At 73.4% G+C, this 113,512-nt stretch carries 108 protein-coding genes and 1 pseudogene (2 of these 109 cut by a window edge); 54 read left to right on the forward strand and 55 right to left on the reverse strand.

The window, feature by feature from the left end:
• Window positions 1–57: the 3' end of a TerD family protein gene (locus CP973_RS27735; protein ID WP_150246652.1), read on the forward strand. It extends 522 nt beyond the left edge of the window; the window shows 57 of its 579 coding nt (coding positions 523–579); its start codon lies off the left edge, out of view; the stop codon is at window positions 55–57.
• 61 nt (window positions 58–118) lie between these two features.
• Here the strand turns inward: CP973_RS27735 and CP973_RS27740 are convergent, their stop codons facing one another.
• Both CP973_RS27740 and CP973_RS27745 read right to left on the reverse strand, forming a co-directional pair.
• Window positions 119–700, reverse strand: coding sequence for a TerD family protein (locus tag CP973_RS27740; protein WP_150246653.1), 582 nt, complete (start codon window positions 698–700; stop codon window positions 119–121).
• Between the two features lie 244 nt (window positions 701–944).
• A complete protein-coding gene (locus CP973_RS27745) occupies window positions 945–1,820 on the reverse strand; it encodes a helix-turn-helix domain-containing protein (RefSeq protein WP_150246654.1) in 876 nt (291 codons plus the stop codon).
• Between the two features lie 146 nt (window positions 1,821–1,966).
• On the opposite strand from CP973_RS27745, the gene CP973_RS27750 reads away from it, so the two are divergent.
• Both CP973_RS27750 and CP973_RS27755 read left to right on the forward strand, forming a co-directional pair.
• Window positions 1,967–3,022, forward strand: coding sequence for an NAD(P)-dependent alcohol dehydrogenase (locus tag CP973_RS27750; RefSeq protein ID WP_150246655.1), 1,056 nt, complete (start codon window positions 1,967–1,969; stop codon window positions 3,020–3,022).
• Between the two features lie 263 nt (window positions 3,023–3,285).
• Window positions 3,286–3,489, forward strand: coding sequence for a cold-shock protein (locus CP973_RS27755; RefSeq protein WP_150246656.1), 204 nt, complete (start codon window positions 3,286–3,288; stop codon window positions 3,487–3,489).
• A 121-nt stretch (window positions 3,490–3,610) separates the two neighbouring features.
• Here the strand turns inward: CP973_RS27755 and CP973_RS27760 are convergent, their stop codons facing one another.
• The 3 genes from CP973_RS27760 to CP973_RS27770 form a co-directional block, all read right to left on the reverse strand.
• Window positions 3,611–4,960, reverse strand: a complete 1,350-nt coding sequence (locus tag CP973_RS27760; RefSeq protein ID WP_150246657.1) for an aspartate aminotransferase family protein — start codon at window positions 4,958–4,960, stop codon at window positions 3,611–3,613.
• Entirely contained in the window at window positions 4,957–5,811 is an 855-nt protein-coding gene (locus CP973_RS27765) for a nitrilase-related carbon-nitrogen hydrolase (RefSeq protein ID WP_125044185.1), read from the reverse strand. The genes CP973_RS27760 and CP973_RS27765 overlap by 4 nt, the downstream gene beginning before the upstream one ends.
• 155 nt (window positions 5,812–5,966) lie before the next feature.
• The gene (locus tag CP973_RS27770; RefSeq protein WP_208853314.1) at window positions 5,967–7,064 is read right to left on the reverse strand and encodes a hypothetical protein; all 1,098 of its coding nucleotides are present in this window, start codon (window positions 7,062–7,064) and stop codon (window positions 5,967–5,969) included.
• 309 nt (window positions 7,065–7,373) lie between these two features.
• Here CP973_RS27770 and CP973_RS27775 point away from each other — a divergent pair, with 309 nt between their 5' ends.
• Together CP973_RS27775 and CP973_RS27780 are read left to right on the forward strand one after the other, a co-directional pair.
• Window positions 7,374–8,918 (forward strand): FAD-dependent oxidoreductase, encoded by a 1,545-nt coding sequence (locus tag CP973_RS27775; RefSeq protein ID WP_150246658.1) that lies wholly within the window; start codon window positions 7,374–7,376, stop codon window positions 8,916–8,918.
• Between the two features lie 255 nt (window positions 8,919–9,173).
• Window positions 9,174–10,109 (forward strand): MBL fold metallo-hydrolase, encoded by a 936-nt coding sequence (locus tag CP973_RS27780; protein WP_167538525.1) that lies wholly within the window; start codon window positions 9,174–9,176, stop codon window positions 10,107–10,109.
• Here CP973_RS27780 and CP973_RS27785 read toward each other — a convergent pair.
• Window positions 10,025–10,921, reverse strand: coding sequence for an MmyB family transcriptional regulator (locus CP973_RS27785; protein ID WP_150246660.1), 897 nt, complete (start codon window positions 10,919–10,921; stop codon window positions 10,025–10,027). The two genes, CP973_RS27780 and CP973_RS27785, sit on opposite strands and share 85 nt — an antisense overlap.
• Window positions 10,922–11,266: 345 nt before the next feature.
• On the opposite strand from CP973_RS27785, the gene fabG reads away from it, so the two are divergent.
• From fabG to CP973_RS27805, 4 genes are all read left to right on the forward strand, one after another.
• Window positions 11,267–11,971 (forward strand): 3-oxoacyl-ACP reductase FabG, encoded by a 705-nt coding sequence (fabG, locus tag CP973_RS27790; protein WP_150246661.1) that lies wholly within the window; start codon window positions 11,267–11,269, stop codon window positions 11,969–11,971.
• Between the two features lie 283 nt (window positions 11,972–12,254).
• A complete protein-coding gene (locus tag CP973_RS27795) occupies window positions 12,255–12,686 on the forward strand; it encodes a MarR family winged helix-turn-helix transcriptional regulator (RefSeq protein WP_150246662.1) in 432 nt (143 codons plus the stop codon).
• An 83-nt stretch (window positions 12,687–12,769) separates the two neighbouring features.
• Window positions 12,770–14,179 (forward strand): MFS transporter, encoded by a 1,410-nt coding sequence (locus CP973_RS27800; protein ID WP_244410268.1) that lies wholly within the window; start codon window positions 12,770–12,772, stop codon window positions 14,177–14,179.
• Between the two features lie 10 nt (window positions 14,180–14,189).
• Complete coding sequence (locus CP973_RS27805) at window positions 14,190–14,741, forward strand: isochorismatase family protein (RefSeq protein ID WP_150246663.1); 552 nt, start codon at window positions 14,190–14,192, stop codon at window positions 14,739–14,741.
• Here CP973_RS27805 and CP973_RS27810 read toward each other — a convergent pair.
• The 4 genes from CP973_RS27810 to ggt all read right to left on the reverse strand — a co-directional run bounded on the left by CP973_RS27810 (window position 14,722) and on the right by ggt (window position 19,414).
• A complete protein-coding gene (locus tag CP973_RS27810; RefSeq protein WP_150246664.1) occupies window positions 14,722–15,372 on the reverse strand; it encodes a TetR/AcrR family transcriptional regulator in 651 nt (216 codons plus the stop codon). The two genes, CP973_RS27805 and CP973_RS27810, sit on opposite strands and share 20 nt — an antisense overlap.
• Window positions 15,369–16,967, reverse strand: a complete 1,599-nt coding sequence (locus tag CP973_RS27815; RefSeq protein WP_150246665.1) for an amidase — start codon at window positions 16,965–16,967, stop codon at window positions 15,369–15,371. Before CP973_RS27815 ends, CP973_RS27810 begins: the two co-directional genes overlap by 4 nt.
• A 67-nt stretch (window positions 16,968–17,034) precedes the next feature.
• The gene (locus CP973_RS27820; RefSeq protein WP_150246666.1) at window positions 17,035–17,496 is read right to left on the reverse strand and encodes a MarR family winged helix-turn-helix transcriptional regulator; all 462 of its coding nucleotides are present in this window, start codon (window positions 17,494–17,496) and stop codon (window positions 17,035–17,037) included.
• A gap of 88 nt (window positions 17,497–17,584) precedes the next feature.
• Window positions 17,585–19,414, reverse strand: a complete 1,830-nt coding sequence (gene ggt, locus CP973_RS27825) for a gamma-glutamyltransferase (RefSeq protein ID WP_150246667.1) — start codon at window positions 19,412–19,414, stop codon at window positions 17,585–17,587.
• A gap of 318 nt (window positions 19,415–19,732) precedes the next feature.
• Here ggt and CP973_RS27830 point away from each other — a divergent pair, with 318 nt between their 5' ends.
• Window positions 19,733–20,476 (forward strand): hypothetical protein, encoded by a 744-nt coding sequence (locus CP973_RS27830; RefSeq protein ID WP_150246668.1) that lies wholly within the window; start codon window positions 19,733–19,735, stop codon window positions 20,474–20,476.
• 33 nt (window positions 20,477–20,509) lie between these two features.
• On the opposite strand, the gene CP973_RS27835 is transcribed toward CP973_RS27830, so the two are convergent.
• Entirely contained in the window at window positions 20,510–22,048 is a 1,539-nt protein-coding gene (locus tag CP973_RS27835) for a carboxylesterase family protein (RefSeq protein WP_150246669.1), read from the reverse strand.
• A 223-nt stretch (window positions 22,049–22,271) separates the two neighbouring features.
• Here CP973_RS27835 and CP973_RS27840 point away from each other — a divergent pair, with 223 nt between their 5' ends.
• Window positions 22,272–22,673: a DnaJ family domain-containing protein gene (locus CP973_RS27840; RefSeq protein ID WP_150246670.1), complete on the forward strand. Its 402-nt coding sequence runs from the start codon at window positions 22,272–22,274 to the stop codon at window positions 22,671–22,673.
• Between the two features lie 59 nt (window positions 22,674–22,732).
• On the opposite strand, the gene CP973_RS27845 is transcribed toward CP973_RS27840, so the two are convergent.
• On the reverse strand, window positions 22,733–24,988 hold the full coding sequence (locus tag CP973_RS27845) for an FG-GAP repeat domain-containing protein (RefSeq protein WP_150246671.1): 2,256 nt from the start codon (window positions 24,986–24,988) through the stop codon (window positions 22,733–22,735).
• A 187-nt stretch (window positions 24,989–25,175) separates the two neighbouring features.
• Entirely contained in the window at window positions 25,176–25,835 is a 660-nt protein-coding gene (locus CP973_RS27850) for a LysE family translocator (RefSeq protein ID WP_150246672.1), read from the reverse strand.
• Window positions 25,836–25,982: 147 nt separating this feature from the next.
• Here CP973_RS27850 and CP973_RS27855 point away from each other — a divergent pair, with 147 nt between their 5' ends.
• From CP973_RS27855 to CP973_RS27865, 3 genes are all read left to right on the forward strand, one after another.
• A complete protein-coding gene (locus CP973_RS27855; RefSeq protein WP_150246673.1) occupies window positions 25,983–26,429 on the forward strand; it encodes an RrF2 family transcriptional regulator in 447 nt (148 codons plus the stop codon).
• 151 nt (window positions 26,430–26,580) lie between these two features.
• On the forward strand, window positions 26,581–27,795 hold the full coding sequence (locus CP973_RS27860; protein ID WP_150250341.1) for a globin domain-containing protein: 1,215 nt from the start codon (window positions 26,581–26,583) through the stop codon (window positions 27,793–27,795).
• Between the two features lie 157 nt (window positions 27,796–27,952).
• Window positions 27,953–29,578, forward strand: a complete 1,626-nt coding sequence (locus tag CP973_RS27865; protein ID WP_150246674.1) for an alpha/beta fold hydrolase — start codon at window positions 27,953–27,955, stop codon at window positions 29,576–29,578.
• 18 nt (window positions 29,579–29,596) lie between these two features.
• Here CP973_RS27865 and CP973_RS27870 read toward each other — a convergent pair whose 3' ends face one another.
• The 4 genes from CP973_RS27870 to CP973_RS27885 are packed head-to-tail and all read right to left on the reverse strand — an operon-like array spanning window position 29,597 to window position 32,787.
• Complete coding sequence (locus CP973_RS27870) at window positions 29,597–30,460, reverse strand: amino acid ABC transporter permease (protein ID WP_150246675.1); 864 nt, start codon at window positions 30,458–30,460, stop codon at window positions 29,597–29,599.
• Window positions 30,457–31,101: an amino acid ABC transporter permease gene (locus CP973_RS27875; RefSeq protein WP_150246676.1), complete on the reverse strand. Its 645-nt coding sequence runs from the start codon at window positions 31,099–31,101 to the stop codon at window positions 30,457–30,459. Before CP973_RS27875 ends, CP973_RS27870 begins: the two co-directional genes overlap by 4 nt.
• A gap of 13 nt (window positions 31,102–31,114) precedes the next feature.
• Entirely contained in the window at window positions 31,115–32,029 is a 915-nt protein-coding gene (locus CP973_RS27880) for a glutamate ABC transporter substrate-binding protein (protein ID WP_150246677.1), read from the reverse strand.
• Between the two features lie 14 nt (window positions 32,030–32,043).
• Window positions 32,044–32,787, reverse strand: a complete 744-nt coding sequence (locus CP973_RS27885) for an amino acid ABC transporter ATP-binding protein (RefSeq protein WP_150250343.1) — start codon at window positions 32,785–32,787, stop codon at window positions 32,044–32,046.
• A 237-nt stretch (window positions 32,788–33,024) separates the two neighbouring features.
• Between CP973_RS27885 and CP973_RS27890 the strand changes: the two genes are divergently transcribed.
• Window positions 33,025–33,780 (forward strand): GntR family transcriptional regulator, encoded by a 756-nt coding sequence (locus tag CP973_RS27890; protein WP_150246678.1) that lies wholly within the window; start codon window positions 33,025–33,027, stop codon window positions 33,778–33,780.
• A gap of 198 nt (window positions 33,781–33,978) precedes the next feature.
• On the opposite strand, the gene CP973_RS27895 is transcribed toward CP973_RS27890, so the two are convergent.
• Complete coding sequence (locus tag CP973_RS27895; RefSeq protein WP_150246679.1) at window positions 33,979–34,401, reverse strand: DUF6278 family protein; 423 nt, start codon at window positions 34,399–34,401, stop codon at window positions 33,979–33,981.
• A 132-nt stretch (window positions 34,402–34,533) separates the two neighbouring features.
• Here CP973_RS27895 and CP973_RS27900 point away from each other — a divergent pair, with 132 nt between their 5' ends.
• The gene (locus CP973_RS27900; protein WP_150246680.1) at window positions 34,534–36,369 is read left to right on the forward strand and encodes an SGNH/GDSL hydrolase family protein; all 1,836 of its coding nucleotides are present in this window, start codon (window positions 34,534–34,536) and stop codon (window positions 36,367–36,369) included.
• A gap of 23 nt (window positions 36,370–36,392) precedes the next feature.
• On the opposite strand, the gene CP973_RS27905 is transcribed toward CP973_RS27900, so the two are convergent.
• The 4 genes from CP973_RS27905 to CP973_RS27920 all read right to left on the reverse strand — a co-directional run bounded on the left by CP973_RS27905 (window position 36,393) and on the right by CP973_RS27920 (window position 40,163).
• Window positions 36,393–37,172: an exodeoxyribonuclease III gene (locus CP973_RS27905; RefSeq protein WP_150246681.1), complete on the reverse strand. Its 780-nt coding sequence runs from the start codon at window positions 37,170–37,172 to the stop codon at window positions 36,393–36,395.
• Window positions 37,173–37,245: 73 nt separating this feature from the next.
• Window positions 37,246–37,899, reverse strand: a complete 654-nt coding sequence (locus CP973_RS27910; protein ID WP_150246682.1) for an MBL fold metallo-hydrolase — start codon at window positions 37,897–37,899, stop codon at window positions 37,246–37,248.
• Window positions 37,900–37,965: 66 nt separating this feature from the next.
• Window positions 37,966–39,261, reverse strand: coding sequence for a bifunctional 3-oxoadipate enol-lactonase/4-carboxymuconolactone decarboxylase PcaDC (gene pcaDC, locus CP973_RS27915; RefSeq protein ID WP_150246683.1), 1,296 nt, complete (start codon window positions 39,259–39,261; stop codon window positions 37,966–37,968).
• Window positions 39,262–39,380: 119 nt separating this feature from the next.
• The gene (locus CP973_RS27920) at window positions 39,381–40,163 is read right to left on the reverse strand and encodes an aminotransferase class IV family protein (RefSeq protein ID WP_167538526.1); all 783 of its coding nucleotides are present in this window, start codon (window positions 40,161–40,163) and stop codon (window positions 39,381–39,383) included.
• 282 nt (window positions 40,164–40,445) lie between these two features.
• Between CP973_RS27920 and CP973_RS27925 the strand changes: the two genes are divergently transcribed.
• The 7 genes from CP973_RS27925 (at window position 40,446) to CP973_RS27955 (ending at window position 48,944) form a co-directional block, all read left to right on the forward strand.
• A complete protein-coding gene (locus CP973_RS27925; RefSeq protein WP_244410269.1) occupies window positions 40,446–42,482 on the forward strand; it encodes a PhoX family protein in 2,037 nt (678 codons plus the stop codon).
• Window positions 42,483–42,892: 410 nt separating this feature from the next.
• Window positions 42,893–43,633 carry a class I SAM-dependent methyltransferase gene (locus CP973_RS27930; protein ID WP_150246685.1) on the forward strand — a complete coding sequence of 247 codons (741 nt, stop codon included), beginning with the start codon at window positions 42,893–42,895 and terminating at the stop codon, window positions 43,631–43,633.
• 2 nt (window positions 43,634–43,635) lie between these two features.
• Complete coding sequence (locus CP973_RS27935; RefSeq protein WP_150246686.1) at window positions 43,636–44,280, forward strand: bifunctional 4-hydroxy-2-oxoglutarate aldolase/2-dehydro-3-deoxy-phosphogluconate aldolase; 645 nt, start codon at window positions 43,636–43,638, stop codon at window positions 44,278–44,280.
• A 104-nt stretch (window positions 44,281–44,384) separates the two neighbouring features.
• On the forward strand, window positions 44,385–45,644 hold the full coding sequence (locus CP973_RS27940; protein ID WP_208853316.1) for an aspartate aminotransferase family protein: 1,260 nt from the start codon (window positions 44,385–44,387) through the stop codon (window positions 45,642–45,644).
• Window positions 45,641–47,023, forward strand: a complete 1,383-nt coding sequence (locus CP973_RS27945; RefSeq protein ID WP_167538527.1) for an aspartate aminotransferase family protein — start codon at window positions 45,641–45,643, stop codon at window positions 47,021–47,023. Before CP973_RS27940 ends, CP973_RS27945 begins: the two co-directional genes overlap by 4 nt.
• A complete protein-coding gene (locus tag CP973_RS27950; RefSeq protein WP_150246688.1) occupies window positions 47,020–47,838 on the forward strand; it encodes an inositol monophosphatase family protein in 819 nt (272 codons plus the stop codon). Before CP973_RS27945 ends, CP973_RS27950 begins: the two co-directional genes overlap by 4 nt.
• Window positions 47,835–48,944 (forward strand): Gfo/Idh/MocA family protein, encoded by a 1,110-nt coding sequence (locus CP973_RS27955; protein ID WP_150246689.1) that lies wholly within the window; start codon window positions 47,835–47,837, stop codon window positions 48,942–48,944. Before CP973_RS27950 ends, CP973_RS27955 begins: the two co-directional genes overlap by 4 nt.
• A 76-nt stretch (window positions 48,945–49,020) precedes the next feature.
• On the opposite strand, the gene CP973_RS40205 is transcribed toward CP973_RS27955, so the two are convergent.
• Window positions 49,021–49,935 carry a hypothetical protein gene (locus CP973_RS40205; RefSeq protein ID WP_167538528.1) on the reverse strand — a complete coding sequence of 305 codons (915 nt, stop codon included), beginning with the start codon at window positions 49,933–49,935 and terminating at the stop codon, window positions 49,021–49,023.
• A gap of 114 nt (window positions 49,936–50,049) precedes the next feature.
• Here CP973_RS40205 and CP973_RS40210 point away from each other — a divergent pair, with 114 nt between their 5' ends.
• From CP973_RS40210 to CP973_RS28040, 17 genes are all read left to right on the forward strand, one after another.
• Window positions 50,050–50,619, forward strand: a complete 570-nt coding sequence (locus CP973_RS40210) for a gluconate 2-dehydrogenase subunit 3 family protein (RefSeq protein ID WP_167538529.1) — start codon at window positions 50,050–50,052, stop codon at window positions 50,617–50,619.
• Window positions 50,612–52,306: a GMC oxidoreductase gene (locus CP973_RS27965; protein ID WP_167538530.1), complete on the forward strand. Its 1,695-nt coding sequence runs from the start codon at window positions 50,612–50,614 to the stop codon at window positions 52,304–52,306. The genes CP973_RS40210 and CP973_RS27965 overlap by 8 nt, the downstream gene beginning before the upstream one ends.
• On the forward strand, window positions 52,303–53,358 hold the full coding sequence (locus tag CP973_RS27970) for a hypothetical protein (RefSeq protein ID WP_150246691.1): 1,056 nt from the start codon (window positions 52,303–52,305) through the stop codon (window positions 53,356–53,358). The genes CP973_RS27965 and CP973_RS27970 overlap by 4 nt, the downstream gene beginning before the upstream one ends.
• A 160-nt stretch (window positions 53,359–53,518) precedes the next feature.
• Window positions 53,519–53,827, forward strand: coding sequence for an acyl carrier protein (locus CP973_RS27975; protein WP_167538531.1), 309 nt, complete (start codon window positions 53,519–53,521; stop codon window positions 53,825–53,827).
• A complete protein-coding gene (locus CP973_RS27980; protein ID WP_150246693.1) occupies window positions 53,824–54,849 on the forward strand; it encodes a methyltransferase in 1,026 nt (341 codons plus the stop codon). Before CP973_RS27975 ends, CP973_RS27980 begins: the two co-directional genes overlap by 4 nt.
• A 57-nt stretch (window positions 54,850–54,906) precedes the next feature.
• A complete protein-coding gene (locus CP973_RS27985) occupies window positions 54,907–55,965 on the forward strand; it encodes a glycosyltransferase family 2 protein (RefSeq protein WP_150246694.1) in 1,059 nt (352 codons plus the stop codon).
• Window positions 55,962–56,519: an AAA family ATPase gene (locus CP973_RS27990; protein ID WP_150246695.1), complete on the forward strand. Its 558-nt coding sequence runs from the start codon at window positions 55,962–55,964 to the stop codon at window positions 56,517–56,519. The genes CP973_RS27985 and CP973_RS27990 overlap by 4 nt, the downstream gene beginning before the upstream one ends.
• Window positions 56,516–57,355 carry a 4'-phosphopantetheinyl transferase family protein gene (locus CP973_RS27995; protein ID WP_150246696.1) on the forward strand — a complete coding sequence of 280 codons (840 nt, stop codon included), beginning with the start codon at window positions 56,516–56,518 and terminating at the stop codon, window positions 57,353–57,355. Before CP973_RS27990 ends, CP973_RS27995 begins: the two co-directional genes overlap by 4 nt.
• A 58-nt stretch (window positions 57,356–57,413) precedes the next feature.
• The gene (locus CP973_RS28000; protein WP_150246697.1) at window positions 57,414–57,740 is read left to right on the forward strand and encodes an acyl carrier protein; all 327 of its coding nucleotides are present in this window, start codon (window positions 57,414–57,416) and stop codon (window positions 57,738–57,740) included.
• On the forward strand, window positions 57,737–58,900 hold the full coding sequence (locus tag CP973_RS28005) for a beta-ketoacyl synthase N-terminal-like domain-containing protein (RefSeq protein WP_150246698.1): 1,164 nt from the start codon (window positions 57,737–57,739) through the stop codon (window positions 58,898–58,900). The genes CP973_RS28000 and CP973_RS28005 overlap by 4 nt, the downstream gene beginning before the upstream one ends.
• A complete protein-coding gene (locus tag CP973_RS28010) occupies window positions 58,890–59,648 on the forward strand; it encodes a hypothetical protein (protein ID WP_150246699.1) in 759 nt (252 codons plus the stop codon). The genes CP973_RS28005 and CP973_RS28010 overlap by 11 nt, the downstream gene beginning before the upstream one ends.
• A complete protein-coding gene (locus CP973_RS28015) occupies window positions 59,645–61,120 on the forward strand; it encodes a class I adenylate-forming enzyme family protein (protein WP_167538532.1) in 1,476 nt (491 codons plus the stop codon). Before CP973_RS28010 ends, CP973_RS28015 begins: the two co-directional genes overlap by 4 nt.
• Complete coding sequence (locus CP973_RS28020; protein WP_150246701.1) at window positions 61,117–62,106, forward strand: ACP S-malonyltransferase; 990 nt, start codon at window positions 61,117–61,119, stop codon at window positions 62,104–62,106. The genes CP973_RS28015 and CP973_RS28020 overlap by 4 nt, the downstream gene beginning before the upstream one ends.
• Window positions 62,103–62,840, forward strand: coding sequence for an SDR family oxidoreductase (locus CP973_RS28025; RefSeq protein WP_150246702.1), 738 nt, complete (start codon window positions 62,103–62,105; stop codon window positions 62,838–62,840). The genes CP973_RS28020 and CP973_RS28025 overlap by 4 nt, the downstream gene beginning before the upstream one ends.
• Before the next feature lie 77 nt (window positions 62,841–62,917).
• A complete protein-coding gene (gene pabB, locus CP973_RS28030; RefSeq protein WP_150246703.1) occupies window positions 62,918–65,095 on the forward strand; it encodes an aminodeoxychorismate synthase component I in 2,178 nt (725 codons plus the stop codon).
• Between the two features lie 76 nt (window positions 65,096–65,171).
• Window positions 65,172–65,372 (forward strand): Trm112 family protein, encoded by a 201-nt coding sequence (locus tag CP973_RS28035; protein WP_150246704.1) that lies wholly within the window; start codon window positions 65,172–65,174, stop codon window positions 65,370–65,372.
• Window positions 65,373–65,402: 30 nt separating this feature from the next.
• Window positions 65,403–66,905: a peptide MFS transporter gene (locus tag CP973_RS28040; protein WP_150246705.1), complete on the forward strand. Its 1,503-nt coding sequence runs from the start codon at window positions 65,403–65,405 to the stop codon at window positions 66,903–66,905.
• Window positions 66,906–66,964: 59 nt separating this feature from the next.
• Here the strand turns inward: CP973_RS28040 and CP973_RS28045 are convergent, their stop codons facing one another.
• The 19 genes and pseudogenes from CP973_RS28045 to CP973_RS28135 all read right to left on the reverse strand — a co-directional run bounded on the left by CP973_RS28045 (window position 66,965) and on the right by CP973_RS28135 (window position 86,761).
• Window positions 66,965–68,755 carry an ABC transporter ATP-binding protein gene (locus CP973_RS28045; protein ID WP_150246706.1) on the reverse strand — a complete coding sequence of 597 codons (1,791 nt, stop codon included), beginning with the start codon at window positions 68,753–68,755 and terminating at the stop codon, window positions 66,965–66,967.
• Entirely contained in the window at window positions 68,752–70,557 is a 1,806-nt protein-coding gene (locus CP973_RS28050) for an ABC transporter ATP-binding protein (RefSeq protein ID WP_208853317.1), read from the reverse strand. The genes CP973_RS28045 and CP973_RS28050 overlap by 4 nt, the downstream gene beginning before the upstream one ends.
• A gap of 108 nt (window positions 70,558–70,665) precedes the next feature.
• Window positions 70,666–71,613 (reverse strand): aldo/keto reductase, encoded by a 948-nt coding sequence (locus CP973_RS28055; protein ID WP_150246707.1) that lies wholly within the window; start codon window positions 71,611–71,613, stop codon window positions 70,666–70,668.
• 93 nt (window positions 71,614–71,706) lie between these two features.
• On the reverse strand, window positions 71,707–72,282 hold the full coding sequence (locus CP973_RS28060) for an AAA family ATPase (protein WP_150246708.1): 576 nt from the start codon (window positions 72,280–72,282) through the stop codon (window positions 71,707–71,709).
• Window positions 72,283–72,354: 72 nt separating this feature from the next.
• Window positions 72,355–73,236, reverse strand: coding sequence for a class I SAM-dependent methyltransferase (locus tag CP973_RS28065; protein WP_150246709.1), 882 nt, complete (start codon window positions 73,234–73,236; stop codon window positions 72,355–72,357).
• 474 nt (window positions 73,237–73,710) lie between these two features.
• Window positions 73,711–73,856: pseudogene (locus tag CP973_RS41140) on the reverse strand (GNAT family N-acetyltransferase); the annotation flags it as partial.
• Window positions 73,857–73,880: 24 nt separating this feature from the next.
• The gene (locus CP973_RS28075) at window positions 73,881–74,645 is read right to left on the reverse strand and encodes an AAA family ATPase (protein ID WP_244410044.1); all 765 of its coding nucleotides are present in this window, start codon (window positions 74,643–74,645) and stop codon (window positions 73,881–73,883) included.
• Window positions 74,646–75,015: 370 nt separating this feature from the next.
• Window positions 75,016–75,636, reverse strand: coding sequence for a hypothetical protein (locus CP973_RS28080; RefSeq protein WP_244410045.1), 621 nt, complete (start codon window positions 75,634–75,636; stop codon window positions 75,016–75,018).
• Between the two features lie 20 nt (window positions 75,637–75,656).
• A complete protein-coding gene (locus CP973_RS28085) occupies window positions 75,657–76,778 on the reverse strand; it encodes an ROK family glucokinase (RefSeq protein ID WP_150246711.1) in 1,122 nt (373 codons plus the stop codon).
• A 269-nt stretch (window positions 76,779–77,047) separates the two neighbouring features.
• A complete protein-coding gene (locus CP973_RS28090; RefSeq protein WP_244410046.1) occupies window positions 77,048–77,977 on the reverse strand; it encodes an ATP-binding cassette domain-containing protein in 930 nt (309 codons plus the stop codon).
• Entirely contained in the window at window positions 77,974–79,041 is a 1,068-nt protein-coding gene (locus tag CP973_RS28095) for an ABC transporter permease (RefSeq protein ID WP_150246712.1), read from the reverse strand. Before CP973_RS28095 ends, CP973_RS28090 begins: the two co-directional genes overlap by 4 nt.
• On the reverse strand, window positions 79,038–80,051 hold the full coding sequence (locus CP973_RS28100) for a sugar ABC transporter substrate-binding protein (protein ID WP_466121429.1): 1,014 nt from the start codon (window positions 80,049–80,051) through the stop codon (window positions 79,038–79,040). The genes CP973_RS28095 and CP973_RS28100 overlap by 4 nt, the downstream gene beginning before the upstream one ends.
• 124 nt (window positions 80,052–80,175) lie before the next feature.
• Window positions 80,176–81,213 carry a sugar ABC transporter substrate-binding protein gene (locus CP973_RS28105; RefSeq protein WP_150250359.1) on the reverse strand — a complete coding sequence of 346 codons (1,038 nt, stop codon included), beginning with the start codon at window positions 81,211–81,213 and terminating at the stop codon, window positions 80,176–80,178.
• 129 nt (window positions 81,214–81,342) lie between these two features.
• Window positions 81,343–82,062 carry a GntR family transcriptional regulator gene (locus CP973_RS28110; protein WP_167538626.1) on the reverse strand — a complete coding sequence of 240 codons (720 nt, stop codon included), beginning with the start codon at window positions 82,060–82,062 and terminating at the stop codon, window positions 81,343–81,345.
• A gap of 193 nt (window positions 82,063–82,255) precedes the next feature.
• Entirely contained in the window at window positions 82,256–82,744 is a 489-nt protein-coding gene (locus CP973_RS28115; protein WP_150246714.1) for a PaaI family thioesterase, read from the reverse strand.
• A gap of 156 nt (window positions 82,745–82,900) precedes the next feature.
• The gene (locus CP973_RS28120) at window positions 82,901–83,746 is read right to left on the reverse strand and encodes a transporter substrate-binding domain-containing protein (RefSeq protein ID WP_150246715.1); all 846 of its coding nucleotides are present in this window, start codon (window positions 83,744–83,746) and stop codon (window positions 82,901–82,903) included.
• A 176-nt stretch (window positions 83,747–83,922) separates the two neighbouring features.
• Window positions 83,923–85,134, reverse strand: coding sequence for a cytochrome P450 family protein (locus tag CP973_RS28125; protein ID WP_150246716.1), 1,212 nt, complete (start codon window positions 85,132–85,134; stop codon window positions 83,923–83,925).
• A gap of 137 nt (window positions 85,135–85,271) precedes the next feature.
• On the reverse strand, window positions 85,272–85,940 hold the full coding sequence (locus CP973_RS28130; protein ID WP_150246717.1) for a bifunctional 4-hydroxy-2-oxoglutarate aldolase/2-dehydro-3-deoxy-phosphogluconate aldolase: 669 nt from the start codon (window positions 85,938–85,940) through the stop codon (window positions 85,272–85,274).
• A 380-nt stretch (window positions 85,941–86,320) separates the two neighbouring features.
• Window positions 86,321–86,761 (reverse strand): guanyl-specific ribonuclease, encoded by a 441-nt coding sequence (locus CP973_RS28135; protein ID WP_150246718.1) that lies wholly within the window; start codon window positions 86,759–86,761, stop codon window positions 86,321–86,323.
• Window positions 86,762–86,931: 170 nt separating this feature from the next.
• Here CP973_RS28135 and CP973_RS28140 point away from each other — a divergent pair, with 170 nt between their 5' ends.
• The 5 genes from CP973_RS28140 (at window position 86,932) to CP973_RS28155 (ending at window position 91,199) form a co-directional block, all read left to right on the forward strand.
• Window positions 86,932–87,561, forward strand: coding sequence for a helix-turn-helix domain-containing protein (locus CP973_RS28140; RefSeq protein WP_150246719.1), 630 nt, complete (start codon window positions 86,932–86,934; stop codon window positions 87,559–87,561).
• Between the two features lie 20 nt (window positions 87,562–87,581).
• Window positions 87,582–87,746: a DUF6126 family protein gene (locus CP973_RS40215; protein WP_167538533.1), complete on the forward strand. Its 165-nt coding sequence runs from the start codon at window positions 87,582–87,584 to the stop codon at window positions 87,744–87,746.
• A gap of 162 nt (window positions 87,747–87,908) precedes the next feature.
• Entirely contained in the window at window positions 87,909–89,828 is a 1,920-nt protein-coding gene (locus tag CP973_RS28145; protein ID WP_150246720.1) for a glycoside hydrolase family 84 protein, read from the forward strand.
• 63 nt (window positions 89,829–89,891) lie between these two features.
• Window positions 89,892–90,587, forward strand: a complete 696-nt coding sequence (locus tag CP973_RS28150) for a transcriptional regulator (RefSeq protein WP_208853318.1) — start codon at window positions 89,892–89,894, stop codon at window positions 90,585–90,587.
• Window positions 90,588–90,734: 147 nt separating this feature from the next.
• Window positions 90,735–91,199: a DUF732 domain-containing protein gene (locus tag CP973_RS28155; RefSeq protein ID WP_244410048.1), complete on the forward strand. Its 465-nt coding sequence runs from the start codon at window positions 90,735–90,737 to the stop codon at window positions 91,197–91,199.
• Window positions 91,200–91,252: 53 nt separating this feature from the next.
• On the opposite strand, the gene CP973_RS28160 is transcribed toward CP973_RS28155, so the two are convergent.
• Window positions 91,253–91,978, reverse strand: a complete 726-nt coding sequence (locus CP973_RS28160) for an RraA family protein (RefSeq protein ID WP_425282028.1) — start codon at window positions 91,976–91,978, stop codon at window positions 91,253–91,255.
• Between the two features lie 107 nt (window positions 91,979–92,085).
• On the opposite strand from CP973_RS28160, the gene CP973_RS41145 reads away from it, so the two are divergent.
• Entirely contained in the window at window positions 92,086–93,486 is a 1,401-nt protein-coding gene (locus CP973_RS41145) for an inositol monophosphatase family protein (protein WP_244410049.1), read from the forward strand.
• Window positions 93,487–93,502: 16 nt separating this feature from the next.
• Here the strand turns inward: CP973_RS41145 and allB are convergent, their stop codons facing one another.
• On the reverse strand, window positions 93,503–94,840 hold the full coding sequence (allB, locus tag CP973_RS28175; protein WP_150246721.1) for an allantoinase AllB: 1,338 nt from the start codon (window positions 94,838–94,840) through the stop codon (window positions 93,503–93,505).
• A 441-nt stretch (window positions 94,841–95,281) separates the two neighbouring features.
• On the opposite strand from allB, the gene CP973_RS28180 reads away from it, so the two are divergent.
• Entirely contained in the window at window positions 95,282–96,085 is an 804-nt protein-coding gene (locus CP973_RS28180; RefSeq protein WP_150246722.1) for an IclR family transcriptional regulator, read from the forward strand.
• A gap of 87 nt (window positions 96,086–96,172) precedes the next feature.
• On the opposite strand, the gene CP973_RS28185 is transcribed toward CP973_RS28180, so the two are convergent.
• On the reverse strand, window positions 96,173–96,490 hold the full coding sequence (locus CP973_RS28185; RefSeq protein ID WP_167538534.1) for a DUF5955 family protein: 318 nt from the start codon (window positions 96,488–96,490) through the stop codon (window positions 96,173–96,175).
• A 225-nt stretch (window positions 96,491–96,715) separates the two neighbouring features.
• On the opposite strand from CP973_RS28185, the gene CP973_RS28190 reads away from it, so the two are divergent.
• The 3 genes from CP973_RS28190 (at window position 96,716) to CP973_RS28200 (ending at window position 100,102) form a co-directional block, all read left to right on the forward strand.
• The gene (locus CP973_RS28190; RefSeq protein ID WP_150246723.1) at window positions 96,716–97,378 is read left to right on the forward strand and encodes a nucleotidyltransferase family protein; all 663 of its coding nucleotides are present in this window, start codon (window positions 96,716–96,718) and stop codon (window positions 97,376–97,378) included.
• 226 nt (window positions 97,379–97,604) lie between these two features.
• Entirely contained in the window at window positions 97,605–99,233 is a 1,629-nt protein-coding gene (gene aceB / locus CP973_RS28195; protein ID WP_150246724.1) for a malate synthase A, read from the forward strand.
• Window positions 99,234–99,325: 92 nt separating this feature from the next.
• Window positions 99,326–100,102 (forward strand): VOC family protein, encoded by a 777-nt coding sequence (locus CP973_RS28200; protein ID WP_150246725.1) that lies wholly within the window; start codon window positions 99,326–99,328, stop codon window positions 100,100–100,102.
• Window positions 100,103–100,121: 19 nt separating this feature from the next.
• Here the strand turns inward: CP973_RS28200 and CP973_RS28205 are convergent, their stop codons facing one another.
• Both CP973_RS28205 and CP973_RS28210 read right to left on the reverse strand, forming a co-directional pair.
• A complete protein-coding gene (locus tag CP973_RS28205) occupies window positions 100,122–101,582 on the reverse strand; it encodes a YfcC family protein (protein ID WP_244410270.1) in 1,461 nt (486 codons plus the stop codon).
• Between the two features lie 312 nt (window positions 101,583–101,894).
• The gene (locus tag CP973_RS28210; protein ID WP_150246727.1) at window positions 101,895–102,968 is read right to left on the reverse strand and encodes an FAD-dependent monooxygenase; all 1,074 of its coding nucleotides are present in this window, start codon (window positions 102,966–102,968) and stop codon (window positions 101,895–101,897) included.
• A gap of 64 nt (window positions 102,969–103,032) precedes the next feature.
• Between CP973_RS28210 and CP973_RS28215 the strand changes: the two genes are divergently transcribed.
• The 3 genes from CP973_RS28215 to CP973_RS28225 all read left to right on the forward strand — a co-directional run bounded on the left by CP973_RS28215 (window position 103,033) and on the right by CP973_RS28225 (window position 105,542).
• The gene (locus CP973_RS28215) at window positions 103,033–103,632 is read left to right on the forward strand and encodes a TetR/AcrR family transcriptional regulator (protein ID WP_150246728.1); all 600 of its coding nucleotides are present in this window, start codon (window positions 103,033–103,035) and stop codon (window positions 103,630–103,632) included.
• 67 nt (window positions 103,633–103,699) lie between these two features.
• Window positions 103,700–104,548: a GNAT family N-acetyltransferase gene (locus CP973_RS28220; RefSeq protein ID WP_150246729.1), complete on the forward strand. Its 849-nt coding sequence runs from the start codon at window positions 103,700–103,702 to the stop codon at window positions 104,546–104,548.
• 127 nt (window positions 104,549–104,675) lie between these two features.
• A complete protein-coding gene (locus tag CP973_RS28225; protein WP_150246730.1) occupies window positions 104,676–105,542 on the forward strand; it encodes a chitosanase in 867 nt (288 codons plus the stop codon).
• Between the two features lie 105 nt (window positions 105,543–105,647).
• Here the strand turns inward: CP973_RS28225 and CP973_RS28230 are convergent, their stop codons facing one another.
• The 8 genes from CP973_RS28230 to CP973_RS28265 all read right to left on the reverse strand — a co-directional run bounded on the left by CP973_RS28230 (window position 105,648) and on the right by CP973_RS28265 (window position 113,089).
• Entirely contained in the window at window positions 105,648–107,063 is a 1,416-nt protein-coding gene (locus tag CP973_RS28230; protein WP_150246731.1) for a nucleobase:cation symporter-2 family protein, read from the reverse strand.
• A 339-nt stretch (window positions 107,064–107,402) separates the two neighbouring features.
• Window positions 107,403–108,806, reverse strand: a complete 1,404-nt coding sequence (locus CP973_RS28235; RefSeq protein WP_150246732.1) for an 8-oxoguanine deaminase — start codon at window positions 108,804–108,806, stop codon at window positions 107,403–107,405.
• Between the two features lie 45 nt (window positions 108,807–108,851).
• Complete coding sequence (locus CP973_RS28240; protein ID WP_208853319.1) at window positions 108,852–110,258, reverse strand: nucleobase:cation symporter-2 family protein; 1,407 nt, start codon at window positions 110,256–110,258, stop codon at window positions 108,852–108,854.
• Window positions 110,259–110,344: 86 nt separating this feature from the next.
• A complete protein-coding gene (gene pucL / locus CP973_RS28245; RefSeq protein WP_150246733.1) occupies window positions 110,345–111,316 on the reverse strand; it encodes a factor-independent urate hydroxylase in 972 nt (323 codons plus the stop codon).
• Window positions 111,317–111,324: 8 nt separating this feature from the next.
• Window positions 111,325–111,741, reverse strand: a complete 417-nt coding sequence (uraH, locus tag CP973_RS28250; protein ID WP_150246734.1) for a hydroxyisourate hydrolase — start codon at window positions 111,739–111,741, stop codon at window positions 111,325–111,327.
• On the reverse strand, window positions 111,738–112,280 hold the full coding sequence (gene uraD, locus CP973_RS28255) for a 2-oxo-4-hydroxy-4-carboxy-5-ureidoimidazoline decarboxylase (protein ID WP_150246735.1): 543 nt from the start codon (window positions 112,278–112,280) through the stop codon (window positions 111,738–111,740). Before uraD ends, uraH begins: the two co-directional genes overlap by 4 nt.
• 171 nt (window positions 112,281–112,451) lie before the next feature.
• Entirely contained in the window at window positions 112,452–112,832 is a 381-nt protein-coding gene (locus CP973_RS28260) for a helix-turn-helix domain-containing protein (RefSeq protein WP_150246736.1), read from the reverse strand.
• On the reverse strand, window positions 112,829–113,089 hold the full coding sequence (locus CP973_RS28265) for a YkoF family thiamine-binding protein (RefSeq protein ID WP_150250373.1): 261 nt from the start codon (window positions 113,087–113,089) through the stop codon (window positions 112,829–112,831). Before CP973_RS28265 ends, CP973_RS28260 begins: the two co-directional genes overlap by 4 nt.
• Before the next feature lie 170 nt (window positions 113,090–113,259).
• Here CP973_RS28265 and CP973_RS28270 point away from each other — a divergent pair, with 170 nt between their 5' ends.
• A protein-coding gene (locus tag CP973_RS28270) for a TIM barrel protein (protein ID WP_150246737.1) crosses the window boundary here: on the forward strand, window positions 113,260–113,512 show its 5' end (the start). Its footprint extends 608 nt past the window's final position; only the first 253 of its 861 coding nucleotides appear in the window; it begins with the start codon at window positions 113,260–113,262; its stop codon lies off the right edge, out of view.

Raw genomic sequence — 113,512 nt, forward strand, 5'->3', positions numbered from 1 at the left:
GGCTACGCGTCCGGGCTGGCCGGCATCGCCTCCGACTACGGCGTCAACGTCGGCTGACCCGGTACGCGAAAGGGCGCGCCCCGACGGGGGCGCGCCCTTGAGGCCCCGCCCGCCCCGCCTACAGGTGCGAGGCGATGGCCGGCATCAGGTCCTGGAAGGTGCGGCCGTTCGCGGGCTCGCCGATGGCGGCCATCTCCCAGCCGCCGCCGGACCGGCGCACCTTCGCCATGATCTGCGCGGTGTACTGGCCGCCGCCGGTGAGGGTGTAGCGGGCCAGCTCCTGGCCGGTGCTCTCGTCGACCAGGCGGCAGAACGCGTTCTGCACCTCGGCGAAGGTCTGTCCGGTGAAGGAGTTCACCGTGAAGACGATCTGGTCGACGCGGGCGGGCACCCGCTGGAGGTCGACGTAGATCACCTCGTCGTCGCCGCCCTGCCCCGCGCCGCCCACCAGGTTGTCCCCGGTGTGCCGTACGGAACCGTCGTCGCTGATCAGGTGCTGGAAGAAGACGACGTCGACGGGCTCCTGGCCGGCGAACAGCACGGCGGAGGCGTCCAGGTCGATCTCGCGGGCCATCAGCTTGGCGAGAAAGCCCTTGCGGGCGGCGGCCTGCCAGCCCAGGCCCATGCGGACCACGCTGAGTTCGCCCCCGCCGGACTTGCTCAGACTGATCTTCTGACCCTTGTCCAGGTTCACGGTCATGTGCTGTCACTCCTGCGTCGGGATGGCATGCCCCGGGCAGGGCGGCGGCCGCCGCCACCGGCCGGGAATCGCAAATCTACAGCACTGTAGAGGTAATGGCGAAGTAAAAGCGCGAGGCCGTGGGGCGGAAACCGGACGGATGCCCGGCCGAATACCTGGCGGGCCCCGCCGGAATGCTCACAGCGGGGCCCACGTCGTACGGTACCCAGCCGGGCGCGCGCACAACAGACCGCGTCGCGGCCTTTCACCGCGCCGCGGCCGCCTGCTCGGCCCGGGGCGCGTCCGGCTCCGCGGACCACCGCGCCAGCCGGCGCAGCGCCCGCGCCGAACCGGTCCCGGGCTCGGCGTGGTAGGTGATCAGCTGCTGGTCCGGATCGGCCGGCAGGCTGAGCGTCTCGTACGCCAGCGAGAGCGTCCCCACCAGCGGGTGCGTCAGCCGCTTGCGGCCGAACCCCTTGTCCTGGACGTCGTGGGCCGCCCAGATCCGCCGGAAGTCCGCGCTTTTCCCGGACAGCTCGCCGACCAGCGCGCGCAGCTTCGGGTCGTCGGGGAAGCGGCCGACGTCGCGCCGCAGCTGGGCCACGACGTGCGCCGCCTTCTCCTCCCAGTCGGCGTAGAGCTCACGCGTCGCCGGGGCGAGGAAGAGCTGCCAGGCCATGTTGCGCTCCTCGGCGGGCATCGCGGCGAAGTCGCCGAGGAGTGCGCAGGCCAGCCGGTTCCAGCCGAGGATGTCCAGCCGCCGGCCGACCACGTACGCGGGGACACCGTCCATCGCGTCGATCAGGTCCTGGAACGCGGGGCGTATCCGCTGCGGCCGGAGCGCGCGGCGGTGCCGCGGGGAGACCGGCCTGGCCAGGTGGTTCAGGTGGGAGCGCTCGGCCCGGGTCAGCCGCAGCACGTCCGAGATCGAGTCCAGCACCGCGGTGGAGACGTTCTGCCCCCGCCCTTGTTCGAGCCGTATGTAATAGGCCACGCTGACCCCTGCCAGCTGCGCCAGTTCCTCCCGCCGCAGGCCGGGCACCCTGCGCCGCCCGCCGTGCGGGGCGAGACCGACGTCCTCGGGCCGGAGCCTGGCGCGACGGGAGCGAAGGAATTCGCTCAGTTCGGTGCGCTGGTCCATCCCTCGATTATGGCGGGCGCCGCCCGGACGGCGGCGCGGAGGGCCGTCAGCGTACGGCCAGGGTGGTTCTCGCAGTGGTAGGAACGCCGAGCATAGGCTCAACAGGGCACTGGTTGCCCCGGGCATGTAAGCCCACCCTGGAGAGCATGAACCGCACCTCTGTACCCGCATACGCGGCACCCGCCCCGAAGGCTCCGCTGGAGCGCACCACCATCGAGCGCCGGGAGCTGGGCGCGCACGACATCCTCATCGACATCAAGTTCGCGGGCATCTGCCACTCCGACATCCACACCGTGCGGGCGGAGTGGGGCGACGGCGGGAACTTCCCCATCGTCCCCGGCCACGAGATCGCGGGCGTGGTCAGCGAGGTCGGCCCCGAGGTGACCCGGTACGCGGTCGGCGACCGGGTCGGCGTCGGCTGCTTCGTCGACTCCTGCCGCGAGTGCGAGAACTGCCGGACCGGCCTCCAGCAGTACTGCACCGGCGAGCTGGGCCAGGTCGGCACGTACAACGCCGTCGGCCGGGACGGCCGGGCCACCCAGGGCGGCTACTCCACCCACCTCGTCATCGACGAGAACTACGCGCTGCGCATCCCGGACAGCCTGCCGCTGGACGCCGCCGCGCCGCTGCTGTGCGCCGGCATCACCCTCTACTCGCCGCTGGCGCACTGGAAGGCCGGCCCCGGCAAGAAGGTCGCCATCGTGGGCCTGGGCGGCCTCGGCCACATGGGCGTCAAGATCGCGCACGCGATGGGCGCGGAGGTCACCGTACTGAGCCAGTCGCTGCGCAAGAAGGACGACGGCCTGCGGCTCGGCGCCGACCACTACCACGCCACGTCCGACCCGGCGACCTTCGAGGAGCTGGCGAGCAGCTTCGACCTGATCGTCAACACCGTCTCCGCGCAGCTCGACCTGAACGCCTACCTGGGCCTGCTGCGCACCGACGGCACCCTCGTCCAGCTCGGCGCGCCGGAGCACCCGCTGCCGGTCGCCCCGTTCGCCCTGATCGGCAACCGCCGCTCGCTGGCCGGTTCGCTGATCGGCGGCCTCCAGGAGACCCAGGAGATGCTGGACTTCTGCGGTACGCACGGGCTGACCTCGGAGATCGAGGTGATCTCCGCCGACCGGATCAACGAGGCGTACGAGCGGGTGCTCGCCAGCGACGTCCGCTACCGCTTCGTGATCGACACCGCGACGATCTGACGGCGCGTCCCGGCCCGGGACCCCGGGTGCCGCCACACGGGCGACACCCGGAGGTCACGGTCGGTACCGGTACGGCGACGGATTGCATGCTACGGTCGCTCCAGTTGCAGTTTTGGTACCCATGAACGTCATGTGCGCCTGACGGGATGTGACCGTCGGGCGCCTTTTGTTTCTGCCGGTCACATCCGGATGGGCTCAATTGCGGCGACCCTGGAGACCGCGCCGTGCGGAATCCTCAACTGCCTCGATCGAAGGATAGAGACATGGCAACCGGCACCGTGAAGTGGTTCAACTCCGAAAAGGGCTTCGGCTTCATCGAGCAGGACGGCGGCGGCGCCGACGTCTTCGCGCACTACTCGAACATCCAGGCCCAGGGCTTCCGTGAGCTGCAGGAAGGCCAGAAGGTCACCTTCGACGTCACGCAGGGCCACAAGGGCCCGCAGGCGGAGAACATCACCCTCGCCTGAACCGGCCGGGCGCCGGACGGCGCGACGGCAGGCGGCACGAGCCGGAACGCCCGATCGGGTGGCGTTCCGGCTCGTGCCGGTCCGGGCCCGTGCGCATGCCGGTCCGGGGCGCGCGCGTGTCCTACGGCGCCGCCCGGCCGGACGCCATGTCCCGCTCCGCCACCCGCAGCGCCTCCGCGAGGATGTCCGCCCCCGTCTCCGCCTCCTCGACCGTCAGCGACAGCGACGGCGCGATGCGCAGGACGGAGCCCGTCAGGCCGCCCTTGCCGATCAGCAGGCCGCGCTCGCGGGCGGCCTCCAGGGCGAGCGTCGCCGCCCGCGGCGACGGCTCGTCGGTGCCGGGGACGGCCAGTTCGACGCCGATCATCAGGCCGCGTCCGCGCACTTCCCGTACGGCCGTGAGCCCCGCGCAGGCCGCCCGCAGCCGCTCGATGAGCAGACCGCCGACGCGCCGGGCGTTCCCCTGGAGGTCGTGCGCCAGCAGGTGGTCGAGGTTGGCCAGGGCCGCCGCCATGGTGACCGGGCTGCCGCCGAACGTGGAGATCGAGTTGGCGCCGAGGCAGTTCATCACCTCGGCGCGGGCGACGACGCCGCCGACGGACATGCCGTTGCCGATCCCCTTGGCGAAGGTCAGCAGGTCCGGCGGGCCGTTCCGGGCGTGCGCCTGCCAGCCCCAGAAGTGGTCGCCGGTCCGGCCCCAGCCGGTCTGCACCTCGTCCGAGATCCACAGGATGCCGTGCCGGTCGAGCACCTCGCGGAAGGCCGCGTACAGCCCGTCGGGCGGCGAGGTGAAGCCGCCGACGCCCTGCACCGGCTCCGCGATCAGCGCCGCGACGCCCGCCGTCTGGCCGATCAGGTCCTCCAGGTCGGCGACGCAGGCGTCGATGTACGCGGCGTCGGACAGCGCCGCGTACGGGCCGCGGGTACGCACGCCCCCGTGGACGTACAGCGTCTGGAGCGGGGACAGGCCGGTCGGTGACCAGCCGGCGTTGCCCGTGACGCCGATGGCCGAGAAGGACCGGCCGTGGTAGCTGTTGCGCATCGCCAGGATCTGGTTGGAGCGCCGGTGGACCGTCGCCAGCAGGAGCGCGGTGTCGTTCGCCTCCGTACCGGACGTGGTGAAGAAGACCCGCGCGTCGGGGATGCCGGAGAGCGCCGCGATCCGCTCCGCCAGATCGACCATGGGCCGGGACAGGTACTGCGTCGAGGTGTGCAGGATGCGGCCGGCCTGCTCGGCGACCGCCTTGGTGACCTCGGGCAGCGCGTGGGCGGTCATGGTGGTGAGGATGCCGCCGAAGAAGTCCAGGTAGCGGTTGCCGTCGGCGTCCCGGACGTGGCGGCCCTCGCCGTGCGTCAGCTCGATGGGCCGCTCGTACAGCGGCGTGAGCCAGTCGGGCAGCACGGCGCGGTGCCGGGCGTGCAGACCGGTGGGGCCCGGTCCGGCGTCCCGTCCGGCGTCCGGGGCCGTCACGGCCGGACCAGCCCCTCGTACGCGTCGGGCCGGCGGTCCCGGTAGAAGGCCCACTGCTGCCGCACCTCGTCGATCAGGCCGAAGTCCAGGTCGCGGACGACCAGCTCCTCCTTGGTGTCGCTGGCGACGTCGCCGACGAACTGTCCGCGCGGGTCGACGAAGTAGCTCGTCCCGTAGAAGTCGTTGTCGCCGTACTCCTCGACGCCGACCCGGTTGATCGCCGCGACGAAGTACTCGTTGGCGACCGCGGCGGCGGGCTGCTCCAGCTGCCACAGGTAGGCGGACAGGCCGCGGGAGGTGGCGGACGGGTTGTAGACGAGCTGGGCGCCGTTCAGGCCCAGCTGGCGCCAGCCCTCGGGGAAGTGCCGGTCGTAGCAGATGTAGACGCCGATCCGGCCGACGGCGGTGTCGAAGACCGGCCAGCCCAGGTTGCCCGGCTTGAAGTAGTACTTCTCCCAGAAGCCCTTGACCTGCGGGATGTGGTGCTTGCGGTAGGTGCCGAGCACGGTGCCGTCGGCGTCGATGACGGCCGCGGTGTTGTAGTAGAAACCGGACTGCTCGACCTCGAAGACCGGCACCACGATCACCATGCCGGTCTCCCGGGCCAGCTCCTGCATCCGGCGCGTGGTGGGACCGTCCGGCACCGGCTCGGCCCAGCGGTAGTGCTCCGGCTCCTGGACCTGGCAGAAGTACGGGGCGTTGAAGACCTCTTGGAAGCCGATCACCTGCGCGCCCTGCGCGGCCGCCGCCCTGGCGTGTTCCTCGTGCTTCGCGATCATCGATTCGGTGTCGCCGGTCCAGGACGCCTGAACCAGTGCGGCGCGTACGACGTTACGGACAACATCGGCCATGAGCTGCTCCTTCGTCGAGCCGTCGGCCAGCGGGCCATGCGGATCTACGCGTGTGGAGCGACCGTAGGCCCCGTGCAGCGGCGAGGCAAGACCGTCTCCCGTACGGCGGCGGGCGGCGCCGGAGGCGGCCGGAGGGGCACGGGCCCGGCGCGCGGTCAGAAGCCCGCGCCGCCGGCCCGCAGGGCGTGGGTGATGTCGCGGTGGCGGTGCGGCGAGACACCGGCGGCGGCGTCCAGGAGCAGCGGGACCAGCTCGCCCGGCGCGCTCGCGGTCGCCGCCACGGCCTCCTCGGGTGTACGGGCCCGGACGAGCGCCGCGAACAGTTCGCGGGCCTCGGCCGGGCGGCCCGCGCCGAGCAGCGCCAGCGCCGTGTGCGCCACTTCCCCGAGGGGCCGGGCGACGCCCTGGCGCAGCAGCCGCACGCTCTCGGCGGTGCGCCCCGCGGCGGTCAGCGCGTCGGCGGCAGCGGCGAGCCGGGCGGGCGGCAGACAGGCCACTTCCCAGAGCAGCGTCGGCACCTCGTCCGCCAGGCCTGCACTCTCCAACTCGCCTATTACCTGTGGCAGTTCAGCAGGATGCGCGTGGGCGGCGGCACACAGCAGGGCGTGCGCCTCGCCGCCCCGCCCGGCGGCCCGGAGCCGGGCCAGGCGGGTGGCGTTGGTGGGCGCGGGGTGCCGGCCGGGGGCGCCGCCGGGTGCCGCCGCGCCGGGAGGGGTGGCACCGTCCGGCGAGCGGCGGTCCACCGCCGCGCTGGCCAGTGCGTCGAGGCGCCCCTGGAGTTCGCGGGCCCGCGCACCGGACCGTACGTGGTCGTCGCGGGCCCAGGCCAGTTCGTCCGCCAGCCGCGCCGCGTCGGGGCCGCCCGCGGCCGCCAGCAGGGCGGCCCGCAACTCCCGTTCGCGCAGCGCCGCGTACTGCCGTTCGCGGAGCATCGTGTCCAGCCGGTCCCCGAGGCGCGCGGGGGCGCCCGGCCGGGCGTCGTACGCCGCGACCGCCGCCGCGTGGAGCCGGCGCGCCCGCGGCCCGGCGGTGCGCACGGCGTGCTCGCCGCGCCGGCCCGCGAGGTCGTGCAGCAGCGACTCCACCACGTCCCAGGGCGGCACGTCCGCACCGTCGAGACAGGCCCGCAGGCCCTCGGGGTCACGGAGGGCGAAAACGGCGTACCACCCGGCCGTCTCGTCGAGCATCCGCGTCAGCCCGCGCAGGAACCGCGCGAACTCCGCCACCGGCGCTTCGCGTTGGTCCGCCGTCACGTTCCCCTCTCCCCTCCCCCGCTCCCCGTCCGTTCCCACCTCACGCCCGACGCGCAGGCGGCACCAGCCGGGTTTCGGCCTCGATTGCACCCGTTCTCCGCGCGGTTCTCCGGGCCTCCCGGGCGGCCGGAGCAGCGGCCACCCGCCGTTGCCGGTGGCGGGCCCCGGGCCGCGGACATGGCCGAGACGCTTCGGTGCGCCGTCACGATCTTCGTGGCGCCCCGCCCCGGCTCCCCGGCCGCAGGCCCGTCCGGGGGAGCCGGGGCGGGGACGGGCTTCGGGACGGCCGTGCGGGGCACCCGGTGTCGCATGACCAACAACGATGGAGCGTCCGGTCCGGACGAGTCGTACGAGTCGTACTGGATCGCGACAACGCCCGGCACGTCCTATCCGCCGCTCACCGAGGACGCCGAGGCCGATGTGACGGTGATCGGCGGCGGGATCGCCGGGCTGAGCACGGCCTGGGAGCTGGCCCGGGCCGGGCGCCGGGTCGTCGTGCTGGAGGCGGACCGGATCGCCGCCGGGGTCACCGGCTGCACGACCGCGAAGCTCTCGTCCCTGCACACCCTGGTCTACGACCGGCTGCGCCGCACCCGTGGCGCCGAGGGGGCCCGCCGGTACGCCGAGTCCCAGCAGGCCGCCGTCGAGCGCGTCGTCGAGATCGCGGACCTGCTGGGCGTCGACTGCGACCTCGAACGCGGCCCGGCGTTCACCTATGTACGGGACCCGGCGAGCGCCGGACAGCTGCGCGCGGAGGCGGAGGCGGCGCGCGAGGCCGGGCTGCCGGCTTCGTTCGTGACCGGGACCGGGCTGCCGTTCCCCGTGGCCGGCGCGGTGCGGGTCGAGGACCAGGCCCAGTTCCACCCGCGCGCGTACCTGCTCGCGCTGGCGGAGGACTTCCGCTCCCGCGGCGGCGTCATCCACGAGCGCACCCGCGCGACCGGCCTGCACGAGGGCTCGCCCTGCCGCGTGACGACCGAGTCGGGCGCCACCGTCACCTCCCGGGACGTGGTGGTCGCCACCCACTACCCGGTCTTCGACCGCGCCCTGCTGTTCACCCGGCTGTCGCCGCGCCGGGAGGTCGTGGTGGCCGCCCCCGTGGACGCCGCCCGCGACCCCGGCGGGATGTTCATCACGGAGGAGGAGGGCAAGCGGTCGGTGCGCACCGCCCCGTACGGCGACGGGCGCCGGCTGCTGATCGTCACGGGCGAGACCTTCAAGCCGGGCACGGCGGACGCCGGCGAGAAGTTCGCGCGGCTGACCGCCTGGATGCACCGGCACTTCCCCGGCACGGAGGTGGCGTACCGCTGGGCGACCCAGGACAACGACGCCACCGACACCGTTCCGCTGATCGGGCCGTTCCACCCGGCCGCCCGCCACACCTATGTCGCCACCGGGTTCGGCGGCTGGGGCCTGAGCGGCGGCGTGGCCGCCGGGCGCCTGCTGACCGGCCTGATCACCGGGGACCCGCCGCCGTGGGCGGGCCTGTACGACCCCCGCCGGCTGTGGAGCGCCGTCCGCGAGGCGCCCGCCTTCCTCAAGCACCAGGCCGAGGTCGGCCGGCACTTCATCGGCGACCGGCTGCGGACGACGCACGCCGACTCGGTGGCGGAGATCGCGCCCGGCTCCGGCGCGATCGTCCGGGTGCGCGGCAGGCGCTGCGCGGTCCACCGGGACGAGGACGGGACCACCCTGGCCGTGTCGGCGCGCTGCACCCACCTGGGCTGTCTGGTCGCGTTCAACGCGACGGAGAAGGCGTGGGAGTGCCCGTGCCACGGCTCCCGCTTCGCGCCGGACGGCTCGGTGCTCCAGGGTCCGGCCACGGAGCCGCTGGAGCGGCGGGAGGTGGAGTAGCGGCTCCGGGCCCGGCCGGGCCGCTCGGCCGGGCGTGGACGGCCCCGGTACGGGCGGCCCGGTGCGGGTGGTCCGGTACGGGTGGTCCGATGTGGGCGGTCCGGTACGGGTGGTCCGGTGTGCGTGGTCCGGACCGTTGGTGAGTACATTGGCCTCTTGCGGAACCGGGCGACCGTTCCCGTGGGGTTCACCGCCGGGTCCGTACGCCGTGCCGTCCGGCGGCAGCGGAGCCGCCCGAGAGAATGGACCTCTTCCTTGACCACGCCCCGCCTCGTCCCGCTCTCCCCGACCACCTGGGCGTGGACGCACGACAGCACCGCCTGGGGTTACAGCAACTGCGGTCTGGTCGCGTCCGACGGCGAAGCGCTCCTGATGGACACCCAGTTCACCTTGGAGGGCACCCGGCAGCTACTGGCCGCGATCGCCGGCGCGGTACCGGACGCGACGATCACCACCGTGGTCAACAGCCACCAGAACGGCGACCACACATGGGGCAACGAGCTGGTCGGGGACGCGGAGATCATCACGTCCGAGGCGTCCGCCGCGCACCGGTGCCAGGAGATGACGCCGGAGGCGCTGTCGGCCCTCAGCCGCGGCGAGCCGGCCACCGCGGTCGCGGCCTACGCCGTCGAGCACTTCGGCGGTTTCGACTTCGGCGGCATCACCCTCACCGGACCGACCCGGACCTTCACCGGCAGCCTGGAGCTGACCGTCGGCCGTACGGCGGTGCGCCTGCTGGACCTCGGCCCCGGGCACAGCGCGGGCGATGTCGCGCTGCACGTGCCCGAGGACGGTGTGGTGTTCACCGGCGACGCCCTGTTCCGCGGCGGCCACATGATCGTCTGGTCGGGCTCGCTCTCCTCGTGCGTCACGGCCTGCGACACCCTGCTGGCCACCGGCGCCACCACCTTCGTACCCGGCCACGGGGGGCTGACGGACCGGGCGGGGCTGACGCGGTTCCGCGACGAGCTGTCCCGGATATTCGAGACGGCCACCGCGCACGCCCGCGAGGGCACGGCGCTGGACGAGGCGGCCCGCCTGGTCAAGGCCGCGCACGCGGGCGACCTGGCGCACCCCGAGCGGCTGTTCACCGCGGTCGCGGCGGCCTACCGGGAGGCGGGCGTGCCGGACGTACCGTCCACCACGTTCGAGCTGGTCGAGGGCATGGCCCGGCTGGCGGCCGCCGGGTAGCCGGACGCGGGGAGGCCCGCCGCCGGGTGGTCCGACGGCACCACCAGCATCAGCCGCTGCGTACGGTCGCTGAGCGGCGCGAAGCAGCGGAAGGTGACCTCGAACTCCTCGTCACCGTGGCCGGGCAGGTACAGCCAGCGCCGGTCGCCGTCCGGGTGGGTGACCGTCGTCAGATCGTCGGTGAGCAGCCGGGCGGCGACCCGGTCGCGCTCCTTGATCTCCGCGACCACCTCCGCCAGCCTGCGGTTCTCCGGCTGCTCGGCGGCGGCCAGGCGCAGCTGGGACGCCATCGGCTTGGCCCAGTCCTCCTCCCAGTTGATCAGCTGGAGGCGGGCCTCCGGGTACGTCAGGGCCCAGATCATGACGTTGATGCCGTGCTTCATCCACGGCCAGTCCTTCTCGCAGGCCGCGTTGTACAGCAGCACGTCCCACGCCGAGTCGGACAGGTACGCGGGCCAGGGCTGCACCTGGATGAGCGCGGACGTCGAGGGGTCCACCGCGCCGGAGGGGCGGTAGAGGGGCGGTGGCACCTGTCCCCGCGCGTACACGAAGAGGGTGTGCCGCTGTGCCTCGTCGAGGTCGAGGATGCGCACGATGCGCTCCAGCCACTCGCTCTTCGGCCGCTCGATCCGGCCGGACTCCAGCCTGCGGTACCAGCCCTCGGTGACGCCGGTGAGCACCGCCATCTCGGCCTGCGTGATACCGAGCCGGTCCCGGTGGCCGAATTTCGCGGTGAAACCCGGTACCTGGTTGGGGTCCCGCGGGCCGCGCCAGTCGCGCAGGAAGTCGCCGAGCCGCTGATTACGGGACATTCGGCACCCAACTCCCTCCGGTTCGGTAAAAGGATCGAAAAGTTACGGCCGACTTTATCGCCACTTCGCTACGCACCGAACGAGCCCTCCGGCCGCCGCCGACCACCGGCCGACCTCGTGAATCACCCCAAAATCCACATCCCCCGCATTTCCCGGGCCGGAGCGGCACCCCGCCTACCGGAACTCCCAGTACCGGTCACCGTGCGTGACCGGCGGCGGACGGGAACACCCGACCGGTCTGTGCCAGAGTGACTGACCGCGGCAGGGCCCGCACGGCACCCGCCGACGCCCCGCCGCCGTGCCACCGGCACAGCCGGGCACACCAGCAGCAACCGAGAGGGACCCATGAGCCGCAGCGTCTTCATCACCGGTGGCAACCGAGGCATCGGGCTGGCGATCGCGCGGGCCATGGCCGCCGACGGCGACAAGGTCGCCGTCACGTACCGCTCGGGCGAGCCGCCCGCCGGCGTCCTGGGCGTCAAGTGCGACATCACCGACCCGGAGCAGGTCGAGGCGGCGTTCCGGCGGATCGAGGAGGCGCACGGCCCGGTCGAGGTGCTGGTGGCCAACGCGGGCATCACCCGCGACGCGCTGCTGATGCGGACGTCCGAGGACGACTTCGGCGACGTGGTGGGCACCAACCTCACCGCCGCCTACCGGGTGGCCAAGCGCGCCGCCCGCGGCATGCTGCGGGCCCGCAAGGGCCGCATGATCTTCATCGGCTCGACCGTCGGCCTGCGCGGCGAGGCGGGCCAGGCGAACTACGCGGCGGCCAAGGCCGGCCTGGTCGGCCTCGCCCGCTCCATCGCCCGCGAACTGGGCTCGCGCGGCATCACCGCCAACGTGGTCGCCCCCGGTCTCACCGAGACCGACATGACCGCGGCGCTCCCGCAGGACCGCCTGGACGCCATGCTGGAGGAGATCCCGCTGCGCAAGGCCGCCCGCCCCGAGGACATCGCCGCCGCGGTGCGCTTCCTCGCCGGCGAGGAAGCGGCGTACATCACCGGCGCCGTCATCCCGGTCGACGGCGGCGCGGGCATGGGCCACTGAGCCCACGCCGCACGGTCCGCACCACTCCCCGCCTCCCACGCCCTCACTCCCGGGGGCGTGGGCGAAGACACCCCACCCCCTCACGGGCGGTCGGGTGAGCGCTTGAACGGGGGTCAGGCGCTCGCCCACCGGGGGAACGGAAGCCTGTGAGGCGCCGAGTCATGGCGCCTCACAGGCTTTGACGTTTTCCGGGGCGGGTCACGCATGAGGGCGCGGCCAGGACCCACCCGGAAATCGACAGGCAAACTTGCAAGTTCACCTGTCGTGATCCTAGGCTGCCGCCATGCCCGAAAAGGATCCGCACCACCTGGCGACCGACCTGGGCGCCACCGTGAGCCTCCTCATGCGCCAGTTGCGCGCCGTCTCGCACGCCGGCGGGCTCACCGCCTCGCAGCGTGCGGCGATCGCCCGTATCGACGCCGGGGGACCCACCACCATCGCGGCGCTGGCCCGCGCGGAACACGTACGGCCGCAGTCGATGCGGATGACCGTCGGCGCCCTGGAGGAACAGGGAATCCTGCGACGGAGCCCGCATCCGACCGACGGCCGGCAGGTCGTCTTCTCCTTCACCGAGGAGGGGCGGCGGGTGCTCGCCGAGACCCGGCAGGCCAAGAACAACTGGCTCGCCGTCGCCATCGCCGAACGCCTCGACCCGGCCGAACAGGACACCCTGGCCGAAGCCACCGCGCTGCTGAAGCGGCTGATACAGGAATGAGGGCCGGGGAAACGGCGGCGGACGGAAGGGACTCCGCCGCACCCGTGCCGGGGAACGGTGAGCGGGGCTTCGGGGCCCGGCTGATGGCGCCGTTGCTGCTCGGCTCGGTGCTCAACCCGGTCAACTCGACGATGATCGCCACCTCGCTGGTGGCCATCGCCCGGGACTTCCACGTCGGCGCCGCCGACACCGCCTGGCTCGTCTCCGCCATGTACCTGGCCAGCGCGGTCGCCCAGCCCTCCATGGGCCGGCTGGCCGACCGGCTCGGTCCGCGCCGGGTCTTCGTCGCGGGGCTGGTGACGGTGCTCGCCGCCGGCCTGACCGGCGCGCTCGCACCCGCCTTCCCCCTGCTGACCGTCTCCCGCGTCGTCCTGGGCATCGGCACCTCGGCGGCGTACCCGGCCGCGATGGCGATCCTGCGCGCCGAGGCGGAACGGGTGGGCCGCGGCACACCGCGCGCCGTACTGGGGCGGCTGTCCCTGGCCGCCCTGGGCAGCGCCGCGGTGGGCCCCGCGCTCGGCGGGCTGCTGGCGGCGACCGCGGGCTGGCGCGCGGTCTTCGCGGTGAACGTCCCCCTCGCCCTCGCCGCCCTCGCCTGCGCCCTGGCCTGGCTGCCCGCGGACGGGCGTGCCGGTTCGGCGCGTACGACGGCCCGTACAGCATCTCCCGCGGGGTCCGTCGATCCGCTGGGCATCGCCCTGTTCGCCGCCACCCTCACCGTCGCGATGTTCTTCCTGCTGGACCTCGCACATCCCCGATGGCTGCTGCTGGCGCCGACCACCGCGCTCACCGCCGTCCTGACGTGGTGGCAGCTGCGCCACCCCGCACCGTTCCTGGACCTGCGGATGCTCGCCCGCAACGGCGCGCTGCTGCGCACCTATCTCCGGCACGGGCTGGCCTACCTCGTCATCTACTGCGTGCTGTACGGATACAGCCAGTGGCTGGAGGAAGGGCACGGCTACAGCGCCTTCCACGCCGGGCTGATCATGCTGCCGATGTCCGGGGCGGCCGCCGTGTGCTCCCTCGCCGGTGCCCGTACGAAGGGCATCCGGGCCCCGCTGATGGCCGCCGCGGTGTGCCTCGCCATCGGCAGCGGCGTCTGCCTGCTGCTGGGCGGTGGCACGCCGCCGGCTCTCCTGCTGCTCGCCGGAGCCCTCTTCGGCATCCCCCAGGGCCTCGCCTCCACGGGCAACCAGGCCGCGGTCTACGCGCAGGCGCCGGCCGACGGCATCGGTGCGGCGGCCGGGTTCCAGCGCACCGCGCAGTACCTCGGCGCGATCGTCGCTTCGAGCCTGATCGGGCTGCTGTACGGGCAGCGGGCCACGGACGCGGGGCTGCACGAGATCGCCGTCGTGGGGCTCGTCCTCGGCGTACTGCTGCTCGTACTGACGGCCGCGGACCGCGCGTTGCGCCCCCGGGCCCCCGCACCCGCGCAGCCTCCGGCGACCGCACGCCCCGCCGGGAACACGTCCCCCACCCGCACCCACCACTAGGAGCAAGCCCATGCCCGTCACCACACTCGACCCCACCACCGCCCTGGTTCTGATCGACCTTCAGAAGGGCATCACCGCACTGCCGACCGTCCACCCCGCCGCTGAGATCGTCGGGCGCTCCGCGCGGCTCGCCGCGGCCTTCCGCGCGCGGGACCTGCCGGTCGTGCTCGTCAACGTCGCGGGCGGCGCCCCGGGCCGTACGGAGGCCGGGCGGCCCGGGGGCACGCCGCCGGCCGACTGGGCGGAGCTGGTGCCGGAACTCGACCGGCAGCCCACGGACATCACCGTCACCAAGCGGACCTGGGGCGCCTTCCACGGCACCGGCCTCGACGCGGAGCTGCGCCGCCGGGGCGTCACGCAGATCGTCCTGGCGGGCATCGCGACGAGCATCGGCGTGGAGTCCACCGCGCGCGCCGCCCACGAGCACGGTTACCACGTCACCGTGGCCACGGACGCGGTGACCGACATGGACGAGGAGGCGCACCGCCGCAGCCTGGAGAAGATCTTCCCCCGGCTGGGCGAGACCGGCCCGGCGGAGACGGTCATCGGCCTGCTGGGCTGACCGGACCGGGAGGCGGGGGCGCGGGCACACCGGGCGGGCCGGCGGCCACCGGGGCCGCGCCCCTGGCCAGGAGCAGCAGCGCGTCGACCAGGTCCGCGGCGGACGCGCCGGTGGCCAGGCGCCGCAGCTGCTGCCCCGTCACCAGGGCGACCACGGTGCCGGCCAGCCGCTCGGCGTCCGCGACGCCCAGCGCCGTCAGGATGCGGGCCGCCAGCCGGTCGTACGCGGCGAAGCACTCGGCCGCCGCGGTCCGCAGCCGCTCGTCGCGCCCGGCCTGGACGTACAGTTCGAACGGCGCGATGTGCTCGCTGTCGAAGTCCGTGCCGCCCGCGACCTGGCCGACGAGCGCCGCGGCCTCGTCCAGGCCGATCCGGTCGAGGCGGCTGTCGTCGGCCAGCGCGGTGAACCGCCGGGTCTCCTCGTCGACGAACCGCAGCAGGCTCTCCCGCAGCAGGTCGTGCTGCGTCGCGAAGTGGTACGTCACCGAACCCAGCGAGACACCGGCCTCCTTCGCGATGCGCCGGTTGGTGACGGCGGCGACACCGTCCCGCCCGATGATGCGCAGCACGGCGCCGATGATGCAGCGCCGGGTGTCGCCGGGCCGGGCGGCCCCGGACTCCGCCGCCGTCACCGTCCCACCGCGTCCGCCGCGCCGCCGAGGTCCTCCGCCGTGGCGGGGCGCGGCTCCCCCCGTCGCGCGCGCACCGGCCATTCCCCGGAACCCGCCGCGCGCTCCCCTGCGCCCGCCGCCTCCGGCCGCCCGGCCACCGGCCCCGGCTCGGGCCACCGCTCGTACCACCGCAGCTCGCCCTCCAACTGCGCCGCCAGCGAGATCAGCAGCGGTTCCGAGTGGGACGGGCCGAGGAGCTGGGCGCCCAAGGGGAGGCCGCCCGCGGTGAATCCGGCGGGCACGCTGATGCCGGGCCAGCCGAGGACGTTCCACGGCCAGGCGTACGGGCACGCTGCGATCATCGCCCGGTCCGTCTGCCAGCCGTTCATCTTCGCGAGCGTGCCGATACGCGGCGGCGGCGCGGCCGTGGTCGGCGTCAGGATCAGGTCGTACGGGCCGAACAGCGCGCCCACCCGCCGGTGCTGGCGCCGCTCGGCCGCCCGCGCCCGGCGCAGCACGGGGCCGCCGAGCAGACGTCCCAGCCGGGCCGCGCCGCGCGTACGGCGGTCCAGCAGCGTGCGGTCGGGTGCCCGCGCCACCCATTCCCGTACGCCCGTCGTCGCCCGTGGCACGAACGCGAGGCCGATCAGCCCGTAGTCCGGTTCGGCCTCCTCGACGTGGTGGCCGAGGCCCGCGAGCGTACGGGCGAGAGCGGTGACGGCGGACCGTACCTCCGGGTGGAGCGGTTTGGGCGTGCCGGTGAAGGCCGGCTTCCACGAGAGGGCGATGCGCAGCCGCCCCGGGTCGCGGTCGGCCGCCGCGCGGGCCGCGACGGGGCGCGGCCGGTGCAGGTCGCCGTCGTGGCTGCCGGCGGCGGCGTCGAGGAGCAGGGCCGCGTCCCGGACCGTACGGGCCAGCGGGCCGAGCACCGTGATGCCCTGGAAGGCCTCCGGGTCGGGCCAGGTGGAGATGCGGCCGCGCTGCGGCTTGATGCCGACGAGGTGGGTCCAGGCGGCGGGGATGCGGACCGAGCCCGCGCCGTCCGTGCCGAGGGCGGCCGGTACGAGTCCGGCGGCGACCGCGGCGGCCGAGCCGCCCGACGAACCGCCCGGTGTGTGGCCCGGATTCCAGGGGTTGCGGGTGTCGCCGAACGCGGGCCCCTCGGTGAACGGCCACTGCCCCAGTTCGCAGGCGTTGGTCTTGCCGACGATGACCGCGCCGGCCGCGCGCAGCCGCCGTACGGCCTCGGAGTCCGCCGCCTTGGGCGGGAACTCGCCCGCGCAGCCGAAGGCGGTGGGCTCGCCCGCCACGTCGGTGTCGTCCTTGACGGCGACCGGCACGCCGAGCAGCGGCAGCCGCTCCCCCGCCGCCAGGCGCCGGTCGGCCGCGGCGGCCTCGGCGAGGGCGGCCCCGGCGCGGACCCGCCGGAAGGCGTTGACCGTGCCCTGGGTGGCGTCGATGCGTGCCAGCGAGCGCCGCACCAGTTCCACCGACGCCACGTGGCCGGCCGCCAGTGCCGCCGCCTGCTCGGCCAGTCCTTCGTACTCCCGGGCGGCGCCGCTCCGGAGGCCGGCGCCGTTGTCGCCGCTCCCGTCGCCGTTGTCCCGCAGGCCCATGAAACCCCCTTGCCGGACTGTTCGTTCGAACGAACGTCTTCGACGGTAACCGGGCCGGGCGGCGGCTTCAACGGTGCCCGCGGCCGAGTTCCGCGAGGCGGGTCAGGGCCGGCAGCGCGTCGGCGAGCGCCCGGCGCTGCTCGCCGGACAGGCGGTCCACCAGGGGCGTCAAGTGGCGGGTGCGGGCCTCGTGGCGGGTGCGGCCGGCGCGCCGGCCGGCCTCGGTGATGCGGACGAGGACGGCCCGCCCGTCACTCGGGTCGGGGCGGCGCTCGACCAGGCCGTCGCGCTCCAGCCGGGTGACGAGCTGGGTGATGCCGGGCTGGCTGACCTGTTCGGACCGGGTCAGGTCGGTCAGCCGCAGCGGGCCGTCGTGGCAGGTGAGGGTGTCGAGCACCGACAGCGCCGTGAACGAGAGCTTCTCCGGGACGGGCAGCCGGGCGTAGAAGCGGTTGAAGGTCTCGATCGCGGTGGCGAAGGCGTCCACGTCCAGGTCGCGGGCCGGGGCGGGGTTCGGTTCGTCGTGCACGACGAAAAACCTATCGAATCTTTAACATAAGTCGCTTATGTTCCGCCCCGGTCCGGCCTGTTCGGCGGGCCGCCGTCCCGCGCCGTGGTCAGCCCTGCGGCCGTACGACCATCGCCGACCCGCCGCCGCGCCGCACCTTCTCGGCCGCCGCCAGCCAGCGCCCGCCGGGCAGCCGCTGGACGCCGGTCGCGGCGCCGATCTCCGGGTTGCGGGTGAACCGGTGGCCGATCGCCTCCAGTTGCGCGCGGACCGGGCTGTCCCACAGGCCGGGTTCCAGCTCGGTGGCGGCCGCGTTGCGCTGGCTGGCGCGGGGCGCCGCGATGGCGTCGACCAGCGGCATCCCGCGGTCCAGGTGGTTCAGCAGGCTCTGCAGCACGGTCGTGATGATCGTCGCGCCGCCGGGCGAGCCCAGCGCCACCACGGGCCGGCCGTCCCGCAGCACGATCGTCGGGGACATCGAGGACCGCGGCCGCTTGCCGGGACCGGGCAGGTTCGGGTCGTGCACGGCCGGGTTCGCCGGGGCGAAGGAGAAGTCCGTCAGCTCGTTGTTGAGCAGGAAGCCGCGGCCCGGTACGACGATGCCGCTGCCGCCGGTCTGCTCGATGGTGAGGGTGTAGGCGACGACGTTGCCCCACTTGTCGGCGACGGTCAGATGGGTGGTGTTCTCGCCCTCGTACGTGGTGGGCGCGGCCCGGCCGCCCGCCGCGCAGGGCTTCGGGTGGCGCGGATCGCCGGGCGCCAGCGGGCTGGTGAGCACCGCGTCGTCCTTGATCAGGCAGGCCCGGGAGTCGGCGAACCGCTGCGAGGTCAGGCCCCGGGTCGGCACGTCCTCGAACTCCGGATCGCCCACCCAGCGCCCCCGGTCGGCGAAGGCGATGCGGCTCGCCTCGATGTAGCGGTGCAGGTAGTCCTTCTCGCTCAGCTGCGACAGGTCGTCGTGCTCCAGGATGTTGAGCGCCTCGGCGATGCTGGTGCCGCCGGACGACGACGGCGCCATGCCGTACACGTCCAGCCCCCGGTACCGGGACCGGGTCGGCGCCTGGCCGCGCACCTCGTACGAGCGCAGGTCGCCGAACGTCAGGTCGCCGGGCCGTACCTGGCGGGCGGCGCCGGGCCGCACCGGTGGCTTCCGCACGGTCCGCACGACGTCCTTGCCGAGCCGCCCGTGGTACATGGCGTCGACGCCCCGGTCGCCCAACTCCTTGTACGTCCGGGCGAGATCGGGGTTCTTCAGGGTCGAGCCGACGGCCGGGAGCTTGCCGCCGGGCAGGAACAGGCGCGCGGTGGCGGGGAAGTCGCGGAAGCGGGCCTCGTTGGCGGCGGTCTGCGCGCGGAAGGTCGCGTCGACCTCGAAGCCGTCGCGGGCCAGCTTCTCCGCGGGCTTCAGGACCTCGCGCAGCGAGCGGGTGCCCCACCGGTCCAGCGCGGTGTCCCAGGTGGCGGGCGTGCCGGGGGTGCCGACGGACAGCCCGCTGGTGACCGCCTCGTCGAACGGGACCGGCTTGCCGCTCTCCAGGAACAGGCCGCTGCCGGCGCTGCGCGGCGCGGTCTCGCGGCCGTCGAGGGTGCGGACGGTGCGGGACTTGGCGTCGTACGAGACGAAGTAGCCGCCGCCCCCGACGCCGGCCGAGTAGGGCTCGGTGACGCCGAGGGCCGCCGCGGTGGCGACGGCCGCGTCCACGGCGTTGCCGCCCTTGCGCAGCACCTCGATGCCGGCGGCCGAGGCGTCGGCGTCCACGCTGGAGACCGCGCCGCCGTAGCCGACCGCGACCGGCGTCTTCGGCGGGGCCTTCGCGGGCGCCCCGGCCGGGGCCGGCGGTGCGGCGGCCGGGGACTGGGCGGCGGCCGGGACGGTGGTCAGCGAACCGGCGAGGGCGGCCACCACCCCCAGTACGGAAAGTCGGCGGACCGGTGTCATACGGCGTTCCCTCCTGGCCTGAGCGGGCGGCAGAGGCCGGAGCCTACCTGCGTGATCACGGGGGCGACAGGGGGCGCGAGGGCGGGGCGCGAAAGGGGCGTGCACGGGGTGTGGCGCGCGGTGCGCAAGGGGCGGACAGGGGGTGTGGCACGCGGTGCTTTCCAGGGGGCATCAAGGTGCGCCTACGCAGGGGTGCAAGGAGGGCACGGCGCCGCATAGCGGGTGCCGCTCCCATGACCGTACGGATGCGGGCAAGGCCGCCCAGCCGCCCGCCCCGCGTTCGAACACACTCCCGGACAGCCGCTACGCTCCCCCGCCATGAACGACTCCCTGCTCCTCCTGATCGTGGCGGTGGCCGCCCTCGTCGTGGGCACGGCGGGCGGCTGGGCCGCGCGGGCCGCCGTGGTACGCCGCGGGCTGACCCGCGAGCAGAGCTTCTTCGGGCTGCCCGACGGGTCGGAATGCGTGCTGGTCACCCACCGGGACAGCACCTCGGCCCACTGGAGCATCCCGCGGCACGACGCGCTGGCGCTGCTCGGCCTGGCCTCGGTGGTGGAGAACTGCGGGGCGCACGCGGAAGTGGCGCCACACGACACCGGGTTGCAGGGCTTCGGCGCCCGTACGGAGTTCTGCGTCGGCGACCCGACCGCGCACCGGCGCCTGGCGGCCCACATGGCGAACCTGCTGCCGGGGGTCGCCGTGCACCCCGGCGACGAACACGGCATCGGGCGCGGGACGTTCGCCGTCGGCGGTTCGACGTACCGGCTGGAGCCCGGCGCGGCGGAGCACGTGCTGCTGGCCCGGCTGACCGCCGTCGAGAGCGGCCGGCCGGTGTTCCTCGCGGCCGGCCAGCGACCGGTCACCCACCGCGCCGCGGTGCGGCACCTGGTGCGCAACCGGACGCGGCTGGCCCGCAAGTACGGCGCCGACGGGCAGTTCTGCCTGCTGCTCAAGGTCGTCAACTCGCAGGCGTACGGGCCCGACGTGGTGGAGCTGGTCGCGGACGTGACCAAGGCCGCGCTGGCGCCGCCGGAGCCGAAGGGGCACCGCGCGGGCGCGTAGCCGCCGCGCGGCGGCCGGGCCGGGCGGCGTGAGTCAGCCGAAGTACATGACCTCGGGCGCCGGGCCGCCGCGGTACGGCCGCCAGTCCGCGAGCCCCGGCCCGGCGGGCGTGCCGGTGGCGGCGAAGGCCGCGAGCGCGCCGCCGAAGGCCCGCGCCAGGCGGCGGGCGTCCGTGCCGGGCCGGCCGAGCATCGGGCTGTCGGGGAAGGCGTCGAACGTCCCGAAGAGGAAGGGCAGTTCCGCGCAGTGGGTGGCGCCCAGTGTGCCGTCGTCGCCGTCCGGACAGCGGTCGAAGCGGTAGACGTACGCGGGGACGCCCTGCGCGGCGCGCTGCTCGGCGATGCGGGTCACACCGTCCCGGAACAGCCAGCCGGTGGCCGCCTCGGTGAGGAGTCCGGCGGGCGAGGCCTCCGGGCACAGGCGCGCCAGGTCGTCGTAGGCGCGGGCCGCCATGGCGGGGTCGCCGCCGCGGAAGGCGTCGGCGTCCTCGCACATGATCCGCAGGACATCGTCCCGGGTGAGCGCGCGGGCCCGCTCGTCGAAGGCGACGAACGCGGTCATCTCGTCCCGTACCGTACCGATCAGCAGCCCGGTGTCGCCCAGGGCGCCCCCGGCCACCGCCTGCCGGGGCGCCGTGGGCAGCAGCGCGCCGCCGAGCACCGGGTACATCGGCGGCGCGACCCGGCCCGGCCGCGCGCGGTCCGCCGACAGGCGGGCGTACGCGGCGAGCAGCCGCTCGGCCGGCAGCGTACGCAACTCCCGCAGCGCTTCCGGTTCCCGGCCGCCGCCCACCGCCTTCCCCGGCAGCCCGAGCAGGTCCAGGAAGGCGGCCGCCGACTCGGCCGCCGCGTCCGGCTCCTGGGGCGGCAGCCCCCAGGGCCCGCTCTGCGCGATGACCCGCCGCACCGGCCCACGGGTCTCCGGCGCGACCGCGAGCGCCAGGGCCGCATACGCGCCCGCCGACTGCCCGCCGACAGTGAGGCGATCAGGATCGCCGCCGAACGCCGCGATGTTGTCGCGCACCCAGCGGAGCACCGCGGCCTGGTCCCGGAGGCCGAGGTTGCCGACACCGGACTCGGGCAGGTACAGGTAACCGAACGGCCCCAGGCGGTAGTTGGCGGTGACCACGACCAGGTCGCCGAGGGCGGCGAGGCGGGCCCCGTCGTACCAGTCCCAGCCGCCGGAGCCACTGGTGAAGCCGCCGCCGTGGAACCACACCAGCACGGGCCGCCCGGCACCGGACGACGCGCCGGCCGGACTCCAGACATTCAGCGTCAGACAGCCGTCCTCGCTCCAGTCGACGGCCCTGCGCCCCATGACCCGCTCCAGACGGGACGGCCCCTGCGGTACGGCGGGCCCCGGGCGCGCCGCGTCGCGGACGCCGGCCCAGCCCTCGTGCGGGCGCGGCGGGGCGAAGCGCAGCGCGCCGACCGGTGAGGCCGCGTACGGGATGCCGCGGAAGGCGGCCACCGGCGGCGCGTCCGTGTCCTCCTCGGCGACCGGCGCGGGTTCGCCGCACACCCGCCCCCGCTCGGTCTCCACGGTCCGCCACCACGCGCGTCCTGCGGCCATCGTCCAGCCCCTTCGTCCGGTTCGGCCCCCGTGCAGCACCCGTTCTACGGGACGGCCCGCCGTCCGCGCACACCTCGCCGCCCCTTGCCGCCGCGCAGCCCCCACCCCGCCCGCTCCGGCGCTCCCGCGCAGGTGTCACCCCGGTGTGGTAGTCCTGTTGTCAACGGCTCCGGCGTGCCGGGGCCCGGGCGACCGGCCGACCCCACGCCCCAGGGAGCACGTGATGACCGAACGCAAGCCCCCCGGTGTCGACTTCGAGACCTGGACCGACCGGCAGATCCGCGAGGCCGCGGAGCGCGGCGACTTCAGCGGCCTGCCCGGCTTCGGCAAGCCCCTGGCCGGCCTCGACAAGCCGTACGACGACCTGTGGTGGGTCAAGGAGAAGATGAGCCGGGAGAACCTGAGCTTCCTCCCACCCACCCTGGCCCTGCGCAAGGAGGCCGAGGACGCCCTGGCCGCCGTGGCACGGGCGCCGTCGGAGCGCGCGGTCCGGCGCATCATCGGCGAGATCAACAAGAAGATCGAGGAAGCGGTCCGGAAGCCGCCGCCGGGGCCGCCGCTGAACATGGAGCCGTTCGATGTGGAGCGTGTGGTGAGCGAGTGGCGGGAGCGGCGGAAGAAGTAGGCCGTCCGGGCCGGGGCCCGGCAAGGCGGGGCCGGTAGGACCCGGCCCCGCCCCGGACTTCAGGACACCGTGTCCCCCGTCCACACCTCGATGCCGGTGGCCTCGCGCGCGGCGAACGGCGCCCGCCAGTCACCGGTGCCGTGGTAGACGTAGGTCGTACGGTCCTCCTTGGTGGTGACGAAGAGGTCGGCCTTGCCGTCGGCGTTCGCGTCGCCGATGCCGACCGTCTGGCGGTAGGCGTCCCATCCCGGGCCGATCTTCACCCGGTCCGCGAAGGTGCCGTTGCCGTACCCGAGGTACAGCCACAGGACACCGTTCGGATCGCGCGCCACCAGGTCGCCGCCGGGGCCGCCGGCCACATCACCGACCGAGGTGATCTCGTTGTACATGGTCCAGCCGGTACCGGCCTTCACCCGCGGCGCGAACGGCGCCCGCCAGTCGCCCGTGCCCTTGTAGAACCAGAGCGCCCCGGCGGAGTCACGGGCCAGCAGGTCGCCGCGGCCGTCGCCGTCGAGGTCCGCGCCGCCCGTGATCCGGTCGTACATGTCCCAGCCCCCGCCGATCTTCACGCGGTCGGTGAAGGTGCCGTCCCCCTTGCCCAGGTACAGCCACAGCACCCCGTCCTTGTCCCGCGCCACCAGGTCGCCGGCCGGCGCGCCGGCCACCTCACCGGCGGCGGTGACCTGGTGGTAGTCGCCCCAGCCGGTGCCGACCTCCTTGCTCCGCATGCCCTTGAGCCTCCCGCCGTCACGGAAGGTGTCCACGATCGACAGCGTGCTCGGTCCGCGGACCAGCAGGTCCGGCGTGCCGTTGTCGGTGTAGTCGTGCGGGGCGGGCTTGCGCGTCACCTCGAACGTGCCGCTCGACTCCAGGACCGGCCCCAGGTTGTTGCGGGGCTTGGCGCTGAACTTCCAGGTGTAGTCGCCGTTGGGGGCGGCCGGCTTGTCCGGCCAGCCGTCGAACACGCCGTCCCAGTCGAAGTCGACCCAGCCGGGTCCGCTGTGGCTCGGGCCCGCGTCGTCGGGGCGCACGGTGAACGCGTGCTCGGCGCCGGACGCCCGGTGCCGCAGGGTGATGGTGACCTCCACGTTGCGGCGCGACAGCTGCCAGCGCGGCTTCCAGTGCCCCTTGGACAGGTCGGCCACCGCCGGCACCTGCGCGTCGGTGAGCGTGACCTTCGTCGGCTCACCGGTGCTCGCCACCAGCTGCGCGACCGGCGCGCCGTCGGCCCCCGCGGAGATCCGGTACAGGCCCTCGCCCTGCTCCACGGTGCCGCCCGTCACCAGCAGGGCGCCGTCCGGCGTGGGCGTGAGGCTGTCGAGATGGTCGAGCACCTTGCGGCCGGTGCCGCCGCCGACCGGCACGGCGCGTACGGAGAGGTCACCGTTGTACCGCCCCTCGGTGGTCTTCTGCTTCTCCCCGTAGACCGCCCAGTCGCCGACCAGCCCGACGTGCGGGGTCACCATCCCCTCAAGTCCGGTGCTCCACCGCCGGCCGTCGCCGTCACCGGCCAGCTCCACCGTCTCCAGTTCGACGCGGGGGTCGGACATGAACACCGAGCCGCTCACCGCGAGGTGCTTGGCGGACACGGCGGCACCGGCGGTGTAACCGCTCGCCAGGCTCCGGCCGGGGACGGCCTTGGCCGAAGCCAGGTCGACCACGACGTAGTCGAAGAACTCTCCGAACTGCCGCCCGCAGCGGACCACGGCCTTGCCGGGGCCTCCCGCTTCCAGGTGGAAGTCGTTCGAGCCTGCGGGCAGGCCGGTGACCACCCGGTCGGTGATCTTCTCGCCGTCGGCGGCCAGGAGGTGCACCTCCTGGTCCTTCTCGTCCTTGCCCACCCTCTTGTACGCGAACACCGAGGAGCCCACGGTGCCCATGTAGTGGTAGCCGTACGTGGCGAGGTCGATGAACGCGGACTTCCCCGTGGCCATGTCGCGCAGGGTGATCTTCTTGGAGGCGCCCATGACCGGGTCGTCGCCGAGCGCGACGGTGTCGGACGCCGTGCCGTGCTCCGTCCCGAACCCGTAATCGGCCTTGTCCCGGGCCAGTTGCGTGGTGCCGCCGTCCGCATAACGCGTCCACACCACCGTGCCCTCCGGGTCCGCGGAGAGGTACCCGGTGGTGCCCGCGCTCACGATCCGGGAGCCCGGGGCGAGCTTGCCCGCCGACGCGGCGGGAGCGGGGGCGGCGAAGGCCGCCGGTGCCGCCGCGAAGGCGGGGACGGTGAGCGGGCCCGCGGTGACCGCCAGGCCGACCGCCACCGCCGTGCTCAGCAGCCGTCCGGACCGTCTCGGTATCGGGGAAAGAGTCATGTGCCCTCCTGGCAACACACCGACCAGCCGGAGAGCGCCCAGGGGCCACTGTTTCCCCCGAACCGACGGAAACCGCGTGCCCCCCGCCGGTGATCGGGCAAACCCTAGCAACGGCGGATTTCACCCGATCACCGCTCCGCCGGTCGCGGCGGAGATCCGGGACAACTTTGGCCAGTGCGGCGCGACTTCACCGCTCCTCCGTGGCCAGCCACCCCGCCAGCCCCAGCATCGCGGCCCCCGTCGCCGCGTCCAGCCGCCGCCGTACCCGGCGGGTGGCGCCCAGGGCTTTCAGCCGTCCGCCCAGCGCCGCGTAACCGCAGGCGCAGCAGAATTCCACGGCGATGTAAGCCGCTCCCAGGGCGCACAGCGGGAGGACGACGTGTGCGGCGTCGCGGGAGAGGAACTGCGGCAGGAAGACGGTGAAGAGGATCAGGGCCTTGGGGTTGGCCGCGGCCACGACGAACTCCTGCCGGGCCAGGCGGCGCGTCGACAGGGCGGGCCGTCCGTCCGGCGCCGCGCCGCCGGACCGGCTCCGCCGCCCCTTCGCGTCCGCCGGCCCGCCCGCCGTGGCCACCGTCCGCACCCCCAGCCAGGCCAGGTACGCCACGCCGCTCCACTTGACGACGGTGAACGCCGCCTCGGAAGCGGTCAGCAGCGCCCCGAGGCCGGCCGCCACCGCCGCCGCCATCAGCGCGAACGCGCCGAACCGGCCCAGCGAGGCGCCGACGGCCGCGCGCGGGCCGTGCCGCAACCCGTTGCGCAGCGCCAGCAGCTGGTTGGCCCCGGGGGTGGCGGCCAGGAGTACGGCGGCCGGGAAGAACGCGGCCCATTCGACGTCGGTCACCATGGTCCACGCGTACCCCGTGCCGCGCGGAACCGCGCGAGCGGCCTCTTCCGGCCACCCCGCGCGCCCCGTCCGCCTCGTCCGGTACACCCGTTCCCGCCCGTCCCGTCCAAATTGGATTCCCATAATCCAATTCAGTACGGTGGGCCCGTGCGCCTGACGAAGAGCACCGACATCGCGCTCCGCATCGCCATGCGGCTGGCGGTCCTCGGCGACCGGGAGGACGCGCCGACCACCCGGGAGGTGGCCGGCGCGGTCCAGGTGCCGTACACGCACGCCGCCAAGGTGGTGAGCAGACTGCAGCACCTCGGTGTCGTGGAGGCCCGGCGGGGCCGCAACGGCGGACTGTCACTGACCGCCGCGGGCCGCACCGGCTCCCTCGGGCGCCTGGTCCGCGAGCTGGAGGGGGTCGGTGACGTGGTGGGCTGCGAGGACGACCCGCCCTGTCCGCTGCGCGCGGCCTGCCGGCTGCGCGGTGCGCTGCGCGCCGCGCAGGAGGCGTTCTTCGCCGCGCTCGACCCGCTGTCCATCGAGGATCTGGTGGGCACCCCGACCGGCCCGCTGCTGCTGAGCCTGACGCCCCGGCCGGAGGGCTGAACGGCCCTATCACGCCCCCACCCCCGCCCGTACGCTCGCAGTGAAATACGAATCTGAAATGCCAGTTTTCATCGCGGCGTCGCACCGCCCGGCCACCGCGCCGGCACAACTCAAGATCAGCACATCTCAAGAACACGAACCGGAGCATCCGATGCTGTCGACCAAGTCCGCCGAGACCGTACGCGCCACCCTCCCCGCCGTCGGATCGGCCATCGGCGAGATCACCCCGCTCTTCTACGACAAGATGTTCGCCGCCCACCCGGAGCTGCTGCGCGACCTGTTCAACCGCGGCAACCAGGCCAACGGCAGCCAGCGCCAGGCACTGGCCGGTTCCATCGCCACCTTCGCGACGTACCTGGTGGAGCACCCGGACGAGCGCCCCGACGCGATGCTGGAGCGCATCGCGCACAAGCACGCCTCGCTCGGCGTGCGCCCCGACCAGTACCCGATCGTGCGCGAGCACCTGTTCGCGGCCATCGCCGAGGTGCTCGGCGACGCGGTCACCGAAGAGGTGGCGGCGGCCTGGGACGAGGTGTACTGGCTGATGGCGAACGCCCTCATCGCCCTGGAGGAGCGGCTGTACGCGGCGGCGGGCACACCGGGCGGGGACGTGTGGCGCGAGTACCGGGTGACCGGCCGGTTCCAGGAGACCGACGACGTGGCCACCTTCGTCGTACAGCCGGTGGACGGGGGCCCGCTCCCGGCGTCCCGGCCCGGCCAGTACGTCTCCGTGCAGGTCGAGCTGCCCGACGGCGCCCACCAGATCCGGCAGTACAGTCTGTCGGGGCAGCCGGACGGCGCCCTCCAGTTCTCCGTGAAGCGGGTCACCGGCGACGCGGCGGGCTCGCCCGCCGGCGAGGTCTCCAATTACTTGCACGACCACGTGCAGGGCGGCGAAGTCCTGCGCGTGAGCGCGCCGTTCGGCGACGTGGTGCTGGACGAGGGCGACCGCCCGCTGCTGTTCGCCTCGGCGGGCATCGGCTGCACGCCCATGATCGGCATGCTGTCGCGGCTCGCCGCCGACGGCTCCACCCGGCGCGTCGTCTCGGTCCACGCCGACCGCTCCCCGCACACCCACGCCTTCCGCACCGAACTGCGGCAGCTGACCGAGAAGCTGGACCACGCCACGGCGGAAGTCTGGTACGAGCAGCCGGGGACCGACGGGGACGGCGCGGGCGCCGGCGAGGCGATCACCTTCCACGAGGGCCTGACCGACCTGAGCCGGGTGGAGATCCCGGCCGGCACCGTCGCCTACCTCTGCGGCCCGGTGCCGTTCATGAAGGCCGTCCGCGCCCAGCTCCTGGAGGCGGGCGTACCGGCGGCGGACATCCACTACGAGGTGTTCGGGCCGGACCTGGGCCTCTGATCACGGCACGCGCCCGGCCCACCGGCCGGGCGCACCGCCCGCACCCGGACACCCCCGCGTTACCCAGCCGTAACCTACCGACGGGTTACCACCGGTAAGAACGGCACCTTACTCTCCAGTCACTTCAGCCCCCCTCCTGAAGCACCTGGAGCAGTAGATGTCGCCCTCACGCACCACGCTGCGCACCGCCGTCGGTACCGTCTCCGCGGCCGTGCTCGCCACCTCCACCCTCGCGGGCGCCCCGGCCGCGAACGCCGCCGCGCACTCCCCCGCGGCCGGCGCGCGAAGCGGTGCCACGGCACCCCGGGACCTCGCGGCGCGGTTCCCCGACGTGAAGTTCGTCGACATCCAGGGCGACGGCGGCATCACCCTGAAGGCCAACGTCTTCACGCCGGGCGACGCCGCGCCCGGCCGCCGCTACCCGCTGATCGTGCTGCCCACCAGCTGGGGCATGCCGCAGATCGAGTACGTCGTGCAGGCCAAGAAGCTCGCCGACGCCGGGTACGTGGTGGTCGGCTACAACTCCCGCGGCTTCTGGCAGTCCGGCGGGCAGATCGAGACGGCCGGTCCCCCGGACATCGCCGACGCCTCCAAGGTCATCGACTGGGCGCTGGCCCACACCCCGGCCGACCCGGGCGAGGTGGGCATGGGCGGGGTGTCGTACGGTGCCGGGATCAGCCTGCTGACCGCCGCCTTCGACAAGCGGGTCAAGGCGGTCGCGGCGCTCAGCGGCTGGGCCGACCTGATCGACTCGATCTACAGCGGGCGCACCCAGCACGCCCAGGCCGCCGGGCTGCTGGGCGGCCTGGGCGCGCTGACCGGCCGCCCCAGCGCGGAACTCCAGGGCATCCTGAAGGACTTCCTCGGCTCGAACCTGGCCAAGGAGGGCGACATGATCAAGTGGGGCGCCGAGCGCTCCGCGGTCACCTACCTGGACAAGATCAACGCCAATGGCGCGGCCATCATGCTGGGCAACGCCTGGGGCGACTCGCTCTTCCCGCCCAACCAGTACGCCGACTTCTACGAGAAGCTCAAGGGACCCAAGCGGCTGGAGTTCCGGCCCGGTGACCACGCCACCGCCGAGGGCCTGGGCCTGCTCGGGCTGCCGAACGACACCTGGGACCACACCAAGCGCTGGTTCGACCACTACCTGAAGGGCGCGGACAACGGCGTGGACCGGGAGGCGCCCGTACAGCTGAAGTCCCGCTCCACCGGCGCCTACGAGGGCTACAAGAGCTGGAAGGACGTGCCCTCCGGCCACCGCAGGATCGCGCTGGACGGCACGCGGCGGATCGGCACCGACCGGGACTCCGGCGCCAACGGCGGCACCGTCTTCCTGTCCAGCCTCCTGGACCAGTTCCTCAAGCTGCCGCCGATGGCCTCGATCCCGCTGCTGCCGCGCTCGGCCGCGGCCGTGTGGCAGTCCGAGCGCTACGCCTCCGCCCAGCACGTACGCGGTACGGCGAAGCTGCACACCACCGTGACCAGCACCGCCGGGAGCGGCACCGGCATCGCCTACCTGTACGACGTCGGGCCGCTCGGCCTCGGCAAGCTGGTCTCGCACGCGCCGTTCACCTTCCACGGGAAGACCCCGGGCCAGCCGTTCGGCGTGGACCTGGAGCTGTTCTCGACGGCATACGACGTCCCGGCGGGCCACCGGCTGGCGGTGGTCGTGGACGCCGTGGACCCGCTCTACATCGAGCACAACCCGTCCGGCGCGCAGCTCACGTTCTCCTCGCCCGCCGCCGACCCCTCGTGGCTGTCGGTGCCGGTACGCGACTGAGCACCTGGGCCGGGGGCGTCAGTGCTGTTGCCCCGCCCCCGGCAGCAGGGTCCCCGGCTCCGGGGCGTTCACGTCCACCGCCTCCGTCTTCAGGCTCCGACGCTGCCGCTCGGCGACCCGGTACGCACACCAGGACAGCAGCATGCACATGCCGATGTAGATCGGCGAGATGATCAGGACGACCGGGATGAACGGCAGGTCGTAGTCCAGGTTGGAGGCGATCAGCTTGCCGGCGTGCAGGAACTCCTCGTAGGTGATCAGGAAGCCGAGCGAGGTGTCCTTCAGGGCGACCACCAGCTGGCTGATGATCGTGGGCAGCATGGCGCGGACCGCCTGTGGCACCAGGACGTGCGTCATGACCTGCGTCTTGCGCATGCCCAGCGCGTACGCGGCCTCCCGCTGCCCGCGGTCGACCGAGTGCACCCCGGCCCGGAACACCTCGGCCAGCACCGAGCCGTTGTACAGCGTCAGCCCGGCGACGAGCGCGTACAGCGGCTCGGCCTTGAGCGCCACATAGATGAAGAAGATCATGACCAGCACGGGCATCGCGCGGAAGAACTCCACCAGCAGCGTGCTCACCCAGCGGACCGGCGTGTGCTCCGAGAGCCGTCCCGCGGCGAGCACCGCGCCCAGGACGAGGGAGAGCACCGCCGCGATCGCGAACGCCTTGAGCGTGTTGCCCAGACCTTCGAGCAGCAGCTCCTGGATGCCCTGGTACGCGAACGGCGTCCACTTGCGCGCGCTGAACTGGCCGGTGTCGACGAGCAGGTACCCGGCCCAGGCGAGGATGGCGAGGATCACCACGGTCGCCGCCACCCCGTAGAGCCGGTGCCGGCGCCGGGTCTGCGGTCCGGGGACGTCGTAGAGGGCGGTGGTGGTCATCGGGGAACCCCCCAGCGCTTTTCCAGCACGTTGAACAGCGCGCTGATGGTCAGGGTCACGATCAGATAGCCGACGGCGATCCAGACGAAGGTCCAGACGATGTCGTAGCCCAGCTCGTTGAGCGTCTTGTAGGTGCCGAGGAGTTCGACGACGCTGAAGGAGCCGGCGATCGCGGAGTTCTTGGCGAGCGCGATGAGCGTGGAGCCGACGGGCGGGATGACGGTGCGGAACGCCTGCGGCAGCACCACGTCGCCCAGCGTCTGCGAGAAGGTCATGCCCAGGCTGCGGGCCGCCTCGCCCTGCCCCACCGGGACGGTGTTGATGCCGGAGCGCACCGCCTCGCAGATGAAGGCGGAGGTGTAGCAGCCCAGCGCCAGCACGGCGAAGACCTTGAAGGGCAGCACGACGCCGAAGCGCGGTAGGCCGAGCAGCACGGCGAAGAACAGCAGCGTCAACGGGGTGTTGCGCAGCACCATCACCCACACGGTGCCGAACACCCGCAGCGAGCCGACCGGCGCCACCCGGAACGCCGCCATCACCACGCCCACGACGAGGGCGAGCAGCGAGGCGAAGACGGTCAGTTCGACGGTGCCGAGCAGGCCCTCCCCGTAGCGGGAGAAGTTGTCCAGGAGCACGTTCATGGGCGGTCCGTCCTCAGCTCGCCGGGTAGCGGTCGATGGCGGGCGGCTGCGGAGCGGGAACGCCGGACAGGCCCAGCGTCGCGTCGTACGCCTTCTTCCAGTCGCCGTTCTTCTCGTGCGCGGCGAGCGCGTCGTCCAGCGCGAGGCGCAGCGCGGTGTCCCCGCGCGGCACGCCGATGCCGTACGGCTCCCGGGAGAACGGCTTGCCGGCCAGCTTCAGCTCGTCGGGCACCTTGGCGGCGTAGCCCATGAGGATCGCGTCATCGGTCGTGACGGCGTCGACCTGATAGGTGAGCAGGTTGTCGACGCACACCGAGTACGTGTCATAGGCGACCAGATCGGCCTTGGGGTAGTCGGACCGGATGCGCTGGTACGGCGTCGACCCCGCCGCCGAGCACACCTTCCTCCCCGCCAGATCCCGCGGCCCGTCGATGCCCTTCTGGTCCTTGCGCACGAGCAGTCCCTGCCCCGCCAGGTAGTACGGCCCGGCGAAGCCCACCTGCTGCTTGCGCTTGGCGTTGATGGTGTAGGTGCCGACGTAGTAGTCGATCTGGCCGTTCTGCAGGGCGGTCTCGCGGTTGGCGGACGAAATGGTCTTGAACCGGACCGTCTTCGGGTCGAAGCCGAGGGAGGCGGACAGCATCTTGGCGATCTCGATGTCGAAGCCGGTGTACGTGCCGGAGGCCGGATCCCGCTCGCCCATGTACGGCTGGTCCTCCTTCGCGCCGACGACCAGGCGGCCGCGGTCCCTGGCCTTGCGCCAGGTCGCGGAGGCAGGCAGCCGGAACCCCTCGGCGGTCGTGTAGCGGGGCAGCTGACTGCCCTTGGGTCCTTTGACGGGCGGGCTGCCGGACTTGCCGCAGGCGGCGGCCAGCAGGGCGACGGCGGTCAGCGCGAGCGCCGCGAGGGCGGTTCGGGTGTGGTGCATGGCGGCGCCCCCGGTCAGTGCTTGAGGATCTTGGAGAGGAAGTCCTTGGCGCGGTCGCTCTCGGGCGCGGTGAAGAACTCCTCCGGCGTGCGGTCCTCGACGATCCGGCCGTCGGCCATGAAGACGACCCGGTTGGCGGCCGAGCGCGCGAAACCCATCTCATGGGTGACGACGACCATCGTCATGCCCTCCTGCGCGAGCTGCTGCATGACCTCCAGCACCTCGTTGATCATCTCCGGGTCGAGGGCGGAGGTCGGCTCGTCGAAGAGCAGCGCCTGCGGCTCCATGGCGAGCGCGCGGGCGATCGCCACCCGCTGCTGCTGGCCGCCGGAGAGCTGCGCCGGGTACTTGTCGGCGTGCGCCGCCAGGCCCACCCGCTCCAGGAGTTGGCGGGCCCGCTGCTCGGCCTCCTCCTTCTTGCGCTTGCGGACCTTGACCGGTGCGAGCATCACGTTGGCCAGCACGCTTTTGTGCGCGAAGAGGTTGAAGGACTGGAAGACCATGCCGACTTCGGCACGCAGCCTGGCCAGTTCCCGCCCCTCCTCGGGAAGCGGGTGGCCGTCCAGGGTGATGGTGCCGGACTCGATCGGTTCGAGGCGGTTGATGGTGCGGCACAGGGTGGACTTGCCGGAGCCGGAGGGCCCGATGACGACCACCACCTCGCCGCGGCCGACGGTGAGATCGATGTCCTGGAGGACATGCAGTTTCCCGTAGTGCTTGTTGACCCCGCGCAGCTCGATCAGCGCATCACCGGCCATGTGCAGCCCGCTCACTCTCATCCGTCCAGCCAGGACACCGCAACCTACCCGCACAAAACCGGGCCTTCTCCACTGACACGCACAGATGCCATGACAATCCCCGATTACCGGAGAAAATGCCCACGCGTGCCGGGTACGCGACCGCCGGCGGCGCCGGCGCGCGGCGGCCGGGCGGCCGGCTGCCGCACCACGCCTCCCTAGGTACACAGAGCCTGCCTGCGTACCTAGCCTGTGGGCATGGGTGACAACCGGCCTGTCTTCCAGCGCATCGCCGACGACCTGCGCCGCCAGATCGACGAGGGCACGCTCCCCGTCGGCGCGCGCATCCCGTCCCGCTCCGAGCTGAAGCGGGCGTACGAGGCCAGCGACCAGACCGTGGACCGGGCGGTCCGCGTCCTGAAGGCCGCCGGCTACGCGGAAGGCCAGTTCGGGCGCGGGGTCTTCGTGACCGACCGGGCGCCCATAGGCACCCTGCTGCGCTCCACCGGCGCCGTGGACTCCCCGTTCGCCGCCCGGATCGCGCTGGAGGGCTCCCCCGACGGCGCGCCGCTGACCTGGGAGGCGTCCTCGACGACGGCCCCGGCGTCGGACCGGGTGGCGCGGCGGCTGTGCATCGTGCCGGGCACCGGCGTCATCCGGTCGGTGTACGAATACCTCGCCAACCGGCAGCCGGTGCAACTCGCCACGAGCTGGGAGCCGCTCGCCATCACCGAGGGCACGGACGTGGTCTTCCCGGAGTGCGGGCCCTATGCCCGGCGGGGCGTCCGGGGGCGCATGGCGGCCATCGGCATCCGGGTGGTGCGCGCCGAGGAGCGGGTGGGCTCGCGGCCCGCTTCCAGCGCCGAGGCGGAGGCGCTGGGCTGCTCCCCCGGGCAGTGCGTCACGGTCGTGGAGCGCACCCACTTCGACGCGGACGGGCGGGCCGTGGAGACCTCGGACATCGTCGTACGGGCCGACCGGTGGCGGCTCGCGTACGACATCGGGTTCGTGTAGCCGGGCTCGGGGCGGTGGGGTTTCGGGCGGTCTGACGCCGGACGACGGGCTGCGGACGGTCTCGGGCTTCGAGAGGTCCCGGGCTTCGAGCGGCCTCGGGCTTCGAGCGGTCGGGCCAGGGCCGGTGTCCGCGTTCCGGCGGCCGGGCGGGCCCCGGAGCCGGGCTCGCGGCTCTCCGCGGCCTCCGGACCCGGACCCTCAGCTCTCCGCGGCCTCCGCGTAGAGCTGGCAGAGTTCGGGCGCGCCGGTGGCCGCCCAGTCCCGGCCCGCGGTCACCACGTCCACCTCCCGGCCGGACGCCAGCCGGACCACCGGCTCGCCGCCCGGCCACACCTTCCAGCTGGCACCGGGCACCGTCCGCACCAGCACCGTGCCCAGGTAGCAGCCCGCGTCGTTGCCGAGCCAGGCCACCACCTCGGGGTCGTCGCGCCAGGCCGGGCGCAGCTGGTCCAGCGCCTCCAACGAGTGTGCCGAGTCGTCCAGTTCCACGCCTTCGGTCTGGGCCTGGGCACGCAGCAGCTCACACTCCGCCAGGAGCAGGGCCGCGCCTTCGGGGTCGTCTTCGACGGCGGGGCTCGCATCCGGCCGCTTACGCCACTTGTCCAGGAAAGACAGGTTCATGGGCGTAGCGTCCCACCCGGGCGGGGGCGGTGGCCACAGGCGCGCGGCGGCCCGGTGGCCGGATCACCGCGCCCGGCCACCGGTTCCGGCCGGTCCCGTACTCGTTCCCGGCACCCATGGAGGAACGCCCGTATGCGCGTACGACTGTGGGGCGCGGCACTCGGCCCTGCCCTCTCCCTCGCCCTGACCGCCACGGCCGCCCCGGCGACGCCGCCACAACGGGCCGCCGGGCCGGTGCCCTTGGAGCGTCTCTTCGACAACCGGGCCGTCAGCGAGCCGTCCGCCCCGGCGTCGGCGGACTTCGACGGCTCGGGCAACTCGCTGTCCGCGCGGGACCTGGCCGCGGCGGGCTGGACGCCGGGCCGGGCGCTGATGCTCGACGCGGCCCGGCTGCGGTGGCCGCGGGCCGCCACGGGCCGGCCGGACAACGTACGGGCCGACGGCCAGACCGTACGGCTGCGCGGACGCGGGGACGCGGTGTCACTGCTGGTGGCCGCGACGGGCGGCACGGTGACCGGGACCGGCAAGGTCCGCTACCGCGACGGGTCGCGCAGCACGTACCGGCTGACCGCGCCGGACTGGCGCACGGGCCCGATGGGCACCAAGGCGGTGGCGCTGCCGCACATCAACACGCCGGACGGCCAACGGGCGGAGCAGGCGCGGCTGTACGCGGTGAGCGTGCCGGTGGCACGCGGGCGCGAGGTGGCCGCCCTCGTACTGCCCCGGGACCCGGGGCCGGGCGCCGATCTGCACGTGTTCGCGGTGGCGGTGCGCGACAACGGCGCCGGCTGGACGGGCAGTTGGGGAGCGGGCACGGGCGGGTACGCGAAGGCCGGGCCGTGGGGCGGCCGGACGCTGCGGCTGGTCGTGCACAGCGGTGCCGGCGGACCGCGGGTGCGGATCCGGCTGGCGAACACCTTCGCGGCGGCGCCGGTGAGCTTCGGGGCGGCGAGCGTGGCCGTGCAGGCACCGGACGGCGGCGCGGCAGCCGCCCGCACACCCGTACCGCTGACCTTCGGCGGCCGGCGCGGTATACGGGTCCCGGCCGGCGCCGAGGCCTCCGGCGATCCGCTCCGCTTCCCGGTGCCCGCGGGCCGGAACCTGCTGGTCAGCCTGTACCTTCCGGACCCGGTGACGGCGGCGCCGGTGCACGCGGAGTCCCGGCAGGTCTCGTACGTCAGCGCGCCGGGCAGCGGCGACCGTACGGGTGACACCGGCGGCGCGGCGTACCCCGGCACGCTGACCGGCTGGCCGTTCCTGACCGGGGTGGAGGTCGCGGGCGGTCCGGGCACGGTCGTGGCACTCGGCGACTCCATCACCGACGGCCAGGGCTCGACGGCGGGCGCCAACCGGCGCTGGCCGGACGTGCTGGCCCGCCGTTTCCAGGGCCGGCACGGGCTCCCGCGCTACGGCGTGGTCAACAGCGGCATCGCGGGAAACCGGGTCGTCACCGACCGCTATCCGGGTGACGGCGTGAGCGCCGATGTCAGCGGGGTCAGCGCACAGCACCGGCTGGAGCGGGACGTGCTGGCGCGGCCCTCGGCCCGTACGGTCGTGGTTTTCGAGGGCATCAACGACCTGCGGACCGGCACCCCGGCGCGCGAGGTCGTGGCGGGGCTGCGGTCCCTCGCCCGGCGCGCGCACGAGCGCGGGCTGCGGGCGGTGGCCGCGACCATCGCGCCGTGCGGCGGCTTCCCGGACTGCACGGCCGCGGTCGAGGAACGGCGCACCGCCGTGAACGCCGCCCTACGGGCGCGCGGCGCGGACTTCGAGGCCGTACCGGACGCCGAGGCCGTACCGGACTTCGACGCGGTCCTGGACTTCGACGCGGTGCTCCGCGACCCGCGGCGCCCGTGGCGGCTGCTGCCCGCGTACGACAGCGGCGACCACCTGCACCCCGGCGACGCGGGCCTGCGGGCGCTCGGGGAGTCGGTGGATCTGCGGGCTCTGGTGCCGGGCGGGCGTTGACGGGGCCGGGCCCTTGCGCCGGCTCAGACGTCCAGGTCCACCACCACCGGGGCGTGGTCCGAGGCGCCCTTGCCCTTGCGCTCCTCGCGGTCCACATAGGCGTCCGAGACAGCCTTGGCGAACGGCTCGTTCCCGTAGACCAGGTCGATGCGCATGCCCTTGTTCTTCGGGAAGCAGAGCTGGCGGTAGTCCCAGTAGGTGAAGGGCTTGTCGTACTTCAGGGGGCGCGGCACCACGTCCGACAGGCCGGCCTCGCGCAGGTCGGCCAAGGCGGCACGCTCGGCGGGCGTCACATGCGTCATGCCCTCGAAGACGGAGGTGTCCCACACGTCGTCGTCGGTCGGCGCCACATTGAAGTCGCCGAGGATCGCGAAGGGCCGGGGACCCGCCGCGTCCTCGGCGACGGCCGCCTTCAGCGCCTCGAACCACTGGAGCTTGTAGGCGAAGTGGGCGTGATCGATCTCCCGGCCGTTGGGCACGTACACCGACCAGACGCGGACCGGCCCGCAGGTCGCGGAGACGGCGCGGGGCTCCTGCACCCCTTCGTAGTCCGGGCCGCCGGCCAGACCGGGGCTGACGTCCTCCAGGCCCACCTTCGACAGCAGCGCGACGCCGTTCCACCGGCCGGTGGCGTTCACGGCGGCCTCGTAGCCCAGCTCGCGCAGCTGGTCGTAGGGGAACTGCTCGGCCGAGCACTTGGTCTCCTGGACGCACAGCACGTCCGTGCCGGTGTTCTCCAGCCAGGCCAGCAGCCTCGGGAGGCGGGCGGTGATCGAATTGACGTTCCAGGTCGCGATGCGCATGTCCGTAAACCTACAGCGGGGGTGTGACAGTCGGGGTCCGTGTCCGGCCCGGCCGGGGGCCGGACACCGTGGCTCAGTTCAGACCGGTGCGCTCACCGGGTGCGAGGCGGCCGTGCTCGGTGCCGCCCAGCTTGTCGATCATGCCGTCGTAGACCGGGCGCGCGTGGTCCTGGAGCAGGCTGTCGTGCACGTCGATGGCGCGGCGCGGCCGGACCTCGCGGACGTAGTCGATGACCTCGGCGACCTTGTTCCAGGGCGCGTGCACCGGCAGCAGCAGCGTGTCGACCGTACGGCCCTCGGGGACGGTGAGCGCGTCGCCCGGGTGGAAGACGGTGCCGCCGTCGTCCTCCGTGGTGATCAGGTAGCCCACGTTCGTGATGCGCGGGATATCCGGGTGGATGACGGCGTGCAGCTGCCCGTGCACCTCCACGTCGAAACCGGCCGCGGTGAACGTGTCGCCCTCACCGACCGTGTGCACCCGCCCCGGAAAGGCCGCGGAGATCTGTTCCGCGACACTGGCCAGGGTCCAGATCTCGGCGCCGCGGTTGGCCTCCATGCCCGCGCGCAGCCGCTCCTCGTCGAAGTGGTCCGGGTGCTCGTGGGTGATCAGGACGGCGTCGGCGCCGACCGCCGCGTCCCGCTCGCTGAAGCCCCCGGGATCGATGACGAGCACCTGCCCGTCCTTCTCCAGCCGGACGCAGGCGTGGGTCTTCTTCGTGAGTTCCATGCTTCCCATCTTGCCGCGCGAGGCCCTCCGGCGACCGCGGCGGACACCGGGCACCGGCCCCCGCCGTCACCCCTCCGGGGTGGTCTCCTCCCGTATGACGCGCTGCGCCACGGCGAACGCCGCGTTGGCGGCGGGCACACCGCAGTAGACGGCCGTGTGCAGCAGCACTTCCTTGATCTCCGTGGGCGTCAGCCCGTTGCGCAGCGCGGCGCGGGTGTGCGACGCCAGCTCGTCCTGATGGCCGCGGGCGACCAGCGCCGTGAGGGTGACGATGCTGCGCGTACGCCGGTCCAGCCCCGGCCGGGACCACACCTCCCCCCACCCGTAGCGGGTGATGAACTCCTGGAAGTCCCCGGTGAAGTCGTCGGTCGCCTCCTCGACGCGGTCCACGTGCGCGTCACCGAGCACCTCGCGGCGGACCTTGATCCCCCGCTCGTACGCGCCGCCGCGGACCGCCTCCGGCCGGCTCAGGCCGGACTCGATCGCCGCGGGCGCCGCCGGCGGGGGCGGCGGCGCGGCCGTGAGCACCGGCTTGGCCGCGGTCGCGCCGATCGCCGTCTGGCCGGTGGCGCCCGGCTTGTCGTGCCAGGCGGCGGTGAAGTGCCGGATGAGCAGCTCGGTGACGGCGGCGGGCTGCTCGACGGGCGCCAGGTGGGAGGTACCGGGAACCAGCGCCAGACTCGCGTCCGGTACGCCCGCCACCAGGGTGCGGGCGTCGGTGGTCGGGGTGACCTGGTCCTCGGAGCCGACGACGACCAGGGTGGGCACGCCGATCCGCTGGAGCGAGGAGCGGACGTCGAAGGCGGCCATCGCCTCACAGGCGGCGATGTAGCAGCCCGGATCGGTGGTGCGCACCATCTGGACGGCCCACTCCACGATGGCGGGCTGGGCCCCCGCGAAGCCCTGGGTGAACCAGCGCTCGGGCGACGTGCGGGCGATCGGGTCCAGCCCGTTCGTACGGACCACCACCCCCCGCTGCCGCCACGCGTCCGCGGTCCCGTACCGCGGCGAGGACGAGACCAGCGCGAGCGACGTGACGCGCTGCGGCCGGGTCAGCGCAAGCTGCGCACCGATGGCGCCGCCGATGGAACACCCCGCGTACCCGAAGCGCTCCACCCCCAGCAGGTCGAGCGTGGCCACCAGCCGGTCGGCCAGCTCGGCGACGGAGGAGGCCGGATACGCGGGCGACCCGCCGTGCCCCGGCAGATCGAACCGGACGACGCGCCAGTGGCGGGTCAGCTCGGGTATCTGGCGATCCCACATGTGCCAGGTCGTCCCGAGCGCCGCCCCCAAAACCAGACAAGGTGCGTCTTCCGGCCCGTCGGAGCGGTATTGCAGGGTCTTCACCGTCGTCTCACTCACCCGCCTGACCCTCTCATCTGTCGCGGGACGTCACATCGCCAGGGTGAACGTAGCGGGTTCCGGCCGCCTCGGACCGGCGGGGCGGGGCACCGCCGGAGTCCTTGAGCGGTGTTCACGCTCTACAAGCTCTCGCCCGGAATGGACAGGTACGTCTCCTGGAGCCGGCGCAGGACCGGGTGGTCGGCGGCCAGCTCGGTGTCGTCGACGGCCGCCAGGGGCCGGACACCGATCGCCGTGTTCGTGGCGAAGCCGGCCGCCATGCCCTTGGCCTGTTCCAGGGTGAGGGGGGCGACCCGGTGCTCGCAACGCTGCTGGAGCACTGCCATGGTGACGCCGGGCAGGACGGGAGCCTGCGGCCACACGACGGCGCCCTGCCGGTCGATGAACGCCGCGTTCCACGTGGGGCCTTCGGACACGAGCCCGTCCCGGCCGACGAACAGGGCGTCGTCGAAGGCGGCCCGCTGGGCCTTCGCGCGGGCGTGCAGGGCGCCGAAGAGGCCGCAGTGCTTCACCTCGGGCAGGTCACGCTCGAACACCACGCTCTTGGCGCGCAGCGGCGCCGGGGGGAGGGCGCCGGCGCCGCGTACGGACACCAGGATGTGCGGCTCGTCGGCGTCGGCCGGGTGTCCCACCTCCACCTTCGGGTCGTGGACGGTGACGCGGACGACGCAGGGGCGGCTCTGCCCTTCCAGGGCCTGGCGTACGTACTCGCGGACGTGATCGGTGTTCAGGTCCGCGTTCCACACGGTCCCGCAGTCCCGGACGAGGCGTTCCATGTGCAGCGCCAGGCCGCGGACGCTGCCGTCGGTGTCGACGCGCATGGACGTGAAGTGACCGACGTTCGACAGGGCCAGGGGGAGCAGGTCGTCGGCGGACACCGGTTTTCCATCGAGAGTCACCATGCGGCTCAGCATGTCAGGGGCGTCCGCAGGGGCGTCCGCTCCGTCGGCTTCCCGCGCTGCCCCGCAGGCGCGATCCGGAATTCCGGATACCGATTGTCGGTGCCGCCGCGGACATCCGGAACGGATGCTTGCCGCGCCCGCCGCATACGTCATCGGCAAGCAGTTTCCGGCCACCCGCACTTGCCTTTCCGGCACCGGTGAAGACGCATGATTGCCAGCCATCGGCGGCTCATACATACTGCCGTCGATGCGGACGGAAAGACCCAGGAAAGGATCTTGAGCGTGCCATCCCGGCGTCTCCCCCTTTTCGCCACCGGCCACCATTCCCCCCACTCCCCCGATACCTGCAGATTCAAGTGCGGAAACGCTTGCGCCCAGGACGCCCCCAACAGGTCGGGGAATACCTACTTTGGCAAGTTATTACACACGGCCTTTTCTCGCAGGGCCGTGCTGGGCGCCGGCGCCCTCGTGTGGGTGGCGTCGCCCCCGACGCCCGCGGGGGCCGTCGGCCCGGCCGCACGGCGGACGGCGGCGCACGGCTTCGAGCCCGTGCCGCCCGACACCGCGGACCGGGTCACCGTCCCCACGGGCTTCACGCACGAGGTGCTGATCCGCTGGGGGGATCCGGTCCTGCCGGGCGCGCCGCCCTTCGACTTCGATCACCAGACCGAGGCCGCGCAGGCGCGGCAGTTCGGGGTGAACAACGACTACTGCGCCCTCGTCCCCCTGCGCGGCGACGGGCGGTGGCTCATGGTCAGCAACCACGAGTACGCCACCGAGCCGCTGATGTTCCCCGACTGGGACCCCGCCGCCCCCACCGAGGCCCAGGTGCGCACCGCCTGGGCGGCGTACGGGATGTCCGTGGTGCTGGTGGAGCGGTCCCCCGACGACGGGAGACTGCGCGCCCGGGTGGACGGGCGGTGGAACCGGCGCATCACCCTGACCACTCCCTTCGAGGTGCGCGGCCCCGCGGCGGGGGCGCCGCTGCTGCGCACGTCGGGCGACCCCGGCGGTACGCGCGTGCTGGGCACGATGGCCAACTGCTCGGGCGGGACGACGCCCTGGGGCACCGTGCTGTCCGGCGAGGAGAACGTGCACATGCCCTTCGCCCACGCCGACCGGGTGACCGACCCGCTGGTCGCCGAGGGGCTGCGGCGGTACGGGTTCCCGGAAGGGCCGTCGCTGCGCCGCTGGGAGACCTACGATTCCCGGTTCGATCTCGGCCGCGAGCCCCATGAAGCGCACCGCTTCGGCTGGATCGTGGAGATCGACCCCCTGGAGCCGGACTCCGTGCCGGTGAAGCACACCGCGCTGGGCCGCTTCAAGCACGAGGGCGCCAACATCTCGGTCGCACCGGACGGCCGCGTCGTGGCCTACATGGGTGACGACGAACGCTTCGAGTATCTCTACAAGTTCGTTTCCGACGGGCACATACGCGACGGCCACGACGCGGCCGCCCGCGCGCACAACAAGCGGCTGCTGGACTCGGGGACGCTGTATGCCGCCCGGTTCAGCGGTGACAGCCCGCCGGAGGAGATCGACGGGTCGGGGCGGCTGCCCGAGGACGGCGCGTTCGACGGCTCGGGCGAGTGGATACCGCTGGCGCACAACGGCCGCAGCTTCGTGCCCGGGATGAGCGCGGAGGAGGTGTACGTCTTCACCCGGATCGCGGCCGACCGGGCCGGCGCGACCCCGATGGACCGGCCCGAGGACGTGCAGCCGCACCCGGTGACCGGGCGCGTGTACGCCGCCATGACCAACAACGACCACCGGGGACGGAGCGGCCGGCCGGGGCCCGACGAGGCCAATCCGCGCGTCCGGAACCGCGACGGTCACGTCCTGGAGCTGTGCGAACGCGGCGACGACCCGACCGCCGAGCGGTTCGGCTGGCGGCTGCTCCTGGTCTGCGGCGACCCCCGGTCCCCGGGGACGTACTACGGGGGGTTCGACAAGAGCCGGGTGAGCGCGATCTCGTCACCCGACAACCTGGCCTTCGACGCGCACGGCAACCTGTGGATCGCCACCGACTCGGGCGGCCAGGGCGGCCGGAACGACGGCTTGTACATGGTGCCGCTCAGCGGCCCCGAACGCGGCCGGGTCCAGCGGTTCCTCACCGTGCCCACCGGAGCGGAGTGCTGCGGTCCGGTCATCGGGCCGGATTTCGTCCTCGTCTCGGTGCAGCATCCCGGCGAACTGCCCGACGCGAGCCCGCAGCACCCCGCCTCGCACTGGCCGGACGGCGGTGCCGCCCAGCCGCGTGCCGCCGTCGTCGCCGTACGCCGCACGGCGGGCGGGCCGATCCTGGGCACGCCTCGGTAGCAGGTCACGGCGGGCGGAGCACCGACTGTGGCCGCCCCGGCGCACCTCCGGGCGGGGAGCGGGTACCTCCTGCCCGGCCGCACGGCGGCGTACATCACTTTCACGCCAGCATCGAAAAAACGCCGCCAATCGCGATCAGAAGGTTTCCACTTTACGTACTCTTGGGGAAGAATGATCTAGCGCCGATCACTTCACGCCGTGTCCGGCCGCGGACCGGCCAGGTATGCACGCCCGGAACTCACGACTCCATTCCGTCGACGGCACGACGTCCCAGCGTTTCGGAACCACAAAATCACCGGTGTCCCTCGACGGGAATTCTCCCGCGCGAAAGAGTCCCGTTCTTACCGGGCCTTGTTCGGCCTTCTTCACCACGAATGACAAGAATGAGTGGGTAAGCAGTGCAGACGTCTGTGAACTTTTCCCCGGCAGCTGATTTCTACGACAAGACACGTGGCGGCGAGGCACGCGGCCGCAGGATCGCGCCGGCCATCGCCGCACGCATCGCGAAGGACGAGCTGACCCTCGACGCGGGCATGGGCACCGGTGTGGTGGCCCTGGCGCTCACCGAGACGGGGCACTCCGTGGTGGGCATCGACCTGTCGCACTCCATGCTGACGAAGGCGGTGCACCGCGTCGGGAACGTCGCCGCGGCCGCCTCGCTGACCGATCTGCCGTTCCCGGGCGAGACCTTCTCCCAGGTGTACAGCGTCTGGGTCACCCATGTCGTCGGCGACCTGCGCAAGGGCCTGTCCGAAGTGCACCGGGTGCTCAAGCCCGGCGGCCGGTACGTGGTGATCCCGGGCATGATCCTCTTCGACGACCACCCGGTCAGCAGGATCATGGAGGAGATCCAGTCCCGTACGGCCGAAGCCGACGACCGCGCCGAGCGCATCGTGCCGCTGGCCGAGTCGGTGGGCTTCACCACCGTCGAGGCCGGCGAGCTGGAGGCGGCGGTGCACGAGCACAGCCCCGAGCAGATCGCCTCCGGCCTCGAACAGCGCATGCTCTACCACCTGTGGGCCGTGGACGACGCGGTCTTCGACGAGAAAGTGGCGCCTCTCGTACGGGAGTTGCGCGCGCTGCCGGATCCGGACCAGCCGGTCGTACGGCGGACCAGACGACAGATCATCGTCCTTGAGAAACGAGCGTGACCATGGCCGACGAGCACCGTACCCAGCTGACCGCCGAGATCGCGGCCAGCCCGCTGATCGCCATGCTCACCGAGCCCGGCTCACCCGCCGTACCGGCCGTGACCGAAGAACTCGGCAAGGCGGGCATCCGGGCCGTGGAGATCACCCTCACCTCGCCGGACGCGCTCGACGCCGTGCGGCGCAGCGTCGCCACCGGGGCCACCCTGGTGGGTGCCGGGACCGTACGCGACCGGGAGACCGCGCGGCGCGCGGTCGACGCGGGCGCGCACTACCTGCTCACCCCGGGAGTGCTGCCCGAGGTGCTGGACGAGGCCGCGGCGCTGGGCGTCCCCGTGGTGTGCGGCGCGTTCACCACCACCGAGGTGATGGAGGCCTGGCGGCTCGGCGCCGCCCTGGTGAAGCTCTTTCCCGCACGCCTGGGCGGGCCCGCGTACCTGGCCTCGCTCACGATGGCGTTCGCTGACATCCCGATCGTCCCGACCGGCGGCATCACCGCCGACGACCTGGCCGACTACTTCGCGGCGGGCGCCCACGCGGCGGCCCTCGGCCGCCCGCTCGTCGGCGACGCGCTGCACGGCGGAGACCCGGCCGGCGTACGGCACCGGGCCGCCGGCCTCCTGGACCAGGTGCGCGCCGCACGGGCCTGAGCCGCCCCGCCTGTCACGGCCGGCCCGCTCCCGCCCGCCGTGCCCCCTTCCCGGGCTCGCCGGGGCCGTACCCCACCACCGTTGTCTCGACGAAAGGGAGACCCTTGGGCCTGCACCGCTCCTTCGCCCTCGACGGCAAGGCCGAGCGCATCGACGCTCTGGCGGCCAAACGCAAGAACGTGATCGCCTCCGACCAGATGGTCGAGGGCCACTACCCGGTCTTCGCCGACCGGGCCCACGGCGCCCACTTCTGGGACGTGGACGGCAACAAGTACCTCGACTTCTTCCTCTCGTACGGCACGGTCATCCTCGGCCACGCCGATCCGGACGTGGACGAGGCCGTGGTACGCGAGATCCGGCGGGGCTTCGCCACCGGTCTGATGAAGCCCATCCAGACCGAACTCATCGAAGAGCTCCTGGAGATCGTGCCGGGCGCCGAGATGGGCATGCTGCTGAAGACCGGCTCGGACGCGACCGCCGCGGCCGTGCGGCTGTCGCGCGCCTTCACCGGCCGCGACCGGGTGGTGCGCTGGGGCTACAACGGCTGGCACGACTGGTGTGCCCAGTGGGACCACGGCATCCCGGCCGTCAGCCGGGCGCTGGTGGACACCTTCACCTACAACGACCTCGACTCGCTGCGCGCGGTGTTCGAGCGCCACCCCGGGCAGATCGCCTGCCTGGTCATGATGCCGTTCATGGTCGAGCGGCCCGCGCCGGGCTTCCTCGAAGGCGTACGGGAGCTGACCCGCGAACACGGCACGCTGCTGGTGTTCGACGAGATCCGCTCCGGGTTCCGCCTCGCCCTCGGCGGCGCCCAGGAGTACTACGGGGTCACCGCCGACCTGGTGACGCTCAGCAAGGCGTTCGCCAACGGGTATGCGATCTCCGCGCTGACCGGGCGCGCCGATGTGCTGCGCACCCTGGACACGGTGCACATCTCGTCCACGTACTACGCCAACGCCGACGCCATGGCCGCGGCGCTGGCCACGGTCCGCAAGCTGCGGTCGGGCGACCACCTGCGGCGGATCCGGCAGCTGGGCGAGCGCCTCCAGCGCGAACTCGGCGCGCTCGTCGCCGAGTCCGGGGCACCGATCGAGGTGGTGGGGCACCCGCCGATGCCCTTCCTCGACTTCGGCTTCGGCGACGAGGAACGCAACCAGCGGGCCAAACGGAGCTTCTACGCGGCGACGATCGCCGAAGGCGTCTTCCTCCACCCCAACCACCACTGGTTCATCTCGGCGGCCACCACCGACGACGACATCGACACGGCGGTCCGCGCGGTGCGAAGCGGCCTGAAGGCGCTGGCCGCGGACGGATGGCTCGACGAAGGGCCGGCACGGCAGAAGGAGCACGGAGCGTTATGACCGAGACCGACATACGGCTCGCCGGCCCCGCCGACGGCGGCACTCCCGCGGCGGGCCACCACGGCTGGGGGATGCTGCGTCCGCGCACCCGCACAGCGACGCACTGGGCCGAGGAACAAGAGGTCATCGGACCCGGGCTGCAGGCGGTGATGCTGCTGTCGCGGCTGTGCGTGGTGGCGGCGGACGGCGCCGAACTCGTCGACATCGACGGCAACCGCATCATCGACTTCCAGGGAGCGGGCGGCGTCAACTCCATCGGCCACGCGGAGCCGCGCTTCGTGGCGGCCCTCGCCCAGGAGCTGACCCGGGCCACGGCCGGTGCCTTCGCCACGCCCGCCCGGCTCGACATGGTGCGGGTGCTGCGCGACTTCCTCCCGGACGAGCTGGACACCATCCAGCTCTACAGCGGGGGCACGGAGGCGGTGGAGGCGGCGTTGCGGCTGGCCAAGTCGGTCACCGGCAAGCACGAGTTCCTCTCCTTCTGGGGCGGTTTCCACGGCAAGACGATGGGGAGCCTGGCGCTGACCGCCGGCGCCCGCTCGGGCCTGGGACCGCTGCCCCCCGGCTACTTCTCCGCGCCGTACGCCAACTGCTACCACTGCCCCTTCAAGCTCACCGCGCCCGGCTGCGGCTTCGCGTGCGTGGAGCACGCCCGTGACGTGATCAAGGAGAACTCCACCGGGGCGCTCGCCGCGATCGTGGTGGAGCCGGTGCAGGGCAGGTCCGGCAACGTGGTGCCGCCGCCCGGTTACCTGACGGCGCTGGGCGAGGTGGCCCGGGAGTTCGACGCGCTGCTGATCTCCGACGAGATGATGACCGGCTTCGGCCGCACCGGCGCCGCCTTCGCCCACCAGCACGAGGACGTGCGCCCCGATGTGCTGACCGTCGGCAAGGGCATGGGCGGCGGCTATCCGGTCACCGGAGTCGTCGCCGCCGCGGAGACCATGGCCGCGGCCCCCTTCTCCGACCCCAGCGCCAGTTCCTCCAGCTTCGGCGCCTTCCCGATGGCGTGCCGCGCCGTGGCCACCACCACGGGCATCATCGGCGACGACAAGCTCGTCGCGAACGCCGCCGAACGCGGCCGGGAGATGCTCGACCAGCTGAGCGACCTGGTCGAGTCGGCCCCCCTCGTCGGCGACGTGCGCGGCTCGGGGCTCGCGCTCGGCATCGAACTGGTCGTGGACAAGCAGACCCGCGAGCCCGCGCCCAAGAGCGTGGTGCAACGCGTCTACCTCGAACTCATGGAGGCCGGCGTGCTGGTGATGCTCGGCGGCAACACGCTGCGGCTCTACCCGCCGCTGACGATCGGTCGCGACCAGGCGGAGACCGCCGTCGGCATCATCCGAGAGACGCTGCTGCGCACCAGGGGCGAGGAATGACCGCGGTGCTCGACGCCGCCCGCCTCACCGCGACGGCCCTGCGGGCCGCCACGGCCGCCGGGGACGAACTGCTGCGCCGCCGGGACGCTCCGCGCTCGGTGCGCACCAAGGAGGGCGACGCGCCGGTCAGCGACGCCGATCTGGCCGCGGAGCGGGGCGCGCTGGCCGTGCTGCGCTCCGAGACCCCCGACTTCGCGGTCGTGTCGGAGGAGGCCGGCCCGGACGGGGCCGACGACGGGCGGCCGACCTGGATCGTCGACCCCCTCGACGGCACCACCAACTACCTGCGCGGGCTCCCCGACTACGCGGTCGCGCTGGCCCTCGTCGTGGCGGGCCGCGCGGAGCTGTCGCTGATCCTGCTGCCCGAGTACGGCACCGTGTTCCGGGCCGTCGCCGGGGCGGGCGCCTTCCGCACCGAGGTGCCGCTGCGCATCCCGGGCCGCCCGCCCGGCCGCCCGCTCGCGGGCACCGGCTTCGGCACCGAAGGCGTGGTGCGCGAGCGCCAGTGTTCGGTGGCGGACCGGCTGCTGCGCGCGGGCTTCGAGATACGGGAGCCGGGCAGCGCGTCCACGGGGCTGTGCCGGGTCGCGTCGGGCGCGTACGACGGCTATCTGGAGTTCGGCATCGGGGTGTGGGACACCGTGCCCGGTGCGCTGCTGGTCAGTGAGGCGGGCGGGACGGTCACCGGGTGGGGCGGCGGGGCCTTCACGCCCCGGCACGGCCATCTCGTCGCCGCCTCGCCCGCCGTACACGAGCGACTGGTCGAGGCCGGGGGCCCCTGCCCGCCGGCCGCGGAGGGGGGAGGACCCGTATGAGCGAGACACCCGGTTCCCGCGCGCCGATCGGCCGGGAGGCGACGGTCTCCGTGGCCGTCATCGGGTTCGGCACGGCGGGCGGCGGACGGCTGAGCGGTTACGGGGCCGTGCCCGGCGTCGAGGTGACGGCGGTGGTGGACCCGTCACCCGAGCGGCGGGAGCAGGCGGCCCGGCTGCTGCCGCACGGACGGGTCTTCGCCTCGTACGAGGCGCTGGCGGCGAGCGATGCCACCGATGTCGACGTCGTCGACGTCTGCGCGCCGCCGGTCCTGCACGCCCCGCTCACCCGTGCGGCGCTCGCCGCGGGCAAGCACGTCATCTGCGAGAAGCCGGTGGCGGTGCGCGGTGCGGAGGCGCGGGAGCTGAACGCGCTGGCCCGCGACCGGGGGCGGTTGCTGTTCCCGTCGCACAACTACGGGACGTCGCCCCTGATGCGGACGCTCCAGCAGGCGGTGGGCGGCGGATCCGCCGGCCCGGCCACGGCCGGGGACGGCGCGGAAGACGGCGAAGGGGCGGGCGGCGTCGGACGGCTGGAGTCGGCGACCTTCCGCATCCTGCGCGACCGGCACGCGCGCGGGGTGCCGGGCTTCGCCCCCGACTGGCGACGCTCCGCCGAGCTGGCGGGCGGCGGCATCCTGCTGGATCACGGCACGCACTGCGTCTACATGGCGCTGCGGCTCTTCGGCCGGGCGCCCGGGAAGCTGTCCTGCACCGTGGAGCGGCCCGGCGGGGATCCGGCGGCGGTGGACGAAGCGGCCCGGCTGCGGCTGGACTTCGGCGACGGGCAGTGCGACATCGAGCTGAGCTGGACGAGCGGCGAACGCTCCAACCACTACTCCGTCTCCGGCTCCGCCGGTGTGCTCAGCATCGACGACGGAGAGGTCACCGGCCGCACCCGGGCGGGCGAGTGGCGGCGCTCCCTGGTCTCGCCGAGCAAGGACCAGACGCACCTGGAGTGGTTCGCGCCGATGTACGAGGACTTCCGCCGGGTCCTGGCCGCGCCCGGGCTCTGGGACCGCTGCGCCCGGGAGATCGAGGACACCGCACGGATCGTCGAGGCGGCCTACGCGTCGGCGGCGGCGGGCGGCCGCACCGTGCCGATCTGATCCGCCGGGCGGACCCCGGGGCCGCCGCGGGGCACCGGCCGGTACGCCGGCCGGGCCCCGCGCCCGGGACACCGGGTCAGGCCGCCGGGGTCCCGCCGATCGCCCGGGCGAGCAGCGGGCCCTCCTCCGTCAGGTTGTCGAAGGTGGTGGAACGTTCATGGGAGGCGAAGTAGTGGCAGATCACCCGGTCGTCGATGACGGGCAGCCACTCCAGGCGGCCGGACCGGTAGGGCTCGCCCAGGTCACGCACGCGGCCGTCGCCCAGCCGCCCGCCGAGCAGCGAGTACGACATCTGCGTCACATAGCGCGGGGCGAAGCTGATCTCCCGGGGCAGCGCCTTGAGGGTGCGCTCCAGGAAGTCCGCGTCGAAGAAGGCGGCGGTGTCGGCAGCGGCGAACCCGCAGCACATGTACGGCACGTACGGGGTGCCGGGCAGGTGGTCCGCTATCCAGTGCACGCCCTGGGGCTCCCAGCCGAACTCGGGCGAGTACAGGAAGGCGGGGCGCTCGTCCGGTTCGGCGGCCGCCCACTCGACGAGCGCCTGCGGACGCGAGAGGAAGACCACGTCGCTGTCCATGCTGACCACCAGCGGGGCCTCGCTCAGCAGGAAGTAGTCCACGAGTTGGAGGATGCGGACGTTGTTGCGGCGGACGGCGGCGAGCGTGGGGTGGTCCGCGAGCCGCTCGGCCACGCGCCGGTCCGCCTCGGCGCGGCCGATGACCCGGGCCCCGGGCACCTGGCGGCGCAGCCTGCGGATGTCGCGCGCGGTGAGCGTGCCGTCGTCGTGCACGACCGGCGTCACCTCGGGCCAGTGGCGGGCCAGCGACTTGGCGGCGAAGAGGTAGAGGGGCACGTGGTCGGAGGAGACCAGGCTGTGCACCTCCACTCCGTGCTCCGCGGTGAAGCGGGGGGCCTTCGTGGCGAGCAGCCGGCGGGTGAGGGCGAACGCGTCCTGAGTGCTTCCTGCGGTGACGGTTCCGGACTGGCTCATGCGGGTCTCCTTGACCGAAGGACAAACATGAACGAACACCCCAATTATGATCAAATCCCAGCCCCAGCAATAGAGTTGGGGCTGCTCTTCCTGACTTCGCACGAGGCTGACGTGGTGCGTGAGGCGACCGCGATGCTCATTCCCGGCCCCGCCGACGCCCCGGGCGAGACCGCCCCGGGAGCCCGGGAGGCGGATGTCGTGCGGTACGTCGACCGCCTGCTCGGCGCGTTCGAGGCCGACCCGCCGCTGGTCTACGCGTCGGGACGGGCCGACGGGTCCTTCCTGCCGCTCTCCCCCGCCCAGCGGGTGGGCTGGCGCCGTCGCGTCGACGGCCTCCAGCACGCCTACCGGTCCGGCGTGCGGACCCTGGACCGGCTCACGGGCGGTGACTTCGCCGGCGCGCCGCCCGGGACCCGGCACCGGGCACTGTGCGACGCCGAGGCCACCGCCTTCCGGGACCTGCTCTTCGACCACGCGATCGAGGGGACCTACGGCGACCCGGTCTACCGGGGCCGGCCCACCCCGGCGGGCCGCACGGACCTGGGACTTCCCGGCGTCCGGGAGGGCGGCCCCGATCCCGTCCGGCCCCATGCCGGCGAGGGCCCCGACCCCGTCGCCGCCCTGGCCCGGCACTTCCTGGAAGCGGCCCGCGCGGTCGCGTCGCCGGGGGGCTCCGATGGCTGAGCGCGCGGTGGTCGTGGGCAGCGGCCCCGGCGGCTCGGTGGCGGCGATGGTGCTGGCCGAGGCCGGCTGGGAGGTCACCGTACTGGAGCGCGGTCCCAACCACTTCGAGGACCTGCGGGACCCGGCGCCGCGGCACACGTTCTCCACGGATGAGATCAAGGGCCCGGTGCGCGGCTTCGAGTACCCCGATCCCCTGGCCGAGCCCCGGGTCTTCCACGACCGCGGATTCCCCGGGCCGCCGTACACCGGTTTCGTCAACGCTCTGCCCGCGGCCGTCGGCGGGGGCTCCGTGCACTGGGACGCCAAGACACCCCGGCTGTGGGACCTGGATTTCGCCAAGCGCTCGATGCTGGGGCCGCTGCCGGACGCCTCCGTCGTGGACTGGCCGTTCGACTACGCCGAACTCGCCCCGTACTACACCGAGACGGAGGCGCTGCTGGGCGTACAGGGCGACCGGGCCGCGCTGCCCGCCGTACCGACGCTGCGCCACGCGCCGCGCGACGGGGACTTCCCCCTGCCGCCGGGACCCGGCCAAGGGTCCTCGGTGCGGGCCGCGCAGGGGGCGCGGGCGCTCGGGCTGCGCCCCTACCCGATGCCGATGGCCGCCAACTCCCGCCCGTACCAGGGCCGGCCGGCCTGCACCGACTGCGGCGCGTGCTGCGGATACGGCTGCCCGAACCAGTCGCGCGGCAGCGCACTGGCCGCGCTGCGCAGGGCGGTGCTCGCCGGGGCCGAGGTGCTGCCGCTGGCCACGGCCGTCTCGGTACGGCATGCCGGGCGCCGGGCGAGCGGTGTGGTGTACGCGGACGCCGAGGGGCGCCGCGTGGAGTTGCCCGCCGACCGGGTGGTGCTGGCGGGTTCGGCGGTCGAGAGCTGCCGGCTGGCGCTGCTGTCCGGGCTGCCGGACCCTTCGGGTCTGCTGGGCCGCCACCTGATGTTCCACTGGTACTCCGTCGCCTACGGGCTGTTCCTGGGCGAACGGGTGCGCAGCCCGCGCGGGCGCAACATCACGCACGCCCTGGACGACTTCGCCGATCCCGACCACCCCGGCGCCCGGGAAGCGGCCCGGGAGGCCGGACTGCCGTATCTGCGCGGCGGCGTGGTGGAACTGGGCGGGGGGCAGCCGGGGCCCGTGACCGAGGGCCGGATCTACCGGCGGCTGCTGCCGAAGCTCGCAGGTACCCCCTACGGCCCGGCCTTCCGGCGGCTGATGCGCGAAAGCCCGCTGCGGGACCGCCTGCTGGGCGTGCAGATGCACGGCGAGGACGTCTCCCAGCGGGACAACCGGGTCGAGCTGGAGCCCGGCACCCGGGACTGGCTGGGGGTGCCGGTGCCCCGGATCACCTGGGCGCCGCACCGCCACGAGACCGCGGCACAGCGCTTCTACCTGCCCCGGCTGGCCGCGCTGCTGCGCGCGGCCGGCGCGGACGAGGTGGCGGCGGTCCCGGAGACGCGCTCCCCGGCCTTTCCCGGCGAACCGGGCACCGTACCGGGGAACTTCCACACCCTCGGCGGGATGCGGATGAGCGACGACCCCGGGGCGGGCGTCACCGACGGGGTGGGCCGGATGCACGCCCTGGACAACGTCTTCGTCGCCGACGGCAGCCTCTTCCCCACCTCCGGGGCGCACAACCCGACTCTGACGATCATGGCCACCGCGCTACGCAACACCAGGGGGACCCTTTGAGCCGCGCGACCGCCGGGAGCGACCGGCCCTATTCCTTCGACCCGGCGGCCGCACTGGGCTGGAAGAACATCGGCCTGGACGGGCTGGGCTGCTTCCTGCGCTCCGTCGAGGCGGTGCTGCTCCAGCGGGGGTACGCCGCCGACGACGTGGCGCGCGGCCTGGCCGCACCGCTCGACCTGGTGCGGCGCGGCGAGTGGTACGGGCCGATGAGCGAGTTCCCCGCCTGCACCGCCCACTGGTACCTGGCGGACATCGGCGAGGGCCACCGCCAGTGGCCGCGCGTCGCCGAACTCGTCACGTCGGGCACCCCGGTGGTGCTGATGCCGGACGGGCACCACTGGCCGGGCGACGACCACGAGGGCAAGGAGCACTACCACCACCACATGGTGCTGGCCCACCGGCTGGACGCCGAGGGCCTGCACCTGCTGGACACCGACGCCCCCGCCGAGGAAGGGCACCGCAGGGTCCTGCCGGTCGGTGACGCGCTGCGGAACTCCTGCACCCGCTACGCGGTTCTGGAGCGGATCGACCCGCCGGGCGGCCGGCGGCCCGAGGAGTACGCCGCCGCGCTGGTACGGCCCTCCCTGGTGCCGCTCGCCGAGGACATCGCCGAGCTGCGCGCCTTCCACGGCGAGGTGTGGTCGGGGGCCCGGCTTCCGCTGCTGCTGGCCAAGGGCATGGACGTGTGGGTGCTCGGAGACGTACAGCCGCAGCTGTTCCTGCTGGGCCACGCCCTGGCCGGGGCGGACGACCCGCGCGTGGCGGAGGTGTCCCGGGCGTCGCTGGCGGCGGCGGCCCGGGCACAGAAGGCCGGTCTGCTGCTGCTCGGGCTGCACCGGTTCCGCTCGGAGGGCGTCTACGCGGTGACCCACGAGGAACTCGCCGCGCTGGCGGACGCCTGCGAGGAACTGCTGACGGCGATGTGCCGGTACGCGGACGCCGCGCGCCCTGTGGCGACGGGCGACGGCCGACGGCTTGAGCGGAGGCTGCGCGGCGAGGCCCAGTGGTGCTTCGGAGAGGGCCGCCCACTGCCCGGTCTGTCCTTCGGCTGAGCAAGCGGAAATGCCGGGAACACCCTGCGGAAATAATGGTGCCGCAGGGACGGAAAAGCATGCCCGGAATTACCGCGGAAGGGGTTTGACAGTTGTTGGTGATCGATGCAATATATTTTCTGGATTTTACGCTGCCCATGCTGTGGACGGAGAGGTCAGCATGAACCTGAACAGCGAAAACAGCACCGCATCAGCAGACCGGAACGCCATCTTCGATGAGGTGCGAAAAGTTCTCGTGGAGCAGTGCGAAACACCCGAGGATGTTGCCGCGAACCTCACCGATAAAGACTCGATGGAGCATCTCGGACTCGATTCCATCACCCTCGCCTATGTGTTTACGCATTTCGAGCAGAAGCACGATCTGACCTTCGAGAACGACGACATCGACCCCATGCGCTACAGCACGGTGGGCGAACTCCTCGACGTCCTCGCCGGCCGCATATCCGAGGCCGCCGCGGGGGCCCGGTGACCGTGCCGCCGGGAGCCGGGCCGGACGCGGTGGCCCCCGACGACCGGCTGCTGATGGACACCTTCATGTCCCAGTACCGGCTGCCCGCGGTCGCCGCCGCCGACCGGCTGGGCCTCTTCCCCGCGCTGGCCGGAACACCGGCGGACGCCGGTCAACTGGCGCGGGCGCACGGCCTCGACCACCACGGCACCTCGGTGCTGCTGGAATTTCTCGCCGCCCAGGGCTACCTCGCCGTGCACGGCGGCCGCTACCACCTCACGCCGTCCGCGCACGCCTTCCTGCTGCCGGGCGGTGCCCGCTACTGGGGGCCGATGCTCGGACTCGGCTGGGACGAACGCTGCGCCGCCGTACGGCACGTGGTCACCACCGGGACCCCGGCCGGCTACCGCGGCAAAGGCATCTGGGAGACGCACGAGCGCTCCCCGCGCCACGGCGAGCAGTTCGCCCGGGCCATGCACGCCCACTCCGCCGCACCGGCCGCCGTCCTCGCCGACCGGCTGGACCTGGCCGGCTGCGCCTCGCTGCTGGAGGTCGCGGGCGGCGTCGGCACCTTCGCCATGGCCCTGGCCCGCCGCAACCCGCACCTCAAGGCCACCGTCATGGACCTGCCCGTGGTCGAGCGGGAGGGGGAGCGGCTGCTGGCCGAGGCGGGCCTCGCCGACCGGGTGGTGCTGCGCACCGGCGACATGTTCACCGACCCCTGGCCGGACGCCCAGGACCGGGTGCTGCTCGCGGACGTCCTCAGCGACTGGGACGACGCGCACTGCCGCACCCTGCTGGAGCGCGCCCGCACCAGCCTGGCCGCCGGCGGCCGGCTGCTGGTCCACCAGGTGCTGCCCGACGACGCGGCCCGCCTCTCCCCTGCCGTCACGGGCTACTCGCTGGCCCTGGCGGTGATGACCGGCGGCCGCCTGCGCACCCTGCCCGAACTCACCGGCCTGCTCACCGAGGCGGGCTTCGCCGACTGCACCGCCACCCCCGTCTACGGCCACTACGCCCTGGTCACCGCACGACCTGCCTGACTCCGCCCGGCGTCGCACACCACGTCGCCGCAGCCCCGAACCCGAACGGGAGAGGACATGGACGGCTCACCCCGCGTCACCGCGATCATCACCAGCCGCGAGCGCTTCTCGTACGCCGAGGAGTCCCTCGAAAGCTTCTACGCCCACACCGGCGTCCCCTGCCGGGTCGTGTACGTCGACGTCAACTCCCCCCGCGACCGCTGGGAACGGTTGCAGCGGCTGAGCGACGACCACGGCTTCACCCTCGTGCGCGTCAACAAGTACGTCTCGCCAAACTGCGCCCGCAACATCGGACTGCGCTACGCCGAGGGCGAGTACGTCGTCTTCCTCGACAACGACGTGGAGTACACCCCCGGCTGGCTGGAGCCGCTGCTCGCCTGTGCCGACGAGGAGAAGGCCGCCATGGTCGGCCCGCTCTACCTGCACGGCCCGCTGGAGGAGCAGACCGTGCACATGGCGGGCGGCGACATGGAGTTCTCCGGCACCTGGGGAACCCGTGACTTCAGCCAGACCCAGCGCTACTTCATGAAGCACGTCTCCCAGGTGCCGGCCGACGAGATGCGCCGACAGCGGTGCGACATCATCGAGTTCCACTGCGCCCTGGTGCGCCGCTCGGTCTTCGACCAGGTCGGCGGCATGGACGAGGGCCTGCTGACCACCCGGGAGCACCTGGACTTCAGCCAGCGCGTGCTGGACGCGGGCGGCACGGTGTGGTTCGAGCCCTCGTCGGTCATCACCTACCGGATGCCGCCGCCGTTCGCGCTCACCGACCTGCCGTACTTCATGCTCCGCTGGAGCGACGCCTGGACGGCCGAGACGCTGAAGCACTTCGCCACCAAGTACGGCATCAAACCCGGCTATGTCGAGCGGGTCACCAAGAACCGCAAGGGCCGCCAGTGGCTGCTGTTCGAGCAGATCAAGCAGTACCTGCCGGACGCGCTCGGCCCGATCGGCACGAAGGCCGTCAAGCGCGCCTTCCAGAAGGTCGAACCGATCGGCAACCGCCTGCTGGTGGAGCTCATCGCGCTGCGCGAGCCGCCGCTCAAGTGGGAGGTCCACCACGGCGACCGCCCGGCCGCCCGGGAACCGGCCGCCGCCACGGGCACCGCCTCATGAACGTCCGCTCCCCGGCCCGGCCCCGGATACTCGTCGTCACCGGCATCCCCGGCAGCGGCAAGTCGACGGTGGGGGCGCTGCTGGCGCGCCGCTTCGACCCCGCCGTGCTGATCGAGGGCGACGTGCTGCGGCGCATGGTGGTCACCGGCCGCGCCGAGATGACGCCCGACCCCTCGCGGCAGGCCCTGCACCAGTACGGGCTGCGGCTGCGCCACCTGGCGCAGCTGGCCCGCTCGTACGCCGCCGAGGGCTTCACCGTGGTCGCCGAGGACAACCTGCTGGGCGAGCACCTGGAACGGTTCGTCGGCCTGCTCGGCGACACCGGGCCACGGCACGTCATCGCGCTCGCCCCGGACTGCGAGGCGGTGCTGAGCCGGGACGCGGGCCGCGCCGGCCAGGCGTACGACGGGGGCGGCTGGGGAGCGCGGGAGCTGGACCGGGTCTTCCGCCGCGACACCGCGCGGCTCGGCCTGTGGCTGGACACCTCGGGTCAGAAGGCCGAGGAGACGGTGCAGGAGATCCTGGACCGGCTCGACGAGAGCGCACTGCCGTGACGGGCCACGGACACCGGACCGCGGCGCACCGGCCCGTGGTGGACGGGGCGGCGGGCCGGGAGACGGTGGCCGAGGGTGCGGTGCGCGAGAGGACGGCGCACGAGGGGACGGCGCGCCAGGTGGAGGTGCACCAGGCCCTGGTGACGCCCGCCACGGCCCGGCACTGTGCCGGGCTGCTGGACGCCGCCGAGCACCACCGGGCCGCCCGGCTGCCCGCCCCGGCCGCCGCCCGGTTCACCGTGGCCCGCGGGCTGCTGCGCGCGGTGCTGGCACGGCGGCTGGCGCTGCCGCCCCCGCGGGTACCGCTCGTCGCGCACTGCCCGGGGTGCGGGGCGCAGGGCCACGGACCGGTGCGGCTCGCCGGCGGCGTGGGCGGCGCCACGGGGTGGACGCTCTCCATCGCCCACTCCGGGATCCTCGTCGCCGTCGCCGTGGGCCACCGGGCCGGGGCGGTCGGCGTCGACGTGGAGACCGCCGAACGGGCCGAGGACATCGAGGCGTTGGCGCCCCGGCTGCTCGGGCCCGGCCACCGCGAGCGGCTCGCCCGGCTGCCCGTCCAGGCCCGGCGGGCGGCCCTCCTGCGGGTCTGGACGGGCGCGGAGTCCTACGCCAAGGCCACCGGCACCGGCCTGGGCCGCGCGCTGGCGCGCGTCCGCACGGCGGTCGACGCCGAGGGCCGGGTGTGCGTCACCGCTCCGGACGAACCGGCCGGCTGGGCGGTGCGGACCGTCCCGGCCCACGCCCCCGGCTACGCGGCGGCCGTCACGGTCCGGCACGGCACCCGCGTACGCACGCACCTGTCCGGCCGGCTGTGCACCGGCTCCGCGGCCGGCTGACGGCCCGGCGGCGGACCGCCCGGCGCACGCACGACAAGGCACACGAAGAGGGAGACGGATGCGGCACACCGACGACAACCAGGCCACTTCGGCCGCCCCGGTCGACGGCGCCCCGGCGGCACCGGACGGCGCGCTGGAGACGCTGGTACGGGCCCGGCTGGCGGAGCGGGTCGGCGCCGAACTGGCCCGGGGCATCGGCCGCGAGGAGAAGTTCCACGACCTCGGCGTCGACTCACTGGACATCGTGACGGTCCTCGCCGGGCTGGAGCGGGAGTGCGCCGTCGAGCGGATCACCGACGGCGAGCTGTGGGACATCGCGGACTCGGTCGGCGCCCTCGTACGTCATCTGTCCGCGCACGGCCGGCTCCCCGGGGAGGCCCGGTGAACGGCCGGGCCGCCGTCGCCGTGACGGGTCTCGGCGTCCTCTCCCCCGGCGGCGCGGGCGTCGACGCCCTGTGGCGGGCGTGCGGGAGCGGCGACGTCGCCTTCCGCACCGTCGGGCACTTCGACGTGTCCCGCACCGGCGCCCGCCTCGCCGGGTTCGTCCCCGACGAGGCGGCCGGACCCGGCGCGCCGCCGCCCGGCGATCCGGCCCGCCTCCCCTACCTGGTGCACCGGGCGACGCGTGAGGCGCTCGCCGACGCCGAGGCCCGCACCGGCGGCGCGGGGCGCCGGGCGCGTACCGCGCTGGTACTGGGCAGCACCGACAGCGGCGGCTGCCCGTCCGCCGCCGCCTGGCGCGCCTGGCGCGACGGGCGCTCCCCGGACCCCGGCGCCGGGTGGTCGCCGTACGCACCGCCCGCCTGGGACGGCCCGGTGATCCAGGTGGGCAACGCCAGCGCCGCCGGGGCCGCCGCGCTCGGGGTGGGCGCGGACCTGCTGCGCGGCGGAGTCGCCGACCGCGTTCTGGTGTGCGGGGTGGACACCGTGACCGAGACCGCGTTCCAGGGGCTGGCGTCGCTGCGCACCCTCAGTCCGGGCGGCTGCCGTCCGTTCACCACCCGCCGCTCCGGCATCCGGATCTCGGAGTGCGCCGCCGCCCTGGTGCTGGAGCGCACGGCCGACGCCCCCCTGGCCCGGCTGCGCGGCTGGGGCAGCAGCAACGAGGCGAGCCAGGCGGCCCGCCCCGACTTCGAGGGCGTCGCCAAAGCGGTGCGCCGGGCGTTGGAGGACGCCGGGGCCCGGCCGACGGAACTGGACTACGTGAACGCGCACGCCGCCGGGACCCGCCATGGCGACGTGGCCGAACTCCGCGCCCTGGAAGAGGTGCTGGGCGGCCACCTGCCCCGTATCCCCGTCGTCAGCAGCAAGGCGGCGCTCGGCCACTGCCAGGGCGCCGCGGGCACCGTGGAGGCGATCGTGACCGTACTGACCCTGATGCGCGGGGAGGTGCTGCCGACGCTCGGGCTCGCCGACCGCGACCCGCGCTGGGACCACCTCAACCTGGGCGACAAACGGCCCGACCGGCCGCCGCGCACGGCGCTGACCATCTCGTGCGGCCTGGGCGGCTCCAATGTGGCGGTGGTGTTCAGCCGTGGCGACTGACACCACGGGCACCGCCCGGATCACCGCGGCCGCCGTGCGCGCCACCGAGCGCGCGGTGCCCCGCGTCCCGCAGGACACCGCGGAACTGCCCCGGATGCCGCTCGCCGTGCGCGACGTGCTGGGCCCCGAACTCCTCGCCACCGCGCGCCGGGCACTGGCCGCCGCGGGCATCGGCGCCGACGACGCGCGGACGCTCGGCTGCGTCACCGCCGCGCACCGGGCCACCGCGGCCACCGCCGCGTACATCGCCGAAGTCCTGGACGGGCCGGGCCCGCGCTGGCTGGCGCCCGAGTGCTTCCTGCACTACTCACCCCACTCGCTGACCGGCCTCCTGTGCATCGAACTCGGGCTCGACGGGACCGCCGTCACGCTGACGGGGCCGTCCGGCGGCGTCGACGCGCTGGGCTACGCCGCCGCGATGGTCTCCTCGGGACGGCTGCGCCGGGCCCTGGTGGCCACCGCGCACTGGGCGCCGCCCGCCTGCCCCGGGGCGACCGGGCCGCTGCCGCTGCGCACCGCCGCCGTGGTGCTGGACGGTGCCGGGGGCTGGGGCAGCGTCACCGGCTGGCACCCCGGCGGCAGCCATCCCGCCGTCCGTGAGGCCGGTGCGGCGTCCGGCCGGAAGGGGGCCGACACCAGCGAGGTGTTCGCCGCCCTGGCCGAATGGCACGCCCTGCGCCCGGCCGACCCCCTCGAACTGCGGGGCGGCGGCTCGCGCCTCGTGCTCCGCCCGGGAGGTGCGGCGTGACCACTGCCGCGTCCACCCTGCCCGGCCTGCTCGCGGCGCGCGCCGCGGCGACCCCGGAGCGCGCCGCGCTGGAGCACCAGGGCGGCGCCGTGACCTGGGCCGGGCTGGCCGCCCGAGTGCGCCGGGCCCGGATCCGGCTGCGGAGCGCCGGGCACCGGCCCGGGGCCCGGGTCGGCATACTGGCCCGCAACCGTCCCGGCACGCTCGTCGACCTGCTCGCCTCAGTCGCCGAGGGCGGGGAGGTCCTGCTGTACGACGAGCGGGCCACCGCCCACGAACACCGTCAGGTGGCCGCGCTCGCCGGGGTGTCCGACTGGCTCCCGCCCTCGGCCGCCGGCCGCACCGAAGACCCGCCGGGCAGCGGAGGCACGCCGCCCGGGGAACCCGGGGAAACCGGCCGGGCGCCGTTTTTCGGCCTGGTCACGTCGGGCACCGGCGGGCTGCCCAAAGTGGTGCGCAAGCACTGGGGGGCGACCCTCGCGAACGCGGAGAACTTCGCCGCGCTCGCCGGATACCGCGGCGACGACCGGATCCTGTGCACCACCCCGCTGCACCACGCCTACGCGTTCGGGGTGGCCGTGCTGCCGGCCCTGATCACCGGCGCCACGCTGGTGTTCGCGCCGCACCCGGCCGCCCCGGCGACGCTCGCCCGTACCCTTCGCGACAGCCGCGCCACCGTCGTGCAGAGCGTGCCGTTCCTCTACCGGGCCCTGCTCGACTGCGGCGAGCCGTCGGCCCCTTCGGCCCTGCGCGTCTGCGTCAGCGCGGGCGAGCCGCTCTCCGCCGAGCTGGCCGGCGCCTGGGCCGCTGCCGCCGGCGTACCGCTGCGCGACCAGTACGGGTCCACCGAGTTCGGCCAGATCGGGTACGCCGCCGACGCCCCCGGCGGCCCGCTGCGGCTGGTGCCGGGCATCGAGGCGCGGCTGCGCGCCCCCGACGGCACCTGGCTCACCGCGCCGGGCCCGGACCGCACCGGCGAGCTGTACCTGCGCCAGTCCGACGCCGGGCCCGTCACGTACTGGGGCCCGCCCGGGCTCGGCGAGGCCTGCCACGCCGACGGCTGGTTCCGCACCGGGGACACCGGACGGCTGCCGGCGCCCGGCCGGATCGTCGTCGAAGGCCGGACCACGCGGCGCATCTCGGTGGCCGGGCGCAAGGTCGACCCGGACGAGGTGGAGCGGGAGCTGCGCGCCGTGCCGGGGGTGCGCGACTGCCGGGTGGCCGCGCCGCCCGAAGGGAGCGCCGGGCACGGCGACCGGTTCGTGGCCTTCGTGGCCGTCGACCCCGGGGTCACCGAGACAGCGGTGCGCCGGCACCTGGCGCGCACCCTTTCCTCGTACAAGGTGCCCACCCGGTTCCATCTGTGCGACGCCCTGCCGCGCACCGGCACGGGCAAGGTGCACATGGCCCGCCTGTGGCAGTACGCCGACCGGGCCCCCGTACCGGGTTCCGGCCGGGAGGCGGCCCGATGACCGGGCGGACGGAGGCGGCCGCGCCGGTGTACGAGGCGGTCACATCCGGCAGCTACGCACTGCTCTTCCCGGGAGCGGGGGCTCAACTGCCCGCGATGGCGCGGAGGCTGTGCCGTTCCTTCGAGGAAGCGGCCGACGTGCTGGAGCGCGCCGACAAGGCCACCGGGCTCGGTCTGGCGCGGTTGTGCCGGGAGGGCACGCCTGCCGAGCTGGCGGCCCCGGAGGTCTCCCACCCGGCGATCGTGGCCACCGGCCTCGCGGCCGCCGCCGCGCTGCGCCGGCACCTGGGGGCACGCTGGACGCCTCCGGCCCTCGTCGGCGGGCACAGCCTGGGGCACTTCGCCGCTCTCGTCGAGGCGGGCTGCCTGGACTTCGACGACGCGCTGCGCCTGGTCGCCCGGCGCGCCCGGCTGATGGGCGAGCAGGCCCGGCTGCGGCCGGCCCTGATGGCCTCCGTGGGCGGTGTGCCGCCCGAGCGGGTGGCCGCCTGGTGCGCCGCCTGTCCTCCGGAGCACGGCGTGGCGGTGCCGGCCTGCTTCAACGGCCCGGAGCAGACGGTGGTGTCCGGCGACACGGCCGCCGTGCGCTGGGTCGGCGCCCGGGCCGAGGAGGAAGCGGCGTGCCGGGTACGGGAGTTGACGGCGGGCGTCGCCTCGCACTCCCCGCTGATGGACCCCGTGCAGCGGGAACTGCGGCCCGGCCTGGCGGCCGTCGCCCTGGCGCCGCCTGCCGTCCCCGTCCTGCTGAACAGCACCGGGCTGGCCACCCGCGACACCGGTGCGCTGCGCACGGACCTGCTGGACCAGCTCACCGTGCCGGTGCGCTGGAACGACGCCCTGCGCACGGTCGTCGCCGCCGGCCTCACCGTGGTGCTGGACACCGGCCCCGGCCAGGTCCTCGCCCGCGCCGCCGCGCTGCACCCCGAACTCGCTCCCGTCGCGCTGAACTTCATGCGCCCGCTGGAGAAGGCGGTGCCGCTGCCATGACCCACCGGAACGGGCCGCCCGGCCGCTCCGCCCTGGTGTTCGGCGGCAGCCGGGGCATCGGACTGGCCACCGCGCACGCCCTGGCCGAGCAGGGCCACCGGGTGACCGTCGCCGCCCGGGGCGTCGCCGACGGCGGGACGGGCCCCGCCGGTTTCCCCGCCGTGCGCTGCGATGTGACCGACAGCGCCCAGGTCGACGCCGCGTTCACCCGTACCGAGGCCCGGCAGGGACCGGTGCAGATCGCCGTGGCGAGTGCGGGCATCCGCCAGGACGGGCTGCTCCAGCGCACCGACGAGGCGTCGTTCCGGCGGGTGGTCGACGCCAACCTCACCGGGTCCTGGCGGATCGTGCGCCGCGCCGCGCCCGCGATGGCCGAGCACGCCTGGGGCCGGCTGGTCCTCGTCTCCTCCGTCGCCGCGGTGCTCGGCACGGCCGGCCAGGTCTCCTACGCGGCGGCCAAGGCCGGGCTGGGCGGACTGGCCCGCAGCGCCGCACGTGAGCTGGGCCCGCACGGAGTGACCTGCAACATCGTCCTGCCCGGCTTCGTCGACACCGCCCTCACCTCGGACCTGGCGCCGCGCCGCAGGGACGCCGTCGTGGCCGCCACCCCGCTGCGGCGGGCCGGCCGCCCGGAGGAGATCGCCGCCGTGATCGCGTTCCTCGCGTCCGAGGCCGCGGGCTATGTCACCGGCGCGGTGGTCCCGGCCGACGGGGGGCTCGCGATGGGCCACTGACAGCCGGTGTCCGAACTCCCCTGCCCCGTCCCTGACCCCCGGTCCTCTCCCGGCCCGCACCCTGCCCTGGAGCCCCCATGCGGACCCTGCTCGTGGACAACCACGACTCCTACAGCCACAACCTGTTCCAGCTCATCGCCCGCACGATCGGCACCGAGCCGATGGTGGTGCGCAACGACGACGCGGCGTTGCGCCGGCTGGACCCGGACGACTTCGACGCGCTGGTGATCTCCCCCGGCCCCGGACACCCGGGCCGGGCACGGGACTTCGGGCTCGCCGCCGACCTGCTGTCCGGCTCCGGGCTGCCCACCCTGGGCGTGTGCCTGGGGCACCAGGGCATCGCCCTGGCCACCGGCGCCCGCGTGGAGCGCGCGCCCGCGCCCCGGCACGGCCACCTCAGTGTGATCCGGCACCGCGGCGAGGACCTGTTCGCGCACATCCCGCAGCACTTCACCGGCGTCCGCTACCACTCGCTGGCCGTGCCGGAGCCGCTGCCCCCCGCGCTGGAGGCGACGGCCTGGGCGGAGGACGGTGTCCTGATGGGGCTGCGCCACCGGTCGTTGCCGCAGTGGAGCGTGCAGTTCCACCCCGAGTCCGTGGCCACCGAGTACGGCGCGGAACTCATCGCCAACTTCGCGCGCCTGGCCCGCGCCCACCGCCCGCCGCGCGGACCGGCCGCCCGGCGCGGACGCCGCGCACCGGCCGCCCGCCGCGGGCGCCGGACACCGCCCGCGACGGCAGCCGTGGGCGCCACGTCCGACGGGTACCGGCTGCATGTGCGCACCCTGTCCCTGGAGCCGGACACCGACGCGCTGTTCCGCGCCCTGTTCGCCCGCTCCCGCCACGCCTTCTGGCTGGACAGCTCCCGGGTCGAGCCGGGGCTCTCCCGCTTCTCGTTCCTCGGCGACGCCGGCGGGCCGCTCGCCGAGACCGTGCGCTACCGCGCGGGCTCCGGCGAGGTCGAGGTGACGGCCGCCGACGGCGGTGTGACCACGGTGCCCGGCACCGTCTTCGACCACCTGCGCGCGCAGCTGGCCCGGCGGCGGATCGCGGCCCCGACGCTGCCCTTCGACTTCACCTGCGGGTACGTCGGCTGGTTCGGCTACGAGCTGCGGGCCGACTGCGGCTCCCCACTGGCCCGCGCCGGTACGGGCGACGACGCGGCCTGGATCTTCGCCGACCGGCTCGTCGCCGTCGACCACGAGCGCGGCGAGACCCACCTGCTGTGTCTGGCCCGGGACGACGGCGAGGACGGCGAACGCGCCGCGGCATGGCTGCGGGAGACCGGCACCCGCCTCACCACGCTGCCGTCCCGCGCGGTGCGGCGGGAGGCCCACGCGGACGCCCGTGCCGTCGACGGGGGCCCCGCCGAGTCCTGGCTGGCCCGGAGCAGGGAGCAGTACCTGGCGGACATCCGGCAGTGTCACGAGGAGCTGCACGCGGGCGAGAGCTACGAGATCTGCCTGACCAACACCGTCCACGTGCCCGTCGAGGCGGACGCGCTGGCGGCGCACAGCCTGCTGAGACGGCTCAACCCCGCGCCGTACGCCGCGTTCCTGCGGTTCGGCGACACCGAGGCCGTCTGCTCGTCGCCCGAGCGCTTCCTGCGCATCACGCCGGACGGCACGGTGGAGAGCAAGCCCATCAAGGGCACCGCCCCGCGCGGCGCCGATCCCGCCGAGGACGCCCGCCTGAAGGCGGCGCTGGCCCACGACCCCAAGACCCGGGCCGAGAACCTGATGATCGTGGACCTGCTCCGCAACGACCTGGGCCGGGTCTGCGAGATCGGCAGCGTGCACGTGCCCCACCTGATGCGCGTCGAGAGCTATGCGACGGTGCACCAGCTGGTGTCCACCGTCCGCGGCACGCTCCGGCCCGGGACGGACGCGGTCGACTGCGTACGCGCCTGCTTCCCCGGCGGTTCCATGACCGGCGCGCCCAAACTGCGCACGATGGAGATCATCGACCGGCTGGAGGGCGCGCCGCGCGGCCTGTACTCCGGCTCGATCGGCTACCTCGGGCTGGCCGGGGGCGCCGACCTCAACATCGTCATCCGCACCGCCGTCCGGTCGGGCGGCCGGTGGACCGTCGGGGCGGGCGGCGCGATCGTCCTCGGCTCCGACCCGGCGGAGGAGTACCGGGAGATGCTCCTCAAGGCCGCCGCTCCGGTGCGGGCCCTGCTGCGCTCCGGGCGCGGGCCGACCGTACCCGCGGAGCCGCTCCCCCAGGTGGTCCCGGCCACGTTCCGGGCCTGACCTGTCCTTGCCCGTCCTGAGCCGTCCTGTCCGAAACCACCACAACGAACACCCACCCAACGAATCGGGAGACGTCATGACCGTCGAAAGCCGCCTGCTGTCCGTCCTCGCCTGCCCGGTCTGCGTCCAGCCGCTCCGGCTCGACGCGGACGAGGCCGGCCTGACCTGCCAGGGACCCGGGTGCGGGCGCGGTTACCGGATCGTCGACGGCATCCCGGTGCTGATCGCCGACGAGGCGCTCGCCGCCGCTTCGGTGTCCGGCTCGCTGGACTCCTGACCCCACGCACACGACGGGGGAGGACACCTGGTGAAGACCGAGCGCATGGCGCCGCCCCGCGCGGCCGGCGCCCGCCACCCGCGCGGGCTGCTGACGCTGTGGGGCGTCGAGATGTGGGAACGGTTCAGCTACTACGGCATGCGCGCGATCCTCGTGCTGTTCCTCGCCGCGCCGGCCGACGAGGGCGGTCTCGGTCTGGCCCCGCACATCGCGGCCGCCGTCTTCGGTGTGTACGGAGCGCTGGTCAACCTCCTGGCGCTGCCCGGGGGCTGGCTCGCCGACCGGCTGTGGGGGTCGCACCGGGCGGTGGTGTGGGGCGGGGTGGCCATCACCGCGGGCCATGTGCTCCTCGCGGTGCCCGGGGGCGTCGCCTTCACCTACACCGGGCTGCTGTCGGTCGCCGCGGGCACCGGCTTCCTCAAGCCCGGCATCTCCACGATGGTGGGCCGCCTGTACGACTCCGAGGGCGGCGCCGACCGGCTGGACAAGGCGGACACGGCGCGGCGCGACGCCGGGTTCTCGCTGTTCTACACGGGCATCAGCATCGGCGCCTTCGCCGCCCCGCTGCTCACCGGCTACCTCGGCGAACGCGTCGACTGGCACGCCGGGTTCGGTGCGGCGGCCGTCGGCATGCTCATCGGTCTGGTGATCTGCGTACGGGGCCGGGGCCGGCTGCCCGGCACCGTCCGCGCACCGGTGCGGACCGCTGCCGCGGCGGAGCTGCGGCGGGTGTTCCTGGCCTCGGGTGCCGCGGTGCTGTTCCTGGCCGTGGTGTTCGTGCTGTGCGTCCTGTGGGGGCAGTCCGCCACGGACGCGGCGATCCAGTCCGTGACGCTGCTGATCATCGCCGTGCCGCTGGTCCACTTCGTGGTGATGTTCCGTACGGTCGGCCTGGACCCGGTGGACCGCAGCAGGCTGGGCGCCTATGTGTGGATCTTCTTGGCGGCCTCCGTGTTCTGGATGATCGCCGAGCAGGGCGGCTCGCTGATCAGCCTGTTCGCCCGGGACCACGTCGACCGTGACCTGTTCGGCTGGGAGCTGCCCACCAGTTGGTTCCAGTCACTGGGCCCGCTCTACAGCATCGTGCTGGCCACCGCGTTCGCCGCGCTGTGGGTGCGGCTGGGCAGCCGGCAGCCCAGCACGGCGGCGAAGTTCTCGCTCGGCCTGGCCGGGCTCGGGGTGGCGACGCTGGTCATGGCCGGCGCGGCGGCCGCGGCGGCCGACGGCCGGGTCACTCCCCTCTGGCTGATCGTGGCGTTCTTCGTACAGATCCTGGCCGAGATGTGTCTGAGCCCCACCGGGCTGAGCGTGACCACCCGGCTCGCCCCCTCCCGGTTCGCCCACCAGATCATGAGCCTGTGGTTCCTGTCGGTCGCGATGGGCAGCGCGCTCAGCGCGCAGGTGGTGCGGCTGACCACCGTCTGGTCCCCCGCGGTCTACTTCACCGTGCTGGGGGCGACGGCCCTGCTCTGCGCGGCGGGGGTCGCGCTGGCCCGCAAGCGGCTGCGGCGGCTGATGCGCGGCGTGACCTGACAGCGGACGGCGGCACGCGAAGGGGCCCGCGGCGATCCCGCGGGCCCCTTCGTGTCTGCTCACCGCGCGCCGGCCGCCCCGGTGGCCGTCATCCACGCCTCGTACAGCTTGGCGTACCGCCCCCCGGGCTGGGCCATCAGTTCCCCGTGGGTGCCCTGCTGGACGATGCGCCCCTGGTCGAAGACGAGCACCCGGTCGGCCGCCTCGGCGGTCGACAAGCGGTGTGCCACCGACACCGCGGTGCGGCCCCGCGTGGCGCTCTCCAGTGCCCGCTGGAGGCGCTGCTCGGTGGCCGGGTCGACCGCGGAGGTGGCCTCGTCGAGGACCAGGAGGTCCGGGTCGGCGAGGTAGGCGCGGGCCAGCGCGACGAGCTGCCGCTCCCCCGCCGACAGGGCCTCCCCGCGCTGGCCCACCGGCGTGTCCAGGCCGCGCGGCAGCCCGGCCAGCCAGTCGTCGAGGCCCAGCTCGCGCAGGGCCCGCCGGGCGTCGTCCGCGGTCGCGCCGGTGCGGCCGTACGCGATGTTCGCCCCGACCGTGGTGTCGAAGAGGAACCCGTCCTGCGGCACCATCACCACCCGCTCGCGCAGGGAGGCGAACGGCACGTCCGTCAGCGGCACCCCGCCCAGCGTCACCCGGCCCGACACCGGGTCGGCCAGCCGGATCAGCAGTTTCGCGAACGTCGACTTGCCGGAGCCCGTCTCGCCGACCACGGCCACCCGGCTGCGCGGCTCGATGCGCACCGACACCTCGTGCAGCACCTGGGGGCCGTCCGGATACGCGTAGCCGACGTCCTCGAACCGGATCTCCAGCGGCCCCGGCTCCAGCGCGGTGCCCGCCGGCCCGGGGTCGGCGACGTCGATCGGCGTGTCCACCACCGCCAGGGCGCGGCGCCAGCCCGCGAGGGCGTTCTGCAGCTCGTTCAGCACCTCGGTGCTCATCTGGGCGGGCCCGATGAACAGCGTGACCAGGAACAGGAACGCCACCAGCTCACCCGCGGTCAGCCGGCCGCCCACGCCGAGCAGTACGCCCAGGCTGACCACGCCGCCGATGGCCAGCGCCGCCGCGACCTCGCCGCTGGAGAGCGTGACGGCCACCAGCCGCTGCGCCCGGCTCTGCGCCCGCCGGTGCCGCTCCACCGCCGTGTCGATCCGCCGTCCGATCAGACCGCCCGCGTCGTACGCGTGGATGACGGCGGCGCCCACCACGGCCTCGCCGGTCGCCGCGAGCATTTCACCGCCGCGGGTGCGCACCCGCCCGTACGCCCGTGACAGGCGGCGTTGCAGCGAGGGCAGGACCAGCACGAGCGGGACGAACACCGCCCACACCATCAGGGCCAGTTGCCAGGAGTAGGCGAACATCACCACACTGCCGACGGCCAGTTGGCACAAGCTGACCAGGAACATCCCGCCGAACTGGAGGAACGTGCTGAACTGGTCCACGTCCGCGGTGACCCGCGCCACCAGGTCGCCGCGCCGCTCCGTGCCCAGCGCGGACGCCGACAGGTCGTGCACCCGGCGGAAGGCCTTGACGCGCAGCGTCGCGAGCCCCGCCTCCGTACTGCGGTACAGGCGGTGGTTCATGCGGTACGTGACCCACGCGGTGGCCAGCACCACGACGGCGCAGACGCCCACCGTGGACAGCACGAAGCCGGTGCGGGGACCTCCGTCGGCGGTCAGGCCCTCGTCGAGGGTGATCTGTACGGCGATGGGCACGGCCACCCGTCCGGCGGCGGCGAGCAGGGCCAGGAACGCCACCACGAGCAGCCCCTCGCGCAGCCCCGGTGACACGTCCACGGCCCGGCGGAAGGTCGCCGTGGCGCTCCGCTGCTCACCCGTGATGCGGCTGCTCACGCCGTCCTCCCGTCCGTGATCCCGGTGCTCTGCGCGCCCTGCTCCTGCTCCTCGCGTTCGTACGCGGTGACCAGGGCGCGGTAGCCCGCGCAGCGGGCGAGCAGTTCGTCGTGCGTGCCGCTGTCCACCACGCGGCCCCGCTCCACGTACACCACGTGGTCGGCGAGGGCGATGGTGGCCTGCCGGTAGGCGACCAGTACGAGCGTGGACGGCACCCGCGCGCCGCGCAGCCCGCCCAGGATCCGGCTCTCCACGTACGGGTCGATGCTGGACGTGGCGTCGTCCAGGACCAGCAGCCGGGGACGCCGCACCAGCGCACGCGCGAGGGCGATCCGCTGGCGCTGGCCGCCGGAGAGGGTGGCGCCGCGCTCCCCGACCCTGGTGTCCAGGCCCTGCGGCAGTGCGCGCACCACGTCGGCGACCCACACCGCCTCCAGCGCCTCCCAGACCCGCTCGTCGGGCAGGTCGAGGCCGAGCAGGACGTTGCCGCGCACCGTGTCGTCGAAGAGCAGCGTCTGCTGCGGGACGAACGCCACCGCCGACGGCACCTCCCCCGAGCGCATCTCGCGGGCGTCGACCCCGTCCATCAGCACGTTGCCCTCCATCGGGTCGACGAGCCGCACCATCAGCGCCGCCAGCGTGGACTTGCCGGACCCGGTGGGGCCCACGATCGCCACGGTGCGCCCGGAGCCGACGGTGAGCGTCACGTCGTGCAGGACGGTGACACCGTCGTAGGCGTAGCTGACGCCCCGGGTGTCGAGGCTGATCGGCCCGGCGTCACCGAGCCGCAGCTCGCCGGTGGGCAGGTCGCCCTCGGCGTCCAGGACGTGCCGTACCCGCGACCAGCCGACGGTGCTGCGGGGCAGCTCGGCCAGGACCCAGCCGAAGGCCCGTACCGGGAAGGCGATCATGGTGAACAGGTAGGAGACCTGGACGAGTTCGCCGACGGTGACGGCGCCCGCCGAGAGCCGGAGCGTACCCACCGCGAGGACGGTGAGGATGCCCAGGTTGGGCAGCATGTCGAGCATCGGGTCGAAGCGGCCGCGGGTGCGGCCGACCGCCACGTTGGCGTCCCGCAGCCGGGCCGCGGCGTCGGCCATCCGCGAGGTCTCGTGCTCCTCCAGGCCGAGGGTCTTGACGACCAGCGCGCCGTCGAAGCTCTCGTGCGCGATGTCGCTGACCCCGGCCCGCAGGCTCTGCGAGTGGGCCGCCAGGGGCGTGAGCTTGCGCTGGTAGAAGACGTTGAGCAGGCCGATCGAGGGGAAGACCAGCAGGCTCACCGCGGCGAGCACCGGATCGACGGCGAGCATCGAGACGATGGCCGCGCCCAGCATGACGACGACCCCGATGGCGGTGGGCAGCGGCACGATGGGCGCCCACGCGGCCTCCACGTCGGCGTTGACGTTGGAGAGCAGCTGGCCCGCCGGGTGGCGCTGGTGCCAGGAGAGCGGCAGCCGCAGGTAGCGGTGGGCGATCTTACGGCGGTACGTGGCCTGGAGCCGGAACTGCATGATCCCCGCCCCGACCCGGCGGCCGATCACCCCGATCACACGCAGCATCGCCACCCCGAAGATGGCCAGGCCCGCGCCGATCAGCGCGCCCGCGGTGGTCCGGCCCTCCTCGAAGGCGGGCAGCACCACGTCCTCGGTGATGCGGCCCAGCGTCCAGGACGTCGCGACCGGGGCCACGCCGTACAGGCCGCTGGCGAGCAGCGCCGCGCAGAAGATCCAGGGTTCCTCACGTACGGCGACGGAGAGGACGCCCAGGCCGCTGCGCAGGGTCGACCGGTCGGTTGCGGACACGGGGTGGTTCCTCTCGTACGGTGTGCGCGGCGTCCGCGGGACACGGGAGCGGACGCGGTCGGGGGTGGGAGCGTGGGCGGGGCGTCGCCGGGGCGGCCGCGTACGGTGTCATTGGCGCGCTCCCACGGCGGCGGGCAGGCCGTCCAGGAGGGCCAGGTCGTCACCGGTCAGCCGGATGCCGGCCGCGGCGGCGTTGGCCTCCAAATACCGGACGTGCTTGGTGCCGGGGATCGGCACGACGTGGTCACCCTGCGCGAGCACCCAGGCCAGCGCGGTCTGGGCGGGCGTGACGCCGCGGCGCCGCGCGACCCTGCGCACGCCGTCGAGCAGGCGCAGGTTGGCCGCGAAGTTCTCCTCCTGGAAGCGGGGGTTGACGCGCCGGTAGTCGCCGTCCGGCAGGTCCCGCGCGGAACCGAACCGGCCCGCCAGGAAGCCCCGTCCGAGCGGGGCGTAGGCGATGAGCGCGATGTCCTCGCGGGCGGTGAACGGCAGCAGTTCCGCCGTCGCCTCGCGCGTCCACAGCGACAGCTCCGCCTGGACGGCGGCCACCGGGTGCACGCGCTGCGCCGTGCGTACCTGCTCGACGGTCACGTCGGAGAGACCGAGCATCCTGGCCTTGCCCGCCCGCACGGCCTCGGCCATGGCGCCCCAGGTCTCCTCCAGCGGCACCTCGGGGTCGACGCGGTGCAGCTGGTACAGGTCCACGTGGTCGGTGCGCAGGCGGCGCAGGCTGGCGTCGATCGCGGCGCGGATGTGCTCCGGCCTGCCGTTCCGGCGCAACCGTGTCTCCCCCGCCACGAACCCCGCCTTGGTCGCCAGGAACGCCTTCCCGCGGCGGTCGGCGAGCGCCCGGCCCACCAACTCCTCGTTGGTGTACGGGCCGTAGACGTCCGCGGTGTCGATCAGATCGACGCCGAGGTCCAGGGCACGGTGCAGCACGGCGACCGAGGCGTCGTCGTCCCGGCCGCCGGGGTCGTAGGCGTACGACATGCCCATGCAACCCAGTCCGACGGCGCCCACCGAAGTGCCGTCCGGGCCGATCCCCAGGGTGCGCAACACGGTCTCCTCGCTCGGATGTCGGATGTGGTGCGGGCCGGGCCGGCGGGCCCGGGGCGTCGCCCCGTGGCGGTCCGCCGGCCCGGTCCCGGGTCAGGAAACGGCGCCGTCGGTCCAGGCCCTCTTCAGGATCTCGTCGACCGTCTCCTCGACGGTCTGCTCCGAGGTGTCCAGCCACAGCCCGATGCGGGGCGTGCTGTCCCGGAGCACCTGGTCCAGGTCCTTGGGCTGCCAGTCGGGCCCGTAACCGGTCTTGGCGCGCTTCTCCTCGCGCCGCGCCACGGCCTCGGGGTCGGGCGCCAGCACGACGACGGCCAGCGGGCGGCTCTTGATCAGCTCGGTGATCTCCGCCAGGTACTCGCCGATCAGGATGTCCTGCACGATGGCGGTGAACCCGGCCTCGACATAGGCGTCGGCGCAAGCCGCCGCCAGCCGGTGCCGGAGCCGGAGCTGTGCGACGGCCTCCGGCGGGGCCTCGGCGGTCATGTGCTCCTGGCCGTTGACGATCATGCGGCGGAAGGTGTCGCCCCGCACGTGCGCCGAGCGCGGCAGGCGCTCGGCGAGGGCCTGCGCGACGGTGGACTTGCCCGCGGCCGAGATGCCCGAGATGACGATGACCCCGGGGGCCCCGTCGGGGGCGGTGGCGGCGGAGGCGGCGGTGTCGGTCATGAAGAGGTGCGTTCCTTTCTCAACACAGAATTCGGGCGCCCGGATCCGGCGCCCGTACACGTCCGGCCGCGCTCAGGCGCGTTCGAGAACCAGGAGGTCCATCGAGGCCGGACGTCGCGCCGAAACGCCCCAGGTCCCCGGGCGCGGGTCTCGGCGCATGCGCAGACCGTGTCGCGCGGCCACCGACAGGATGTGGTCCAGCCGGTACGCGATGGCGTACGTGGGCTCCTCCTCGGAGTGCACGTAGTAGTCGCCGTGATCATGCGTGAATTCGAAGGCGGTCGCGCCGCGTGCGATGTTCGCGGCGACCGCGTCGTCCACCAGGTAGGCGGTGGCGAAGCACTGTCCGCCGGGCCGGAGCACCCGCGCGGACTCCGCGAGGTAGTTCTCCATCTCGGCCGGGCGCAGATGGCTGATCAGCCCGATCAGCGCGGCGAGGTCGAAGGCCGCGTCATCGGCGGGAAACCGGAAGTCGGCCGAGGAGAGCGTGCCCTCCGGGTTGTAGATCTCCTGGTGGATGTCGACGTGCGCGAAGCGGAAGTTGGGGTGGCGCGGGGTGATGGTGCGGGCGCACCAGTCGATCGCGTGCGGCACGATGTCGAAGCCCAGGTACGAGCCCTCGGTGAGCATGTCCGTGAGCGGCACCGCGATCCGTCCCGCCCCGCACCCCGCGTCCAGTACGTCGTGCCCGGGCCCCATGCCCAGCTCGTCCCGCATGTACGCGGTGATCTCGCGCCCCACCTTGAGGAAGTCCCCGTTGCCGATGAACCGGCGGTAGCGCCGGGGCGGCAGCAGCGGGTGCTCCCGCCCGCGCGCCCGGTCCCACAGGTCCATCACCTGTAATCCGGTGTGGTAGCCCGAGCGGCGTAATCGCTCCCATCCCTTGACCGAGCGCAGCGACGAGGTGTACTTCGTCGCCCTGAGCGACTTCAACTCCGACTTGCTGCCAGGCAAAGGAACTGCCCCTCTCCGTGAGTGGGTGGGTGCGCGTGGCGTCTTCCCGCGGCCCCGTTTCGTGATCCCGGCCGGTGCTTCCGGATCACCCGGCGCCCCGGCGCGCGACCGCGCGGCTGTTACTCCAGGTATGCCGCAAGCATGGGTCTGGGACGTGCCAACGGCGGCTTCCGGCCCACGCGTTCAGGATGCCGATCAGTCAAGAGATGGTCAACAGCGTAAAGGGCCGGTGGTGTCGTGAAATCGGCCCTGCGCCCGACTCACCCCAGCCGTACGGACATCGGGGAGGCGCCGGTGGCCCTTGAAGTCCCGGCACACTCGCCGCACACGGAACCGAGCGCACCACCCTCCCCGCACTGGCGCGAAGCCCACCGGTATGGCCGAACTGCGCGGGCGACGTCGTCGGCGGCGCGGTGTGACCACGGCACGGGCGCACCGGTTTCGGCCGGGACCGGCCGGTCGCCGACGCGGACGACGGGGGCCGCCGAGACAGGTGTGCACCTCCGGCGAGGCCGGCAGTTCGATGAACACCGCACGGTCCCGGGCCCGGGTGCACGGAGCACGAGCCTCTTGGTCCCGATCGGCTCAGGCGGCCAAGCCACGGCTCCCAGAGACGGGATGGGCGCACGCCCCGATCCGGCCGCTCACGGCCCGACCGGTGCGGTTCCGGCAGTCTGCCGAGGAAGGCGCCCGGCTGCCGATGCGGCGACGAATTCCACGCCCGCTATGTGCTCTCGTGAACGGCGGTCCAGCAACACCACGGATGCCGCTTCCCGTACCGGGTGGGGCGGGGAAGCCGTCGGCCCGGCCGGCTGTTCCACGAGGCTGGGGGCGGGTGGTGAGGCGGTATCGGCCGTGCCGGCGGCGCGCGGCGCGGAGGGTGGTGTCACGCCCGGTGCGGACAGTGCCCGTAGCAGCCGGTCCAGGCCCTTGCGGTGCCGGGCGAAGGCGCGTCGCGGTGCCCACCGGCCCCGGGCCTCCTGGCCGGACAGCGCCTCGGCCACCCCCACGTCCAGCACGACGAGGTGCAGTTCACGGCCTTGGCGTCCGGCGCTCCGGGCCAGCCATCGGCGCATCCACGGCCGGCCGCCGCAGTCGTGCACCAGCAAGGGCCCGCCGCTGCGCACCTCCCCGCGCAGCCACCGGAAGTACCTCCACCGCGCCCAGGGCCGGTACACCGCGTACGGCAGCCAGTCCGGCATCACCGCTTCACAGGCGACGTGGGTCATGCGCGGATCGATGACGGCCGCGGTCCGGGACAGACGGCGCATCAGGGTGCTCTTACCGCTGCCGGGCAATCCGGAGACCACCACCAGCGCCCGCGCAGGATACGTCAGCACCGCGGGTACGTCCTCCGCGCCCCGCAGGTCCACCACACCACGCGGCCGGACGGCCGGTCCCTGGCCCACGCTGACTGGCTTCCCCGCCTCCGTCGCACCCGCCGATGCCGAAATGCCCACTACCTGACCCCTGTCGGACCCGACTGACCCCTCACGGCAGCCACGGGCGACGGATCTTCAGGAAGACCTGTCCGTTAGCCCCACTGGGCGGAGAGACGCAGCTTGACCTCACTTCCCCGTTCACCTGCGCGGATGCGCATGCTTCGGGCAGCGAGCACTGACTCTAACGCCCCGCTGGTCCACGGGGTCCCGCCCCTCACGCCATACGGGCGGTCATACTTCGCGGGGCCTACGAGTCCGGCCGGCGCCTGGACGCGGCGGCGGCCCTGGCCCGGAGCCGATCCGGCAGAGCTGCGGTGAGTGTCACCCCGTACCGGCCTCAGCGCTTGAAGGCGACCGACGAGACGACGTAGACGACCGGGTGGGCCGGATTGTCGAAGTTCACCGTGATGTGCTGGCTCGGGCCCGGGTCCTCGGCCTTGATGGACGTGCCGGCCCACTGGCCGCCGCTCGCCAGATCCCAGCCGACCTTGGCGGCCTGTGCGCCGGTGATGGTGATCTCGCCGTCCTTGAGCGCTGCGCGACTGGTGCCTGCCCACTTCAGGTAGTGGTCGAGGCCCCAGGCATTGGTGCGGAACTGGACGTAGAGAGAGCTGCGGTGCCAGGCGTTGGACTCGTAGTAGTAGACCGGTGTGGAGCCGGCGGGGACCGGGACGTTGTAGATGCGCTGCTGCACCTTGGACGGGAAGTCGTTGTAGAGGCCGGTGGACGCGGCCTCCTCCTCCTTGCTCTGGCCGCTGTCGCGGCTCTGCTCGGCGGAGATGACGATGTAGCCCGCCGGGATGGCGATCAGCAGGAAGATCACCAGGGCGGTGAGCCAGCGGCGGCGCCGGCTCGGCCGGGGCTCCGCGGACGCGCCGGACGGCGGCTCCGGGCGCTCGGGCGCCTCGCGCACCGCCTGCCCCGGCTCCGGTCCCGCCGGATCGTGCTCGTCGGTCATGGGTGGGGTGTCCAGCTCCGTCATCGCCGGCCCGATCGTTCGTACCGCTCATAGCGTTCCACGCGGCGACGGTTGGCGCGCCGGAAGCGGCGGGCCACCAGGCGGGCCAGGTCGGCGGCGCCGACCATACCGGCCTCCGGGCCCAGCTGCGCCTTGGCGATCCGGGCCTCGGGGCGGTAGCCGCGGCCGGTCAGGGTGCGCCGGAAGGCGTCCCGGGCCGGGCCGATCAGCAGGTCGTCGGCGGCGCTGACGCCGCCGCCGATCACGAAGCAGGAAGGATCCAGCGCGGCGGCCAGATTGGCGATGCCGACGCCCAGCCACTGGCCGATGTCCTGGAGCAGCTCGACGCACATGGCGTCGCCCTCGCGGGCCAGCTCGGTGATGAGCGGCCCGGTGATGTCGGTGACGCGGCCGCCGACCCGGTCGATGATGTTGTACGCGACCGGGGAGTCCGCGGCGGCCAGCTCGCGGGCCTCGCGGACCAGCGCGTTGCCGGAGCTGTACTGCTCCCAGCAGCCGCGGTTGCCGCAGGGGCAGCGGTGCCCGGCGGGGACCACCTGCATATGGCCGAACTCGCCGGCCACGCCGTACTTGCCGCGCTCGACCGCGCCGTTCTCCAGGATCGCGCCGCCGATGCCCGTACCGAGCGTGATCATGACGAGGTGGTCCTCGCCGCGGCCCGCGCCGAAGCGCCACTCGGCCCAGGCGGCCGTGTTGGCGTCGTTGTCGACCATGACGGGGACCGCCAGCCGGCCCGCGAGGCGGTCCCGCAGCGGCTCGTTGCGCCAGTTCAGGTGGGGGGCGAAGAGGACGGTGCTGCGCTCGGCGTCCACCCAGCCGGCCGCGCCGATGCCCACCGCGTGCACATCGTGCCGGTCGGAGAGGTCCAGCACCAGTTCGGTGATGACGTCCTCGACGACCTTGGGGCTCTTGGACTTGTCGGGCGTCTCGGTGCGGACCTTCTCCAGGATCACGCCGTCCGCGTCGACGACGCCGGCCATCACCTTCGTCCCGCCGATGTCGATGCCGACGGTCGGCACACGGGGCGCGCTCAGGTGGGAGCGCCGCTCGCGGGTGCCCACCGTGCGCAGCACGGTCGCTCTGGCGGATCCTCGGTGCACCCGCTCCCGGTACGTGCTCATCGACCCACCTCTTCGCCGTTGCGGTGGCGGCGGCTGCGTGCTCGCAAGAGTCGTCTCGTCCCTGCGGGTGTCGGGAGGCCGGGGCCTCGGGCGTGCATGGTCGGTGGTGCTCGTCCGGTCGCGTACGCGTCCGGACGCGCCGGGGCGGGCCCCGGGGCGCGGTGCCGTGCCGGCGGCGGTGACGTGCACGGTCCGCTGCGATTGTGCCCTACCCGCGCCACGGCGCGCATGGCGGCGCGGGCCCGGCGCAGCCCGCGCCGTCGGCCCGCTCAGTGCGTCGGGTGGCCGCCGAGGTGGCCGGGCTCGGGCGCCCGCGCCAGTTCGTGGCTGAGCTGTTCCAGCTCGCTGCCGCCTGCCATCTGGCGCGTCAGCTCCTCCAGGGCGATCTCCCGCTTGGTGTGGCGGCCGGCCATCGTGCCGCGCTTCAGGAGGACGAAACGGTCGCCGACCAGGTAGGCGTGGTGGGGGTTGTGGGTGATCAACACCACGCCGAGTCCGGCGTCCCGGGCGGCCGCCACGTACTTCAGCACGACGCCGGACTGCTTGACGCCGAGCGCCGCCGTCGGCTCGTCCAGGACCAGCACCTTCGCGCCGAAGTACACGGCGCGGGCGATGGCCACGCACTGCCGCTCACCGCCGGAGAGGGTGCCGATGGGCTGGTCGACGTCGCGCAGGTCGATGCCCATGCGCAGCAGCTCGGCGCGGGTCGTCTCGCGCATCAGCTGCACGTCGAGCCGCTTGAAGGGGCCGGCGCCCTTGGTGGGCTCGGAGCCGAGGAAGAAATTGCGCCAGACCGGCATCAGGGGGACGACCGCCAGATCCTGGTAGACGGTGGCGATGCCGCGGTCCAGCGCCTCGCGGGGGGAGGACAGCCGGGCCGGTTCGCCCTCGATCGCGAAGCTGCCCCCGTCGTGCTGGTGCAGCCCCGCGATGATCTTGATGAGGGTGGACTTGCCCGCGCCGTTGTCGCCGAGCACGCAGGTGATCTCCCCGGCGTGCACCTCCAGCGAGACGCCTTCCAGGGCCTTGACGTTGCCGTAGAACTTGCTGACGTCCGTCAGCTCGACCAGCGGCGGCGCGCCCTCGGCGGCCGCCGGCGCGTCCCGCGGCCCGTCCGTCACGACCGCCGCGTCCCGCTGTTCGTCCGCCGCGGCCACCGCGTCCCGCGTCCCGTCCGGGGTGCCCTCCGGGGTGCTCATTTCGTCGCCTCCGCCCGCTTGCGGACCCATGCGTTCAGGAGCGTGGCCAGCAGCAGCATCGCCCCGAGGAAGAACTTGTACCAGTCCGGGTTCCACTGGGCGTACACGATGCCCTTGCTGGCCATGCCGAAGATGAAGGCGCCGACGGCGGCGCCGATCGCCGAGCCGTAGCCGCCGGTCATCAGGCAGCCGCCGACCGCGGCCGCGATGATGTAGAGGAACTCGTTGCCGACGCCGTCACCGGACTGGATCGCGTCGTACGAGAACAGCAGGTGCTGCCCGGAGATCCAGGCCGCCAGCGCCACGCCCATGTAGAGGCCGATCTTGGTCTTGGTGACCGGGACGCCGACCGCCCGCGCGGCGTCCGCGCCGCCGCCCACCGCGAAGATCCAGTTGCCGGCGCGGGTGCGCAGCAGGATCCAGGTGGCCAGCGCGACCAGACCGATCCACCACAGGATCGTGATCTGGATGTCCACGCCGCCGAGGCTCAGGTGGGACGCGAAGAGCGTCCGGGCCGAGTCGAAGCCCTCCATGTCGGCGATGGACTTCGTCGAGACGGTGCCGCCGATCAGCTTGGTGAAACCGAGGTTGAGGCCGGTCAGCATGAAGAACGTGCCGAGCGTGATGATGAAGCTGGGCAGCTTCGTACGGGTCAGCAGAAAGCCGTTGAAGACCCCGATGGCCAGGGTGACCAGCAAGGACACCCCGACACCCACCCAGACGTTCGCCGTCATCTGATAGCTGAACATGGACGAGACGAGCGCCGAGCTGACGACCATGACACCGGCCGACAGGTCGAACTCGCCGCCGATCATCAGCAGCGCCACCGGCACCGCCATGATCCCGATGGTGGACGACGCGTACAGCACGGTCGAGAGGCTGGAGGCGCGCAGGAAGGTGTCGGCGGCGAAGGAGAAGAAGAGGAAGACCGCCGCGGCGCCGACCACCGCGCCCAGCTCGGGGCGGCTCAGCAGGCGCCGCGCCGGCGACCGGCGCACCAGCCGCTCGTCCGGCCCGCCGCCTCCGGGCCCGGTGTTCTTGACGATCGTGTCAGCGGTGCTCATCGGGTCCCCCGCTTCGTGTACTCCTGCAGCGCCGCGGCGTCCTTCTTGGTGATCACCTGCGGGCCGGTGAAGACCGGTTTGCCGCCGCCGAGCACATCGGCGTTGTACTTGTAGAGCCACAGCAGGTCGACGGCCTGGTAGCCCTGGAGGTACGGCTGCTGGTCGACGGCGAAGCCGAGGGAGCCGTCCTTGAGGCCGTCGGCGACCTTCGCGTTCAGGTCGAAGGTGTCGATCTCGGCGTCGCTGCCGGCCTGCTCCTTGGCCTTGACGGCGGTCGGCGCGAACGGCGCGCCCAGGGTGACGACGGAGTCGATGTCCCGGTCCGACTGGAGCTTGGCCTCGATGGTGGACTGCACGTCGGGCATGTTGGTGCCTTCCACGTACAGCTTCTGCAGCTCGCCCTTGAAGGTCTTCTTCGTGCCGTCGCAGCGCTGCTCGTGGCCGACGTTGCCCTGTTCGTGCAGGACGCACAGGGCCTTCTTGCGGCCCCGCTCGTTCAGCTCCGCGCCGACCGCCTCGCCGGCCATGGTCTCGTCCTGGCCGACGTGGGTCAGGGCGCCGAACGCCTTGGAGACCTCGGCGCCGGAGTTGACCGTGATCACCGGGATGCCGGCCTTCTCGGCCCGGGCGACCACGTCCTTCATGGCGTCCGGCTTGGCGAGGGTGACGATCAGCCCGTCCACCTTCTGGTCGATGTAGGACTGGACGAGCTGGCTCTGCCGCTGGGCCTCCTTGTCGTGCCCGTAGACGAACTTGACGTTGTCCTTGTCGGCGGCCTGCCGGGCGCCGTTCTGCACGATGTCCCAGAAGGTGTCGCCATCGCCCGAGTGGGTGACCATGGCGAAGGTCCACCTGGGGGTGTTGACGGCCGCCTTGCCGCCGGCGGTCTGGGCGGCGCGCGCTTCCTCCGCGCGCTTGCCGCCGGTGCTGCTGCATCCCGCCAGGGACGCGGCGAGCACCGCTGCCAGCAGCGCGGTCACCGCGCGTGCCCCTCTCCGAACCCTTGCCACGAGGTCGTGCCCTTCTCGTTGCTGTCGTTTCTGTCCCTGTGCGCCGGGGGCGCCGTGCCGGGTTTGGGCCGAAAACCATCGGTCCCAACCGACCAAGTATCCGTTACGCCTGTTCCGAGTGGGGTCATCGGGTCCCGCGCCCGGTGTACTCCGCCAGCTTCGGCACGTCCTTCCCGGTGACGACGGCCGGGCCGGTCAGCACCGGTTTGCCGCCGCCGAGGACGTTGCCGTTGGCCCGGTACAGCCACAGCAGGTCCACCGCCTCGTAGCCCTGGAGGTAGGGCTGCTGGTCCACGGCGAAGTCGATGTCCTTCTTCTTCAGGAGCCCGACGACGGACGGATTCAGGTCGAAAGTGCCGATCCGGGCCTTGCTGCCGGCCTCGTCCCGGGCCTTGCCGGCGATCGCGGCCATCGGCGCGCCGAGCGTGAAGACGGAGTCGATGCCCCGGTCCGACTGGAGCCTGGCCTGGACGGAGGACTGGGAGGCGGGTGCGTTGGTGCCGTCCACGTTCAGGTTCTCCACCTCGCCGGAGAAGGTCGCGCGCACCCCGGCGCAGCGGTCCTCCAAGGAGACGTTGCCCTGCTCGTGGACGACGCACAGCGCCTTCTTCCGGCCCCGCTCGTTCAGCTCCTCGCCGACGGCGCGGCCCGCCACGGTCTCGTCCTGGCCGATGTGGGTGAGGGCGCCGTACGCGGCCGAGTACCGCCCGCCCGAGTTGACCGTGATCACCGGGACGCCCCGCGCGACGGCCTTGCGGACCACGGCCGCCAGCGCCTGCGGCTTGGCGAGCGTGACGATCAGCCCGTCCACCTTCTGGTCGAGGTAGGACTGCACCAGCTCGGCCTGCTTGCCGCCCTCCTTGTCGTTGGCGTACAGGAACTTCACGTTGTCCTTGCGCGCGGCCTGCTCCGCGCCGTTCTGCACGATGTCCCAGAAGGTGTCGCCCTCGCCGGCGTGGCTGACCATGCCGATCGTCATGCGGGGCGTGTCGACGGGCCGGACACCGGCGCCGCCGCTCGGCTCGTCCTCGGCGCCCTTGCCGCCGGAGCCGCTGCACCCGGCGGCGAGGGCGAGGGCGGCGACGGCCGCCAGGAGTCCTGCCGCGCGGGCGCGGACGGCCCGGGGCTCGGTGGTGGTACGGGCCTCGCGCACGGTACGCATCATGGAACCGCCCTCTCTCCCGCGCCGCCCGATGGCGGCTGGAGGAGTTCTAGCGGCGCGCGCCGAGCCCCGTCAATGGTTTGTCAGAACATTCTTACCCGGTGGGTGGTCCGGTGGGGAGCGGCGGGCTCAGGGCCGTACGAGCAGCTGGAACTCGAAGGCGTACCGCGAGGCCCGGTAGACGTGCGAGCCGAACTCGACCGCGCGGCCGGTGTCGTCGAAGGTCGTACGCTGCATCGTCAGCAGCGGGGCACCCTCCGGCTCGCCGAGCCGCTCGCCCTCCCCGGCCGTGGCGGCGCGCGCGCCGACGGCCTGGCGGGCGCTGTGCAGTGTGATCCCGGCCCCCCGCATCAGGCGGTACAGACCGGTTTCCTCCAGCCGCTCGGTGCTGAGGTCGAGCAGCCCGGCGGGAAGGTGGTTGCGCAGGTGGGCGACGGGCTCACCGTGCGTGAAGCGCAGCCGCTCGACGAGCGCCACCTCGGCGCCCTCCGCGATCCCGAGCGCGGCGGCGACCTCGGCGGTGGCCTCGGTGACGGTGTTCAGGAGCACCCGGGTGGCGGGCTTCTGCCCGGCGGCCTCCAGGTCGTCGTAGAGGCTGCTCAGCTCCAGCGGGCGCTTGACCTGGCTGTGCACGACCTGCGTACCGATGCCGCGGCGCCGCACCAGCAGTCCCTTGTCGACCAGCGACTGGATGGCCTGGCGGACGGTCGGCCGGGACAGTCCGAGGCGCCCGGCCAGCTCGATCTCGTTGCCGAGCAGACTGCCCGGCGCCAGCTTGCCGGTCTCGATGGCCGTCTCCAGCTGCTGGGACAGCTGGAAGTACAGCGGGACCGGACTGCTCCGGTCCACGCTGAGCTGAAGGGGGCTCTCGGCGCCCTTGGAGTCTGTTTCGCGTTTCCCCACGGCTGGGAGCGTATCCGGCCCGGCAGATGACGGGAAGTCCAGAGGTCACATTGTCCGGACAATCACGTCGGGGCGGTCCGGATCACCGGTCGGGGGTGGTCCGGAGACTCACCCCCGAGAGCGGTACGAGCCTGCCGCCTCAGCCGCCGGCCGGTCCCCCGGGGCGGCCGACGGCCCGCTCCCTGCCCGGCCCGTCGACCGGCAGCACCGTCCCCTGCGCCACCGCACACAGCACCTCGCCGTCGTCCTCGCCCTCCTCCGACGCAGCGCCGACCACGGTCAGGTCACAGCGGCACACGGCCTGCCGCCGCCCGGCGTGCACCACCGTGGCGCGGGCCCGCAGGGTCCGGCCCAGCGCCGGCCGCAGGTACTGGACGGAGAACCCGCCGGTCAGAATCGACGGGCCGAGGGCCGTCGCGGCGGCGAAGGTGATCGCGTTGTCGGCCGCGTAGGCGAGCACACCGCCGTGCAGGAAGCCGTTCTGCTGGCGCAGTTCGTCGCGTACGTCCACCTCCAGCGTCGCGCCGCCGCCCCCGAACGCGGTGATCCGCGCCCGTACCAGCCTGCTGAACGGCTGCTCGTCCAGCGCACGCCGCGCCGCGTCGAGATCCAGCACGTCGTCCGTCACGCCGCCACCTTCCGGTCCCCGCCCGTCCGGGCGTCATCGTCATCCTCATCCAGGGCATCCGGCCCTCCTTCCGACGCCCGGCGCGGCCGACGCGTCCCCGCCGGCGGCCCGGCCCCCGGGCAACGGGCGCCCGCCGGGCCCCTCCCCTCGCTCCCCTCACTCCCCCATCCACGCCTCCTCGTACTTCTTGTACGTGCCGTCGTGCTTCGCCAGGTGCACCCACTGGTCGACGTACTCCTTGAACGCGAAGTCCGCGCGCGGTACCGCGTACGCCTTCTCGGAGAAGGTGAAGGGCCGGTCGGGGTGTACGGCGCACAGTTCGGGGTGGATCTTGGCCTGGTAGCGGGTCTCGCTCGCATCGGTCATCATCACGTCCGCGCGGCCGGCGATGATCTCGTCGAAGATCGTGGTGTTGTCCGGGTGCCGCTTGACGGTCGCGCGCTTGATGACGGAGCGGGCGAACTGTTCGTTGGTGCCGCCGGGGTTGACGATCACCGTGGTGCCCGGGCGGTCGATCTGCTCCAGCGTCCGGTATCTGTCCTGGTCGGCGCAGCGGACGATGGGGGTTTTCCCGTCCGTGCGGGTCGGCTCGCTGAAGGCCGCCTTGCGGGCGCGCGGGAGGGTGACCGACACGCCGCCCATCGCGATGTCGCAGCGCCCCGCGGCCAGGTCGTCCACGAGCTTTGCCCAGGTAGTGGCCACGTACTTGGGTTTGGCGTCGAGGCTTGCGGCGAGGTCGCGAGCCATGGAGACGTCCACACCGCTGTACGCCCCGGACGCGGGGTCGCGGTGGGTGAAGGGGCGGTAGTCACCGGTGGTGCAGACGCGGAGCACGCCGCGGCGGGGGACGGTGTCGAGGAGGGTGGCGGGGCGCGCCGCGGTGTGCGCGGCGGCGGACGGCCGGTCCGGGCGCGCGGCCGGGGCCGCCGGAGCGGTCGTCGGCGCGGTGGCGGTGAGGGCGAGGGCGCAGGTCAGGGCGGAGAGGGCGGCGGCGCGGCGCATGGGCGGCTCCTGTACGCGGCGTGGGCGTGAGCGGTGGGCGGAACGCGCCGTCAGCGTGGCAGAGGCCGGGGCGGGAGAGAAGGGCGTGGTCGAGTGGTGGGACGGACGGCCCGCGGGCGTCCGTCCCGTGTCCCGAACGTCCCTCGCTCCAGCGGAACTTCGCTCGCCCTAGGTGTCTACCGCCACCGCACCGGCAGGTGCTGAGGGCCGCGCATCGTCATGCCCGTACGCCACGTCAGCGCCTCGGGGGCGGTGTCCAGGGCCAGGTCCGGGCAGCGGTCCAGGAGGGTGCGGACCGCTGTGCGGCCCTCCAAGCGGGCCAGCGGGGCGCCGAGACAGAAGTGGATGCCGTGGCCGAAGGCGACGTGGCCGCGGGTCTCGCGGGTGATGTCGAAGGTGTCGGGGGCGTCGAAGCGCTCCGGGTCGCGGTCCGCCCCGGCCAGGCCGACGAGGACGACCTCACCGGCCGGGATCTCCACGCCGCCGATCTCGACCGGCTCGGCGGTGAAGCGCCAGGTGGCGGTCTCCACGGGGCCGTCGTAGCGCAGCATCTCCTCGACGGCGTTGTCCAGGAGGGCGGGGTCGGCGCGCAGCGCGGCCAGTTGCGCGGGGTGCCGGAGCAGGGCCCGTACGCCGTTGGAGATCAGGTTGACGGTGGTCTCGTGGCCGGCGACGAGCAGCAGGAAGGCCATGCCGAGGAGTTCCTGCCGGGAGAGCTGGTCGCCGTCCTCGTCGCTGGTCCGCACCAGGGCGCTCAGCAGGTCCTCGCCCGGTGAGCGGCGCTTGGCCTCGATCAGGCCGTCCAGGTAGGCGGTCATCTCGCGGGCGGCGGTCATCGTCGCCTCTTGTTCGGTGGGTGAGACCAGCTCGTTGGACCAGGCGCGGAAGGACTGCCGGTCGATGTCGGGCACGCCGAGGAGTTCGCAGATGACGGTCATCGGGAGCGGGAAGGCGAGCGCCTCGACGAGGTCGGCGCGGCCGTCCGGTGCGGCCAGCATGGCGTCCAGCAGCTCGTCGGTGATCTGCTGGACGCGCGGGCGCAGCGCCTCGACGCGGCGGGTGGTGAACTCCCGGGCCACCAGCTTGCGCAGCCGGGTGTGCTGCGGCGGGTCGGCGTCGAGCATGTTGGTCAGCTGCCACTCGGCCAGCACCTCGTTGTCGACGAGAGCGCCGTCCGCGCGGGACCAGTCCTTGGCGAAGCGGTGGTCGGCCAGCGCGGCCCGCACCTCGTCGTACCCGACGATCAGCCACGCATGCGGGAAATCGGGCTGCATCTCCGGGACGCTGACCCGGTGGACCGGGCCCTGGGCACGCAGCTTGGCGTAGTACGGATGCGGGTCGGCGACGAAGTCGGGGCCGTACGCGCCCAGGTCGATGATTTCCGGCATGTCCTGTGCCCCCTCGTAGGCTTTTCGGTCACCGTACGTAGGGCGGGGGCGGGGGTCATCGGTCCCACGGAGGAGCCGGGCGGCCCCGCCTCCTCCGTGGGGAGTGCTTCACCTGCGGTACCGCGGGGCGCGCGGCCTCAGATGTCGTAGAGCCCGGAGGCTCCGGGCCCGGCGGGCGGCTGCGGCGCGGCGTCCGCGAGGCGGGCGAGCAGGTCCGTGGCGCGCTTGGCCACGGTCTCCCGGTCGCCCTCCGAGAGGGCCGAGCCCATGCCGACGGCCACCGCGCCGGCGGCTATCCACTCGGGCGCGCTGTCGACCGTCACGCCGCCGGTGGGCAGCACCGGCGCCTGCGGCAGGGCGGCGCGGACGTCGCGCAGCCAGTCCGGGCGGTGGGCGGAGGCGGGGAAGAGCTTGAGCGCGTCGGCGCCCAGCTCCAGGGCGCGCACCATCTCGGTGGGCGTGGCGACGCCGGGGAAGACCGGGACGCCGTAGCGGTGGCCGGTGCGGATGACCTCGGCGTCCAGGCTCGGGGAGACCAGGAAGCGGGCCCCGGCGTCCACCGCCATCCGGGCCGAGACGGCGTCCAGGACCGTGCCGGCGCCGATGACGGCGTCATCGCCCAGCTCGCGGCTGAGGGTGGTGACGGCCTCCAGCGCGAACGGCGTGGTCAGGGATATCTCCAGGCTGGTGATCCCGGCGGACAGCAGCGTGTCGGCGGTGGCGCTGGCCTCGTCGTACGTCTCGCTGCGGACGATGGCGAAAACACGCTGGGCCAGAGCGGCCCGGGTGATCTCCCAGCGGTACACGGCAGTTCGCCGCCTTCCTTGTCTCAAACGCCAGAACCAAGCGCCCCGCCCCCGCGGAACGGCCGGGCACGCGGCGCCTCCTGGGCCGCGCCGTGCCGCAGGTGACCACCTTCCGGTCCCTTTGCCACCGTTGCCCGCCCATTCGTCGTTTCCACCGAAACGCTACCGGGGGCCGCTGACAATCCTCTCGCGGGGGTGCGTCCCGGTGCCCGCCGTACGCCGGGGAGCGGGCGGGCGGCAGGGCCGCGGCGCCGGTCGTGACGGCCTCCGGGCCGGGCCGTCCCGACGCGGGGCGGCGCACCGGCCCGCGGCGTCCGGAACGACGGCGGCGGAGGCCGGGGCGGTGCCCCGGCCTCCGCCGCGCCGACCGGCCGACCGTTTCAGCAGCCCCGGTCGACCAGGTCGAACGACTTGTAGTGGTTGGCGGTGTAGTAGTCCTCGTTGCTCTTCTGGCCGGTCACGATGCGCCGGGCCCCGCGGTCCGGGGAGCCCGGCGTCTTGACGGTGTACTCGTGGTAGTAGCCGCTCTTCTGCTGGGGGAGGATGCCCTCCCGGTTGCTGAAGACCGTGCCGTCCTTGGGGTACGGGAAGGGGCCGCCCTTGGCGATCAGGTCCAGGGTGTCGTGGGCCTGCGAGGGCAGCTTCGAGTAACAGATCTTGCCGACCGCGGCGAGGTGCGCGGCGGGGCGGACGGTGGCCGTGTGCGCCACGGGGGCGGCGGCCGTGGTGGGTGTGGCGGCGACGGCGGGCCCGCCGACGAGCAGGGCCGACGCGAGGGCGCCCGCGGCGCCGAACCGGGTGATGCGTGGGGGGATCTTCATGGATCCAGCATGACGCGCGTAGACAGGTACCTGTCAATAACAAGGAGCCGATGTTTCCCGGAAGTTCACGGGGTGACACCCGGTCGGACGAGCGGGATGGCAGGAAAGGTCCGTTTGCCTATGAGGCAAAACTTTTGCCCGAGAGGCGAACTCTGGCTATACCGGGGTACATGAGCGACACCGCTGCCGAGCAGCCCCCGGGCGAGCCGGCCGACGAGCTGCCCTCCGTCGCGCCCCGGCTGCGCGAACTGCGGCGCCGTACCGGCCTCACGCTGGAGACGGCCGCCCGGCGGGTGGGGCTGTCGCCCGCGCACCTGTCCCGGCTGGAGACCAACCAGCGCCAGCCGTCGCTGCCGATGCTGCTCGCCCTGGCGCGGATGTACGGAACAACGGTATCCGATCTGCTGGGCGAGGCCGTGCCGGAGCGGGACCCGGTCATCCGGGCCGCCCGCGCCGAGCCGTCGGCGGCGGGCGGCTGGACATACTGGACCGTGGGCGGCGCCGGACGGGCCATGCAGGCGCTGCGGGTGCACGTACCGCAGCGCGCGCAGGGCGATCTCGTACGGGTGCACCCGGGCGAGGAGTGGCTGTACGTCCTCAAGGGGCGGCTGCGTCTCACGCTGGGCGAGACGGTCCACCTGCTCGACCCCGGTGACGCGGCCCACTTCGACTCGCTGACCCCGCACCGCATCGCCGCCGCCACCCGCGGCGGCACGGAGCTGCTGTTCGTCCACACGCTGCTGCAGAGCGGCGCGGCCGAGCTGTGCCTCGGCGACGCCGTACCGCGCCGCGGCCTGTGACCGAGGAAGGAACCCCCGCCATGTCCGACGACCCCACCGCCGAGGCCACCCCCGCCCCCGGCCGCACGTACGTGGAGAACAAGCCGCCGCGCGGCGTCTACGTACGCGTCTTCATCTACGTCGTGGCCACCCACGCCCTGCTGGCCTTCATGAGCCTCATCTTCATCATCGCCAAGAACCGCTGAGGGGCCACGCCGGCCGGCCCGCCCCCGGCGCGGCCGGAACGTCCATCGACCCGACGCGAAAATCCATTGTCCTCCGCCCGTACCGGGTGAAACCTGCTGTCGCCCGTCACGCACGCACCACGCCGGTTTCGCACACCTCGCCGTACCGAGGAGGACCGAAGGATGCACCGTACGCGCACGGCGGCGGCCGCCCTCGCCCTGGCCCTGGCCGTCGTCCCGCTCACCGTCCCGCCCGCCGGGGCGACCGGCTCCGGCGACGTCCGGGGCGGGCCGCCCGCCGGGCCCGCCATCAGCCCGGCCCCCCGGTCCGTCCGCGCCCTCGACGGCCGGGTCACCATCACCCCCACCGTCACCGTCGTCGCCGGTCCCCGGGCCGACGGCCCGGCCCTGGAAGTCGTCGAACGCTCCCTGCTGCGGGCGGGCGCCGAGCGGGTCGTACGGGCCGCGGAGGCAGGCCGGGGCCTGACCGTCCACGTGGACGGCGCGGGCGCCGCGCGGACCCTGGCGGACCTCGGCGCGCGCGGCACCGCCGGGCTGCCCGCCGAGGGGTACGCACTGGCCGTCGGCGGCGGCCGGATCGCGCTGGCCGGAGCGGACGCCACCGGCACCTACTACGCCGCCCAGTCGCTGCGCCAGTTGCTCCCGCACCGCGACCGCCCCGGCGCGCGGATCCGCGCCACCGCCGTGCGCGACTGGCCCGCCACCCCGCTGCGCGGTGTCATCGAGGGCTTCTACGGCACCCCCTGGTCGCACGCCGCGCGCCTGGACCAGCTCGACTTCTACGGCGCGCACAAGATGAACACGTACGTCTACTCGCCCAAGGACGACCCGTACCTGCGCGAGAAGTGGCGCTCGCCCTATCCGGCGGACCGGCTCGCACAGCTCAAGGAGCTGGTGGACCGGGCGCGGGCCCGGCACGTGGAGTTCAGCTACGCGCTCTCGCCCGGCCTGTCCGTCTGCTACAGCTCGGACGCCGACCTGAAGGCCCTGACCGGCAAGTTCCAGGCGCTGTGGGACATCGGCGTACGGACCTTCGCGGTGCCGCTGGACGACATCAGCTACACGGACTGGAACTGCGCTGCGGACAGGCAGCGGTTCGGCAGCGGCGGAGGCGCCGCCGGTGCCGCGCAGGCGCACCTCCTCAACCGGGTCAACCGCGAGTTCGTGGCCGGACACCGGGCGGACGGCGCGCAGCCGCTCCAGATGGTGCCGACCGAGTACTACGACGTACGGGCGACGCCCTACAAGGCGGCGCTGAAGGCGCGGCTCGACCCGGATGTGCTGGTGGAGTGGACCGGGGTCGGGGTGATCGCCCCGGTGATGACCGTCGCGCAGGCCGACGCGGCCCGGCAGGTCTTCGGGCACCCGATCCTGACCTGGGACAACTACCCGGTCAACGACTACGTCACCAACCGGCTGCTGCTCGGCCCCTTCAACGGGCGCGAGCGGGGGCTGCCCGCCCGGCTGGCCGGGATCACCGCCAACCCCATGATCCAGCCCGCCGCTTCCAAGATCGCGTTGTTCACGGTCGCGGACTACGCCTGGAACGACCGGGCCTACGACGCCCGCACCTCCTGGGCCGCGGCCCTCAGAGAACTGTCCGGCGGCTCCCCGCGCACCGAACGCGCGCTGCGCGCCTTCGCCGACGCCCACTACGGCTCCGCCCTCAACCCGCAGCAGTCCCCCGAACTCGCCGCCGCCGTACGGGACTTCCGCGACACCGGCAGTCCGGCACGCCTGACCGCCGCGCTGCGCTCCCTCCGGGACGCGCCGGGTGTGCTGCGCGCCAGCCTCCCCGACCGCGGCTTCCTGGACGACAGCGCGCCGTGGCTGGACGCGACCGCCGCGTGGGGACGCGCCGCCGGTACGGCGCTGCGCATGGTGCAGGCATCCCGCGCGGGCGACGAGGCGGCCGCGCGGCGCCTGCGGGACCGGCTCCCGGCCCTGGTCGCGACGGCGAAGTCGTACGTCTATGTCGACTTGAACGGCAAACGCGTCCCGGTCCTCGTCGCGAACGGCGTGGTCGACACCTTCGTGGCGGACGCCATCGCCGAACACGACGGGAGGCGCGGCCGGTCCTAGAATCGCCGGTACGCAGCCACCCGGCCGCTCCACCCACCGGCCCGCACGCGGGGAGGCACCGGCATGACCCGTGAGAACGACGCGTCCGCCCCGGGTCGGCCGGTGTCGCCCACCGTCGACGACCTCCTGGGGGCCGCGGCGCGCGAGCCGGCGCCCGGCACCGCGGACAACCCCCTCGTGGCGCGGATCGCCGCGGGCGCGGCGCCGCGCGAGGTGTTCGCGGTACTCGCCCTCGAACAGCACCAGATCATCGCCGCCGACCGGCACAGCTTCCGCCATCTGGCGCACCGCGCCGACGGGGATCCGCCGGTGGCGGCGTTCTTCGGGGCGCTGGCCGACGGCGAGTCGCGGGCGCTCGGCGCGCTGCGGGGGCTCGCGGACGCCTGCGGGCTGGACGCGGACGCCGTACGGGACCATGAGCCGCGGGCCGGGTGCCAGGCGTACCCGTCGTACGTGGCCCGCCTGGCGCTGGGCGCGGAGCCCGTGGACGTGGTGATCGCGGTGACCGCCAACTTCGCGACCTGGGGCGGTTATTGCGCCACCGTCGCACACGCCTTGCGGACGCGGTACGGCTTTCCCGATGCGGCGTGCGCCTTCTTCGACTTCTTCGCCGAACCCGCCGCGGAACTCGACGCGCTGGCCCGCGACGCGGTGCGGCACGGCCTCGCCACGACGCGGGTCACGCCCCGCCTCGCGCACCGTTACGGGCGACTGCTCCAGGCGTACGAGCTGATGTTCTGGGCCGCGCTCGCGGAATGACCGTCTCCGCGCGGCGCACAATGGCCGCCGCGCGGCACACGCAATGGACTCCCGGGCGCGGCGCACGGCACCCGCGAAAACAGGGACCTTCGTATTTTTCCCAATTCCCCTTAGCAACCGGCCCTTTCCCTGTCAGAATGACCGCTCATGTCCACCGGTCAGGGGAGAATCGTGAACCACCGCACCGCCGTAGCCTTGTCCGCCGCCCTCGTCGCCGCCGCGGGACTGACCGCGTGCGGCGGCAGTGCCAAGAGCGAGAGCCGGCCGTCCGCGCCGGCCGGGGCGGGCTCGCCGTCGGCGGAGCAGGAGCCGTCCAAGGCGATCGCCGACGCGGAGGCGCGGCTGGGAATACCCCCGAAGCCGGACGCCGCGACGCAGGCCCGTTACATAGCCGCGCTCGACGCGATTTCCCGGGACATCGTGAACGGCAAGCCGGAACGCGCGGTGAGCCGCGGCAGAAGTACCTGCGGCACGATCCACTCCTTCCCGAAGGACCACGCCAAGCAGGTGGAGCAGACCCGGCAGCGTTTCTCGGGCACCACGCAATTCAACGCCGCGCAGGCGGAGAGGATTCTGCAGGCCGTGCACACCCATCTGTGTCCGAAGAATTGACCGGAACAGGCCTTTCCCGCCGTACACGTTCCGTGGGGCCGGGCACGGAACCGTCATTCCTCAATGGCCCCGCCCACGGACCGCAGATGGTCGCGGAATGTCAGGGCGGGGTCCTGCCGGCGCGCGGCGAGATAGCCGGCGAACCCCACCTGCCGGCGCAGCGGGACCCCGTCCCGGATGCGGTCGGCCTGGCGGCGTTCGGTGTCGCGGATCGATTCCGCGAGTGAGAAGAGATCCCCGGCGCCCTCGGCGGGCAGGAACAGCACGCCGTCGTCGTCGCCCAGGACCAGGTCCGCGCGGCCGACCGTCCACTCCCCCACCACGGCGCTGTCCAGCGCGCCGTCCGGGCGGGCGTCCAGGCGCAGCGGGCCGGTCGGCGTCGCGCCCAGGCTGAAGACCGGCAGTCCGATCTCCCGCAGCTCGGCCGTGTCGCGGTGCAGGCCCCAGACGACGATGCCGTCCAGTCCGGCGGCCTGCGCCTCCAGCGCCATGAGGTCGCCGACACAGCTCTCGTCGGTCCGGCCGCCGTTGTCCGCGACCAGCACGTCGCCCGGCGCAGCGTCCTCCAGCGCTTCGAGGAAGACATCGACGCTGCCGGCGTGCCGGGCGGGCGCCACGCGTCCGGCGAGCCGGCTGCCCGGCACGAGCGGGCGCAGCGACGGCGGCGCGCAGCGTACCGGCGTCCGGGCGCGCAGGCACGCGTCCGCCAGATGGGCCGTGGTCAGCGCGGCGAACCGCCGTCGCAGCTCCTCGTGTTCCATGCCGTGCTCCTCTGCCATGCCGCGCTCCCGTTGGGCGGTTCCGGCGCCCGGTGCCGGTCGGACACGTGGACATACCTTCCAACGTCACCGCCCCCGCACGCCAGGGCCTGTGGCAGGCTCGCGCCATGGATCACAGCACCGACGCCCCGCCCGTTTCCGAGGAGTTGTTCGCCTTCGCCGTCCGTCTCGCCGCGCGCGCCGGACGGATGTGCGCCGAAGCGTTCCACGGCGAGCAGCCGTCGTCCGAGCGCGAGCCGGACGGCACCGCGGTGACCGCGGTGGATATCGCCGTGGAGGAGTTCGTACGCAAGGAGCTGGCCGCGGCGTTCCCGGCGGACGCGGTGCTCGGGGAGGAGGCCGGGGCACGGGCCGGGACGTCCGGGCGGCGCTGGGTCATCGACCCGGTCAACGGCACCCGGCAGTTCACCGACCGGGTGCCCGCCTTCTCCACCGGCCTCGCCCATGAGGACGAGCACGGTCCCGCGATCGGGGTGGTCAGCCTCCCGATGAGCCGCCAGCTGGTGGCGGCCGGGCGCGGCCTCGGCTGCCGGCTGCTGCTCGGTACGGACCCGGACCCGCTGGAAGCGCTGCGCTCGGGACGCGGACGGCTGCGCGCCGGCGGGCGTACGGAGCTGACCGGCGCCCGTACGCAGGCGCACGGCATCGCGGGATGGCCGGAGCCGCTGCTGACGGCGCTGCACCGGCGGGTGCGGCTGGTGCAGGGCGGCGGTGGCGCGCTGGACGTGCTCACGGGGCGGGCGGACGCGCTCGTGATCGCGGGCCCCGCGACGGGTTACGCGGGCCGCGCCCCGCTGCCCGTGATCGTCGCGGAGGGCGGCGGCCGGATCACCGACCTCACGGGGGCGCCGGTCCTGGAGGGTGACGGCTCGGTGCTGGTCACGAACGGGCACCTGCACGACGCGTTCCTGGAGGCCGTGGCCGAGGCCCTGGAGGAAGGCAGCACACGGGCGGTCCTGGTCGACGCCCGTCCGGGCTGGGCGGCCGAGGGCGCGGCGCTCGCGGAGGAGCTGCTGTCCGCGCTCGCGCCGGAGGCGCGCCGGGTCGAGCACATCGGGAGTACGTCCGTACCCGGCATGGCGGCCAAGCCGGTCTTCGACCTCCAGGTGAGCGTCGCGGACCTGGCGGCGGCCGCGGACTCCTTCGACGCGCCGCTGGCGGCCCGGGGCTTCGTGCGCTCGCGGCACGAGAGCGATCATGTGCCGGCGGGCCGGGACGACGATCCCGCCCGGTGGGCGAAGCGGCTGTGGACGCGGCGCGGCGGCCCCGGTCCGGACGTCAACCTTCATGTGCGGTGCGCCGGTTCGCCCAACGAGCGGCTGGCACTGCTCTTCCGCGACTGGTTCCGCGCCCATCCGGAGGCGGTGCCGGCGTACGCCCGCTTCAAGCGCGAACTCGCCCAGCGTACGGCGGACAGCGGCAGCTACGCGGAGACCAAGGACCCGGTCGTGGACCTGGTGGTGGAGGTCGCGGAAGGGTGGGCGAGGGAGACGGGGTGGCGCCCCTGAGGGGCGCCACGGAGCCTCACGGCCGCCGGTCGAGCAGCTTCCCCGACGGCTCGGCCAGTGTCCCGCCGTCGTTGATCCGCCGGCCGCGCAGCCAGGTGGACCGGACGACGCCGTGCAGCGTACGGCCCGCATACGCGGTGATCTTGTTGCGGTGCTGGAGTCCGGCCGGGTCGACGGTGAACGTCGCCTCCGGGTCGAGCACCGCGAAGTCCGCGTCCCGGCCGGGCTCGACGGCGCCCTTGTCGCGCAGTCCGACGAGCGCGGCCGGGGCGGTGGCCATCCAGCGGGCCACGTCCTGGAGGCTGTGGCCGCGCTCGCGGGCGGCGGTCCAGACGGCGGGCAGGCCGAGCTGGAGGGAGGAGATGCCGCCCCAGGCGTCGCCGAAGTCGGGGGTCTTCAGGTCGGCGGTGGACGGCGAGTGGTCGGAGACGACGCAGTCGATCGTGCCGTCGGCCAGGCCCCGCCACAGCGCGTCCTGGTTGGCCGCCTCGCGGATCGGCGGGCAGCACTTGAACTCGGTGGCGCCGTCCGGGATCTCCTCGGCGGTCAGGGTGAGGAAGTGCGGGCAGGTCTCGACGGTGATCCGGACGCCCTCGGCCCGGGCGGCGGCGATCAGCGGCAGCGCGTCGGAGGAGGACAGGTGCAGGATGTGCACCCGCGCGCCGAGCCGCCGGGCGAGCGCGATCAGGCCCGCTATCGCGTCGTTCTCGGACGCGCGGGGCCGGGAGGCGAGGAAGTCGGCGTACTTCGGGCCGTGCGGCTGCGGCGCGGCGGCCAGGTGGTCCGGGTCCTCGGCGTGCACGATCAGCAGCCCGCCGAAGCCGGCGATCTCGCCGAGCGCGGCGGCCAGCTGCTCCTGGTCCAGCTGCGGGAACTCGTCCACGCCGGACGGGGACAGGAAGCACTTGAAGCCGAACACCCCGGCGTCGTGCAGCGGGCGCAGGTCCTTGACGTTGCCGGGCACGGCGCCGCCCCAGAAGCCGACGTCGATGTGCGCCTTGCCGCGCGCGACCTCGCGCTTGGTGTGCAGGCCGGCCTCGGTGGTCGTCGGCGGCAGGCTGTTGAGGGGCATGTCGACGAGGGTGGTGATGCCGCCGGCCGCCGCCGCGCGGGTGGCGGTCCAGAAGCCCTCCCACTCGGTGCGGCCCGGGTCGTTGACGTGGACGTGGGTGTCGACGAGGCCGGGCAGCAGCACATCGTCGCCGAAGTCCTCGACCCGGGCCCCGGCCGGTGCGGGCGCGTCGTGCGGGAGCACCGCCGCGATCTTCCCGTCCCGTACGGTGACGGTCGCCGCGCGCGTCCCCCGCGGAGTGACGACACGTGTGGAGCGCAGCACCAGATCGATCTCGGACACCCGGTCCCCTCCTCGTGCGCTTCCCGCGGGCTTCCGCTCCACGGAATTCAACTTTCTGTTGAACGGAGTCTTCACTCGGGACCGCACCCCGTCAAGACCCTTTCCGCGACGGCGCCGTGGCGCGGATCGCGCCGGTCGGCCGTACCGCGCGGGCGGTTTCATGACGGGAATCCGTACCTCAGGCCAACGCTTGGCGGTTTCCACAAAATGGATACGAACTTTCGCCCAGCAGAACGTAGCTCCGCCCAGTGGCCGCCTCCGGTGATCGCGGGTAGCACCCCGGTCCGGCCGGGGCGCGGGCGCTGACCGGCGGGAACGAGTGTGCGAGGGGCCGTGTGTCCGCCCGGGTGGACCGGTAGGCTGCTCCCGGTCGGTCCCGGCACCCGTACGACCGGAGCCCTGCGCCGAGCCCGCCACCACCTGCCCCGAAAGGAACGCGTCGTGCCGCCGTCCAGCGCCAGCACTTCCGCCGCCGCAGCCAGGCCCGCAGCCGCCGGCGGTGGCGTCCAGTCCCTTGAGCGCGCCTTCGACCTGCTGGAGCGGATGGCCGACGCCGGCGGCGAGGTCGGCCTGAGCGAGCTGTCCACCAGCAGCGGCCTGCCGCTGCCGACCATCCACCGGCTGATGCGCACACTCGTCGCCTGCGGCTACGTCCGCCAGCAGCCGAACCGCCGGTACGCCCTCGGCCCCCGGCTGATCCGGCTCGGCGAGAGCGCCTCCCGCCTGCTGGGCACCTGGGCCCGGCCGTATCTGGCGCGCGCGGTCGAGGAGACCGGCGAGACCGCGAACATGGCGCTGCTCGACGGCGACGAGATCGTGTACGTGGCGCAGGTGCCGTCCCGGCACGCGGTACGGATGTTCACCGAGGTCGGCCGGCGGGTGCTGCCGCACTCGACGGGCGTGGGCAAGGCGCTGCTGGCGGGCCACCCGCCGGAGGAGGTGCGGGCGCTGCTCGGCCGTACCGGCATGCCCGCCGCCACCGAGAAGACGATCACCGACCCGGACGCCTTCCTGGACGCGCTCGAAGAGGTGCGCCGGGCCGGGTACGCCATGGACGACAACGAGCAGGAGATCGGTGTCCGCTGCATCGCGGTGCCGGTGCCGGACTCCCCCACCGCGGCGGCCATCTCCATCTCCGGCCCGTCGGGCCGGGTGACCGAGGCGTCCATCGACAAGATCGTCCCGGTGCTCCAGGAGATCGCCGGTGAACTCTCGGTGGCCCTGGCCAACCAGAACCCGGCGTAGCCACCGGACGCGGCCCCGGCCCTCGGGCGCGGCGTTCCAGGTCCCCGCCCCGGCTTTGCGGCCGGGGCTCAGTCGTACGGCCGGGGCTCAGTAGTGGCGCGGCAGGTCTCCATACAGGCCGATCAGCTCCCGTACGTCCGTCAGCGCGGGCGCCAGCGCGCTGACCGAGCCGACCGCGCCCGTTATCAGCAGCAGTGAGCGGCGCAGCCGGGACACGTCCGGGCTGCCCGCGCTCACCATGGCGTACAGCGCGGCCAGTTCGTCGTCGGCTGCCGTACGGTCGGCCAACTCCGCCGGAAGCAGAGCCAGTTCTCTGCGCAGCCGGGCCACCGCGCCGCGCAGGGCGACGGCCCATGACTCGTCTCCGGCTCCTGCGACTCGCCTGTGCTTCTGCCTCTGCTCCACAACGACGGCACCCTCCAAGGCCGTTGACCCCGCTCCGCGATGCGGGCCAGTTAACGCCACCCTGTGCGGCGAGCGCCATACGGAGAGCGAAATCAGGATCACCGAATTCCTACGCGCGCGCGGCGCCTGCGTGCGGTAGCGCCCTCAGCCTGTCCCCGCTTCCCGCCGCCACGACCGACCCCGCGCTGCTGCCCGCCGCACCCGGCGATGAGGTATGCAGACCCCATGGCACACACCACATCTCCCGCCCCGGATTCCCCCGCTGTCCGCCGCCCGGTCGCCGGGCTGCTGCTCGCCGCGGGCGGCGGGCGGCGGCTGGGCGGCCGCCCCAAGGCCCTGCTGGATTTCCGCGGCCGGCCACTGGTCGAGCACGCGGCCCGGGCGCTGCGGGAGGGCGGCTGCGATCCGGTGCTCGTCGTCCTGGGCGCGGCGGCCGACGCCGTACGGGAGCGGGCGGACCTCTCGGCGTACGCGACGGCCGAGAACCCGGACTGGGCGCTCGGCATGGGCTCCTCGCTGCGCGTCGGACTGACCGCCCTGGCGGACTCCGGGGCGGGCGCGGCGCTGGTCTCCCTGGTGGACCAGCCGGGCATCGGCGCGGCGGCGGTGGCGCGGGTGATCGCCGCGTACGAGGACGGGGCCGGCCTGGCGGCGGCCGCGTACGGCGGGAAGCGCGGGCATCCGGTGCTGTTCGGGGCCGGGCGGTGGGCGGCGGTGGCGGCCGGGGCGGCCGGGGACCGCGGGGCCCGCGCGTACCTGAAGGAGCACGAGGACGCGCTCACGCTCGTCGAGTGCGCCGATGTGGCCGAGCCCTACGACATCGACACCCCGCGGGACCTGTTCCGCCTGGCGTCGCCCGGCGCGCCCCGGGAAGGCGAGGGGTGGTGACCGTGGTGGCACTCGGAGTCATCCGGTCGCCGCTTGTGTCGACGGAGAGAATCTCGACATCAACAAACCATTGAAGTTCCGCGATAAGGAAACTAGTCTCCACTGACCAGAAGCGCCCTGACCCCCAGACGGCGCCCGCGACCGCCGGCTACGGCCCGTGGCACCCCGTGCCGCCTCCGCGCCCCGACGGCCGCCCGGGCACCGCCGCTGAATGGAGTGACAGCTCATGTCCGCACCAGCGCCGTCCCCGCTGGCCATCGTCGACGTCGACCCCGGCAAGGCGCCCGCCCGCCAGGACGAGATCCTCACGCAGGCCGCGCTGGCCTTCGTCGCCGAACTCCACCGCCGGTTCACCCCACGCCGCGACGAACTGCTCGCCCGCCGCGACGCGCGCCGCGCCGAGATCGCCCGGACCTCCACCCTGGACTTCCTGCCGGAGACCGCGCACATCCGCGCCGACGACAGCTGGCGGGTGGCCCCCGCGCCGGCACCGCTCGACGACCGCCGGGTGGAGATCACCGGTCCCACCGACCGCAAGATGACCGTCAACGCGCTCAACTCCGGCGCCCGGGTGTGGCTCGCCGACTTCGAGGACGCCTCCGCCCCCACCTGGGAAAACGTCATCGGCGGCCAGGTGAACCTGATCGACGCCTACGAGCGCCGGATCGACTTCACCGACCCCGGGAGCGGCAAGTCCTACGCCCTCAGGCCCGCCGAGGAACTGGCGACGGTCGTGGTGCGCCCGCGCGGCTGGCACCTCGACGAGCGCCACCTCCAGCTCGACGGCAGGCCGGTCCCCGGCGCGCTGGTCGACTTCGGCCTGTACTTCTTCCACAACGCCCAGCGCCTGCTGGACCTCGGCAAGGGCCCGTACTTCTACCTGCCGAAGACCGAGTCGCACCTGGAGGCCCGCCTCTGGAACGAGATCTTCGTCTTCGCGCAGGACTACGTCGGCATCGCGCAGGGCACCGTCCGCGCCACCGTCCTCATCGAGACCATCACCGCCGCGTACGAGATGGAGGAGATCCTCTACGAGCTGCGCGACCACGCCTCGGGGCTGAACGCGGGCCGCTGGGACTACCTGTTCTCCATCGTGAAGAACTTCCGCGACGGCGGCGAGAAGTTCGTGCTGCCGGACCGCAACGCGGTGACCATGACGGCGCCGTTCATGCGCGCGTACACCGAACTCCTCGTGCGCACCTGCCACAAGCGCGGCGCGCACGCGATCGGCGGCATGGCGGCGTTCATCCCCAACCGCCGTGACCCGGAGGCCAACGAGCGGGCGCTGGCCAAGGTCCGCGCGGACAAGGACCGCGAGGCCGGGGACGGCTTCGACGGCTCCTGGGTCGCCCACCCCGACCTGGTCCCGGTCGCCCGCGCCTCCTTCGACGCGGTGCTCGGCGACAAGCCGCACCAGAAGGACCGGCTGCGCGAGGACGTGTCGGTCGCGGCCGCCGACCTCATCGCCATCGACTCCCTGGACGCCCGGCCCACCTACCAGGGCCTGGTGGACGCGGTCCGGGTCGGCACGCGCTACATCGAGGCGTGGCTGCGCGGCCTCGGCGCGGTCGCCATCTTCGGCCTCATGGAGGACGCGGCCACCGCCGAGATCTCCCGCTCGCAGATCTGGCAGTGGGTGGACGCGGGCGTCGTGTTCGAGAACGGCGAGAAGGCCACCGCGGACCTCGTCCGCAAGATCGCCGACACCGAACTGGCCGCCGTCCGCGCCGAGATCGGCGACGAGGCGTTCGCCGCCGGCGCCTGGCAGCAGGCCCACGACCTCCTGCTGAAGGTCTCACTGGACACCGACTACGCGGCGTTCCTGACCCTGCCGGCCTACGAGCTGCTGGACTGACGGGCCGCCCGGCCCGCGGGGTCCGTGCCAACGCACGGACCCCGCACCCCTTGTCGGTTAGGCTTGCCTAACTCAACTTGGGGAGGGTGACCATGACCACCGCACAGCCGACCCGGACGCCCGGTCTCCGTCCGACGGAAGCACCCCGCTTCGACCACCTCCTGCACTGCGTGCCGGACGTCGCCGCGGCCGTGCGGGAGTACACGGCGGCCGGGCTGCCCGCGCACACGAACCCGGTGCACGAGGGGTTCCAGAACGGCGCCTGGCGGCTGGACGACCGGTACGTCGAGATCCTGACCGTCGTGGACCGCGCGGCCTACGCGCCCTCCCCGTTCGGGCGCGCGACGGCCGGGTGGCAGCCCCGCATCGACGCGCTGGTGGCGGCGGGCGGCGGTCCGCTGAACTTCGCGGTGCACGTCACGGACACCGCGGCCACCGCCGAGCGGCTGCGCCGGGCCGGGCACCGGGTGGATCTGCACGACTTCTCCTTCCAGGAAGGACGCGTGACCTTCCGGGAAGCGATGCTGACGGACGATGACACGCCGCCCTGGGCCCCGTTCTTCATCACCTGCCGGATCGACCCCGCGCTCCGCCGGGAGCACGAGGCGTCCGGCCGGATCAACCGCGGCGCCTTCGACCTCGCGGGCTTCCTCGTCGAGACGCCCGATCCGCGCGGCGCCGCCGCCTGGCTCGGCACACTCATCGGTGTTCCGCTGGATGCGGGCGGCACCGTCGTACCGCTCGACGGCGGGGCCGTGCACTTCACCGCCGGACCGGCCGACCGCATCACCACCCTGCTGCTGACGGGCGACCGGCCGCCCCGTACCGAAATCGCCGGGCTGCGGGTGCGCGGGGTGGCCGACGTGTAGACCGCCCGGCCGGGCCCGATCAGGTCAGCACCGCTCCCAGACCGATGAAGCCGCAGATCAGGACGGCGAGAAGGGCCAGCAGGGGCCAGACGAAGCGCAGGTACCGGTCGTAGCCGACCTTCGCCAGCGAGACGCCGCCCATGATGACGGCGGTGGTGGGCACCCACAGGTTCATCCAGCCGCTGGCCGCCTGCCACGCCGTGACGACCACCGCACGCGAGACGCCCGCGAAGTCGGCCAGCGGCGCCAGCACGGGCATGGCGAGGGTGGCGTGGCCGGACGTGGAGGGGATGAGGAAGGCCAGCGGCAGGTTGACGACGTAGACCATGATGCCGAACAGGGCCGACGGGACGCCCGAGACGGCGCTCTCGACGGCGTGCAGCACCGTGTCGGTGATCTGCGCGTTGTTCATGATCGTGGTCACGCCCCGGGCCAGCACGATCACCAGCGCCGGGGAGACGAACTCGGCGACGCCCTGCACGAAGGTCGCGCTGAGCCGCTGTTCGCCCATCCGCGCCAGGAGGCCGACCAGGACCGAGGCCGCGAGGAACAGGGCGGCCAACTGAGGGAAGGACCAGCCCAGTTCGAAGGCGTACGGCGCGGCGTCGGCGTCCCCGGTGAGCACCCCGGACCACGGGATCACCGAGAAGATCATGAAGGCGAAGACCAGCACCACGGTCACCAGCACCGTCTTGTCCAGCCCGGTCAGCGGCGGCGGGTGGGCCGCCTCCTCGGCGGCCCCCGCGCGGTCCCGGTCCCCGGGCCGGAAGCCGACGAGCGAGCGGTCCGGGTCGGCCCGTACGCGGCGCGCGTAGCGGACCACATAGCCGATGGTGACGCCGGTGAGCACCAGCCACATCGCCACCCGCAGCACGATGCCCTCGCCCAGCGAGATGTCGGCGGCCGAGGAGGCGACACCGGTGGCGAAGGGGTTGACGGTCGAGCACAGGACGCCGATGCCGGCGCCGAGGATGATCGTCGCGGTGGCCACCATCCGGTCGTAGCCGAGCGCGAGCATCAGGGGCACGACCAGGCCGTAGAAGCCGAGCGTCTCCTCGGCGAACCCCTCCACCGTGCCGAGCAGCGAGAAGACGGCCATCACACCGGCGATCAGCAGCGCGCCGCGGTGCCGGAGGCGGTGGGCCAGCCGGCCGATGCCGCGGTCCAGGGCGCCGGTGGCGAAGACGACCGTGATGAACGCGCCGATGGCCAGCACGAAGAGGAACACGCCCGCGCTGCCGTACAGTTCGCCCGCCATCGTCGGGCCGACCTGCCCGGTCTTCGCGTCCTGCACGCCGTACAGGCCGTTGACCGGCGACAGGAAGAGGTCGCCCAGCCGGTCGGCGAAGGACTGGCCGGAGGACGTGCGGTGGTAGGTGCCCTGGAGCGGGGCCCCGGACTTGTTACGGTCGTAACTTCCGGACGGGATCACGAAGGCCAGCGCCCAGACCGCGAGGGTGACGACGACCAGGACGGTCAGGGCACTGGGGAAGGTGAACCGGCGCCGGGGGCCCGGCGGGTCACCGTCGGCGGGCGCGTCCCCTTCGGCGGGCGCCGTTCCGCCGCCGGGCGTGTCCGCGCCGGCCGGCGGAGGTCCGGCGGGGCGCGGGGCGCCGTCGGGCGGCGGCTCATCGTCCGGTTGCCGGTCGGGCGGCTGCTGGGCGGGCGGCTGCTGGGCGTTCGGGTCCACCGCGGAACCCCTCTCCGTGGCGCCGGGCGCTCACTTGACTGTTGTTCAGGTGCCGACGCAGCATATCGGCCCAAACACCAGCACTCTGGTACAGACCGCCCGTCAGGCCGGCGGACCGCCCCACGTCACCGCGGCCCGCATGGCGGCGTTCCGCACACCCGTCAGCCGCCGGACACGCGCCATCCGGTTCATCAGCCGCGCCGTACGCGCCAGCCGCTGGGTCACCGCCCGCCGCTCGGCGTCGTACGCCCGCAGGGCCGCCGCCACCCCGGACGACGCCCGCAGGGACCGCGCCAACACCACCGCGTCCACGAGCGCTTCGCACGCGCCGCGCCCGAGGTCGGGGGTCATGGCGTGGGCCGCGTCGCCGAGGAGCGCGGTCCGGCCCCTGACGTACGAGGGCAGCGGCGGATCGAGGTGGTAGAGGTCCAGGCGCAGCACCTCGGGCTCGGTGAGCTGCTCCAGAACGTGCCGTACGCCGGTGTGCCAGTGGCCGAACCGGGCGCGCAGGGCGGCGACTTCGCGTCCCGGGTCGCGCTGCCCTTCGGGGGCGACGGCACAGGCGAACCAGTTGGTGCGCCCGCCCGTGGTGGGCGTGATGCCGAACCGCAACCCTTCGCCCCAGGTCTCGGTGACGGCACCGGTGTCGCCGTCCACCGTGCCGCGCCAGGACGACGCGCCGACGTACCGGGCACGGTGGCGGGGGCCGAACAGAGTGCGGCGCGCGGCGCTGTTGAGGCCGTCGGCGGCGATCACCACGTCGTACGCGTCCTCCAGCGCCCGGACGTCCTCGGCCGGCCTGCCGAAGGTGACCGCGCCGCCGTTCGCCTCGTACAGGACGGCGAGCAGTTCGGGACGGGAGATCAGGCGGACCACATCGCCGGTGCGCCGCTGGAGGGCGGCGACGTCGAGGGCCGCGATGCGGCCGCCGTCGGGGCGCAGGAAGGCGCCGGTGGTCTGCGGCCGGCTCGTGTCCCGGACGCGTTCGCCGACGCCGAGCACGTCCAGGGCGGCCAGGGCGCCGGGCCACAGACCGAGGGCGGTGCCGGCCGCGGGGAGGGTCCGGGCGCGTTCGAAGACATCGACCGACCAGCCTCCGGCGCGCAGGTGAAGGGCGGTGGCGAGCCCGCCGATGCCGCCGCCGACGACGGCCGCCGTGCGTGGTGTCAGCTCCATGTCCGCACGCTACTATGTTCATAGTAAATCGGCACTACAAATTTAGTATCGAGAGGTGCGCAGGGTGGCACGACGGCGGGACGAGGTCCTGGACGCGGCGGTCGAGGTGCTGGGCGCGGCGGGGCCGCGGCGGCTGACGTACCAGGCGGTGGACGCCGCCGCGGGCGTGCCGTCCGGCACCACGTCCAACTACTTCCGCAACCGCGCCGCGCTGATCGACGGCATCGTCGGCCACCTGGAGGCGCTGGAACGCCGCGACTGGGAGGAGTTCGCGCGGCAGGCCGCGCCCGCCGACGTACCGGAGCTGGCGGCCGCCGTGACACGGTTCGTCCGGTACGCGACCGGCCCCGGGCGCGCCAGGACCGCCGCCCGCTACGCCCTCTTCCTGGAGGCCTCGGCCCGCCCCGAGCTGCGCCCGCCGCTGACCCGGGGGCGCGAGGCCGTCGTCGGATGGGGCACGGAGTGGCTGCGGCGCTTCGGCTCACCGGCGCCCCGGCGGCACTGCGAGATCCTCCTCGACTACCTGGACGGCATCGCCTTCCACCAACTCGCCTTCCCCGTGGAGGATTTCGACCCCGGGCCGGGCATCGCGGAACTGCTCGCCGGACTGCTCGGAGCCGCGACAGCACCGCCCGGCGCCCCGGAGCCGCCCGCCGCGCCGTGATGCCGCCGCGCCACGCCGCGGCCGAATTCGATGGCCCAGGTCACCGGCCTGTGGTGGAGTGACGCCGGTGACGACACCAGACACCGAGCGAGAACGGGCCGCCGGCTACCGCGCGGCGTACGACGCACAGCTGAGGACCCGCGGGTTCGCGCCCGGCGCGCCGGACACCGAGCGGGTCGGGCCCGTGCTGCGCAGCACGCTCCCCCGCCAGGGCGGACTGATCCTCTACCGCGACCTCGGCGGGCTGGACGGGGAGGCGCTGGACGCCTTCATCGCCGCCCAGCGCGAGCACTTCGCGGCCCGCGGCCTGCCGGTCGAGTGGAAGTACCACGGCCATGACCTGCCCGCCGACCTGCCGGACCGACTGACCGCTGGCGGGTTCAGGCCGGGCGAGCGGGAGACGGTCGTCATCGGGGAGGCGGCGGACGTCGCCGGACCGCCCGGGGGCCCGCCGCTCCCCGAAGGCGTACGGCTGCGCGATGTCACCGACCGCGCGGACTTCGACCGTATCGCAGAACTGGCCGAAACCGTCTGGGCCGACGACCGCGGCTGGCTGGCACCGGCCCTGGAGGAGATGGCGGCGGGCCGGGACGGTGACGCCTGCGTGGTGACCGTGGCGGAGTCGCTGGCGGGTGAGGTGGTCTCGGCGGCCTGGGCGCGCTTCCACCGGGGCACCGACTTCGCCTCCCTGTGGGGTGGCTCGACCCTGCCCAACTGGCGCGGCAAGGGCGTCTACCGCGCTCTGGTCGCACACCGGGCGGCGCTCGCCCTCGCGCGCGGGTTCCGTTACGTACAGGTCGACGCGCTGGAGACCAGCCGCCCCGTCCTCAACCGGCTGGGCCTGGTCAGCGCCGCCACGACCGTGCCGTACGTCTGGCGGCCGGCAGCCGGCGGCGGCGCGGTCAACCCCGCCTGATGCGCCAGTGATTGGCGCGATTCGGCGGGTTCCGGTCGCCTCCGGAGTCTGATAGGAAAGGTTCCTAACGATTGGGATCCCGCACCGCACCACGGCCACCCGGCCCGCTCCCCACTGGAGGACCACCATGCGTGCCCGTTCCATAGGCAAGGCGATCCGCAAGCCCGCCACCGGTCTGACCCTCGGTCTGGTCCTGCTCGCCGTACCGGCGACCGCCGTCGCCGGTACCGCGGTCGCCGCCACCGGCCAGGCGCCCGTCGCGGCCCACGTCACCGCCAAGGCCGCGGCCGGCCTGGACGACCCGGCGAAGAAGGAGATCGCCATGCAGCTGGTCTCCAGCGCCGAGAACTCCTCGCTGGACTGGAAGAAGCAGTACGGCTACATCGAGGACATCAAGGACGGCCGCGGCTACACCGCCGGCATCATCGGCTTCTGTTCCGGCACGGGCGACATGCTGGACCTGGTCGAGCTGTACACCCAGCGCAAGCCCGGCAACGTCCTGGCGAAGTACCTGCCCGCGCTGCGCAAGGTCAACGGCAGCGACTCGCACGCCGGCCTGGGCTCCGCCTTCGAGAAGGACTGGAAGAAGGCCGCCCAGGACAAGGACTTCCAGAAGGCGCAGAACGACGAGCGGGACCGGGTGTACTTCAACCCGGCCGTCAAGCAGGGCAAGGCCGACAAGATCGGCGTGCTGGGCCAGTTCGCGTACTACGACGCGATCGTCATGCACGGTGACGGCAGCGACAAGACCAGCTTCTCCAACATCCGCAAGCGCGCCATGGCCAAGGCCAAGACCCCGGCCCAGGGCGGCGACGAGAAGACGTACCTCGACGCCTTCCTGGACGCCCGGGTGTGGGCGATGAAGCAGGAGGAGGCGCACAGCGACACCAGCCGCGTGGACACCGCGCAGCGCGTCTTCCTCAAGAAGGGCAACCTGAACCTGAACCCGCCGCTGGACTGGAAGGTGTACGGGGACTCGTACCACATCGGCTGAGTCACGCACCGGCCGAGCGGCGCGGCGGCCCGTACCGTACCGGAATCCCGGCGCGGTACGGGCCGTCGGCGTGTCCGGACGAGCGCGCCGGGACCGTACGGCGGATCAGTGCGCCCCGGCCGCCCGCGCGTCCGGGGCCCCGCGCTCCGGCTGCCGCGGAATCACCTCCAGCGGCGGTTCGCCGCGCCGCTTTCCGAAGTGGTTGAAGGCCAGGTTGAGCAGGATGGCGACGATGCAGCCGGTGCTGATGCCGGAGTCCAGGACGACCAGCATGTCCTTGGGGAAGTCGTGGTAGAACCGCGGGGCCGCGATGGGGATCAGGCCGATGCCCACCGACGCCGCGACGATCAGCGCGTTCTCGCCCTTGTCCATCGCGGCGGAGGCCAGGGTCTGGATGCCGCTGGCGGCGACCGACCCGAACAGCACGATGCCCGCGCCGCCCAGGACCGGCAGCGGGACCAGCGAGATCACCGAGGCGGCGACCGGGCACAGGCCCAGCACGATCAGGATCAGGCCGCCGGTGGCGACGACGAACCGGCTGCGCACCCGGGTCATCGCGACCAGGCCGATGTTCTGCGCGAAGGCGCTGTTGGCGAAGCCGTTGAAGAGCGGGCTGAGGGCGGTGCCGAGGGTGTCGGCGCGCAGGCCGCCCTCGATGGTGCGCTCGTCGGCCGGCCGGTCCACGATCTTGCCGAGGGCGAGCATGTCGGCGGTGGACTCGGTCATGCAGACCAGCATGACAATGCACATGGAGACGATCGCGGCGATGTCGAACTGCGGGGCGCCGAAGTGGAACGGCGTCGGGAAGCCGACCGGGGCCGCCTCGGTGATCGCCCCGAAGTGCGTGATGCCCACGGGTATCGCGATCAGCGTGCCCGCGACCAGGCCGAGCAGGATGGATATCTGCTGGAGGAAGCCGCGCAGCACCCGGCGCAGGACGAGCACGACGACGAAGGTGAGCGCCGCCATGCCGATGTTGGTCAGGGAACCGTAGTCGGGCGCCTGGGCGTTGCCGCCCTGCGACCAGTTGAAGGCGACGGGCAGCAGTGACACGCCGATCAGGGTGATGACGGTGCCGGTGACCACCGGCGGGAAGAACCGCACCAGTTTGGAGAAGTAGGGCGCGAGCAGGAAGCCGAGCACTCCGGCGACGATCACCGCGCCGAAGATGACGGGCAGCGCGTCGCCGGGGCTCTGGGCCTTGCCGATGGCGACCATCGGGGTGACCCCGGCGAACGAGACGCCGTTGACGAACGGCAGCTTGGCGCCGATCTTCCAGAAGCCGAGGGTCTGCAGCAGGGTGGCGAGGCCGGCGGTGAAGAGACTGGCGCCCATCAGGAAGGCGGTCTCGGTCGGGTCGAGCCCGCAGGCCGGGCCGACGATCATCGGCGGGGCCACCACGCCCGCGTACATCGCGGCCACGTGCTGCAGGCCGCTGGTGAACATCTTGAAGGGCGGCAGGGTCTCGTCGACCGGGTGCTTGCGGTCGCCCTGCGCCGTCCGCCCTGGGGTTGCGGCCACTGCGGGCCTCCTTCGATTTCTGCGCCGCGAGGGGGCGGCGGCGCGAGGCTGTCACGGAGGTGCGTCGGGTGCGGTGGAGCAGCGGTCCGCGCTCGTGGCGCGTACGAGGGGGTGACGGGTCGTCACGTGAAGCGGGGTGACAAAAGCGGGGGTGACAAGAGCGGGAGTGATGCGGGGGGTGATGAGGAGGGGGTGACAACGCGCAGCATTACCGGGCCGGGGGCACGGAGCGACCTCCGTGCCCCCGGGTTCCGGCGCTTGTGGACCCCGCTCGGATCCACAAGCTCCCGGCCGGGGCCGTCCCCCCGGCCGAGTTCTCGGGGTGCCGCCGGGCGGGGATCAGCCCTCGGCGGCGATCCGGGCCAGGCGCCGGGCCTCGGCCCGCGCGGTACGGGCGACGGCCTCCTCGTCGACGGTGGTCAGCCGGCCGTCCTCGACCACCGGCTCGCCGTTGACCAGGGAGAGGGTGACCGGCGCCGCGGCCCCGAACACCAGGGCCGTGACCGGGTCGGCGATGGTGGAGTGGGCCAGCCCGTCCAGCTTCCACAGCACCAGGTCGGCCAGCTTCCCGGCCTCCAGGGAGCCGATCTCGGCGGTCCGGCCGAGGACCTGGGCTCCGCCGTAGGTGCCCAGGCGCAGCGCCTTGCGCGCGTCCAGGGCGGCTTCCCGGTGCGCGCCGAGCCGGTTGATCAGCAGCGCGTTGCGCAGTTCGGTGTGGAGTTCGCCGCTCTCGTTGGATGCGGTGCCGTCCACGCCGAGGCCGACCGGTACGCCCGCGGCGAGCATGTCGGGCACCCGGGCGATGCCGGCGGCGAGCCGCGCGTTGGAGGACGGGCAGTGCGCGACGCCGGTCCGCGTCCGGGCGAAGGCGTCGATGTCGGAGTCGTTCATGTGGACGCAGTGCGCCATCCACACGTCCTCGCCGAGCCAGCCGGTGGACTCGAAGTAGTCGGTCGGGCCCATGCCGAACAGCTCGTGGCAGAACTTCTCCTCCTCGACCGTCTCCGAGCCGTGGGTGTGCATCCGCACACCCTTGCGGCGGGCCAGCTCGGCGCCCTGACGCAGGAGTTCGGTGGATATGGAGAACGGGGAGCAGGGGGCCACGGCGATGTGCACCATGGAGCCGAAGGAGGCGTCGTGGTGGGTGTCGATGGCCTCTTCGGTGGCTTTCAGCGCGCCCTCGGTGGTCTCGACGGCGAAGTCCGGCGGCAGCCCGCCGTCCTTGACGCTGCGGTCCATCGACCCGCGGGCCAGGGTGATCCGGGCGCCGATCTCGCGGGCCGCGGCCAGCTCGGCGCCGACCAGGTCGCCGGAGCCCCGCGGGAAGACGTAGTGGTGGTCGGAGGCGGTGGTGACGCCGCCCTTGACCATCATGGCCAGCGAGCCCTGGGTGGCCGCGGCGAGCATCGGCGCGTCGATGCGGGCCCAGATCGGGTACAGGGCCACCAGCCAGTTGAAGAGGTTGTGGTCGGTGGCCAGCCCGCGGGTGATCCACTGGTAGAAGTGGTGATGGGTGTTGACCAGCCCGGGGGTGACGAGATGGCCCGTGCCGTCGATACGGCGGACGACGTTCTCCAGGCCCTCGGGGGCCCGGCCCGCGCCCACCGACTCGATGCGGTTTCCGGCGACGACGAGGTGGCCGGAGGCGTATTCGGTGCCGTCGGCGTCGACGGTCGCGACGGCGCAGTTCTCGATGACGATGCGCCGCGTCGCCGTGCTGTCAGAGGCTGCCGGTGCTGCCATGGTGCTTCCTCTTGCTTTCTCATGAGGGGAGGGCACGGCAGGGCCCTAGGAGATTTGAGTGCCGGAGCCGGGCGAGGCGGCTGACAGTACCGCTGCCCCCTTGGTGCTCCGGGTGCCGAGATGGTGGAAGAACAGGTTGAGCAGGACCGCGACGAGCGCGCCGGCGCTGATGCCGGAGCCGAGCACGGTCTGCGCCCAGGCGGGGAAGTCCTCGTAGAACCGCGGGGCGGCGAGCGGGATGATGCCCGCGCCCAGCGACACGGCCACGAGGATGATGTTGGAGCTGTCGTCGAGGCCGGCCTCGGACAGCGTACGGATGCCGCTGACCGCGATCGAGCCGAACAGCACGATGCCGGCGCCGCCGAGGACGGGCATCGGTACGAGGTTGACCACCGCGCCGAGGACCGGGAAGGCGCCGAGGACCAGGAGGGCGGCGCCCGCGACGGCGACGACGTACCGGCTGCGCACCCGGGTCAGCGAGACGACGCCGACGTTCTGCGCGAAGGCGCTGGTGGGGAAGCCGCCGAAGACGGGTCCGAGGAGGGTGGCGATGCCGTCGGTGCGCAGCCCCCGGATGATGGTCCGCCCGGTCGTCCGCCGTTCGCAGATCTCGCCGAGGGCGAGCATTCCGGCGGCGGACTCGGTCATCAGGACCAGCATGACGATGCACAGGGACAGTACGGCGGCGGGCTGGAACTCCGGCGCGCCGAAGGCGAAGGGCGTGGGCAGCGCGACGACGGGCGCCTGGCGCAGCGCGTCGAAGCTCGCCATGCCGAACGGCACCGCCGCGAGGGTGCCGGCGACCAGGCCCAGCAGCAGGGCGATCTGCTTGACGAAGCCCCGGGTGAAGCGCTGGATCAGCAGGATCACCACGAGGGTGAAGGCGGCCAGCGCCAGGTACTTCATGGACCCGAAGTCGGCGGCCTCCTTGTCGCCGCCCTGCGCCCAGCCGACGGGTACCGGCATCAGGGTGACGCCGATGAGGGTGATGACGACGCCGGTGACCAGTGGCGGGAAGTAGCGCAGCAGTCTGCCGAAGAACGGGCCGACGGCCAGGCAGAAGGCGCCGGCGACCATCACGGCGCCGTAGATGGCGGGCAGTTGGTGGCCCTTGGCGGTGGTCTCGGCGATGGCGAGCATCGGGGTGATGCCGGCCGAGGAGGCGGCGTTGACGAACGGCAGCCGGTTGCCGGCGAACCGTCCGGCGCCGAGGGTCTGCAGCAGGGTCGCGAGACCGGCGATCAGCAGGCTGGCGGCGATCAGCCGGGTGCGGCCCGCGGCGTCCAGGCCGGTGGCCTGGCCGATGATGAGCGGAGGGGTGACGACGCCGGCGTACATGGCGGCGATGTGCTGGAGCGCTGCGGGGACGAGCCGCTTGGGTGCCGGCTTCTCGTCCACCGGGTGGACCGGCGGGACGGGGTGTTTCTCAGCGTGCGGTGGGTGTGCGGCCATGGGGCGTTTCCCCTCAGGATTCGCGGGGCCCCTCCCCGCTGCGGGACGGGGAGGGGCGGCGCGGCACGGCGCTGCGTCGGGAGCCGTCAGAGGTTGGTCAGATCCGTCGGGATCTCGGCTTCGACACCGTCGCGCAGGACAGTGGCTTCTATCAGGCCGTACGGGCGGTCCGCCGCGTAGTAGACGGCTCCCTCGGCGGTGTCGTTCTTCAGGCCGAACGGCTCCAGATCCACCAGGAAGTGGTGCTTGTTCGGCAGCGAGAACCGCACCTCGTCGATCTCCGCGCGGTTGGTGATGATGCGCGAACCCATCTGGAAGAGGGTCTGCTGGAGCGAGAGGCTGTAGGTTTCCGCGAAGGCGTGCAGCAGGTGCTTCTTGACCTGGGCGTAGGAGCGTTCCCAGTTGGGCATCCGCTGGTCGTCGTCGGTCCAGTTGAACCGCCAGCGGCCGGAGACCTCGGTGGCCAGGATGCGGTCGTACGCCTCCTTGAGCGTCGTGTACTTGTCCTTGATGTAGCCCCAGAACTCGGAGTTCGTCGAATTCATCACGACGAGGTCCTTCAGGCCCGAGACGACCTGCCACTTCTCGCCGTCGTAGGTGACCTGGGTCAGCCGGGTCTCCTGGCCCTTGCGGACGAAGGAGTGCTTGACCTCGTCGGCGCCGATGAACCGCGCGGCGGACTCGGAGGTCTCGATGCGCTCCCAGGCGTACTCCTCGATGCGGATCCGGGCCCGCCCGATCGGCTCCTGGCTGGTGACGAAGTGCCGGGCCAGGTGGATGCCGAACTGCTCGGCCGACTCGATGCCGTGTTCCTTGGCGAAGGCGTACACGGTGTTCTTGGTCGTGTCGGTGGGCAGGCAGTGGGCGTTGGAGCCGGAGAGGTGGACGTCTTCGAGATCGCCGGAGAGCGCGACCGAGACGTTCAGGTCCTTGATGTGGTGGGTGTCGCCGTCCCGGGTGATCTTGACGACGCGGTTCTCCGCTTTGCCGTACTGGTTCTGGCCGAGAATCGCCGGGCGGGAGGAAGCCGGGCGGGCTGGGCGGGAGAAATCTGTCATGGTCGGTGCTAGCTCCCTCGGTATACGGAGTAGCCGAACGGGTTGAGCAGCAGCGGTACGTGATAGTGCTCGCCCGGCTCGACGGCAAAGGTGATTGCCACCTCCGGGAAGAAAGCTCCGCTGTCCCTTGCGCGGGGGGCGTCCTGCTGTTCCTCGGCTTGCTGGTCGGCCGTTTCGGCCTTGCTGGCGAGGTACGCCTCGGTCGCGAAGTCCAGGCGTACGTGGGTGGTGTCCGCCGGCAGGGCCGGCAGGTCCTTGCAGCGCCCGTCCGCGTCGGTCCGGGAGGCGCCGTGCGCCTTCCAGTCCGCGTCGCGTCCGGACCGTACCGAGAGCGTGAGGGCGATGCCCTCCGCGGGGCGGCCCGCGCTGGTGTCCAGGATGTGCGTGGACACCGATGTCTCGTGCGCGGCCGTCTCGCTGCTCATGGTCTGGCTCCTTCTGCGGCGTCTGCCGGGTCCGCCCCGTCCTCGACGAGGCGGCCCAGCCGGATGCGGTTGATCTTGCCCAGTTCGGTACGGACGATCTCGCGTTCTTGTTCCGGCGTGTTGTCCACCCGGTTACGGGCGGCGTCCCGCAGCTGCTCGCCGGTCAGTCCGGTCGCGCAGATGAGGAAGACGTGCCCGAACTTCTCCTGGTATGCCAGGTTCAGTTCGAGCATCTCCGCCTTGAGGTCCGCACCGGCGTCGGACATCCCGCGCTGTTCACGCGAGGAGGTCGCGTCGCCCGGCGTGGGCCGGCCGATGGGCGGGTGCCCGGCCATCGCCTCGGCCAGGTCCGCCGCGGTCAGCTCGGCCATGGCGGCGTCGCTGGCGGCGAACAGGGCTTCGGTGGTGGCGTACGGGCGGTGGGCGAGGATGTGGCTGCCCCACGCTTCGCTGGTGCACGCCTCGTGCAGTGCGGCTCGTGCCGCACGGTCGGACGCGGCGTTGAACCGGGCGAGGCCCGGCGTCGGATTCGAAGACACGGGTAGCCTCCGTGGCCTGGTGCGGTGCGGGCTCTGCTTGGCTGGAAACAGCTAAGACCTCCGGCAACATCACGTCAACACTTTGTTGAAAACTCGGCAACAAGAAAGCCGCCGTCCGGTTCGCCCGGACGGCGGCATGCACGGCTTCGCCCAACCGGCCCCATTTACGGGTCAGTCGGCGCCCTTCGCGGCGTTGTTCCTGTTCAGGTAGTTGTAAATGGTGAAGCGGCTGACACCGAGCGCGCCGGCCACCGTCTCGACGCCGTGCCGTACGGAAAAAGCGCCGCGCGCCTCCAGGACCCGCACCACCGACTGCTTGGTCCGGCGGTCCAGATCCGACAGCGGCATGCCGTGCCGCCGCTGGAGCTCGGCGAGGAGGTGATCGAGCGAGTCGGACAGGTGCGGCAGCCGTACGGCGACCCGGTCCCGCCCCTCCCAGGACAGGACGACATCGTCGCCCTGCGCCTGCTCCGGCGCGATCATCTCCGCACCCATGGCGTCCACCAGCGGCTTGACCGCCTGGACGAACGGGTGATCGGCGGGCTCGGTCACGTCGCGTCCCCTTCGTCCGACGCGATCACGTTGACCTGGAGGGAGACCCGGGTGGCGCCGGCCTCCAGGGACTTGCGCAGCAGCGCATCCACCGCCGACAGCACCTTCTCGCCCTCCCCCTCGGCGGTGTTGCCGAACGGGCCGACATCGACGGCGTCCAGCCCGGCGCCCGTGATGATCTCGCGCCCCACGACCGCGTGGGCGGGCGCTTCGTCCAGATCGAACGGTTCCGTCGTGAATTCCACTCGCAATCGCACCATGCCACCAAAGTATCGCCGCCGGACCGCACCGTTCCCCGGACCCGGAGAACGGCCGCGCGGACGCCCGTCCGGCCCTCGGCCCACCTCTTGACAGGCCAGGAGATCCGCAGGCAATGTTCCAGTCAGCAGAAACAGGGTTCCACAATACGGAAGGTCGCTCACTCCTCATGGGCTTCTCCGACGCGCGTTTCGATGTCAACCTGTCGATCCTGTTCACCGAGCTGCCGTTGCTGGAGCGTCCGGCGGCGGCGGCCGCGGCCGGGTTCACCGCGGTGGAGCTGTGGTGGCCCTGGCCCGAGGCCCCGGTGCCCGAGCCCCGGCAGCTGGACGCACTGCGCGCCGCGCTACAGGCGGCGGGCACCCGGCTGGTCGGGCTGAACTTCTACGCCGGGCAGCTGCCCGGCCCCGACCGCGGCGCCC

It is taken from the genome of Streptomyces albofaciens JCM 4342 (assembly GCF_008634025.1).
GTDB lineage: Bacteria > Actinomycetota > Actinomycetes > Streptomycetales > Streptomycetaceae > Streptomyces > Streptomyces albofaciens.

Coding starts and splice junctions, on each gene's coding strand:
- CP973_RS27740 (WP_150246653.1), bottom strand. CDS start 700: ATGACCGTGAACCTGGACAAGGGTCAGAAGATCAGTCTGAGCAAGTCC.
- CP973_RS27745 (WP_150246654.1), bottom strand. CDS start 1,820: ATGGACCAGCGCACCGAACTGAGCGAATTCCTTCGCTCCCGTCGCGCC.
- CP973_RS27750 (WP_150246655.1), top strand. CDS start 1,967: ATGAACCGCACCTCTGTACCCGCATACGCGGCACCCGCCCCGAAGGCT.
- CP973_RS27755 (WP_150246656.1), top strand. CDS start 3,286: ATGGCAACCGGCACCGTGAAGTGGTTCAACTCCGAAAAGGGCTTCGGC.
- CP973_RS27765 (WP_125044185.1), bottom strand. CDS start 5,811: ATGGCCGATGTTGTCCGTAACGTCGTACGCGCCGCACTGGTTCAGGCG.
- CP973_RS27775 (WP_150246658.1), top strand. CDS start 7,374: ATGACCAACAACGATGGAGCGTCCGGTCCGGACGAGTCGTACGAGTCG.
- CP973_RS27785 (WP_150246660.1), bottom strand. CDS start 10,921: ATGTCCCGTAATCAGCGGCTCGGCGACTTCCTGCGCGACTGGCGCGGC.
- fabG (WP_150246661.1), top strand. CDS start 11,267: ATGAGCCGCAGCGTCTTCATCACCGGTGGCAACCGAGGCATCGGGCTG.
- CP973_RS27795 (WP_150246662.1), top strand. CDS start 12,255: ATGCCCGAAAAGGATCCGCACCACCTGGCGACCGACCTGGGCGCCACC.
- CP973_RS27800 (WP_244410268.1), top strand. CDS start 12,770: ATGGCGCCGTTGCTGCTCGGCTCGGTGCTCAACCCGGTCAACTCGACG.
- CP973_RS27805 (WP_150246663.1), top strand. CDS start 14,190: ATGCCCGTCACCACACTCGACCCCACCACCGCCCTGGTTCTGATCGAC.
- CP973_RS27815 (WP_150246665.1), bottom strand. CDS start 16,967: ATGGGCCTGCGGGACAACGGCGACGGGAGCGGCGACAACGGCGCCGGC.
- ggt (WP_150246667.1), bottom strand. CDS start 19,414: ATGACACCGGTCCGCCGACTTTCCGTACTGGGGGTGGTGGCCGCCCTC.
- CP973_RS27830 (WP_150246668.1), top strand. CDS start 19,733: ATGAACGACTCCCTGCTCCTCCTGATCGTGGCGGTGGCCGCCCTCGTC.
- CP973_RS27835 (WP_150246669.1), bottom strand. CDS start 22,048: ATGGCCGCAGGACGCGCGTGGTGGCGGACCGTGGAGACCGAGCGGGGG.
- CP973_RS27840 (WP_150246670.1), top strand. CDS start 22,272: ATGACCGAACGCAAGCCCCCCGGTGTCGACTTCGAGACCTGGACCGAC.
- CP973_RS27845 (WP_150246671.1), bottom strand. CDS start 24,988: ATGACTCTTTCCCCGATACCGAGACGGTCCGGACGGCTGCTGAGCACG.
- CP973_RS27850 (WP_150246672.1), bottom strand. CDS start 25,835: ATGGTGACCGACGTCGAATGGGCCGCGTTCTTCCCGGCCGCCGTACTC.
- CP973_RS27860 (WP_150250341.1), top strand. CDS start 26,581: ATGCTGTCGACCAAGTCCGCCGAGACCGTACGCGCCACCCTCCCCGCC.
- CP973_RS27865 (WP_150246674.1), top strand. CDS start 27,953: ATGTCGCCCTCACGCACCACGCTGCGCACCGCCGTCGGTACCGTCTCC.
- CP973_RS27870 (WP_150246675.1), bottom strand. CDS start 30,460: ATGACCACCACCGCCCTCTACGACGTCCCCGGACCGCAGACCCGGCGC.
- CP973_RS27875 (WP_150246676.1), bottom strand. CDS start 31,101: ATGAACGTGCTCCTGGACAACTTCTCCCGCTACGGGGAGGGCCTGCTC.
- CP973_RS27880 (WP_150246677.1), bottom strand. CDS start 32,029: ATGCACCACACCCGAACCGCCCTCGCGGCGCTCGCGCTGACCGCCGTC.
- CP973_RS27885 (WP_150250343.1), bottom strand. CDS start 32,787: ATGGCCGGTGATGCGCTGATCGAGCTGCGCGGGGTCAACAAGCACTAC.
- CP973_RS27890 (WP_150246678.1), top strand. CDS start 33,025: ATGGGTGACAACCGGCCTGTCTTCCAGCGCATCGCCGACGACCTGCGC.
- CP973_RS27895 (WP_150246679.1), bottom strand. CDS start 34,401: ATGAACCTGTCTTTCCTGGACAAGTGGCGTAAGCGGCCGGATGCGAGC.
- CP973_RS27900 (WP_150246680.1), top strand. CDS start 34,534: ATGCGCGTACGACTGTGGGGCGCGGCACTCGGCCCTGCCCTCTCCCTC.
- CP973_RS27905 (WP_150246681.1), bottom strand. CDS start 37,172: ATGCGCATCGCGACCTGGAACGTCAATTCGATCACCGCCCGCCTCCCG.
- CP973_RS27910 (WP_150246682.1), bottom strand. CDS start 37,899: ATGGAACTCACGAAGAAGACCCACGCCTGCGTCCGGCTGGAGAAGGAC.
- CP973_RS27920 (WP_167538526.1), bottom strand. CDS start 40,163: ATGGTGACTCTCGATGGAAAACCGGTGTCCGCCGACGACCTGCTCCCC.
- CP973_RS27935 (WP_150246686.1), top strand. CDS start 43,636: ATGGCCGACGAGCACCGTACCCAGCTGACCGCCGAGATCGCGGCCAGC.
- CP973_RS27945 (WP_167538527.1), top strand. CDS start 45,641: ATGACCGAGACCGACATACGGCTCGCCGGCCCCGCCGACGGCGGCACT.
- CP973_RS27950 (WP_150246688.1), top strand. CDS start 47,020: ATGACCGCGGTGCTCGACGCCGCCCGCCTCACCGCGACGGCCCTGCGG.
- CP973_RS27955 (WP_150246689.1), top strand. CDS start 47,835: ATGAGCGAGACACCCGGTTCCCGCGCGCCGATCGGCCGGGAGGCGACG.
- CP973_RS40205 (WP_167538528.1), bottom strand. CDS start 49,935: ATGAGCCAGTCCGGAACCGTCACCGCAGGAAGCACTCAGGACGCGTTC.
- CP973_RS27965 (WP_167538530.1), top strand. CDS start 50,612: ATGGCTGAGCGCGCGGTGGTCGTGGGCAGCGGCCCCGGCGGCTCGGTG.
- CP973_RS27975 (WP_167538531.1), top strand. CDS start 53,519: ATGAACCTGAACAGCGAAAACAGCACCGCATCAGCAGACCGGAACGCC.
- CP973_RS27985 (WP_150246694.1), top strand. CDS start 54,907: ATGGACGGCTCACCCCGCGTCACCGCGATCATCACCAGCCGCGAGCGC.
- CP973_RS27990 (WP_150246695.1), top strand. CDS start 55,962: ATGAACGTCCGCTCCCCGGCCCGGCCCCGGATACTCGTCGTCACCGGC.
- CP973_RS28000 (WP_150246697.1), top strand. CDS start 57,414: ATGCGGCACACCGACGACAACCAGGCCACTTCGGCCGCCCCGGTCGAC.
- CP973_RS28020 (WP_150246701.1), top strand. CDS start 61,117: ATGACCGGGCGGACGGAGGCGGCCGCGCCGGTGTACGAGGCGGTCACA.
- CP973_RS28025 (WP_150246702.1), top strand. CDS start 62,103: ATGACCCACCGGAACGGGCCGCCCGGCCGCTCCGCCCTGGTGTTCGGC.
- pabB (WP_150246703.1), top strand. CDS start 62,918: ATGCGGACCCTGCTCGTGGACAACCACGACTCCTACAGCCACAACCTG.
- CP973_RS28035 (WP_150246704.1), top strand. CDS start 65,172: ATGACCGTCGAAAGCCGCCTGCTGTCCGTCCTCGCCTGCCCGGTCTGC.
- CP973_RS28060 (WP_150246708.1), bottom strand. CDS start 72,282: ATGACCGACACCGCCGCCTCCGCCGCCACCGCCCCCGACGGGGCCCCC.
- CP973_RS28080 (WP_244410045.1), bottom strand. CDS start 75,636: ATGACCGACGAGCACGATCCGGCGGGACCGGAGCCGGGGCAGGCGGTG.
- CP973_RS28085 (WP_150246711.1), bottom strand. CDS start 76,778: ATGAGCACGTACCGGGAGCGGGTGCACCGAGGATCCGCCAGAGCGACC.
- CP973_RS28090 (WP_244410046.1), bottom strand. CDS start 77,977: ATGAGCACCCCGGAGGGCACCCCGGACGGGACGCGGGACGCGGTGGCC.
- CP973_RS28095 (WP_150246712.1), bottom strand. CDS start 79,041: ATGAGCACCGCTGACACGATCGTCAAGAACACCGGGCCCGGAGGCGGC.
- CP973_RS28105 (WP_150250359.1), bottom strand. CDS start 81,213: ATGCGTACCGTGCGCGAGGCCCGTACCACCACCGAGCCCCGGGCCGTC.
- CP973_RS28120 (WP_150246715.1), bottom strand. CDS start 83,746: ATGCGCCGCGCCGCCGCCCTCTCCGCCCTGACCTGCGCCCTCGCCCTC.
- CP973_RS28125 (WP_150246716.1), bottom strand. CDS start 85,134: ATGCCGGAAATCATCGACCTGGGCGCGTACGGCCCCGACTTCGTCGCC.
- CP973_RS28135 (WP_150246718.1), bottom strand. CDS start 86,761: ATGAAGATCCCCCCACGCATCACCCGGTTCGGCGCCGCGGGCGCCCTC.
- CP973_RS28140 (WP_150246719.1), top strand. CDS start 86,932: ATGAGCGACACCGCTGCCGAGCAGCCCCCGGGCGAGCCGGCCGACGAG.
- CP973_RS40215 (WP_167538533.1), top strand. CDS start 87,582: ATGTCCGACGACCCCACCGCCGAGGCCACCCCCGCCCCCGGCCGCACG.
- CP973_RS28145 (WP_150246720.1), top strand. CDS start 87,909: ATGCACCGTACGCGCACGGCGGCGGCCGCCCTCGCCCTGGCCCTGGCC.
- CP973_RS28150 (WP_208853318.1), top strand. CDS start 89,892: ATGACCCGTGAGAACGACGCGTCCGCCCCGGGTCGGCCGGTGTCGCCC.
- CP973_RS28155 (WP_244410048.1), top strand. CDS start 90,735: ATGTCCACCGGTCAGGGGAGAATCGTGAACCACCGCACCGCCGTAGCC.
- CP973_RS28160 (WP_425282028.1), bottom strand. CDS start 91,978: ATGGCAGAGGAGCACGGCATGGAACACGAGGAGCTGCGACGGCGGTTC.
- CP973_RS41145 (WP_244410049.1), top strand. CDS start 92,086: ATGGATCACAGCACCGACGCCCCGCCCGTTTCCGAGGAGTTGTTCGCC.
- CP973_RS28190 (WP_150246723.1), top strand. CDS start 96,716: ATGGCACACACCACATCTCCCGCCCCGGATTCCCCCGCTGTCCGCCGC.
- aceB (WP_150246724.1), top strand. CDS start 97,605: ATGTCCGCACCAGCGCCGTCCCCGCTGGCCATCGTCGACGTCGACCCC.
- CP973_RS28200 (WP_150246725.1), top strand. CDS start 99,326: ATGACCACCGCACAGCCGACCCGGACGCCCGGTCTCCGTCCGACGGAA.
- CP973_RS28210 (WP_150246727.1), bottom strand. CDS start 102,968: ATGGAGCTGACACCACGCACGGCGGCCGTCGTCGGCGGCGGCATCGGC.
- CP973_RS28225 (WP_150246730.1), top strand. CDS start 104,676: ATGCGTGCCCGTTCCATAGGCAAGGCGATCCGCAAGCCCGCCACCGGT.
- CP973_RS28235 (WP_150246732.1), bottom strand. CDS start 108,806: ATGGCAGCACCGGCAGCCTCTGACAGCACGGCGACGCGGCGCATCGTC.
- CP973_RS28240 (WP_208853319.1), bottom strand. CDS start 110,258: ATGGCCGCACACCCACCGCACGCTGAGAAACACCCCGTCCCGCCGGTC.
- pucL (WP_150246733.1), bottom strand. CDS start 111,316: ATGACAGATTTCTCCCGCCCAGCCCGCCCGGCTTCCTCCCGCCCGGCG.
- uraH (WP_150246734.1), bottom strand. CDS start 111,741: ATGAGCAGCGAGACGGCCGCGCACGAGACATCGGTGTCCACGCACATC.